The sequence below is a fragment of the Dickeya sp. ws52 genome (assembly GCF_007210685.1).
Classification (GTDB): domain Bacteria; phylum Pseudomonadota; class Gammaproteobacteria; order Enterobacterales; family Enterobacteriaceae; genus Dickeya; species Dickeya chrysanthemi.
The window spans coordinates 56,835-172,177 of record NZ_SZVX01000009.1 but is presented as its reverse complement, the minus strand read 5'-3'; the positions used below and the strand labels follow the sequence as shown (position 1 = coordinate 172,177).

Below are 115,343 nucleotides of genomic sequence, written 5' to 3'. Positions count from 1 at the left end.
AACCGTAGCCAGTTCTTTCGTGGCCAGGCGGATAAGTACACCTGGCGTGATATCGGCTCCAGCTATCTGATGGCGGATATTCAGGCGGCGTATCTGTGGGGGCAGTTGGAGGCGGCGCAGCGTATCCATGACCGGCGTCTGGCGTTATGGCGACATTATGCGCACGCCTTCGCGCCGCTGGCGGCGTCGGGTCGCGTAACATTGCCGGTGATCCCGGCGGATTGCCGTCACAACGGTCATCTGTTTTTCCTGCGTTTGGGTAATGAAGCGGAGCGCTCGGCGTTTATCAGCCATATGAAAGCCGCGGACATACTCACGGTGTTTCACTACATTCCGTTGCACGCCAGCCCGGCGGGGCGGCGGTTTGGCCGCTTTGTCGGCGAAGACCGCCATACCACGCGGGAAAGCGAACGGCTGGTGCGTTTGCCGCTGTTCTACAACTTGTCTGATGCTGATCAGCGCACCGTCATTCATGCCGCGCTGAGTTTCTTTTCCTGATGTCGCTGGCACGAGCATCGCTGTGGACGGCGGCCTCCACACTGGTCAAAATCAGCGCGGGGCTGGTGGTCATCAAACTGCTGGCGGTGGCGTTCGGTCCGGAAGGCGTGGGGCTGGCCGGTAACTATCGCCAGTTGATCACCGTGTTGGGGGTGATGGCCGGCGCGGGGATCGTCAATGGCGTGACCCGGGCGGTGGCCGCCACACCACCGGACCCAGACCGCCCCAATCCGCTGCTGGGAACGGCAGTGTCGTTGTCGATGGGTTTCTCGCTGTTGCTGACGCTGGTGTTGTGGGGGCTGTCTGCGCCGCTGTCGCGCCTGCTGTTTGGCGATGACGGTTACCAGTCAGTCATTCGAGCGCTGGCCTGGTTGCAATTGGGCATCGCACTGGCCAGCCTGTTGTTGGCAATCCTAAAGGGATATCAGGATGCGCAAGGCAATGCGCTGGCCGTGATAGCTGGCAGCCTGCTGGGTGCCGTGGCGTATGGCATGATTTTCTGGCTCGGGGCGTATACCGGTGCGCTGGTGGGCCTGGCGCTGATGCCAGCGCTGGTGTGCGTGCCTGCGTTGGTACTGTTATTACGGCGAACGCCATTAAGTTTGCGAGCACTCACACCGTCCTGGTCATGGCCGTTGGCCGGCCAGTTAACCCGGTTCAGCCTGATGACGTTAACGACTGCCGTGACGCTGCCCGTTGGTTACGTAATGATGCGAAACCTGCTGGCGGCGCATTACTCCTGGCAGGAGGTCGGGTTATGGCAGGGGATGACGACGATTTCCGATGCCTGGCTGCAATTTATTACCGCCTCGTTTACCGTTTATCTGCTGCCTGCGCTGGCGCGCCTGCAGGATAAAAACGCCGTCCGGCATGAGATTTTCAGCGCATTGCGGTGGGTGCTGCCGGTGGCGGCGCTGGTGGCCGCGGCGATTTGGCTGGCCCGCGATGTGGCGATTCATATCCTGTTTTCCGGTGCATTTTCGTCCATGCGAGGGCTATTCGCATGGCAACTGGCGGGTGATGTATTGAAAGTGGGTGCTTACGTTTTTGGTTATCTGGTGATCGCCAAAGCCTCGCTGCGGTTCTATGTGTTGGCTGAGCTCAGTCAGTTTCTGCTGTTGACCGGGTTTGCCCGCTGGCTGATTCCATTGCATGGCGCGCTGGGCGCCTCGCAGGCGTATCTGGCAACCTATGCGGTCTATTTTTTATTGTGTTGCGGCGTTTTCATGCTGTATTGCAGGCGAGCATGACTACACTTATTCATGTCCTGGGGGCGGACATACCCCACCATAATCACACGGTGTTGCGTTTCTTTAATGATACGCTGGCGCCGTCGTTGCCGTTGCATCAGACTCGGCGATTTATGGTGGTGTCGTCGGCGGCGTTCTCCGAGTCTGACCACCCCATGTTGCATGTCACTCGATTTTCCAGCCAGAAAGCATTGGCGCGTGCCGTGGTGGCGCAGGCACGGGAAGATCGGTCAGTGCGTTTCTTTTTTCACGGCCAGTTTAACCCCTGGTTGTGGCTGGCGTTGCTGTGTGGCGGTATCCGCCCGACGCAGGCCTACTGGCATATCTGGGGCGCAGACCTGTATGAAGAAGCCCGCGGCTGGCGTTACCGCTGGTTTTACCGCCTGCGGCGACTGGCGCAAGGGCGGGTCGCTCGGGTATTCGCCACGCGCGGCGATATCGATTATTTCCGGCGGCGTTATCCGGCCGCGGCGACATCGCTGCTCTATTTTCCCACCCGCATGGGCCAGCACGCGGCGAGTCCAGATGAAAAAGCGCCGGACGCGCCGCTGACTATTCTGGTCGGCAACTCCGGCGATCGCAGCAACCGTCATCTGGCGGCGCTTGACGCCATCCATCGTCAGTTTGGCAGGCAGGTGCGGGTGATCGTGCCGATGGGTTACCCGGCCGGTAATCATGCCTACGTTGAGCAAGTATCGCAGCATGGGCTGGCGTTGTTCGGCGCTGAGCGCTGCCGTGTCCTGCGTGAATCACTGGTGTTCGACGACTATCTGGCGTTGTTGCGCACTTGCGATCTGGGCTACTTCCTGTTTCACCGCCAGCAGGGGATCGGCACCCTGTGTTTGTTGATCCAACTGGGTGTGCCGTTCGTTATCAGCCGTCATAACCCGTTTCGGCAGGATTTGGCGGAACAGCGCTTGCCGGTGTTGCTGGGCGAGGAGAAGCTGAACGAAATCATGGTGCGTGACGCACGTGAACAACTGAAGCGGGTAGATACCCGGCAGATTGCGTTCTTTAGCCCCGGCTATGAATCAGGGTGGCGACAAGCATTGGCGTTAGCAGCGGGAGACGGCGATGACTGAGTGGACGTTTTTCGGGTTGTGGCTGGTCTGGCTGTGCGGCGGCGGCGTGGTGCTGTGGCTGTGCGGACGCGAGTTCCGTCGCTGGCGTTTCAACTTCAACGTGCTGTTTTCGTTGCTGTATCTGCTGACGTTCTACTTCGGGTTTCCGTTGACCGCCTTACTGACCTTTCGTTTCGGCGTGGAGACGGCCTCACCGCTGAATTTGTTATCGGCGCTGCTGTCCGCCACGGCATTTTATGTCATCTATTACGTCAGCTATCACACCCGGCTACGGCCGGTGCCGCCGGCATCGCGTCCGTTGCCGCTGACCATGACGCGGCTGGAAGCGCTTCTCACCGGTGGGTTGCTGGCGCTGGTGGCGCTAACGACCGCAGCGGTGTTTTTTGCCAACAACGGGCTGTTGCTGTTCAAGCTCAGCTCCTACAGCCAGATCTTTTCTCGCGATATCGCCGGCGTCGCCCTGAAGCGCTTCTTCTATTTCTTTATTCCCGCCATGTTGATGTGGTATTTCCTGCACCAGACTCGACGTGCCTGGCTGATTTTCCTGTTGGCGACGGTCGCGTTTGGCGGGTTGACCTACCTGCTGGTGGGGGGCACTCGCGCCAATATCATCATCGCCTTCGCTCTGTTTCTGTTTATCGGCCTGCAACGCGGCTGGATTGCGCTGTGGATGCTGGCGACGGCAGGCTGTGCCGGTATTGTGGCGATGTTCTGGCTGGCGCTCAAACGATACGGGCTGGATGTGCGCGGTGAGCAAGCGTTTTATACGTTCTTGTATTTAACGCGGGATACCTTTTCGCCGTGGGAAAATCTGGCCACGTTGTGGCAACATCTTGACCAGATCACACTACAGGGGTTGGCGCCCATCGTACGGGATTTTTATGTCTTTATTCCCACCTGGCTGTGGCCGGAGCGGCCGGCGCTGGTGCTGAATAGCGCCAACTATTTCACCTGGGAAGTGCTGAATTACCATGCCGGGCTGGCGATATCGCCGACGCTGCTCGGCTCGTTGTTGATCATGGGCGGACCGCTGCTTATCCCGCCGGGCGCCGTCGCGGTCGGGTTGCTCATCAGAGGGTTTGATAGCCTTTACCGTTATGGGCGGCAGGCGGAAAACCGTTATCTGTCCGCCGTATTGCAGGCGTTCTGCTTTGGCGCGGTGTTTAATCTGATCGTGCTGGTGCGAGAAGGCGTCGATGCGTTTGTCTCGCGGGTGGTGTTTTTCTGTCTGATCTTCGCTGCCTGCCTGCTGGCGGCCAAGTTGTTGTACTGGCTGCTGTTGCGTGCCGGTGTGGTGGTGAGTCAAGGAGAAGTGGAATGAAAGATGTGCCGCAGTACGCCATTCGCGGCATCCCGGTACAGGGGTTTCGGGACCGGGAACAGTGTGTGTCGACGTTGTTTGCGGGCGGCTCGCCGCCGGCGGGAACGCTGATTGCCATCAATGCTGAAAAGGTGTTGGCTGCCGAGCACGATGCGACATTGCGTGAACTGATGCGACAGGAAGGGCACTGTAACTATGCCGACGGTATCAGCGTCGTGTGCTCTATTCGCCGCAAATATCCGGGCGCGCAGGTGGAACGTATCGCCGGCGCTGACTTGTGGGAAGCCTTGATGCAGCGCGCCGGACAGATGGGAACGCCGGTGTTTTTGCTGGGCGGCAAACCCGCGGTGTTGGCGGAAACCGAACGCAAGTTGCGCGAGCAGTGGCAGGTCAACATTGTGGGGGTGCAAGACGGTTATTTTGCGCCGGAACAGCGTCAGTCCGTTCTGGCGCGCGTACGTGACAGCGGCGCTCAACTGGTGACGGTGGCGCTGGGTTCGCCCCGGCAGGAGTTGCTGATACGTGATTGCCGCCAGCTATACCCTGATGCGCTCTATATGGGGGTGGGCGGCACCTATGATGTGTTTACCGGCCAGGTTAAGCGCGCCCCGCTGATGTGGCAGCGTTATGGGGTGGAATGGCTGTATCGCTTGTTGACGCAACCCAGCCGTTTTCGCCGCCAACTCAAACTACTACGCTATCTGGCCTGGCATGTCGGCGGCAGACTTTAGACGCGGCTTATCACGATATCGGCCTGGTTTTTTTCATACCGCCCCACTTTTTTCCCGGCTTTATCGTTGTGATCAAGGTCTGTCCGCGCTGTTTATTTCATCATATTCAGGTACGGGAAAGGTAGGAATCCGGTTTGCATTGCGGTATCTTCTCGGCCGTTTTTCCGGTCGGAGAGCTGTCATGCCTTGCCGGGAAAGAGTCGGTATCCCCTTTAAAGCATGACGGGTATAAAACAATAACGCTTTTGATACCGGCGTAAAAAGGAACCATTGAAGACAGAGGTTATATGGCAAATACAGAAAAACAGGACAAGCTCCACCGTGGGCTGGAAGCGCGACATATCGAGCTTATCGCGCTGGGCGGCACCATTGGTGTGGGGTTGTTCATGGGAGCGGCAAGCGCCCTGAAATGGGCCGGGCCGTCCGTGCTGCTGGCCTATATCGTGGCGGGCGTTTTTGTGTTCTTTATTATGCGTTCGATGGGCGAAATGCTGTTTCTGGAGCCGGTAACCGGTTCGTTCGCGGTTTACGCCCACAATTACCTGAGCCCGTTCTTCGGCTATCTCACGGCTTGGGGGTACTGGTTCATGTGGATGGCGGTGGGGATTTCGGAAATTACCGCTATCGGCGTGTATGTACAGTACTGGTTCCCGACGCTACCGCAGTGGATACCGGCGATCGGCGCGGTGGCGCTGGTGGCTGCCGCGAATCTGGCTGCCGTTCGGTTGTACGGTGAGATTGAGTTCTGGTTCTCGATGATCAAGATAACCACTATTGTGGTGATGATCGTGGTGGGCGTGGGCATTATTTTCTTTGGCATCGGCAATCACGGCCAGGCGACCGGGTTCGCCAACCTGACCGAACATGGCGGCTTTCTGGCGGGCGGCTGGAAAGGGTTGTTGTTTGCGCTCTGTCTGGTGGTGGCGTCTTATCAGGGGGTCGAGCTGGTCGGTATTACCGCCGGTGAAGCACGCAATCCGCAGGTGACGCTGAAACGGGCGATCAACAATATCCTGTGGCGTATTCTGATTTTCTATGTCGGCGCCATTTTCGTGATTGTGACCATTTTCCCGTGGAATGAAATCGGCACGTCCGGCAGTCCGTTTGTGCTGACCTTTGCCAAAATCGGCATTACTGCCGCCGCCGGCATCATCAACTTCGTGGTGCTGACCGCAGCGCTGTCCGGTTGCAACAGCGGCATGTACAGCTGTGGGCGTATGCTCTATTCGCTGGCTAACAACCGCCAATTGCCGGCGGCGTTGGGCCGTGTAACGGCAGGCGGTGTGCCGGCCATCGGCGTAATGGTGTCGATTCTGTGTCTGGTGGCGGGTTCTGCACTGAACTACGTTATTCCTAACCCGGAAAAAGTGTTCGTGTACGTCTACAGCGCCAGTGTACTGCCGGGCATGATTCCCTGGTTTGTGGTGCTGATCAGCCAGTTGCGTTTTCGCCAGCAACACCAGTCGGCGATTGCCGGCCATCCGTTCAAGTCCATCCTGTTCCCGTGGGTGAATTACCTGACGATGGCGTTTCTCCTCTGTGTGCTGGTCGGGATGTATATCAACGAAGACACGCGCATGTCGCTGGTGGTCGGCGGTATTTTCCTGGCGGCGGTCAGCCTGATTTATGTGGCGCTGGGGTTAGGTAAGAAACAGATGCAAATGCAGGCCGAAGCGGAGTAATCGTAGCTGGCGGCGGGTGGTGACGGTGGATTGAAGCGGCTTTTGACCGTAAATGAGCAAAGCATAAGCAAACGCATCATTTCTGTGAAAAAAGCACTGGACAGGCCCCCGTTAAATCCGTACTATCCCCACCCGCAACGGCGCTACGCGCCCGTAGCTCAGCTGGATAGAGCGCTGCCCTCCGGAGGCAGAGGTCTCAGGTTCGAATCCTGTCGGGCGCGCCATTAAGTTGGGCGCGGGAGCTGCGGAGGTACTTATTACCCCGTAAATCGAGTACCGGAATACGTAGTAAAGCAGTGGTATATGGTGGCTATAGCTCAGTTGGTAGAGCCCTGGATTGTGATTCCAGTTGTCGTGGGTTCGAGTCCCATTAGCCACCCCAATTTAAAGTTTGTGACGCGCGAAGGTGGCGGAATTGGTAGACGCGCTAGCTTCAGGTGTTAGTGTCCTTCGGACGTGAGGGTTCAAGTCCCTCTCTTCGCACCACACAAACGATTAGCATTACATCATGATCGGCGAGTAGCGCAGCTTGGTAGCGCAACTGGTTTGGGACCAGTGGGTCGGAGGTTCGAATCCTCTCTCGCCGACCATCCCATTCTTAAGAAACGGCAGTCCATACGGGCTGCCGTTTTTTTTCATCTGCGTTATTTTCCTTCCTGATTGGCGGTAATGGTTGATTGTGTCGTCCACACGACTTGTTTTTCACGGCTGATTGTCGTATCTCTTTAAGTGAGTTTTTATTCACTTAAATTGCATTTAAATGGAGATTGAGATGTCGATTATCGCGCCGGTAGAAAAACAGTTTGCTGCTTATAACGCCCATGATTTGGCGGCTTTTTCCGCCTGTTTTCATGAGAACTTCCGGGCTTATCGTATGCCGTCGGAAGGCCCGTCCATAGTGGGGAAAGCCGCGTTGACGGCGTTTTATCGCGAGCACCGTTTCAATAACCCGGCACTGCGTGCCGAACTGGTGTCCCGTACGGTACTGGGCAACCAGGTTTTTGATCATGAAAAGATTTATGGCCTCAGCCCTGAGCCTGTCGAAAGTATCGCCGTGTTTGAAGTGAAAGACGGGTTGATTACGACGGCATGGTTCTACTTTGCCGCTTAGCCGCCGCTTCATCGTCATGTTCGCGGAGGCGCCATCATTGCGTAATTATGCAGATGCTGTGGCTTCCGCCATGACCCTGACCGTCGGCGTGGTTGCAAAATAAATAATTGTGAGCGAAATCATAAAACAATAAAGCATATGTTAGATCGATCGGGTATATAGGCGGGAATATCGCCAGTGATATAGTCGCAAACAAACAACAGCGTCGTCTTGACCCGCCTCTCTTTCCCCCATTATTACAATGTAAACGAGTGAGTTATGGCATCACATCTGATTGATTTTCTTCTTATTGGAAATAATTTTGGCACACCAGAAATGCGCGCCGTATGGTCAGAGCAAAATCGTCTGACCCGCCAGGTTGACGTGGAAATCGCGTTAGCGTTGGCAGAAGGCGAACTGGGTGTCATTCCGCAGGACGCGGCCAACACCATTGCTTCTCATGCCAACGCCAGTGCCCTGAATATTGAAGAGATCGCCCAGGATGCGGTGCGCATGAAGCACTCTTTGATGCCGACGATTGCCGCGATTCAGAAGCAGTGCGGCGAAGCCGGCGAGTATATCCATTATGGCGTGACCACGCAGGATGTGGTGGATACCGCCACCGTGCTGCAACTGCGTCAGGCATTCGACATTGTGGTACGTGACACCCGGCTGGTCGCTATTGAACTGAAACGGCTGGCGAAGAAACACCAGCATACGTTGATGACCGGCCGTACCCACGGGATGCAGGCGTTGCCGACCACCTTCGGTTTCAAGTTGGCGGTATGGTTGGACGAGTTCGTGCGTCACCTGCAACGCCTGAATGAAATTCGCGATCGGGTGCTGGTAGGCAATATCAACGGCGCTATCGGCACCTACGCCTCTTTTGGCGAATTAGGGCCGGAAATCGAACGCCACACCCTGACCCGTCTGGGCTTGAATACCCCGAACATTGGCTGGCAGTCTGCCCGCGACCGCTTCTCGGAGTACGCGTCGGTGGCGGTGCTGGTAAGCGGTACGCTCGGTAAAATCGGCAACGAGCTGTACAACCTGATGCGTACCGAAATCAACGAAATCGAAGAACCGTTCTCCGAAGGGAAAATTGGTTCTACGACGATGCCGCACAAACGCAATCCGGCGGCGCTGGAAGGGCTGGCCAGCCTGACGGCGCCGCTGTTCAAGAGCGCCGCCCTGATCCACGAATCGATGAAAGTCGAACACGAACGTGATGCCATGAGCTGGCGTGCGGAGTGGATCGCGCTGCCGGAAATCAACATCTATCTGTCGGCGCAATTGCAGAACGCGCTTGGCATTCTGCGTGGCATGTCGGTGAATGAAAAGCAGATGCGCGCCAATCTGGATTTGCAAAACGGCCTGCTGTTGTCGGAAAAGGTGATGTTTGAAATCGGCAAACTGCTTGGTAAGCAGACCGCCCATCATCTGGTATACGAGTGCTCCATGGCGGCATTCGAACAAAACCGCGAGTTCAAAGCGCTGCTGCTGGAGCATCCGGTGCTGTCGCAGCATCTGACGGCGGATACGCTGGATGCCTGGCTGGACCCGGCGAATTACGTTGGCAGTGCGCCGCAAAAAGTGGACGAGGTGATCCGGTACGCGGATAACACCGGCTTGCTGGCCGAGTGACGGGAGACACCATGACTACCGTATTTCGTCAGGCGACGCTTGCCGATGATGACGCGTTTCTGGCGCTGGCGCTGGCCGCCTATGCGCCGGTGCGCGAGCTCGGCATCAAGTTCGACGCCGCCTATGCGGACATCGACATGGTGCGCCGCCATCTGCGCAGCAATGGGGTGTACGTGATGGAGAAAGACGGGCGTCTGGCTGCGTCTGTCACTCTTCGTTATCCGTGGGGGCCGAATCCTGGTCCTTACGGGTTGCCACACATCGGCTGGTTCGCCACGCATCCGGATTTCAAACAGCAAGGGCTGGGCAAACAGATGCTGGACTGGCTGGAACAGGCGGTGCTGAAAGATCAGTTGAAAGCGCCGGCCGTGACGCTGGGTACCGCCAAACAGCACCCCTGGTTGTTGGAGATGTACCGGAAATATGGCTTTCAGGAAGTCGGCCAGGCGGATTTAGGGAAAGGACACCTCACGATTTATATGCGGAAAGTCCTGGATCAGGACCTGTATCACCACTGGGAAAAGAAGCACCCCTAAGAGGCGTTATTCGATGACTATGAAAAAAATTATCCTCCCTGTTTTAGCCTTGTCGGCCGCCATTCTGGTTGCTGGTTGCGATTCTCAGAACAGCAACGAAAAGGTGCTGCGTATCGGCGCCACCGGGCAGAGTTATCCGAGTTCCTTCAAACAGGACAGCAAGCTGGTCGGGTTTGACGTGGAAGTGGCGGAGACCATCGCCAAGGATCTGAACTATAAAGTCGAGTGGGTGACGGCGGATTTCAGCGGCCTGATGGGGCAACTGGAAGCGAATAAGCTGAACACTATCGCCAACGTGGTGGCGATTACCCCGGCGCGTCAGGAGAAATACGGCTTCTCCACACCGTACAGCTACTACGGCAGTCAGATTGTCACGCATAAAGACAATACCGGCATCAATACACTGGATGACCTGAAAGGCAAAACCGTAGCGGGTGTGCTGGGCTCCAACCACGTCAACAACCTGAAAAAAGCCTTTGCCGACGGCAGCGTCACTATCCGCACCTATGAAACCCGCGATGGCGCGATGAGCGATGCGCTGGCCAAGCGTGTTGAAGGTTACATCAATTCCCGCCCGATCCTGCTGGCGGAAATTAACAAACGCAACCTGCCTTTCAAGATGGTGGGTGAACCGCTGGTGGTAGAGCAGGTCGGTTTCCCATTCCATAAAGATCAGAAAGGTGACGAATTGCGCAAGAAGTTCGATGACGAACTGACCAAAATGCGCAACGACGGCCGTCTGAAAGCCTTGTCTGTCAAATACTTCGGTGAGGATATTACGGCGGGCAAATAATCCCTCCAGCTCACTCAACCCCTGCGACGCCAGCCTGACTGAGAGCTGGCGTCAGCTGTAATGGTATGGTTCATGAATATCGATCTTTCCTACCTGCTGAAGGTTTTTCCCCAGGTACTGATGTACTTACCCACCACACTGCTGCTGGCGGTGGTGTCGATGCTGGTTGCCATCGTGCTGGGACTGGTGCTGGCGCTGATTCGTGAGAGTCGGTTTGTGGTGGTGTCGAAACTGGTGGAAATCTATATTTCGCTGTTTCGTGGCATCCCGTCGTTGGTTCAGTTGTTCATTATCTATTTCGGTCTGCCGCAGCTGTTCCCGTCACTGAATGGTTTGTCTGCCATGACGGCGGCGATTATCGGGTTCAGCCTGAAGAACTCCGCTTATATGGCGGAAATTTTCCGGGCGGCACTGGCATCGGTAGATTTCGGTCAAACCGAAGCGGGCCTGTCGGTGGGAATGAACAAAGTACAGATTTACCGCCGTATTGTGCTGCCGCAGGCGATGCTCAATGCGCTGCCGGCGACCGGCAACACCTTCATTTCACTGATTAAAGATACCTCGGTGGCCTTTGCGCTTGGTGTGTCGGAGTTGTTTGCCGAAGGCAAGATGATTGCGGCCGAATCGCTGCGCTTCTTCGAAACCTTCCTGGTGGTGGGGCTGATTTACTGGCTGCTCATCGTGGTCTATTCCTGGCTGCAATCTCAGCTGGAGAAGAAACTCAGCCACTCACGGCAGCGTTAAGGAGCCGACATGATTAGTGTAAAAAACCTGACTAAACGTTTTGGCGACCAGGTCGTGCTGAACGACATCAGTCTGGATATCGCGCAGGGCGAAGTGGTGGCGATTATCGGGCCTTCCGGCTCGGGCAAATCCACCCTGTTGCGGTGCCTGAATCTGCTGGAAAAACCGGAGTCCGGCGTTATCGCCATCGGTGAGCAGTCGCTGGATACCCGCCGCTATAGCAGCAAGGAAGAGTATGCGCTTCGGCGCCAGACGGCGATGGTATTCCAGAACTACAACCTGTTCAAAAACAAGACCGCGCTGGAAAACATCACCGAAGCCCTGATTGTGGTAAAGAAGATGTCGAAAAAGCAGGCGGACGAGATAGGGTTATCATTGCTGGAACTGGTGGGGTTGTTGCCGCAGGCGCATCAATACCCGGTGACATTGTCTGGCGGTCAGCAGCAGCGTGTCAGCATTGCTCGTGCGCTGGCAGTGGATCCGAAAGCCATCCTGTTTGACGAACCGACATCGGCGCTCGATCCGGAACGTGTACATGAAGTGCTGCAGGTTATCCAAAAACTGGCGGGACAGAACACCACCATGGTGATCGTAACCCATGAAATGCAGTTCGCCAAAGAAGTGGCGGACCGGGTGATCTTCATGGCTGACGGACACATCGTGGAGCAGGGACCGGCGGAGAAAGTGATCAGTTTCTCCGATAACCCACAGACCCGTCGCTTCCTGCGGCAGCTCACCACGATTCAGGAACCGTCAGAGTTCGATATCTGATTAATAACGTATTCACCTGCAGCCCGGCTCGTCGGGCCAGCCCTATGATGACGGGGCAGAAGAAGAGGAGTGACCCTACATGAAAGAGTATGCTCAGCATGTGCCGTTGGCGCAGTTTATTCAGGCGTTCCGGCACGACTTGCATCAGCATCCGGAATTGTCCAATCAAGAGTTTGAAACCACGAAAAAAATTCGTGCCGTACTGGAAAAAGAAGGCATCCGCATTCTTGATCTACCGCTAAAAACCGGTCTGGTAGCGGAAGTCGGCGGCTTGCAGGATGGCCCGTTGGTGGTGGTACGTTCCGATATTGACGCTCTGCCGATTGAAGAAGAGTCCGGCGTCGAATTTAGTTCGAAGAATACCGGCGTGATGCACGCCTGTGGGCACGATTTTCACTCATCGGCGGCGCTGGGCGCGGCGATTTTGCTTAAACGCATCGAGCCGGAACTGAAAGGTACTGTGCGCATTCTGTTTCAGGCGGCGGAAGAAACCGGATTGGGCGCGCCGGAAGTGATTGCCGTCGGCGCACTTGACGGTGCCAGCGCCATTTTCGGCATTCATAACGACCCAACGTTACCTGTCGGTGTGATTGGCGGTAAAGACGGCGCACTGACCGCCGGGGTGGACCGTTTCGAAATCAAGATTGCCGCCAAAGGATGTCACGCTGCTAAACCGCATGAAGGCAACGATCCGATCATTATTCTGGGGCAGCTGATTTCCGCGGTGCAGACTATCATCAGCCGCACTGTGCCGTCAGACAACAACGCGGTGGTGTCGATAACTCAGGTCCACAGCGGCAGCACCTGGAATGTGATTCCGGACACCGCCTATGTGGAAGGTACTGTGCGTACGTTCAGTCAGGAGGTACGCGATCTGATCGAACAGCGTTTCCGCCAGATTGTCGACGGTATCGCCAGCACTTTCGGCGCAGAAATCGAATTTATCTGGCACGCAGGGCCGCCGTCGGTAGTGAACACGCCGCGCTGGGTGGATTTTGCGTTGCAGGTGGCGGATGCCGAAGGGTTTGAGGCGCGCCGCGTTGACGCCAGCCCGATCGGCGAAGACTTTGCGTTCTACCAGCAAAAGCTGCCGGGCACCTTTATGATGGTGGGTTCCGGCGGCCCGTACGCGCTGCATCACCCGAAATTCCGGGTGGATGACAAGGCACTGTTCCCGACCGCGCATTATCTGTATCAACTGGCGAAGCAAAGCCTGGATCAACTGTCGCAGACGGCCTGATTGCCAGCCATACCATGATTGACGACGACGGCCACGGTTATCCGTGGCCGTGTTGTCTCTGGCTCGGGTAAACATGGGTTGTAGTTTTTTGACGACAGTATAGGGGTTTGTTGTCGCTGATAAGAGACATATAACCAATTGAATTTTAAAAGATATAAATAGTATCACCAGAGATGTCTCTGATTAGCGACAGTGTAAACAAGAGGGCGTCTGGTTTTTCAGCAGATAGGATGTACCGGCAGTCAACGTCACATCATTATTAATTCTTTATTTATCAATAAATAACATTTTTTATCTTATTTTTATTTAAAGTTGGCACTATTAATGCATTGTTGCGGGGGTAGATGCTCATTCCACCTTCTATGTTTGCTTCGGCTTCATAAACCTGGGAATGACGCAGAGCCATTTACGGTGCCTGGCGTTCGGTTATTGATGAAGTGTTGTTTCATCGCGGTTGAACGCAACGTTGAGTGGGGCACCTTAAAGTTGTCTTTCAGACCTGATCTTTATTGCACGCTTGTCGCTGGTCGGCAAGCGTTTTTTTTCGCCATTATTTAGTGAAATCATGGCGTTATCTGAGGAATAAATGTGAGAACCGGCGCGATGGCGCCGGTTTGGGTCGTTCAGGCGTCTTGGGGTGCCTGTAGCGTCAACAACAAGCCGTCACGCCGCATACGGGCGGCGTCTTCGGGGCGCTTTAGCCGGTCGAAGGCATCAGCGCACCAGGCGTAATCATAGGCATCCGGCCGTAGCGCCAGCGCGGCGGAGAATGCATCGCTGGCTTGTTGCCACTCTCCATGTTTCATCAGCAATTGCCCCAGCGTGCTGTGTAACAGTGCATCGTTATGGTGCTGCTTCAGGCGTTGGCGCAACAGTTTTTCCAGCGGTTCAGGCTGGCCGGCATTCAGACGGGGAATCAACTGCACCAGCCGATGGTCAAACTGCTGCTTTAGCCCATCGACAACGATGTCTTGCGCCGTCGTGTGGTCATCACACACGATCAGCCGCTCGGCCATCGCCACCTGCATCGGTAGCGCCTGACGCGCTTTGCGCGGTTGGTTTTTCCACCATTGCTTCAGCCCTTCGCTGCCGCCTTCCGCCATCGCTTGATCCATCAGGCCGATAGTGGCTCGCTGCTGCAGTTCGTCCAGATTCGGCTCATCATGCAACCGGGTTTTGCGCATCGCCGGCAGAATATCTAGCAGCGCGCTGTAGGCGTGGGTGCGCAGAAACGCCTGTTCCGCCAGACGCAGCACCTCCGGGTGGCGCGGCGCCACTTCCAGTAAACGATCTACGCCGTGGCGGGCGGCATGATCTTCGTTACGCGCCAGTTGGATGCGTACGCGGGTGATATCCACCGGTAACTGGTTGCTGTCGGCGATTTCCGCTGCCCGTTCCAGATATTGCCGGGTACGGAATTCGTCGCCGCGTTGCTGAGCCGCTTCCGCCGCCAGCAGATAGTTCACGACCGGCTGCTCGGCATGATCGGCATTGCGGGTCAGCAATTTTTCCACCTGCAGATAGTCGCCTTCGGTCAGTTTCAACAATGCGGCTTTAGTCTGTTGACGCGCCCGGGTGCGTTTACGTCCAATGAACCAGCCGCGAGTACGTACACCGGTACGCAGTACCCGGCGCACTACCCATTCCACCGCCAGAAAAGCCAGCATGAACAGTACCAGCATGATCACTAACCCGGTGACGCTGGTTTCAATGTTGTAACTGTCGGTTTGGATCAACACGTAACCCTGATGACCGGCCAGCATGGGGCCCACGATAATACCGGCGATCAGTACCACAAATAACAGAAGTACCTTCAGCATACTCAGCCCTCCTGTGGTGTGGCGGATGCGGATGGCTGCGCCAACAGGTTGCGAACCCGGGTTTGCATCAGTTTATCCAGTAACGGCTGGCTTTGTAGTTCGCTCGGTACATCCATCGCCACCGATTGTTGGCTCAATGTATCTAATTGATCCAAAAACGCTTTGGTGGTTGGATCGCTTTCGTCAAAGTAGGCGCGTACCCAGGTTGCGGCGGTTTCCAACGACTGGCGGTAGGTCTCGTTCTGATGGCGCGGCACTGCTTGCGCCGCGACCAACAAGCGGGAGCGGATGTTTTCACGCAGATACACATCCTGATTCGGCGCCAGCAGCGGTTCAGCGCTGTCGTCACGGCGATGAATAGTAATGAAATCCGACAGGAAATTGTGCCAGCTCTTGCTCAGATTTTGCCGCCATTCACTCACCGAGGCCGACAAGGTGGAGTCGTTTTCTTCCATCGGCGCTTCATCGGTATCGGTATCCGCCAGACGCAGGCTGTCCACCTGATCGGCCAGTTGGTTCACTTTCAGGATGATGCCGTCGAAATCCACCTGGCTGACACCCGCCAACATACCGATGTCGTGGGTGATGGCTCGTCGTACGTCGAGGAGGCTCGGGTCATTCATGTCGGCCAGGCTGGCGTCGGCGCTTTTGAGCAAGGCACCGGCGGTGGTGACGTCTTTGTCACTCCATAATTTTCGACCTGCCTGTTTCACCAGAAAATCAGCTTGCGCCAGCAACCAGGTTTTTGAGTCGCTGTTGGCGAGGGTTGCCAGTTTTTCCTGCATTTCCCCAGCCTGCCGAGTCAAGGCGGCCAGACGTTGCCCGTCGGCACTCAAGGTTTTAGCCTGCTGATCCAGCGTTTGCTGCCATTGCTGTTGCGCTTGTGATTGTTGTTTTTGCAATGCCGCGAGTTGTTCCTGTAATTGGTTTAGCGCGGCATTCTGGCGGGCCATTTGCTGGTGGGCGTAATAATACACGCCGCCGCTCAGCGCCAGCGAAACCACGATAGCGATGGCGCCCACGACCAGACCGTGTCGCGGCGCTTTGGAAACAGGCGGCTGTTTTTGCGGTGAGGAGGATTCAGCTCGTTCAACCACCTCTTCGGAAGGCGTTGAGGAGGTAATGTGTTCCGTCATATGAGTACATCCTATGATCAGGGTAATGGTAAGTAATCCAGGGTCTGGTTTCGTCGCATAACGAAGCCGCGTAACCGCATGAGCAACATCACTGTAGCGCGCGCATCAGCGCATCGTTGTCCGCGTTATCGGCGATCAAAATATCGCGCCAGCCTAACTCGCGGGCCACACCGGCCAGGCGTTCGCTAACCACCACGACCCGGCAACCCGTCAGCCAGGTCGTGCGATAATAATCAGGCACCAAAGTATAGAACTGTTGCAGCATTTCTCCGCTGGTGATCACCAGCGTATCGATACCGAGGCGTTGCCAGCGCTGACATTGTTCCGCGCCGTCGTAGACCACCGGGTTACGCTGATAACATTCGCAGTAGCGCACCTGCGCGCCGCGTTGCTGCAAGGTTTCGCCGAGCAGTTCCCGCCCGCCATTACCGCGCAGCAGCAACGCCTGCTTACCCGTTACCTGTTGTAACTCCGGGGATTGCAATAATGTTTCGCTGGTTGCGCGTTCCGGCGGGTAGTGTACCGGCAAACCGCTGACGGTATGCAAAGCCAGCCCGGTAGAGCGGCCTACCGCAAAGTAGGTGAGTGACTCCGGCCAGCGCATTCCAGCGCGTGACAGCGCCGGATCGGCATATTCCACGACTTGTTGCGATAAGGCGAAGACTAAATCGCCGGGGCGTAGCGCCTGTAACATGGCAGGCAATTGCGGCAATTCGTCGCCCGGAGAAAATTCGATTAACGGACTGTGGTAGGCCGGCAGGCCTGCCATTCTGAGACGGGCTACCAGCTGCTCACCCGCAGGAGAGGGACGGGTAACCAGAATCGTCATGACGAGGCTCCTCCGTAAACCGATTGCAGAATATCACGCGCGCCGCGTTCTAGTAGTTCGTCCGCCAGGGCGATGCCAAGTGTTTCGGCATCCTGACGCGAGCCGCGGCGTTCGGCATAAATAATGCGGCTGCCGTCCGGTGCGCCCACCAGCGCCCGCAGATATAACGTCTCATCCTGCAGTTCGGCGTAACTGCCGATAGGAACCTGGCAACCGCCTTCGAGCCGGGTATTCATCGCCCGCTCGGCCAGCACCCGCGTTGCGGTATCCTCATGATTGAGCGGTGCCAGCAGTGCGCGGGTACGGGCGTCATCCAGCCGGCACTCCACGCCAACCGCGCCCTGACCGACCGCCGGCAACGATTGTTCCGGGCTGAGCGCGGTACGGATACGATGTGCCAGACCGAGGCGTTTTAGCCCCGCAACCGCCAGAATAATTGCGTCGTAGTCGCCGTTATCCAGTTTGGATAAGCGGGTGCCGACGTTACCGCGCAGATCACGCACGACCAGGTCCGGCCGGTAGGCGCGCAACTGGCATTGGCGACGCAAGCTGGAAGTCCCTACGCAAGCGCCTTCCGGCAGATCGTCAAGCGTAGCGTAGTGGTTGGAGACAAAGGCGTCGCGCGGATCGTCACGCTCACAGATGGTGACCAGCCCCAGCCCCTCAGGAAATTCGACCGGTACATCTTTCATGGAATGCACCGCGATATCGGCACGGTTTTCCAGTAGCGCCAGCTCTAACTCTTTGACGAACAATCCTTTTCCACCGACTTTGGCCAGCGGTGTATCCAGCAATACATCGCCGCGGGTGACCATTGGCACCAGTTCAACCTGTAAACCGGGGTGGCAGTCCTCCAGACGCTGCTTCACAAAGTGAGCCTGCCATAATGCCAGCGGGCTCTGTCGGGTGGCGATTCTTAGAATAGTGTCTACCATGCTCGTACCGTATTGATCCTTTTTGTCCATCGTACCATTGAAGGCGAGCCGGTGTCAGTTGCCCGGCCGTGGTGGTGATGGGCGCGTGAGACGACAAAACCTTGTTCAGGGATAGCCGGAAGTCGCAAAAGCGGCGATAATATGTTCAACGCTGAAGCATCAATAAACAAATCCGACTTTCTTTAGTTTCTTTACGCCCTTTCGGCAAGGTGTTAAATTGATCACGTTTCCAGCAATAAACTGCTCGCCATTCTTCCAATATCTATCTTGGGCAGGCTGGAAAACAACGGCTTCTTTATAGGCACTGGGATAAGCAGGCGAAACGTCTTGTACTTCTACATCGAGACACTGAAGCAAAGACTGGATGCGATCAACCAATTGCGTGTGGATCGTGCTCTGGAAGCAATGAAACCCGCTTTTCAGCAGGTTTACAGTCTTTTGCCAGTTTTATTACATCATCATCATCCGCTGATGCCTGGCTATCTTGAAGGTAAGGTTCCGCACGGCATTTGTCTTTTCTCCGCGGATGAAAAACAGCAACACTACCTCGATAGCGTGGAATTGCGCTGGGGCGAGTTGTCTGTGCCGGATCGCAAAGGCGAATTGCCGATCACCGGCGTCTATTCTATGGGCAGCACCTCGTCCATCGGTCAGAGTTGCAGTTCCGATCTCGACATTTGGGTGTGCCACCAATCCTGGCTGGATAGCGAAGAGCGCCAGCGTCTACAGCAAAAATGCTCGCTGTTGGAAAAATGGGCGGCCGGCCAGGGCGTCGACGTCAGCTTTTTCCTGATGGATGAAAACCGCTTCCGCCATAACGAGAGCGGCAGCCTCGGTGGTGAAGACTGCGGCTCCACCCAGCATATCCTGTTGCTGGACGAGTTTTACCGTACCGCGGTGCGTATGGCAGGCAAGCGCATTTTATGGAATATGGTGCCGGTGGAAGAAGAAGAGCACTATGATGAATTCGTGCTTTCTCTGTATGCCCGCGGCGCATTGGCGCCGAATGAATGGCTGGATTTGGGCGGGCTGAGCGCGCTGTCGGCGGAAGAATACTTTGGCGCCAGCTTGTGGCAGTTGTATAAGAGCATTGACTCCCCTTATAAAGCGGTGCTGAAAACCCTGCTGCTGGAAGCCTACTCCTGGGAATATCCTAATACCCGGTTGTTGTCGAGCGAGATCAAAACGCGTTTGCACAACGGCGAAATTGTCTCGTTCGGGTTGGATCCCTACTGCATGATGTTGGAGCGCGTCACCCAATATCTGAATGCGATTAATGACCCGACCCGACTGGATCTGGTGCGTCGCTGTTTCTACCTCAAAGTTTGTGAAAAGCTCTCCCGCGAGCGGGCCTGTACCGCCTGGCGCCGCCAGATCCTGACGCAGTTGGTACAGTCCTGGGGATGGAGCGACGAACGGCTGGTGATGCTGGATAACCGCGCCAACTGGAAAATCGGGCAGGTGCGCGAGGCGCACAACGAGCTGCTGGATGCGATGATGCAAAGCTATCGCAACCTGATCCGCTTTGCCCGCCGCAATAATCTGAGCGTTAGCGCCAGTCCACAGGATATCGGGGTACTGACCCGTAAACTGTATGCCGCCTTCGAGGCGTTGCCGGGCAAGGTGACGCTGGTAAACCCGCAGATTTCCCCCGACTTGTCGGAACCGAATCTGACCTTTATTTATGTGCCGGCGGGGCGTGCTAATCGTTCCGGCTGGTATCTGTACAATCAGGCGCCGTCGATGGACGCCATCGTCAGTCATCAGCCGCTGGAATATAACCGCTATCTCAACAAGCTGGTGGCTTGGGCGTATTTTAATGGCCTGCTGACCTCTGCCACCCGTTTGCATATCAAAGGCCATGAGCTGTGCGATATCACCCGGTTGCAGGAACTGGTGTCGGATGTGTCCAGCCATTTCCCGCTACGTGTCGCGGCACCTACGCCGAAAGCGTTGTACAGCCCGTGTGAGATTCGCCATCTGGCGATTATCGTTAATCTGGAGCATGACCCGACGGCGGCATTCCGCAATCAGGTGGTGCATTTTGATTTCCGCCAGTTGGATGTCTTTAGCTTCGGCCAGCAACAGCAATGTCTGGTCGGCAGTATTGATTTGCTGTACCGCAATTCGTGGAATGAGGTGCGTACTCTGCATTTCAGCGGCGAGCAGGCGATGTTGGAAGCGCTGAAAACCATTCTTGGCAAAATGCATCAGGACGCCGCCTTGCCGGAGTCGCTGGAAGTGTTCTGTTATAGCCAGCATTTGCGCGGTTTGATCCGGACCCGTGTGCAGCAATTGGTGTCTGAATGCATTGAGTTGCGTCTGTCCAGTACCCGTCATGAGCCCAGCCGCTTTAAGGCAGTGAAGGTCGCGGGTGAAACCTGGGGATTGTTCTTCGAGCGTTTGAGCGTCTCGGCGCAGAAACTGGAAAATGCGGTGGAGTTCTACGGCGCGATTTCCAATAACAAGTTGCAAGGGCTGCCGGTTCAGGTGGAAACCAACCATATTCACCTGCCGCCGGTGGTGGATGGCGTCGCGAGCGAAGGTATAATCCAGTTCTTCTTTGAAGATCAGCCGGATAATCAGGGTTTCAATATCTATATTCTGGATGAATCGAACCGGGTGGAAGTTTATCACCACTGCGAAGGCAGCAAAGAAGAGTTGGTGCGCGATGTCAGCCGTTTCTACTCCTCATCGCATGATCGCTTTACCTACGGTTCCAGCTTTATCAATTTCAACCTGCCGCAGTTCTATCAGATCGTTCAATTGGACGGCCGCACGCAGGTGATCCCGTTTCGCAGCAGCGCGCTGTCTCATCTGTGCGTCACCCCCTCGTCTGAGGACAAGCCGAATCTGGTATTGAGCCAACGTTTGCAGATGCTCTGATTCAGGGCGGGCAATCCGGGATGCATGACAGTTGGGGCGAACGCGCCCCAATCTGTTTTAGTCGAAATGAATCTCTTCGCCACTTTGTTCCGAGCAAGCCTGCGCCAGCAGGGTCATGAAATCACTGCCGCTTCGGTCGCAAATCCAGCGGTTGTTCTGATAGTCGAAGTGGTAGCCGCCGCTTTTGGCCGCCAGCCAGACCTGATGCATCGGTTCCTGCCGATTGATTACGATCTTGCTGCTGTTTTCAAAACTCAGCGTCATCACGCCGCCGTTGGTTTCGTAATCGATATCCGCATCGCCATCAAACTGATCCAGCGTTTCTTCTATCTTTAGCATCAGCGTGTCGGCTAATTGATGAAACTCGCTATCGTTCATATTCGATTCCTATTGATTTTCATGATCCACCTGCGATTATAGAGAGCATAGGTATCCGAATGACAGGTTTTAACGAAATGAAAACTCTTTTTCGTCAGGGCGCACTGGCACTACTGGTGCTGTCGCTGGCTGGTTGTGGTTTAAAAGGCCCGCTCTATTTTCCGCCAGAGCAGCCGGTTCCGGCTAAAAAAACGCAGCAGCAAAACACCCAGGCTCCGCAAGCATCATCCGCACGGCAGTAGCCGCCGTGGTACGTAGGATGATTGAGGGTAATCTCGCGGGCTGCGACAGAATCACTGGCGCGCCCGTTTAACGCAGCGGGGTCAGGAAATGCAGTTCTCTAAAATGCACGGTCTGGGCAATGATTTCATGGTTGTCGATGCCGTGACGCAGAATGTCTATTTTTCACCGGAACTGATCCGCCGCTTGTCGGATCGGCATTGTGGGGTGGGGTTTGATCAACTGTTGATCGTCGAACCGCCTTACGATCCCGAACTGGATTTTCACTACCGGATCTTCAATGCCGACGGCAGCGAAGTGGCGCAGTGTGGCAATGGTGCGCGCTGCTTTGCGCGTTTTGTCCGCCTGAAAGGGTTGACCAGCAAGCGTGAAATTAACGTCAGTACGCATAACGGCCGCATGGTGCTGTCGGTAACGGAAGATGAACTGGTGCGGGTCAATATGGGCGAGCCCAATTTTGAGCCTCAGCAGGTGCCGTTTCGCGCCGTGAAGCCGGAAAAAACCTATATTCTGCGTGCCGCTGAACGCACGGTATTGTGCGGCGTGGTGTCGATGGGTAACCCGCACTGCGTGCTTCAAGTGGAAAATGTCGATAGCGCGTCGGTGGAAGAATTAGGGCCGTTGCTGGAAAACCATGAGCGCTTCCCGGAGCGCGCCAACGTCGGCTTTATGCAGGTGGTCAATCCCCATCTTATCCGGCTGCGTGTGTTCGAACGTGGCGCGGGTGAAACGCAAGCCTGTGGCAGCGGCGCTTGCGCTGCTGTGGCGGTCGGCATCCAGCAAGGGTTGCTGGCGGCGGATGTCAAAGTGCAATTGCCGGGCGGCGAACTGGACATTCATTGGGACGGCCCCGGCCAGCCGCTGTTTATGACCGGCCCGGCAACCCATGTTTATGATGGATTTATTCATCTATGAAAAATGTGGAAGAGCAGGCTGAACGTCAGGCGCTGACTGACGAACTGGTGTTGCAGCATCTGCGCCAGCACCCTGACTTTTTCATTCGCCATGCCCGCCAGGTTGAGACTTTGCATATCCCTCATCCGGTGCGTGGCAGCGTGTCGCTGGTGGAGTGGCAGCTCGCCCGCCAGCGTAACCGCATCCAGTTTCTTGAAGAAGAAATCGCCTTGCTGATGGAACAGGCGACTCGCAACGAAGAACTGTTCAGTCAACTGCTGCAGTTGCAGATGGCGCTTTCCACCGCCGATTCGTTGCAGGACCTGCTCGACCGGCTGCACCGTTGGGCGCGTGAACTGGGATTGGCGGGGGCGGCCATCCGCCTGTTTACCGACCGCTGGCGTATCGGTGCGCCTTCCGATTTCACCCATCTGTCGCTCAACCGGACGCTGTTCGAGCCGTTGCGTATTCAGCGGCTGGGCGAACGACAGCATTATCTTGGCACGCTAAACGGCCCGGAGCTGCTGCTGCTGCTGCCTCAGGCGCGTCATGTCGGTTCGGTGGCGCTATCGCTGATGGGAAAACACGGCGATTTGGGGCTGTTGATTTTCAGCAGCCGCGATAGCCACCATTATCAGGACGGCATGGGCACCGAACTGCTGCAACATCTGGCGACGGTCGTGCCGGTATTGCTGGAGCGATGGATTGAACGCCTATGAACCCCGATTCCCCCCTGTCGGCGCCGGCCGAAGCCTTTTTGCGTTATCTGCGGGTTGAACGGCAACTGAGCCCATTGACGCAACGCAGCTACGCCCATCAGTTACAGGTTATTATCGAGATGCTGTCGTCATCCGGCATTGCTGAGTGGCAGGCGCTGGATGCGGCCGGCGTGCGGGCGGTGGTCGCGCGCAGTAAGCGTGATGGGCTGAACGCCGCCAGTCTGGCGCAGCGTCTGTCGGCGTTACGCAGTTTGCTCGACTGGTTGGTCGGCCGTGGCGAACTCAAGGCCAATCCTGCCCGCGGCGTGCCTGCACCGAAAGCGGGGCGGCATCTGCCAAAGAATATGGATGTGGATGAAATGAACCGCCTGCTGGAGATCGATCTTAACGATCCGCTGGCAGTACGCGATCGCGCCATGCTGGAGGTGATGTACGGTGCCGGGCTGCGTCTGGCGGAGCTGGTCGGGTTGGACTGCGGGCACATCAATCTGGAAAGCGGCGAAGTGTGGGTGATGGGGAAAGGCAGTAAAGAGCGCAGGCTGCCTGTCGGTGCGACGGCGGTGACCTGGCTGACGCATTGGCTGGCGATTCGCGAGATTTATGCGCCAGAGGATGATGCCGTGTTTATCTCCAGTCTTGGCAAGCGCATTTCAATGCGTAACGTGCAAAAGCGTTTTGCCGAATGGGGCGTCAAACAAGGCGTGAACAGTCACGTAAATCCGCATAAGTTGCGGCATTCGTTTGCTACGCACATGCTGGAGTCCAGCGGCGATTTGCGCGCCGTGCAGGAGTTGTTGGGCCATGCTAACCTCTCCACCACCCAGATCTATACCCATCTGGACTTTCAACATCTGGCATCGGTGTACGATGCCGCGCACCCACGCGCCAAACGAGGTAAATCCTGATGTATTTTTATCGCCCGCTTGGCCGGATTGAGGCCATCACCTTCGATTTGGACGATACCCTGTACGACAACTATGAGGTTATCCGGCGTACGGAGCAGGAGTCGTTGCGGTTCTTGCAGCACTATCATCCTGGTTTACAGGCGTTCACCAGCGAAGGCTTGCGGCAGTTACGGCAGGAACTGTTGGCGCAGGAGCCGGAGATTTATCACGATGTCACACACTGGCGCTGGCGTTCGGTACATCTGGCGATGACCCGGGTGGGTTTGTCTCCCAATGAAGCGGCGGCAGGCGCAGATGCGGTGATGGCGGAGTTTGCCCGCTGGCGCAGCGACATCATGGTGCCGCAGGAAACCCACGACACATTACGTGCTTTAGGGCAACGCTGGCCGCTGGTGGCGATCACCAACGGTAATGCCGATCCCCATGCTTGCGGTCTTGGCGATTATTTTCAGTTTATTCTGCGCGCCGGCCCGGATGGCCGCTCCAAACCGTCCCATGATATGTACCAGCTCGCCGCCGAGCGGCTGAATTTACCGTTGCATAACCTGCTGCATGTGGGGGATGATCTGACCACCGACGTGGCAGGAGCTATCCGCAGCGGCGTACAATCCTGCTGGATTAACCTGCATGACGGCAACCTGATGCAGATTCACGATTCCCGACTGCTGCCGCATGTGGAAATTTTCAGTTTGGCATCGCTAACCACGTTGCTATAATCCTGCTACTTTTACTGTATATATGATCAGTGGAATTTGTCTCCGATCCGGAGGCTGGGTTCCCTTTTGACGGATAACCGACGCCTATGGACGTTTCTGACCTGCTCGACAGTCTGAATGATAAACAGCGTGACGCCGTGGCGGCGGCGCGCAGCAATATGCTGGTACTGGCTGGCGCAGGCAGCGGCAAAACCCGCGTTCTGGTGCACCGTATCGCCTGGTTGCTGACGGTGGAAAACTGCTCGCCGTATTCGATCATGGCGGTGACTTTTACCAACAAAGCGGCGGCGGAAATGCGCCACCGTATCGATCAGCTACTCGGCACCAGTCAGGGCGGGATGTGGATCGGCACCTTCCACGGGCTGGCGCACCGTCTGCTGCGTGCGCACCATCTGGATGCCGGTTTACCGCAGGATTTCCAGATTCTGGACAGCGAAGATCAATTGCGGTTGCTCAAGCGCCTGATTAAGGCGCTGAATCTGGATGAGAAACAGTGGCCGCCCCGTCAGGCGATGTGGTACATCAACGGCAAGAAAGACGAAGGGCTACGGCCACAGCACATCGACAGCTACGGCAACCCGGTGGAACAGACCTGGCTGCGCATCTATCAGGCTTATCAGGAAGCGTGCGATCGCGCCGGGTTGGTGGATTTTGCCGAACTGCTGCTGCGCGCTCATGAGCTGTGGCTCAACAAACCGCATATTCTCCAGCATTATCGCGACCGTTTTAACAACATTCTGGTGGATGAGTTTCAGGATACCAACCGTATTCAGTATGCCTGGATTCGCTTGTTGGCCGGCGACAGCGCCAAAGTGATGATCGTCGGCGACGACGACCAGTCGATCTACGGCTGGCGTGGAGCGCAGGTGGAGAATATTCAGCACTTCCTGCGCGATTTCAATGACGTGACGACCATCCGTCTGGAGCAAAATTACCGTTCCACCGCCAATATTCTCAATGCCGCCAACGCGTTGATTGCCCACAACGGCGATCGACTGGGTAAAAACCTGTGGACCGACGGCATTGAGGGCGAGCCGATTTCGCTCTACTGCGCGTTTAACGAACTGGACGAAGCGCGGTTTGTGGTCAACCGCATCAAGGTGTGGCAGGAAGCGGGCGGAGCGCTCAGCGAATGCGCCATTCTCTATCGCAGTAACGCCCAGTCGCGCGTACTGGAAGAGGCGTTGTTGCAGCAAAGCCTGCCGTATCGGATTTATGGCGGTATGCGCTTCTTCGAACGGCAGGAAATCAAGGACGCGCTGTCTTATCTGCGTTTGCTGACCAACCGCAACGACGATGCGGCCTTTGAGCGTGTGGTGAATACCCCGACGCGCGGCATCGGCGATCGCACCCTGGACGTGGTACGCCAGACGGCCCGCGACCGCCAGTTGACGTTATGGCAGGCGACGCGCGCGTTGTTGCAGGAAAAAGTATTGGCCGGGCGCGCCGCCGCGGCATTACAGCGCTTTCTGGAACTGGTGGATGCGCTCGCCAGCGACACCGCCGATTTACCGCTGCATGTGCAAACCGACCGGGTGATTCGTGATTCCGGGTTGTGGAGCATGTACGAGCAGGAGAAAGGTGAAAAGGGCCAGACTCGGGTGGAAAACCTGGAGGAGCTGGTGACGGCGACCCGCCAGTTCAGCTATCAGGATGAAGATCAGGATTTGCTGCCGTTGCAGGCGTTTTTGTCTCACGCCGCGCTGGAAGCCGGCGAAGGGCAAGCGGACGCCTATCAGGACGCGGTGCAACTGATGACGCTGCACTCCGCCAAAGGGCTGGAGTTCCCGCAGGTGTTCGTCGTCGGTATGGAAGAGGGGATGTTCCCCAGCCAGATGTCGTTGGATGAAGGCGGCCGTCTGGAAGAGGAGCGTCGGCTGGCTTATGTCGGCGTGACGCGGGCGATGCAGAAACTGACGCTGACTTACGCCGAAAGCCGCCGGTTATACGGTAAAGAGGCTTACCACCGTCCGTCACGCTTCATCGGCGAACTGCCGGTCGAATGTGTGGAAGAGGTGAGGTTGCGCGCCAGCGTCTCGCGCCCGGTCAATCATCAGCGATTGGGAACGCCGGTCAGCCAGAGCGACACCGGGTATAAGCTGGGGCAACGGGTGCGCCACGCCAAGTTCGGCGAAGGTACTATCGTTAACGTGGAAGGCAGCGGCGAACACTGCCGTATTCAGGTGGCGTTTGCCGGTCAGGGTATCAAATGGCTGGTGGCGGCTTACGCCCGTCTGGAGGCGGTCTAGTCTGCGTTTGTCCTGCGATGTATCGCCATGATGCATCGTTCCGCCGACGCTCATCGGATGTTACGGTTGGACACAGACTAATCATCTGTTTGTCTGTTGACAGCCTTTTTCATCTCGGCGTAACATGCGCGCATCATTATTCCCGGAGGACCCACGCCTTGGACACACCCAGTCGATACTGGCTCAATAACCTACTGATTAGGTATAACTTCTAAGGCTATCTTCCCCGCGCTGATAGCCTTAGAGGTTATCAGCGATATCGTTTTGTCGCATCGAGTCAGCACCGTCTCACGGCCTGAAACCTGATGGTGACGTTTCCCCACTCTGTTTCTGTGTTTCAATCGCGTTTTGTCCCTCTTTGTTACATTTTGGGAGCATGGCCTATGCTGAGCGCATTCAAACTCGATAACTGCCGTTTAACTCGCCTGGAACTGGATGAAAGCGACGATCTGACCACTTCACTATGGGTGGATTTGGTCGAACCGGACGTCGAAGAGCGAGAATTCGTGCAGAATCAGCTGGGACAAAGCCTGGCGACCCGACCGGAACTGGAAGACATCGAGGCATCGGCCCGTTTTTTCGAAGATGAAGACGGGCTGCATATTCACTCCTTTTTCTTTTTCGAAGACGCGGACGACCATGCCGGTAACTCCACGGTGGCGTTCACCATCCGCGATGGCCGTCTGTACACGTTGCGTGAGCGCGAACTGCCGGCTTTCCGTCTCTACCGTATGCGCGCCCGCGCTCAGACGCTGGTAGACGGCAATGCCTACGAACTGTTGCTCGACCTGTTTGAAACCAAGATTGAACAGCTGGCGGACGAAATCGAAAATATCTACAGCGATCTGGAATCCCTGAGCCGGGTGATCATGGATGGCCGTCAGGGCGATGAGTATGACGATGCACTGTCGACGCTGGCGGAGCTGGAGGACGTGGGCTGGAAAGTGCGCTTGTGCCTGATGGATACCCAGCGTGCGCTCAACTTCCTGGTGCGTCGGGCCCGTTTGCCGAGCGGTCAACTGGAACAGGCGCGCGAGATCCTGCGCGATATCGAATCGCTGTTGCCGCATAACGAATCGCTGTTTCAGAAGGTTAACTTCCTGATGCAGGCGGCGATGGGGTTTATCAATATCGAGCAGAACCGCATCATCAAAATCTTCTCGGTGGTCTCGGTGGTATTCCTGCCGCCGACGCTGGTTGCGTCCAGCTATGGTATGAACTTCGAATTCATGCCGGAACTGAAGTGGGCGTATGGCTATCCCGGCGCGCTGGTGCTGATGTTGCTGGCCGGTCTGGCGCCGTATCTGTACTTCAAGCGCCGTAACTGGCTGTAATACCGACCTTTCTCTGACGGATGACTCGTTGCTCATAAGACTGACGAGTCTCTGCCCGTCCTCTTACCCCCGACGATGTTTGATAACGGACAGATTTAGCATCGATAGATGTCCGCCTGACGGGCTTCCGCGGTAGAATTGCTTCTCTGCTTTGATGTTGTAACAGGTACTGTGCATGGAGAGGTTTCCCGCGTCGACACAATGGTTCATGCTGCTGGCGGTTTCGTTGGTGTTGGGGTTTGGTCTACAGATTTACCATGTGCCGGCAGCCCTGCTGCTGGGGCCGATGTTGGTAGGGGTGACCATGGGCCTGAATGGCGCGACGATCCGCATTCCCCGCCCGTTGTTTTACGCCAGTAACGCCGTGCTGGGTTGCCTGGTGGCGCAAAGTCTCTCCCTGTCTATCCTGACGCCGTTGGTGAAAGAGTGGCCGCTGGTTTTATTTATCTTGCTATCGACGCTGGTTGCCAGCGGGTTATCCGGCTGGTTGCTGATGCGCTACAGCGAGTTGCCGGGTACTACCGGCACCTGGGGGGCTTCTCCCGGAGGGGCCTCCGCCATGGTGGCGATGGCGGGCGATTTCGGCGCCGATGTCCGGCTGGTGGCGTTCATGCAGTATTTGCGGGTGCTGATGGTGACTGCGGCGGCGGCGTTTGTCGCTCGCGCCAGTCTTGGGCAAGATGCGCAAGCCAACAACGCCTTGCTGGTCTGGTTCCCCGAGCTGGACTGGCGTTTCCCGGCCACGCTGGCCGTCGCGTTTAGCGGCGCGTGGATCGGTCGGCGGTTGCGTATTCCTTCCGGACAATTGCTGGGGCCGATGATCATCGGCGCTATGTTGCATTCAACCGGCACGCTGGCATTGCAAACGCCGGAGTGGTTGCTGGCGCTGGCCTATGCGTTGATTGGCTGGAGCGTTGGGCTGGCGTTTACCCGGCCGGTATTTTTGCTGGCGTTGCGCACCCTGCCGAAAATGATGATGTCGATCGTCACGTTGATGGTGCTGTGCGGCGGGATGGCGCTGATGCTAACGCATCTGCTCTCGGTGGATATACTGACGGCGTATCTGGCGACCAGCCCCGGCGGGCTGGACTCCATTGCGATTATCGCCGCCGGCAGCCGGGTAGATATCGCGTTCGTTATCGCCATGCAGACGATGCGCCTGTTCTCTACCCTGATTTTCAGCCCGATTTTGTCACGTTACATCTCGCGTCACGCTGTGGCCGGCACGGCGTAACCGTCGCTGCATATAGAGCGCGTCGAGCGTGAATACGCCGAGCGCCAGCCAGATGAAGGCAAAGGTGACCAGTCGGTCCGGCGTGATGGTTTCGCCGTAGACCAGCACCGCCAACAGGAAGGTGAGCGTCGGCGCCAGATACTGAAAGAAGCCCAATGTCGATAAGCGCAGGCGGACGGCCGCGGCGGTAAACAGCAGCAGCGGCACGGTGGTGACGATGCCGGCCGCTATCAGCAGCAGATTGAGCGATAACGGATTTTGGCTAAGATGACTGGTCGGCGAATCGGCCAGCCATTCCAGATACACCAGCGCCGCAGGCAGCAACCACAGGGTTTCGAACAACATGCCGGTCTGGCCGTCGATGGCGATCTTTTTACGCAGCAAACCGTAAATGCCGAAGCTGAAGGCCAACGTGAGTGCAATTACCGGCAGTGAGCCGAGCGTCCACAACTGCACCAGTACGCCGCACACCGCCAGCAACATCGCCAGCCATTGCGTCGGGCGAAAGCGTTCCCCAAGAAATATCATCCCCAGCAGCACACTGACCAGCGGGTTAATGAAATAGCCCAGACTGGCTTCCAGCATATGGTTATGGTTGACCGCCCAGATATAAACCAGCCAGTTGCAGGCCACCAGGGTGGCGGTGATCGCCAGCAGCAATAACTGGCGCGGTCGCCGACAGGCGTTGCGCACCACGCCCCATTTACGGCACAGGCTCAGCAGCAACAGCATAAAAAGAAACGACCAGATAATCCGGTGGCTGAGAATTTCATCAGCCGGCACCTGCCCAAGCTGTTTGAAATAGATTGGGGCAATCCCCCAGAGGATATAGGCACCGAGGGCGAACAAAAACCCCTGACGGTGTTGTGGCATACTCATTGATAAGGAACCAATAACCCGCAGATGAAAAATCCAGTGTACCGGACCACAACGCGGGTGTCTTGTTGCGACACGCCGATTGACGCGTCTTTCAGATACGTTCAGCCAACGATGTAAGTGGCGATGGCACTGGCGATATGTGACTGTTTCTCATTGTGTAATTCAGCGCGCGCCACGGCGATTTTATTGCCGCTGCGTAATAGCTGGCTGGTCAGAATAAAATGTTCGCCGCGGCCCGGCCGTAGATAATCCACCCGCAGATCGATGGTGCCCATGCGTGATAGCCGGTGTTGTAATTCCTGCTCGCTCAGCGTGGTGTGACGCAACAGCGCACTGCCCACACAGACCAGCCCTGCCGCCACATCCAGACCGGCGGCGATCACCCCGCCGTGCAGAATCTGCTGCAATGCGTTCCCAACCAGTTTGTGTTGGTGGCGAAAATGCAGCGTGACCGCATCCGGCGAGAATGTCTCCAGTGTGAGCCCCAGCTCCTGATTAAACGGCATCTGATAAATGAAAATATCGCTGACACGCTGACGTACCGTGTCCTGAGTGAGCGGTGTAGTAAGCATGTGTAAGTCCTTAATCACGCCGACCGGGTGAGGCGGTTAATTTATATGTTGTTTTAGGTTAACGGACTGTTATTTTTGGTTGATGAATTATTATTTTAGGCGCCGTTATGGTTTCCCGCTACTGAGGGGCGTGATAAGGACTGGAAAACTGTGAAAAATGGGCGAGCTGTGTACACTGTCCACTGTGATTTCAGTTTGTTATCCAAGCCACATTACTATCATGATCCTTTGGGAGACGACGCACATGTATAAATCAGGTGGGATGGCGCTTGCGCTGATGCTGACGGCGACAGCGCAGGCGCAGGAAGCCCGTGTTCAGGAAATTCATGATGCGCCGGCCGTACCGGGCAGTATTATCGCCGGGCTGCTGCAAAAGCATGATACGCCGTTCATGCTTTACCCTTATGAAAGTAACTACCTGCTTTACACCTACACCAGCAATATCAATAAACAGGCGATCCAGAGCTACAGTTGGGCCGATCATGCCCGCAAAGACGAAGTGAACTTTCAGATAAGCCTGGGTTTCCCGTTGTGGCGCGGTATTGCCGGAGAAAATTCGTTGTTGGGGGCGTCTTATACCCAGCGTTCCTGGTGGCAGATGTCCAACAAAAGTGAATCGACCCCGTTTCGTGAAACCAACTACGAACCGCAGTTGTTCCTTGGCTGGGCGACCGACTACCGCTTTGCCGGCTGGACGTTGCGCGACGTGGAGTTGGGGTTCAATCATCAATCTAACGGACGTGCCGACCCGACGTCGCGCAGTTGGAATCGGGTCTATGCCCGCCTGATGGCGCAGAACGGTAACTGGCAGGTGGAGGTGAAACCCTGGGTTCGCCTGAGCGACAGTGAAGATGATAACCCGGATATCATCCGGTACATGGGGCACTATCGGGTACGGGTCGGCTACCACTGGGGAGACAGCATTTTCAGTGCCGAAGGCCGTTATAACTGGAACAGCGGCTACGGCGGCGGCGAGCTGGGGTGGAGTTATCCGATCACCGATCATGTTCGTTTCTATACCAAGGTATTCAGCGGCTACGGCGAGTCGTTGATTGACTACAACCACCGCCAAACCCGCTACGGTATTGGCGTGACGCTCAATGATATGTTTTAGTCATTTCATTATGATGCCGGGGTGATTGCATGTTGCCGCAGAAAACCCGGCAACAGACGTTGCAGTTTTGACGAACGGCGCTGAAAATAGCGCCTGTTTGTGTTTTCAAAAGCAGTAACTAACTTTTTCAGGGCAGTGAATAACGGTGAAGGCGTGTCTACGGCAGACGTATTGAATGCGGACGTATTGAGTAAAGAGATGCTGGCGATGCAGGTGCTGCGCGAAACCTTCGGCTACCAGCAATTTCGACCTGGCCAGCAGGCTATTATCAATGCCGCCGTCAGCGGACGCGACTGCCTGGTAATCATGCCGACCGGCGGGGGGAAATCGCTGTGCTATCAGATCCCGGCGCTGGTGCTGGATGGGCTGACGCTGGTGGTATCGCCGCTGATTTCCCTGATGAAGGATCAGGTCGATCAGCTACAGGCTTACGGTGTGGCGGCGGCTTGTCTCAATTCCACCCAGAGCCGTGAGCAGCAACAGGCGGTGTTCAGCGCCTGCCGTCGCGGTGAGCTGAAGTTGCTGTATATCGCGCCGGAACGGCTCACCACCGATGGGTTTCTCGAGCAACTGGCGCACTGGAATACGGCGCTTATCGCCATTGATGAAGCACACTGTATTTCCCAGTGGGGACACGATTTTCGCCCGGAATACCGCGCGCTGGGGCAGATTAAGCAGCAATTTCCCGCGCTGCCGATTGTGGCGCTGACCGCCACTGCTGATGAAACTACCCGCCAGGATATCGCCCGTCTGCTGGATTTGCGCGACCCGCTTACCAATATCAGCAGTTTCGACCGCCCGAATATCCGTTACACGCTGGTGGAAAAATTCAAACCGCTCGATCAATTGTGGTTGTTTATACAAGGACAGCGCGGCAAGAGCGGCATCGTGTATTGCAACAGCCGGGCCAAGGTGGAAGACCTGTGCGCCCGGTTGCAGAATCGTGGTTTGAGCGTCGGTGCCTATCATGCCGGGCTGGAGAATGACCGCCGCGCCCAGGTGCAGGAAGCGTTTTTACGCGATGACCTACAGGTGGTGGTCGCCACCGTGGCGTTCGGCATGGGCATCAACAAGCCTAACGTGCGTTTCGTGGTGCATTTCGATATCCCGCGTAATATCGAATCCTACTATCAGGAAACCGGCCGCGCCGGGCGAGACGGCCTGCCCGCCGAGGCCGCGCTGTTCTACGACCCGGCGGATATGGCCTGGTTGCGGCGTTGTCTGGAAGAAAAGCCGGCCGGTATGCAGTTGGATATCGAACGGCACAAACTGAATGCGATGGGGGCGTTTGCCGAAGCGCAAACCTGCCGCCGTCTGGTGCTGCTCAATTATTTCGGTGAGAACCGCCAGCAAGCCTGCGGCAACTGCGATGTCTGTCTCGATCCGCCCCGGCGCTACGACGGACTGGTAGACGCGCAGAAAGCGTTGTCCTGCGTCTACCGCGTCGGGCAACGATTCGGCATCGGCTATATCGCTGAAGTACTGCGCGGCGCTAATAATCAGCGCATCCGCGAATTCGGTCACGATAAACTGCCGGTGTACGGCCTGGGTAAGGATAAAACGCAGGAACAGTGGGTCAGCATTTTGCGCCAATTGATCCACCTCGGGCTGCTGGCGCAGAACATCGCTCATCACTCCGCGCTGCAACTGACCGAGTCGGCGAGGCCGGTGCTGCGCGGCGAAGTGCCGCTGCAACTGGCGGTGCCGCGCGTCATCAGCCTGAGCAAGCCGCGCGCCAGCCAGAAAAGCTACGGCGGCAATTACGACCGCAAGCTGTTTGCCAAGCTGCGTAAACTACGTAAATCTATAGCGGATGAAGACAATATTCCGCCGTACGTGGTGTTCAGCGATGCCACGCTGTTGGAAATGGCCGAACTGTTGCCGGTCACCGCCAGTGAACTGCTGGCGGTCAATGGCGTTGGCCAGCGGAAACTGGAGCGATTTGGCGCTCCCTTTATGACGTTGATCCGTGATCATCTGGATAACGGCGACGACTGATGCGTGCTCAGTCTGCCAGCCGGGTCTTCGCCTTTGCTGGCACGTAAAAAAAGGAATAAACATGGTGATGCTGTTTCTCACGGTGGCGCTGGTGCATTTGATTGCGCTGATGAGCCCGGGTCCGGATTTCTTTTTTGTTTCCCAAACGGCGATTAGTCGTTCCCGCCGCGAAGCGCTGGCCGGAGTGCTGGGGATCACGTTGGGTGTGCTGGTATGGGCCGCCATCGCGTTGATGGGGCTGCATCTGCTGTTGGAGCGCATGGCCTGGCTGCACCGTATTGTTACCGTCGGCGGCGGCTTGTATCTGTGCTGGATGGGCTGGCAGTTGCTGCGCTCGGCGTTGCGTAAGCGTGACCATCAGGGAGAGGAAACCGTCGAGGTGGCGTTGCCGCAACGGGGTAAAACCTTTATGCGCGGTTTACTGACCAATCTGTCTAACCCTAAAGCCTTGATCTATTTCGGCAGCGTGTTCTCGCTGTTTGTCGGTGACGACGTGGGGGCCGCCGCGCGCTGGGGGCTGTTCGCCCTGATTTCTCTGGAAACCTTGCTGTGGTTCAGTCTGGTGGCGCTGGTGTTCGCCTTGCCGGTGATGCGTCGCGGTTATCAACGGCTGGCGAAATGGGTGGATGGTCTGGCGGGCGCGCTGTTTACCGGCTTTGGTATCCACCTGATTATTTCGCGTTAATTTTCTCTGGCGGGAACAGACTCGCCGCCGCTGTGCGGGCGACGAGTCTGCAAACCAATAACCTAGCTTATCTTGCCTGAAACCGTTGCTCAGGCTTTGCGTGCCGTCGCCAGCAGTGCGCCGACCAGCATGAACAGCGACCCGAAGGTCCGATTCAGTTGTTTGAGCTGACGTGGGCCTTTCAGCCACAGCGCGATGCGCCGCGCCAGCGTGGCATAACCAATCATCACGACCACATCCACGACCACGGTAGTGACGCCCAGCACCAGATACTGCATTGCCTGGGGCTGATGCGGGATAATAAACTGCGGAAACAGCGCCGCCAGAAACACGATGCTTTTCGGGTTGGTCAGGTTAACCAGAATCGCCCGTTTGAACAGCCGACGGCGCGGCATACTGTTAGCCAGCGTCTGCAAGTCCAGCGAGCCGGCGCTGCGCCATTGTTGAATACCCAACCAGATCAGGTAAGCGGCGCCGAACCATTTCAGCATGTCAAACGCCAGCACCGACTGAGATAACAACGCCCCCAGGCCGATACCTACCAGCACGATGTGGATAACCAAACCCAGTTGCAGCCCGGCGATGGAGGCTACCGCGCCGCGGTAACCGTGGCTGATGCTGGTGCTCATGGTGTTGATGGCGCCGGAGCCGGGCGACAGGCTCAAAATTAATGTGGTGACAAGGTAGGTTAACCACCAGTCCTGGGTCATGGCTGCGCTCCCTGATTGCGGTTTTTTATGCCACAATACGCCAATGCCTGTCTTTGTGCCATAGCTCACAAAAATCAATCCGATCGGCATGATTGACCTCGGGAGAGCCTGATGAATCCTTATCCGGAGTGCCTGCTGACCAGAGAATGGCAGTACGCCGCATTTGTTACCGGGCCGCTGCTGGATTTCTGGCGACAGCGTCAGGAAGGGATGTTCATCGGCGTGGATGACGTGCCTATCCGTTTCGTTCGTTTTACCTCGCCATTGCACCAGCATCTGGTGGTGGTATTGCCCGGCCGTACCGACAGCTACGTGAAATACGCCGAGGTAGCCTACGACCTGTTCCAGTGCGGTTACGATGTGTTGATGATGGACCACCGTGGTCAGGGGCGTTCCGGCCGGTTGCTGAAAGACCGTTATCGCGGGCATGTTAAGCGCTTTAGCGATTATGTGGACGATGTGGCGACGCTGTGGCAGCAACAGGTGGTGCCGGGGCGCTATGCAAAACGGTTCGCGCTGGCGCATTCAATGGGCGGTGCGATTCTGGCGCAGTTTCTGGCGCGTCAGCCCCAGGCGTTCGATGCGGTGGCGCTGTGCGCGCCGATGTGCGGCATCCTGCTGCCGATGCCGCGCTGGCTGGCCTGGCGCATTCTGGACTGGGCCGAGCGCCATCCGGCGATACGAGACTATTATGCCATCGGCACCAGCCCGTGGCGTCCGCTGCCGTTTATGGCCAATGTGCTGACCCACAGCCATGCGCGCTACCGTCGCCATGTGCGTTTTTATGCCGACGACCCGGATTTGCGTATCGGCGGCCCGACTTATCACTGGGTGCGGGAAGCATTGCTGGTGGAAACGCAACTGTTGCCACAGGCGGCGGCGATCACGACGCCGTTGCTGCTGTTGCAGGCGGAAGAAGAACGGGTGGTGGATAACCGCAGCCAGGACGCCTTCTGTCGGGCGCTGGCGGCAGCCGGTCACCCGTGTGCGGATGGCCGGCCTTACGTCGTTCGCGGTGCCCGTCACGATATTCTGTCGGAAAAGGATGCGATGCGGGCCGACGCCTTCGGGCGAATTTTGCAACATTTCAACGATTATCATTAATACGTCTGAGCGGTCATACCGCCCGGCACCAGCGGAGGTTGAATTTCAACGTATGTACCCGATTGTTGCTTCCGATCTGGACGGCACACTGTTGTCGCCTGATCACACCTTGTCACCCTATGCTAAAGAAACCCTGCGCCTGATGACGGAACAGGGCATTCATTTTGTGTTTGCCACCGGTCGCCACCATATGGATGTGGCACAGATTCGCGATAATCTGGCGATCAGCGCTTATATGATTACCTCAAACGGCGCACGGGTGCATAACACCGACGGCGAGCTGATTTTCAGCCACAATCTGGACCGCGATATCGCCCAAGAGCTGTATGGCATGGTCTATCACCATCCGGAAATCATGACTCATGTTTATCGCGACGATGAGTGGTTTCTGTGCCGCTCTCGTCCCGAGGAAGAGCGCTTTTTTACCGAGACGGTGTTCCGCTACAAACTGTTCGACCCGGAAACGCTGGGTACGGACGGCGTCGGCAAGGTGTTTTTCACCTGTGAGGATCACGACAAACTGCTGCCGCTGGAAGAGGCGCTGAACGCGCGCTGGGGTGATCGGGTGAACGTCAGTTTCTCCACCCTGAGCTGTCTGGAAGTGATGGCGGGCGGCGTATCTAAAGGCCACGCACTGGAACAGGTGGCGAAAATCCTCGGTCACACCATCAAAGATTGCATCGCCTTCGGCGACGGCATGAACGACTATGAAATGCTGTCGATGGCGGGCAAGGGCTGCATCATGAGCAATGCCCACCAGCGACTGAAAGACATGCTGCCGAACAACGAGGTGATTGGCACCCACATCGAACAAGCGGTGCCAAAATACCTGCGTCGTCTTTATTTCTGAGACGGCTGGGAGTCCTGCGTTGAATGCAGGAACGCGACGGCCTTGTCGGGGAAATCCGTGAACAGGCCGTCCACATCGGCGCGCCGGTAGAGCAAGGCATAAAGCGCGTTGACGTCGCCGACGTACTTCGGCAGCCGATCGGCGCGCACGGTGTAAGGATGCACCACCATGCCGCTGGCGTGCGCTTCTTTTACCAGCGAGCTGACGGCGACGTTGCCCGCTTCGCCGCTGAGCAGCATGTGATAATCGGGGCCGACGCCGTCGGCGTAGCGGGCGATTTTCTGCATCGCGCCCGGTTTGAGCATCCAGTCGTAGTCATAGTTGACCCAGCGTCCGTCCGGCTGTTGCTGTTGCGTTTCCTGCCAACGGGTTTCGGCGATCAGTTGCACCAGTTTCAGGCTCATCCCCAACGCGGGTTCCAGTTCGGTTTTGATGCGCTGTAGCTCGTTGGCGTCAAAGCATTGCAGATAAACCTGATCGCTTTTTTGGCGGTAGCCGTACTGTTTCAGCACCTCCAGCACCGCGCGGGAAATATCTTTGCCTTCCTGACGATGGAACCACGGCGCCTTGATTTCGGGGTAGATGCCGATGTTTTTGCCGGTTGAGTGGTTCAGCCCCTGAATGAATTCGATTTCATCCTGAAAGGTGTGAACGCGAAAGTCTGATTTGCCCATCGGGAAGCGGTTCGGGTAGCTCTGTACCGGCTTGCCGTCTTTCAGGTCAAACCCTTCGGTGAAGTTAAGCGAACGGATTTCCGCCAGCGTAAAGTCGATGGCGTAGTAACGGCCGTCGGCGCGCGCCCGGCCGGGAAAGCGGCTGGCGACGTCGGTTACACGGTCAAGGTAGTGATCGTGCAACACCACCAGCGCGTCGTCTTTGGTCATCACCAGATCTTGTTCCAGATAGTCTGCGCCTTGCGCATACGCCATCGCTTTGGCCGGCAGAGTATGCTCCGGCAGGTAGCCGCTGGCGCCCCGGTGGGCAATGACGATTTTCTCGCCGGTCTGCGCCAGCGCACAAAGGGACATCGCCAGCGCTGCACCGGCCAATAATGGTTTGAACAGAGGAGTCATGTCAGCGTCCTTTTTCAGTGGGAGAAAGAAAAGCTGTGTGAGTGGTGATGATGAAAACGAACAGAACTCCCCGCCAGTCCGGTATGGACCGGCGGGGATAATGCTCATGGTTTACGGTAAGTAAACCATGACGAGATGACAGAATCAGGCGCGCTTCGCCAGTTCTTCTTTATGTTTTTTCTCGTTGATCATAGTCAGAATCAACAGCAGCACCGCCAGTACGCTACCGCCGATCATCACCATGAAACCGCCGTTCCAGCCGAAGAAGTCTACGGTGTAGCCGACGATGGCGCTGGCTGCCACTGAGCCGCCCAGATAGCCGAACAGACCGGTGAAGCCCGCGGCGGTGCCGGCGGCTTTCTTCGGCGCCAGTTCCAGCGCGTGCAGGCCGATCAGCATTACCGGGCCGTAGATCAAGAAGCCGATGACGATCATACAGAGCATGTCTACGTTGGGGTTGCCTGCCGGGTTCAGCCAGTACACCACGGTGGCAATGGTCACCAGACTCATAAAGAACACGCCGGTCGCGCCGCGGTTGCCTTTGAACACTTTGTCGGACATCCAGCCGCACAGCAGCGTGCCCGGAATACCCGCGTATTCGTACAGGAAGTACGCTATCGACGATTTATCCAGCGCGAAGTGTTTCACTTCTTTGAGGTAAGTCGGCGACCAGTCGAGAATGCCGTAACGCAGCAGGTAGACGAACACGTTGGCAAAGGCGATGTACCACAACAGTTTGTTGGGGAACACATACTGCATGAAGATTTCTTTCGCCGTCAGTTCCTGTTCGTCTTTTTCGCTGTAATCCACCGGGTAATCGTTTTTGTATTCTTCGATCGACGGCAAACCACAGGATTGCGGCGTGTCGCGCATCATGGCGAAAGCGAACAGCGCGACCAGAATGGCGGCAAAGGCCGGCATATAGAGTGCGGCTTTCCAGTCCTGGAACCAGGCCATACCCAGCAGGAACAGCAACGGCGGGATGCCGCCGCCCACGTTATGGGCGCAGTTCCAGATAGAGACGATGCCGCCGCGCTCTTTCTGCGACCACCAGTGCACCATAGTACGACCGCACGGCGGCCAGCCCATGCCCTGGAACCAACCGCAGATGAACAGCAGCACGAACATCACCATGATGCTGGAGGTCGCCCACGGGACGAAGCCCATAAACAGCATCACCGCGGCGGCCAGAATCAGACCGGCGGGCAGAAAGACGCGCGGATTAGAGCGGTCCGACACTGAACCCATGATGAATTTGGAAAACCCGTAGGCGATGGAAATACCGGACAGTGCGAAGCCCAGGTCGCCTTTGGAGAAGCCTTGTTCGATCAGATACGGCATCGCTAACGCGAAGTTCTTTCTGACCAGATAGTAGGCGGCGTAGCCAAAAAAGATCCCCAGGAAAATCTGCCAGCGCAACCGGCGGTAGAGCGGGTCTACCTGGTGTTCCGCCACGCGCGGACGATGCGCCGCAGGCTTGAAAATACTCAACATAAATAAACAATCCCCGATAGTTATTTTCTATAACGCTCGCCAGCGTAGCGAATGCGCGTAGTCCTCGATGTGAGTAAACGCGCAATTGTTACACTTTTATGACGTAGGGCGCTATTTTGAGCTTTAGATAACACAAATGAAATAACCATTTTTCATTTTTGAGTGATTTGAATCACATATTCGGCGTCATGCCGCCATTTAATTTTCGTTTTTTGAGTGTTTTTGTTCTTTATCAATCATTGCAGCGGCGTTTTATGTCCCACTAGACGCAGACGGCTCCGGATTGAGGTAAAACGGGAATGGCGAACAACGGTTTGCGGCGAGAAACGGATGTAGTGATTATCGGCGGTGGCGCTACCGGCGCGGGGACGGCCCGCGACTGTGCGTTGCGCGGGCTGCGTTGCCTGTTGCTGGAACGGCACGACATCGCCACCGGCGCTACCGGCCGTAATCATGGACTGCTGCACAGCGGGGCGCGTTATGCGGTCACCGATGCGGAATCCGCCCGCGAATGTATAGAGGAAAACCAGATTCTGCGGCGCATCGCCCGCCACTGTATCGAGCCGACCGATGGCCTGTTCCTGACGTTGCCGCAGGATGACCTCGATTATCAAACCCGCTTTATCGCCGCCTGTCAGCGGGCGGGGATCCGGGCGCAGGCCATCGATCCACAAGAGGCGCTGCGGCTGGAGCCGGCCGCTAATCCGGCGTTGATCGGCGCCGTGCGTGTGCCGGACGGCACGGTCGATCCCTTCCGGTTGACCGCCGCCAATATGATCGATGCCTGCGAGCATGGTGCGGAAGTACTGACTTACCACGAAGTCATCGGATTGATCCGTCAGGGCGATCGTGTCGTCGGTGTGCGCGTTTTCGACCATAAACGCCAGCTAGCTAACGAAATTTATGCGCAAGTGGTGGTGAATGCGGGCGGTATCTGGGGGCAGCGCATCGCTGAGTACGCAGACCTGAATGTCCGCATGTTTCCGGCCAAAGGCGCATTGCTGATTTTGGGCCACCGCATCAATAACCGGGTGATTAACCGCTGCCGGCCACCGGCTGACGCCGACATTCTGGTGCCGGGCGATACCATTTCGCTGATCGGCACCACCTCAACCCGTATCGATTACGACCAGATAGACAACATGACGGTAACGCCGGCGGAAGTGGATACGCTGATCCGTGAAGGCAGCCTGCTGGCGCCGCAACTGGCACAGACCCGCATTCTGCGTGCTTACGCCGGGGTGCGGCCGCTGGTGGCGAACGATAACGACCCGTCCGGGCGTAGCGTCAGTCGCGGCATTGTGCTGCTGGACCATGCCAGCCGCGACGGTCTGGAAGGTTTCGTCACCATCACCGGCGGCAAGCTGATGACCTACCGGCTGATGGCGGAATGGGTGACGGATAAAGTGTGCGAAAAACTCGGCCACCAGGTTGCATGTACCACGGCATCGCGACCGTTGCCGGGGTCGGAAGTCGCGGACCCGGATACGCCGCAGGCCGCCTCGTCGCTATCGGCGCCGCTGCGTGGTTCCGCCATTTACCGCCACGGACATCGTGCCGTAGCGCTGGTCTCCGGCCAGCGGGTGGACAGCAGTCTGGTGTGTGAATGCGAAGCGGTGACGGCCGGTGAAGTGCGTTACGCAGTGGAGTCGTTGCAGGTTAATAACCTGACCGACTTGCGCCGGCGCACCCGCGTCGGCATGGGAACCTGCCAGGGGGAACTGTGTGCCTGCCGTGCGGCCGGTCTGTTGTGCCGTCTCGGGCAATCCACGCCGCAACAGGCGGTATCGCAACTGAGCCAGTTCCTTAACGAACGCTGGAAAGGTATGCGTCCCATCGCCTGGGGGAACACACTGCGGGAAAGCGAATTTACCAGTTGGATTTATCAGGGCTTGTGCGGACTGACCGAACGCCCGGAACAGGAGGGCGGCGATGCGTTATGACGTGGTGATTATTGGCGGCGGGCTGGCGGGGCTAGTCTGCGGCATTCGCCTGCAAGAACAAGGCAAACGTTGCGCCGTAGTGAGCAGTGGACAAAGCGCGTTGACTTTTGCGTCCGGCGCGCTTGATTTGCTGGCGGCACTGCCGGACGGCACCGCGGTCGAGCAGCCGTTGACCGCGCTGGACGAACTGGCCGCGCAGGCGCCGCATCACCCTTACACTCTGATCGGTAAGGCGCGAGTCAGCCAGTTGGCGGCGGACGCCGAAGCCCTGCTGGCGCGTTGCGGGCTATGGTTGCGGGGGGAAAGCAGCGGTAACCATCAACGCCTTACTCCACTGGGCAAGTGGCGTCCGTGTTGGTTGAGCCCATCGGACAGCGTGACGCGTGGTCTGGCGGGGTCGCCGGCGTGGCGGCAGCCGTTGGTCGCCGGTATTGAAGGGTTTATGGATTTTCAGTCCCGGCTGGTCGCCGGAGAATTACAAGCGCAGGGGATCGCGGCGCGCGCCGACGATCTGCGCTTACCGCTGCTGGACGCCCTGCGGCAAAACGCCAGCGAGTTTCGCTCATTGGCGATTGCCCGGCTGTTGGATACCCCGGCGGGGATCGCGGCGTTGGCGGAAGAACTGCTGACGCGGGCAAGCGGCAATGATGCCGTGATACTGCCGGCCTGCATCGGTCTGGAGGCGCAAGCGCAACTGAATACGGCGCTGGGTAAACCGGTGGGGCTGCTGGCGACGTTGCCGCCGTCGTTGCCGGGTATGCGGTTGCATCAGGCGCTGCTGGGGCGTTTTCGTCAGACCGGCGGGACACTGATGCCGGGAGACAAAGTCTTGTCGGCACAATCGCATGAAGCGGGTGTGGCGTTGTATACCCGTAGTCACGGCGAGGTGCCGTTGCGGGCCGAACATGTGGTATTGGCGAGCGGCAGCTTTTTCAGTAACGGTCTGGTGGCCGAACGCGATCGGGTGGTGGAACCGGTGTTTGGGCTGGACGTCGATTTTCTGCCGGTTCATGAGGACTGGAGTCGACCCAATCTGTTTGCGGCTCAGCCGTACCTGCAATTCGGGGTAGTGGCGGATGCGCAGTTGCACCCGGCTATCGGCGGTCATACCCAGTCCCGGTTGTATGCCATCGGTTCGGTATTGCGGGGATATGACCCGTTACGACAGGGATGCGGTGGTGGGGTTTCACTGCTGACCGCGTTATACGCCGCCGAGATGATGATAAGGGAGAACCCATGATGAGCCGGGCTGACACCAGTTTCGAGAATTGCATCAAGTGTACCGTCTGCACCACCGCTTGCCCGGTTGCGCGCGTCAACCCGCTCTATCCGGGGCCGAAACAGGCGGGGCCGGATGGCGAACGGCTGCGGCGCAAAGACCCGGCGCTGTTTGATGAAGCGCTGAAGTATTGTACTAACTGCAAACGCTGCGAGGTGGCGTGCCCATCGGATGTCAAAATCGGCGATATCATCCAACGCGCCAAAGCCAGCCATAGCCAGCACCGCCCGACGCTGCGCGATGCCATCCTCAGCCACACGGATCTGATGGGGGCCGTCGCCACGCCGTTCGCGCCGCTGGTCAACAGCCTCACCGGGCTGAAACCGATGCGTCAGTTGTTGGACAAGGCGTTGAAAATCGATCACCGCCGCCAACTGCCGCGTTATTCCCACGGCACCTTCCGCAGTTGGTATCGCCGGCAGGTGGCGCACCAGTTGCAGTTTGAAGAACAGGTGGCCTATTTTCACGGTTGTTACGTCAACTACAACCACCCACAACTGGGGCGTGACCTGATCCGCGTGTTTAACGCCATGGGGGTTGGGGTACAGTTGCTGACTAAAGAGAAGTGTTGCGGTGTGGCGTTGATCGCCAACCGGTTTCTCGATAAGGCGCGCAAACAGGCTCGTTTCAATCTGGCTTCGCTGGATGATGCCATCAACAGCCGCGGCTTGCCGGTCATCGCCACCTCGTCCAGTTGTACCTTCACGCTGCGCGATGAATATCCCCATTTGTTGGGGCTGGACAATCACCACGTGCGCGACGGCATTGAACTGGCGACTCGCCACCTTTATCGCTTGTTGGATCAAGGCCGGACACTGCCGTTACAACCTTTGCCGCTGCGGGTGGTGTATCACACCCCTTGCCATTTGGAACGTATGGGGTGGACGGCGTATACCCTGGAACTGCTGCGGCGTATTCCGGGGCTGGAATTGCAGGTATTGGATTCCCAGTGCTGTGGTATCGCCGGCACCTACGGTTTCAAGAAGGAAAACTACGATACCGCGCAAGGGATCGGCGCACCCTTGTTCCGGCAGATAGAGGCGAGCGGTGCTGATCTGGTGATTACGGATTGTGAAACCTGCAAATGGCAAATTGAAATGTCTACCAGCAAAACCTGCGAACACCCTCTCAGCTTACTGGCTAAAGCATTGCCAGCGTAACGGACTGTAGTGGATTGCCGCCCTCTCTGTTTTTTCTACGAGAGGGCGCTCTTTTTTCATTTCCCTTTCATTCTGAATGGTTAAATGTTAACCATTTGATTCTGAAAAAGTAATCTCTCACGTCTATGACGAAACGGCCTGAACGTCAGGCAGTGCGGCCTTCTCAGGTATGATTTTTCTTTGAATTGAACAAAAAAACGCTTTACAGATGCAAATGATAATGATTATTATTGCCATGCGTTCCGGGAAAGCCTAATGAATCCATTCTTGTGACTCATCGCGGTTTTGCTGTGAAGGCACGACATTGCTCACATTGCTTCCAGTATTACTTAGCCAGCTCGGGTGCTGGCTTTTTTTTGTCTCGGTTTTTTAGGAAACTGGATTCCATTTACTTCCTTATTTGCGTGCCATCCCTGGCCGCCACCCTACGGGCCGTCGCGTTGCGACATCAAAAATTTCTCCCAGAAATTTTTTGTGGCGAGCCATCCCTGGCCGCCACCCTATGGGCCGTCGCGTTGCGACGTCGAAAATTTCTCCCAGAAATTTTTTGAATAGAGCGGTGAGTTTTTTCAGCTTTTTTCTTCTCTGGTAGGGCAGCTAGACTGAAAAAAACATTCGAGGAGCGCAACATGATTTATTTACGCAAAGCACAAGACCGCGGCCATGCTAATCACGGCTGGCTGGATAGCTGGCACACATTTTCGTTTGCCGATTACTATGATCCCGATTTTATGGGCTTCTCCGCACTGCGGGTGATCAATGAAGATCGTATTGAGGGCGGGCAGGGTTTTGGCACCCATCCGCACCGGGATATGGAAATTCTCACCTATGTGTTGGAAGGTACGGTAGAACATCAGGACAGTATGGGCAACAAAGAGCAGATCCCGGCGGGTGAGTTCCAAATAATGAGCGCCGGTACGGGGATCCGCCACTCGGAGTACAACGCCAGCCAGGACAAACTGCTGCACTTATATCAGATCTGGGTGATCCCGGAAAAAACCGGTCTGACGCCGCGCTACGAGCAGCGCCGTTTCGACGCACCGCAGGGCCGCCAACTGGTGTTGTCGCCGGATGCGCGCGACGGGTCGCTGAAAGTGTTCCAGGACATGACGCTGTGGCGCTGGGCGCTGAAATCGCAGGAAGAATCGGCCTACCAGGCCGAGCAGGGCCGTCATCTGTGGATTCAGGTGGTGCGCGGCACCATTGAAGTCAACGGCCAGCAAGCGACGACCAGCGATGCGCTGGCGATTTGGGACGAGGCGTCCATCACCGTATGTGCCGGTGAAGACAGCGAAATCCTGCTGTTTGATTTACCGCCGGTCAAATGACGTACGACGCGCCCAAATCAAGTCGTTGGATAGCGTTTAGGTTCTAATGGGCAGAATAAAGGCAGGCTAATGAGCCTGCCTTACCGGTTTACATGATGTGCTTCGCTGCCTGTTAGCGACCTTGGCTTCTACCGGCCGGCAGGCGCAACATCCGTTATCAGGACTTGACGCTACGCACCAGCGTTTGCTTACAAATATGCCCGAAAGTCACGTATTGAACGTTGTTTCCTCCTACGCCAATACCTTCTTGAATCGGGACTTCAAGACGCCATGCGCCGAAATCAAAGGTTGTGCTCCATGTGTTGAGATAACCCCGATCATAATTATTGAACTCTGTAGTTGAGTCGGCGTAACAGGTATCTAATGTTATCGTCCCTGACGCGTTTCCGCTCGCATCAGTAGTTATAACGTGCGCTGTACTTGGATTAAACTTCAGAATAACTTTATCCCCTTGTCTTTCCGCTCGTTGGTCAAGATAGAGAACCGCGTCAACATTCGGAATCCCTGCTCCAGTCGAGTCGGCAAGGCGAACATTCCAGGTGACCGTACGATAGGCTTGAGTGGTCATAGAACCATAAGGCGTCGGCGCTGAATAGGGGATATTCAGAACAGAGCTCTCACCCTTCACGGAATTGGTAAATGAGGCAATCTTTGAACCGAAAGACAACTGATAATATTGCGTTGGCGTCGGTAATTTTGCTGGATTAGGCGACACTCTTACCAGAATAATTTCATTCGATTTTGAAGGGGTGATCGTATTCTGCTGACCAGTATTGCTGGTGACCCAGGTATTACCATCATCAGTCGAGTAGGCAATCAGCCAATAGTTATTGGCTGCATTGTCAGCGCCGACGAGTTGAAGCAGAACCTGTTGGCCGCTGATTGCGGTAAATGTGTAGTAATCGACATCGACATCACTGTCAGAGTTACCCTTGATTCGATACAAACCGTCAGGTACGACAGTCGCAAGCGATGGCGCATCATTGAGCTCATAACTATCGATATTCGTATTAACAATCGCGCCAAAGTTAAGTTCGGAGCCATCAGCTGTATTGGCTTCTATATACCAATAGTAGTGTCCGGGTTTGGTTAAGTTCAGTGTGGCCTCATCACTATTCTCTGGATTGTCAGAATAATAAATTGGCGTCAGATTGTTTTTGCCGTCATCGCTAAACAGCGTCAGGGACACGTTGGTTCCCGAACTCATACCGGTGACGAACGTTGTTGTTTTAGAGGGCTGGGTTATTTCAAAATGGTAGCAGGCGCTTCCTCCATTTTGCAGACCACTTAGCGTATAAATCGAATTCACTGCAAGGGTTGGACACAGAGGGGTGAATGTGCTGTCACTGGTCGCAGCCTGGCTGCTTGATAAGGACTTTAGCGATTTGTTTTTTGCCGCGGCCTTTGGCGCAGAGACATCAGGGGTAATAACAATGACCCCGTCTTTTTCGCTTTTAGTAAATTGATACTTATCCGATGCTTTCTGCTGTATTTTATCCGGGGCCTTGAATAAGGATATCACACCTTTATTGGGTAGTTTGTTTGTATCCTTTACTTCGACAGGGACGGTGGTCTCTGCCATCGCCGAGCCGAGACTGAATGTTAGTCCAGCCGTTATAAAAAATAAGCCAGTACGATAGAGTTTCATTTCTATAATTCCTTTTTCATCAATGACAGAAATATAACCAAACGAAAGATTGTGCGGTGCACATAAACTTCAATTTTTGTGAATGAGGGGCGACGCAGGCATTATCGTGGACATGATATTTTTACAAATATTATGTCACGTTAACAATGCCTGGTTTTTCACGTAATAATATTTCCCTATGCTCTTTTTAGCGCGTTGAGATAACTAAAAATTCCTGAAGACGGAACGGATTGAACATAAGTAGTATCCAGAAGAAAAACAGTGAAGCATCACAATAGCGCTTACATCATTTTGCTGAGAGATGCTTCAAGTGCATGTTTATACCCTTCATACTTCAAGTTGCAGGTGCGTTGGCTGCCCTCGCTCACCCCAGTCACTTACTTGTGTAAGCTCCTGGGGATGAAATGAGAGACATCCTGTCTCTCACCGGAGGCCAGCCGTTGGCTGGTCAAATTCGTTCCCGACGAATTTGTCGCTCGATTGCCGCCTTCCTGCAACTCGAATTATTTTGGGTATATACTGAATGCATACAGCTATGCATCGATTCCTTTCCATCTTTTTCCTTTCTCTTTTCGCTAGCGCGAGCATTCTCATTACGTTACTTTTTTTGTAAATAAAAGTAAAGCGTTAGAGATGAGTGTTTCTATAAAACTGACTTCGCGCTCTGTTTTTTATTACGAAGTTGTCCTGAAAGTGAGATTTCATTGAGTGTTTGGCTGCTAAAGTGTGTCTTTGCTCCGGAAGATTTATGCTGCGATACCCGAAATGCTGGAATAAAGTATGCTTTTGGGGGCGAGGGGGAAATAAGTTTATAGCTAAATTTTTATCCGGCTATTATTTTTCAAATCTAATTTGATAATCTCAATAAATAATATTATTTATTATTTCTATATCCATGGTATCTAATTGTTATATATATCTTGCTAACTATTTGTTTAGTACAATCTGCGCAGTGCCGTTCTGACGTCGGAAGTGATTCAGAAAAGCATACGCTGCGATGATATTGCGGGAGACGCCGCACTGACGGCGCTTCCCGCGGTGATGTCAGAGAGGGGCCGACCTGACTAGCCTGAAACCGATATCCGAGGTAGGAAAATTGGGGGTATGGACATCACATTCCGACAGGTTGCTAATGCGCATCAGGTAACTGCCGCCACAGAAGTAGTGCATGTTGTTCAGGCCTGTCATATGAAAATCATCGTCGATCCACTCCCAGACATTACCGGTCATATCGTATAAGCCAAGCGCATTGGGTTGCTGGCGCGCTACGGGTTGGGTACTAAAGGTCGTACTGTTGTCCTTGGGCATATTGGCGATGTGATCCGGGTTATCGCTGCCGGAATAAATCCGGCCATATAAGCCTTGGCGCAAAGCGGCTTCGCCACCGCGTGCAGCGACTTGCCACTCATTCAACGAAGGGAGGCGGTATCCGGTTGCTGCAGTATTCCTGATTACATTGAGAGCCTGATCTTGCGGTACTGATGTGATAGGTCGTCCATCGGCAGTCATGTAATACGGCGTTAACTGCTGTGAAGCGCTTAACGCGTTAGCGAAGACTATCGCGTCCCACCAGGAAAGGGTTGTGACGGGGTGCTTGCCGTTATCCTGCTCTGCAGGCAGGCAATCATCGAAGTGACCGCCGTTACAGCCATTTTCAAACGCGTAGCCGTGACTTTCCGCCCATTGGAGCACGTGCTGATATTGCGAATAGGTAATTTCTGTTCGCATGATATAAAAAGGTTTGAGGGTGGTATTGGTGTGGCTGGCATAGTCCTTGTTGCCAAAAATATTACCGACATAAAATGCACCGCCTTTGATGGCGATTTCATCAGGCATCACGTTGGGTTGCACCGCATGAGCGAACTGGCTGAGTAGTAATACGGCATAAAGAACAACATTGCGTTTCATATCGTTTGTCAATAATCCAGATTTAAGGGTTCGGGTGGGGACTGTATTTTAGGCGCGCTGCCAATGGCGGTGCGAATCGTGACTTGATATTGGGTGTGTTGAATACCACTTAGCCAATTATCCAGCTCGGAAAAGGCGTAGCGAACGTCCTTATTTTTCGCCCATTCAGGTAATCCTTCGATACGGTAGGTGTAATTAATCAACACCAACTCCGGCGAAATAGACTCATAGTGTGTGATCTGATGAAGCGCAATGCGGCCGTAACAGAAATCACCATAGGGCATAAAGTTACGCTGTCCTGACTGGGTTAATGACCATATGGCCTCATTACCTTGGTCGGTTTTTTTGACTAGTCCGGCTGAGACCAACGCATTGAGCCGCCCGGATAACCATGATGCCTCGTTACGGGGCGTTTTAACCGGCCACTTCTTTTCTCCCAGACAAGGTGAATACCAACCGTCGATAAATTCCTGTATCAGGCGTGCGTGAAAACGCAGCTGATCCGGTTGTTTCGCATTGGCATCAATAGGAGACAACACGTTAAAGAACAGAGCAAAGATAGCGAATATCGTCCAGTACTTCATAAGCAGAACCGTATTTCTCTGGGGTAGTTACCGTTTTTTCGATGACCCAACTGTAAGGAGGAACGCCAGGATCATCATGACTTTCAGCCAGTTTGTAGACCGTAATCTTGATCGGTTGCATGGCGGTCAAGTCATCCCCTCGCTTTTGTACGCTAATCAGCTTCTTTCCTTTAGGGTGATGGTAAAGCCGATAATCAAAGATATTAATGCGTGATGCCGACAAGCTATAGTCAAACCAGATGAACATATCACTATTAGGAACAGGAATAATGCTATAGCCATTGCTGTTTTTGATATAAAAACTCATCCCTCGATTCGGATGGGAGGTATTATTATCAAAAAAAGAAAGGATGGCTAAATCTTTCCTTTCGTGATTAATAAGCGAGAGGTAATTAACTCCCTGTTTTATTTTCTCCTCTTGCATACAGTTTGCGTAACTTTTTGTCGTAATGAAAACCGTTAAGATAATCGTGGTTACTCTAATAACATAAGAAAACATGAGCGTCCTTTTATTAATCAGCCAATAGGCTATGGTATCCGCCATATTGCAACTATCTCGCTCATAAATGAGCCTCGTTGCGTTTTGTCTGGTAACTTGAAGTCTGACGGGTATACAGTAATGATGTACAGTCTTTATCCCGCGGGATACGTCGTGTCAATATTATTCGGTTTCTATCTCAATATTGCTTAGAGGACGGGTACAGCAAGGTAGAATATAGCCGTTTTTTATATCATCCCGAGATATCCCTCCGGTGTGCTGCATATCTGCCTCTCCCTCAAGTAACCTGACTTTACACATACCACAATGCCCGGCATTACAACGATATCTAAGTGGTATTTCAGCCTGATATGAGGACGCGAGTATAGTCTCTTCCTCTGTAAGAGGAAATGTTTGCTGTGTATTTTTTATTTTACAGGTGAGTGTTTTTTTCATAAAACATGCCTCTTCATTCGGCGATGAAGCTCTTTTCTGATCAGTTTCCTTTCAGTTACGAATGTGGCGGAAGGAATGGCATTTTCTTCAATTCGTCTTAGAAGATACGGTAACGATTTTTTTAATGGTCCAAATGGGATGTACTTGCATACGGAAAAACCCTCATGCATCAATGACCACGTAATGTGATCTCCCATACCATAAAGCTGACCAAGCCAGATGTTTTTTTTCAGCGTCTGGCTCTGCCTTATCAATTCAAGGCTACGTTCATTATGTGTAGCGAAAAAAGGCGATATACGATCGGTGTGTTCAGCAATAAACGCAATAGCGTTATTGTAATTGTTATCCGTCTCTGTTTTTTCTGCGAAGCAATACCCATGATTGAAACGTTTTTCCTCTTCAAGATAGGCGCCCCGTACTAACTTTATGCCCAGGTGGAAATTATCATTACTTGCTTGAGTATAGTAATCTTTCAATTTTTTCAGTTTGTCTTTACAGTAAAATTGTAAAGTCAATGTCAATAAAGGGTAACTGCGATTATATGTTTTCATCATCTCGATGATGAAATTATCTACAGCAGGTTGTATCCATGATTGCTCGGCATCAATCATGATTTTGACGTTCTTTTCACTGGCGGCATCAAAAATATCGATGTACCGCCTCATCACAAGATTCCATTCTTGGCTTTGTTCTGGTGTGAGCGTTTTTCCGAAAGTTATCGCCTGATATAGTGCGATGCTACCCAGGGAAGATGGCTTAATCACGACGAAAGGGATATTTTTATTTTCGGCGGCAAGATCGATGAGAGAAAAAGTCTGATTCATTACATCGTTATAAACTGACTCTGTATTTTCACCCTCTATCGCGTAATCAATAATACTGTTGATGTTCTCTTCTTTTAATATTGATGTGGTGTTTTTTACCTGATGTAATGTTTCACCACCGAAATAGATTCCGTTAATGATTTTTAATGTTGTTCCTTTACTGATGTGTAATGCTTTCTTTAATGCATAAATGGCTATTTTCCTTGTTTTATTATTTCCGAGTAACGCCGATGATAATAATTTAAATGTCAGCGTACGGGTGCGATATCGTGCAAACACTGATGCGGTATTAATTTTTTCCATAATTATTTTCCATTTTTTAAATTCTGGCCATGGCATTAAATATAAAACAAATTACGCTAGCATGATAATGCCAGGCCAGTGAATTAATTGATTTTAATGAAATGCAGAGGTTAAATTTCTACAGTTTGACCGCGATATAAACGTCTGATGATATTATCATCATTAAATTCTTCACGTTCATGGATCACTCGTCTGTTATCCATAATCAAAAGGTCCGCATCTTCCCAGTAATGTTTATAGAAATAGCGAGGCTGTTTCATGAACTGCCCTAATTCGTCGAAGAATGCTTTTGTCTCATACTCGCTAAATCCGACGATACGAGGTTCCCAACTTGCCGGCTGGCCTTCATCAAATGGGAAGTACATCAACATTTTCCTTACCCATCCCAGATCTGTAAACACTGGAACTTTAAACCAACCGGCCGGAGAGACATCGACGTAATACCCGTGCTCCAACACGCGAACTTCAAATGTTTCCTCTTCCAAAACCCTACGGAGATGAGCGGGCATTTCCTGGCAGGCCAACACATGGTCACAGACTGTCGTCGCACCTCTGAATTTCATATTTTTAATTTCAGCGGCATAAAGGAATACCAGGTCGACTTGTGAAAGTAATAACCCACCATCCGCATGGAATGGTAATTGTCCACGACCTGTGACAATTTTTCCTTTTTCACCTTCCAGTTTTAAGGTGTCTTTATAGCCGAAGCCAACGCCAATTTTTTCATCGGCATACTCGACGACTTTGCCATAGGCGGAGTATGTGTCTCTGAATTGATTGGCATCCATGGCAATGTTTTTCACCAGCAGAAACCCTTGACGCATGAGAAGGTTTTTTATCTCTTCCGGTTTGGCTTCCATAAAATCGCTGCTATGCATTTGTGCGCCAAAACCCGAATCCATGAGTGCGGTATAATTTAACATGCTACTTATTTTTCCTCTTTTAGTACTTGTTTCCGAGAATGTGATGAAAATGCTTTTGTGCATCCCGTGCGCCAAAAGCGGCTTTATGAACCTCTTTAGATTCAATTCTTGTTTTCTCAAGGAGTTCGAGAAAACTCCGGTTAGTGGATTGTTTGGTTTTTGACAGAGCGGCATAAGGGTACGCCGCCAGTTCTTTCGCCAGCGTGAACGCTCGATCCAGTAGCTGATTCGGTTCTACTTTTTCGTTCACAATGTGGTGTGAAAGACAAAAGTCCTCATCTAACTCCTGACATTTGAAGATAATATCCTTCATCAGGTTATATCCATGGGTAAATGTCAGAATAGCTGCGCCGACAGAGCATCCGATACCATGTTTGAGCTCAGGCATCACAAAACGCGCGCCGTTCGCCATGATTCGGTAGTCGAACATCAAGGCAAACTGAAATCCCATGCCGATGGCATAGCCATCTACAGCGGCCACCGTTGGTTTATTAATGTGAAGTACCGCTTCGTAAAGGTCGATAACACGGTCAATCCAGCGCTCAACGTCAGCGCCGCCGGAAAGGTTTTTTACTTCATTAAAGTCACCGCCTGCGGAGAATGAACATCCTTTTCCTCCGTAAACAACAATAGCGTTAACCTCCGGGTCGTTATTGGCATCGTTTAATGCTGCCTTGACGGCGTTTTCCAGGGCTTGACTAAAAGGGTTATGTTTATTGGGGTGATTAAGCGTAATAATTCTTACGTTATCTCGCGTCTCTTCAATAATCATTTTTTAATCCATTATTAGTTTGCGTAGATGATCACTGGTGGCGTTTTCCAGTGAGAGAGTATTTTCCAGGAAAGATTTATAGACCCGATAAGTGAAGCGGGTTTTATGGCTATAGTTATCAACATGAAGGCCAAGTATATTAGCAAATGATTTGTTAACCGATGAACCTTCGTGAATGCCAATTTTTTTACGCCAGACAATTTCTTTGGGGAGCAGGTTTAATTTTTCGGTGTACTCTCTGAGTATGTTTTTTACTTCATTATCTTTGATTTTATAATCAGGGTTAAGGTTCCTGCAGAGAGAAATTAAATCATTATTCCAGAATGGATGGTTAAGCTGTAACCCGTAATGAGCGGCGCCATGAGAAACAAACTCTCCTGTCCAGCGAGTCCGGTAAACCTGTTCGCAGAGAATTTTATTCGGTGAGGCGTATTTCTCACCAGGTTTTAATATACCGCCAAATAATAAATCCGAACCATAGCCTGTCATCATAGCGCTTACATTGTTCTGCGCCATTCGGTAGACATTAAATAATCCCGACTGAATCTCGGCGGAGAGGCCATCAAAAATCTCATTATGGTAGATGGCCTCGATAACGCCATTGATGACATCGGCTTCCGTCAGTATTTTGACCTGATGCTCAGTGCCAAGTGCATCCGCGACCATTTGAGAGTATTCAAACTCGTTGCTGATCTCTGTGCCTATAGACCAGGTTTTGATGTGTTGAAAAAACTGGCTGGCCAGTGCAGTTACCAGGCTTGAATCCAGACCGCCAGACAGTGGAATGCCAACGGTCTGGTGCGTCTGTACCAGAGAACGAAAGGGGGCTTTCAGGTAGTTGTCGATAAGTTCGAACAGCACGTCTTTGGAAATATTCAGCTGCTTGTCGGTATTGGCAGGGTAAATATTATCACTACCCAGATATTCATAACCCTGCATATCTTTCTTTATCTGATTGATAGAGCCGGGTTTGAGTCTGATGGCATTTTTTATTGGCGTAAACGTATCTGAGTGTAGAACATGTTGTATAACTTTATCTTCAGGCATGAAATCAAAAATGCCTTTTTGAGCGACGTGACCAACAAATTTTAGCCGATCTGTTATCCAGAGTGCCGTATGATCACGAATAACATGTACAGGCATAAATCCATTGGGGTCGGTCAGTAAGGTTAATTCCCCTTTTTTATTTTCTTTAAAAAAGAAGAAGCTCCCTTCTGCCAGTGATAATGCATGTGTGCCAAGATATAAAAAAATCGTATGGAGTAATTCGATATCGCTAAGGCTCCATGCCGAAGCATCATAGCGGCCGACAAGTCCCTCAAGTAATTGTCTATTATTGACTTTTCCAATCAGGTAGAGCGTTTCGTTATCCGTTACCATTTTTTCAAATGGAGATTTATCTCCAATAAATAGGTATCCATTTTGCAAGTTTTCTATTTTTAAGGGTAAGCCCGTAATGCTTTTTTTAATGTTCAAACAGGCATCACCCTTGGCAATGCAAAAGCCATGTTTCATTTCATTTCCTTATTTTTTACAACTGATCGAATTCGGAAACAAAACTACAACAAATCATGTGGTTTTAAAATTGAAATTACATATAAAAAAATAATAAAAAGCTATCTCTTATCTTTTTATTTCATTAGTAAAAAAATTAAATTCATGGGTTATATATATTTAGGGTTTATTTATATTATATTTTCCATTCTATTTGTATTAATAATAAGCTAGCAATAAAATAAAAAATAATATAGCGGATGTTATATTTAATAGTGTCTGTTTTTGTAACCTGTGCTCAGGTACATATTCTGCTAACCATTTCTTTAGTACAATCGGCGTTTTAAGTCATGGGGATGTCAACGGATGATAAAGAAAAAAAGGCCGGGACTTCAGGATGTCGCCGACCGGGTTGGCGTGACCAAAATGACGGTCAGCCGCTATTTGCGCAACCCTGAGCAGGTATCCGAAGCGTTGCGGGGTAAAATAGGCGCAGTGTTGGATGAATTGGGTTACATCCCCAACCGAACGCCGCATATTCTCGCCAATGCGACCAGCCGGGCGATCGGCGTGCTGCTGCCGTCGCTCACCAACCAGGTGTTTGCCGAGGTGCTGCGCGGCATCGAAAAAGTGGCGGAATCGCAGGGATATCAAACCATGCTGGCGCACTATGGCTATCAGCCGGAAGTGGAAGAGCGGCGTTTGATGTCGCTGCTGGCTTATAACATCGACGGGTTGATTCTTGCTGAGCGCAACCATACGGCGCGTACCCGACAGATGATCGCGGTGGCCGGGATCCCGGTGGTGGAGTTGATGGACTCGGTATCGCCCTGCCTCGATATGGCGGTGGGATTCGATAACGTGGACGCGGCACGCCAGATGACGCGTTATATGATTGCGCGTGGTCGCCGCCGTGTCGTCTACCTTGGCGCACGTCAGGATGAGCGCACGCTATTAAAGCGGCAGGGCTATGAGCAGGCGATGGCGGAGGCTGGGCTTGCCAGCTACAGCGTGATGAGCGACAGCCCGTCGTCTTATACGCTGGGCGGCGAATTGTTGCGTCAGGCACAGGCGGAATACCCGCAGGTCGACAGTCTGTTTTGTACCAATGATGACCTGGCGATTGGCGCGATGTTCGAGTGCCAGCGGCAAGGGTTACGTGTTCCCGAGCACATCGCTATCGCCGGTTTTCACGGCCATGATATCGGGCAGACTACCGTGCCGCGGCTTACCAGCGTGCTGACGCCGCGTAAGCGTATTGGCGAGATCGGTGCGGCACAGTTGCTGGCGCGTCTGCATGGCGAGTCCCTGCCGACGACCAGCGTGGACGTCGGCTTTACCCTGCAAGTGGGAGAAAGCGTCTAGAACCGTGGCGTCAGCGTGACAACCGCGCACGTAACGCCGCGACGCATCGCGCCACGACCTGATCCATCGGGCCGTTGATATCCACGGTGATCACATCGGTTTCCGCTTCATCCGGTTCTTCCAGCGCATCAAACTGGCTTTGCAGCAGCTCGGTCGGCATAAAATGGCCGGCTCGCGCCTGATGGCGTTGCAGAATCGTGTCAAAACTGCCCTTAAGATAGAGGAATACCATGCCGTCGTTGCCGTCGCGCAGCCGATCACGGTAGCGCTTTTTCAGAGCAGAACAGACGATAATGCCGGCTTCATTTTTATGATGCAGGCTGTAGGCGGCATCGTTCAGGCGCTCAAGCCAGGGGGCACGGTCATCGTCGTTGAGCGGCTGGCCGCTGGCCATTTTCTGAATATTGGCTTTGGGATGCAGATCGTCGCCATCGATAAACTTGGCGTTAATGTCCCGTGCCAGCTGGGCACCCACGCTGGATTTTCCGCTGCCGGAAACCCCCATCAGAATAATACTTTGTCCTGACATAATTTGATCTCTATCCCAAACTGTAAATTAAATGCTTCTTACTGGTTTCAGACTTTAACATGTTACCGGTATCATGATACCGGTAACATCGTGCATTGTGATGTTTGTCACATCGGGTGATGTGTCCCCGGAGACATGCCCCTACTGTAGCGAAAGCGCCGATGAAACACCGGGAGCATTCGCAAAACATAAGAAAATCCCCCTGTTATTGCCCGATTCGCGCAGACAGGGGTTGCCGGAGATCGTTATGCCACTCGTGATTGTCGCTGTGGGTGTCGCACTGCTGTTGGTGCTGATGATCCGCTTTAAACTGAACGGCTTTATTGCACTGATTCTGGTTGCCCTGGCCGTGGGCATCATGCAGGGAATGCCGGTGCAGAAGGTGATGACGTCCATCAAGAACGGGGTGGGCGGCACGTTGGGCAGCCTGGCCTTGATCATGGGATTTGGCGCCATGCTGGGGAAATTGCTGGCGGATTGCGGCGGCGCGCAGCGGATCGCCACGACGCTTATTCATCGCTTCGGCCGTAAGCATATCCAGTGGGCGATAGTGCTGACGGGCTTTACCGTGGGGTTTGCGCTGTTCTATGAGGTAGGGTTCGTGCTGCTGTTGCCGCTGGTGTTCAGCATTGTGGCGTCGGCGCGCATTCCGCTGTTGTATGCCGGTGTGCCGATGGCGGCGGCGTTATCCGTCACCCACGGTTTCCTGCCGCCGCATCCAGGGCCGACGGCGATTGCCTCGCTGTTCCACGCCGACATGGGCAAAACCCTGCTGTACGGTACGCTGCTGGGGATCCCGACGGTCATTCTGGCCGGCCCGGTTTATGCCCGTTTCCTGAAGAAGATCGATAAGCCGATTCCGCAAGGGCTGTATAACCCGAAGCAGTTCACCGAGCAGGAAATGCCGAGCTTTTTGGTCAGCGTGATGACCGCGCTGGTGCCGGTTATCCTGATGGCGCTGCGCGCCGTGGCGGAGATGGTGCTGCCGAAGGAACACCCGCTGTTGCCGTACGCCGAATTCTTTGGCGACCCGGTGATGGCGACGCTGATTGCGGTGTTGATCGCCATCTTCACCTTCGGTTTGAACCGTGGGCGCAGCATGGACGAGGTGATGGGGACTATCACCGACTCGATTAAAATCATCGCCATGATGTTGTTGATCCTCGGCGGCGGCGGCGCTTTCAAGCAAGTGCTGGTGGATAGCGGCGTGGACAAGTATATCGCCGGCATGATGCACGGCAGCGGTTTCTCGCCGCTCCTGTTGGCCTGGCTGATTGCCGCCACGCTGCGTATCGCGCTGGGGTCCGCCACCGTGGCGGCGATTACCGCCGGCGGGATTGTCGCACCACTGATCGCCACTACCGGCGTCAGCCCGGAATTGATGGTAATTGCGGTCGGTTCCGGCAGCGTGATTTTCTCCCACGTCAACGACCCCGGTTTCTGGCTGTTCAAGGAGTATTTCAATCTGAGCATTCCGGAAACGCTGAAGTCGTGGTCGGCGCTGGAGACCATCATCGCGGTATGCGGTTTGGTCGGCACCCTGCTGCTGAGCTACGTGGTGTGACGGCCGTGGCGTAATAGACGAGATGTCATCGCGGCGGGCTGGATGTGACCGCCTCTCTCAGTCTCCGGGCGGAGACTGAGAGAACGGCCCACGGCTTACAGTTTCAGGTAGGCGCGAATGCCATCCAGGAACATCTGGGTGGAAAGCATGACCAGCACCAACCCCATCAACCGTTCCAGCGCGTTGACGCCCTTATCGCCCAACAATCTCAGGAACAGGTTCGACAACAGCAGCACGACCACCGTAATGCCCCAGGCAATGAACAGCGCCAGCGTCAGATGCGGCATCTGGTTCGGATATTGATGCGAGAGCAACATCAGCGCCGCCAGAATCGACGGCCCGGCCACCATCGGGATAGCCAACGGCACCAGAAACGGTTCGTCGCCGGCCGGTAGGCCGCTGGTAAAGCCTTCCTGCGTTGGGAAAATCATGCGGATGGCGATCAAAAACAGCACGATACCGCCGGAGATAGACACGGTTTCCGTGCGTAGATTCAGTATCGCCAGAATCTTCTCGCCGGCGAACAGGAATACCAGCATGACTCCCAGTGCGATGATCATTTCTCGAATCAGCACCACGCGTCGCCGTTTGGGATCCAGATGTTTCAGTACGGACATAAACACCGGCAGATTGCCGAGCGGATCCATAATTAACAGCAACAGGACGGTTGCCGAGATCATTTCAGTCATGGTGGTGGTTAGCTCCTCTCATCCCTTGTCTTCTGTTAGACACATTAGGTGTGTTGCTGAAAACGTCCGGGTCATCGAATAAATTCACTTGCGACTTCTGATACATTTTGTAAGGTTGACGGACATCACTTAAAACTATGCTCCCTGCCTGAAACGGCAGTCGGATTGCTTTTTGTCACCCCCAGGCAGGACGGTTACCATGAAAAATGTTGGTTTTATTGGCTGGCGCGGAATGGTCGGTTCGGTACTCATGCAGCGCATGGTGGAAGAACGCGATTTTGATTTAATCCGCCCGGTATTCTTTTCTACGTCGCAGCACGGCCAACCGGCGCCGGCGTTGGGCGGCCAGCAGGGCACCCTGCAGGATGCCTACAATCTGGACGCGCTGCGCGCGCTGGATATCATCATCACCTGTCAGGGCGGCGATTATACCAATGAAATTTACCCAAAGCTGCGTGAAAGTGGCTGGCAAGGGTACTGGATCGACGCAGCATCCTCTCTGCGTATGAAAGATGACGCGATTATTATTCTGGACCCGGTCAACCACGGCGTGATCCAATCCGGCCTGGACAACGGCATCAAAACCTTTGTGGGCGGCAACTGCACCGTCAGCCTGATGTTGATGTCGCTGGGCGGCCTGTTCGCCAATGATCTGGTGGAGTGGGCGTCCGTTGCGACGTATCAGGCGGCATCCGGCGCGGGTGCGCGTAATATGCGCGAGTTGCTGATCCAGATGGGCCAACTGAATGCTGAAGTCGCCAGCGAATTGAGCGACCCGGCTTCCGCCATTCTGGATATCGAACGCAAAGTGACGGCATTGTCGCGTGGCGGTCTGGACGTGGAAAACTTCGGCGTACCGCTGGCGGGCAGCCTGATTCCGTGGATCGACAAACAACTGGAAAACGGCCAGAGCCGCGAAGAATGGAAAGGCCAGGCGGAAACCAACAAGATTCTCAACACCGCCAGCACCATTCCGGTTGACGGTCTGTGCGTACGCATCGGTGCGCTGCGCTGCCACAGCCAGGCTTTCACCCTCAAGCTGAAGAAAGATGTGTCGATTCCGGACATCGAGCAGATGCTGGCGACTCACAATGACTGGGTGAAAGTGGTGCCGAACGACCGCGAAATCACCATGCGTGAACTGACTCCGGCGGCAGTCACCGGTACGTTGTCCACGCCGGTGGGGCGCCTGCGTAAACTGAACATGGGGCCGCAGTACTTGTCTGCCTTTACCGTCGGCGACCAGCTGTTGTGGGGCGCCGCCGAGCCGCTGCGTCGCATGTTGCGCATCCTGCTGTAATCTCGTTCCGCCTAAAACGCGCTCTTGCCGGGCGCGTTTTACTTTTTCCGGATATCCCCCGTTACGCGTACGCTCCTGTTTGTCCGTCAGGGATTCTGTTTGTCCGTCAGGGATTTGTTCGCCGCTTTGCGTTGCATCACGATCATCATGATGAACCCCGGCATAATGGGGCGACTTGCGCGACGCCGCGCCGGAAGACCTTTTTCGTTTTTTTGTGAGGCTGACACTGACATGCAACGACTGACGATTTCTCTGGATGACCCGCTGGCTGAGGCGCTGGATGCGCTGATGCTGCGCAAAGGCTATGCCAACCGGTCGGAAGCGTTTCGCGATATGCTGCGGCGCGAGCTGGGCGAAATGACGGTGGCGCAGGATAAAAACGCCGAGTGTGTGGCGGTGCTGAGCTATGTGTATGACCACCACGAACGCCAGTTGTCGAGCCGGCTGGCGGGGATGCAGCATGAACATCATCACCTGACCGTTTCCACCATGCACACGCACCTCAGCCATGACGAGTGTGTGGAAACCGTGATCCTGCGCGGCCCCACTGAGCGTGTAGAGCAGTTTGCCGCGTCGGTTATCGCTCAGACCGGCGTGCGCCACGGCCGGCTGAACCTGATCCCGATGGAGCAGGCCGCCGCTAAGGAATAACGAAATAAATGCAGCAACACCGGTGTTATCGTCAAGCCGGTTTGCGGGCAGGCTGGCGTCAGCGGCGGTCGGCGCGTGGCGAAAAATCGCCGGAGAGACTCATTAACTGTATGAATTATAAATAATACAAAATATTTTCCCGCCGAAATAATATATAACGCTTGCATTCATTGCGGATGAATGCGTTAATGACGCCACGGTTTGTTAGTCAGACCTATTTATGCAAAGCATTTTACTAAAGCAGTCCTCAGTCCAAGCGTTATCCCTGATATCACTTCCCCTGAATCTCTTTTTTTCTTGCTCATAAGTATTTCCTGCATTGCAGACCCATGTTGCCCTCAGAACGGGCTGGAAAAAAATTACGAGGTAGTATGATGTCTAATAAAATGACTGGTTCAGTAAAATGGTTTAACGAATCTAAAGGTTTTGGCTTTATCAGCCCGGCTGATGGCAGCAAAGACGTATTCGTGCATTTCTCTGCAATTCAGAGCGATAGCTTTAAGACCCTGTATGAAGGTCAGAAAGTAGAATTCGTTATCGGCAACGGCCCGAAAGGTCCTTCTGCTGAAAACGTAGTAGGGCTGTAATTCTTCCCGGGTAATCATCGCTTACGATCGCGAGGATGGCGTGAGCCGGAGCAGTGAAGTTGATGTGTTACCCTGGTTCGCCTGAGAGCGGCTTCCCCACAAGGGAAGCCGTTTTTTATTGTCAGGCCAAAATCACCACCCTGGGCGGGGGTGATTGTTTAGACGTTATCGCTGCTCGCTTATGCCATCCGTAGCGGTACGCGTACCTTTACGCGGGTAAAGCGATTCGGCTCGCTGGTGACGGTGATGCCGTAGTGATGGCCGTAACGTGCTTTAACGCGTCGATCCACCAGATTCATCCCCAGTCCGTCGCTGCCGTTGCGCGGGTAATAAGCGCCGGCGTTGTCCTCTATCGTGAGTTCCAGCATATTGGCGTGGGTGCGCGCGTCGATACGCAGGCGGCCGTCATCCAGCATGTGGGAAATACCGTGTTTGATGGCGTTTTCCACCAGCGGCTGTAAAGAAAAAGCCGGTAGTCTGGCGGATCGGAGCGATAAAGGAACGGCGATCTCCACCGTCAACAGGTTGGTGAACCGCGCTTTTTCAATGTCGAGGTACGCGCTGATATGCTCCAGCTCATCGCCGAGTGTGACTTCGTCGCCGCTGCGCTTGAGATTTTTGCGAAAAAACGTCGACAACGACAGCACCAACTGGCGAGCCTGGTCTGGATTGCGGCGAATAATCGCCGACAGCGTATTCAGGGTATTGAACAGGAAATGCGGGTTGACCTGCGCGTGCAGCAGCTTGATTTCGGATTGCGCCAGCAACTGCTTCTGTTGTTCGAAACGGCCGGCGAAAATTTGGGCTGACAGCAGATGGCCGATACCTTCCCCCAGCGTCCGGTTGATACTGGAAAATAACTTGTTTTTCGGCTCATACAATTTGATGGTGCCGACCACCCGCTGTTCTTCGCCACGCAGGGGGATCACCAGCGTCGAGCCGAGCTTACATTGCGGCGAAACCGAGCAGCAAAACGGTATTTCGTTGCCATCGGCGTACACCACTTCATTGTTGTCGATAGCCTGATGGGTGTGGGATGAGGTAATCAGCGTGCCGACTCTGTGGTGCTCGTCGCCGATGCCGATAAACGCCAGCAGTTTTTCCCGGTCGGTGATGGCGACGGCGCCGACGCCCAACTCTTCATACAGTATGCGGGCGACCCGCATACTGGTTCCCGGATTAAACCCCTGACGCAGTATACCTTCCGCCCGGGCGGCAATCTGCAACGCGCGGGCGGAAAATGCCGAGGTGTACTTTTCAAACATTGCCCGGCGGTCCAGCAGGATCCGCATGAACATTGCGGCTCCGATGCTGTTGGTAATCATCATCGGCAAGGCGATGCTTTTGACCAGCATCAGCGCGTCGCCAAACGGGCGCGACAGCAGCAGGATGATGCTCATCTGCACTATTTCCACCAACAGGGTGACGGCGGCGATAACCAGCGGCTGGAATAACAGGTCGATGCGGTGGTGACGAATCATATAGCGGTGCAGCAACCCGCCGACCAGCCCCTCCAACGTAGTGGACACCATGCAGGCCATCGCCGTCATGCCGCCCAGTGAATAACGGTGCAATCCGCCGGTGAACCCGACCAGCATACCGACCGAAGGGCCGCCCAGTACACCACCCAGCAGCGCGCCGATGGCGCGGGTATTGGCGATGGAGTCGTCGATATGCAGGCCGAAATAGGTGCCGAGAATGCAGAACATGGAGAACGTCAGGTAGCAGATAAGCTTGTGCGGCAGATGGAGCGTGACCTGCGTTAGCGGAGTGAACAGCGGCGTTTTACTTAACAGATAAGCGATGACCAGATAGACGCATGTCTGCTGCAGCAATGACAGAATTAACTCAACCTGACTGACCATAAACGACCTACCTCCCTGTTTGATCAAGTCATTCTACGCGTAGGATCTCAGGGTAACCCAAACGAGATCAATATTCGCTAACGCTATGATTAATTATTTTTTCTTATGGTTATCAGGCGTAAAAATTTATCCAATATCTCAAATATTTTCCCTTTTCTTGACTAAGCTGAATCTTAGGCTTACCTGAAGAATACTTCGCAGCCTAGATATTACTGTGATGTTTCATTTTTTCAGGTCGGTTTTCTTTTTTATGGGGCAGGCTGGTTCCTTTTTTGTTATTGACGCAGGGCATTCGCATACTAATAAACGTGCTGAAGAAATGACCTGTCTCTTTAACATCTTTACTTTATTTAGATGGTTAATTCAGAGGACGGATGCCATGTCAGGATTTTCCGATCGGAACATCATTAATCTCCTTTTTTCCGGCCATTACGCCGATCCTTTTGCAGTATTGGGTATGCACGTCACCTCGTCAGGCCTGGAAGTTCGTGCGCTGCTTCCGGATGCCAGCGATGTACACGTGGTAGACGCACACAGCGGACGTAAAGTCGCACACCTGCAGCGCCTGGACCCGCGCGGTTTTTTCGTTGCAGTGATCCCTCGTCGTAAAAAGCCGTTCAGCTATCGGCTGGCGGTGACCTGGCAGCAAGATACGCATGTGATTGACGACCCTTATCGTTTTGGCCCGTTGTTGCAGGAGCTGGATATCTGGCTGCTGGCGGAGGGGCGCCATTTGCGGCCGTTTGAAACATTGGGCGCGCATCCGTCCACGCTGGATGGCGTCGGCGGCACCTGCTTCGCCGTCTGGGCGCCGAATGCTCAGCGGGTGTCGGTAGTGGGTGATTTCAATTTTTGGGATGGGCGGCGCCACCCGATGCGGCTGCGGCGCGAGAACGGCGTGTGGGAGCTGTTTGTGCCGGGCGTCGGGGTCGGGCAGTTGTACAAATTCGAAATCATCGATTGCTACGGCAATGTGCTGGTGAAATCAGACCCGTATGCCTTCGCCTCTCAGATGCGGCCGGATACCGCCTCGGTGGTCAGTGCGTTACCGCCCGCGTTGCCGGTGGATGAGGCGCGGCAATCCGCCAACGATTTACAGTCGCCTATTTCCATTTACGAGGTGCATCTGGGGTCATGGCGGCGGCATGACGACAATAATTTCTGGCTCAGTTACCGCGAACTGGCGGACCAACTGGTGCCGTACGTTAAAGACATGGGGTTCACCCACGTTGAACTGATGCCGGTGCATGAACATCCGTTTGACGGCAGTTGGGGTTACCAGCCGCTGGGGCTGTATGCACCGACCCGCCGCTTCGGCTCGCCGGAGGATTTCCGTTATCTGGTCAGCGCCTTTCATGAGGCGGGCATCAATGTGTTGCTGGACTGGGTATCCGGCCATTTCCCGGCGGACAGCTACGGTCTGGCGCGGTTTGACGGTACGGCGCTGTATGAATATGCCGACCCGAAAGAGGGTTACCATCAGGACTGGAATACGCTGATTTATAACTTCGATCGCCATGAGGTGCGTAACTATCTGGCGGGTAACGCGTTGTACTGGACGGAGCGGTTTGGCGTCGACGGGTTACGGGTAGACGCGGTGGCATCAATGATTTACCGCGACTACAGCCGCCGCGACGGCGAATGGGTGCCGAACTATTACGGCGGCAAGGAGAACCTGGAGGCGATCGGCTTTTTACGTTACACCAACCAGATGCTGGGCCAGAACCGTGCCGGAGCCGTCACCATCGCCGAAGAGTCCACCGATTATGCCGGGGTGACGTTGCCGCCGGAACATAGCGGGTTGGGTTTTCACTATAAGTGGAACATGGGTTGGATGCACGACTCGCTGGCCTACATGCAACAGGATCCGGTGCATCGTAAATACCACCACGACCTGCTGACCTTCGGCATGTTGTATGCCTACAGCGAGAACTTCGTCCTGCCGCTGTCGCACGATGAAGTGGTACACGGCAAACGTTCTTTGCTGGATAGGATGCCGGGCGACGCCTGGCAGAAATTCGCCAACCTGCGTGCCTATTACGGCTTCATGTGGGCTTATCCCGGCAAGAAGCTGCTGTTTATGGGCGGCGAGTTTGCACAAGGGCGGGAATGGAACCACGACACCAGCCTGGACTGGCACCTGCTGGATGAGCCCGAAGGCTGGCATGTCGGCGTGCAGCAACTGGTGCGCGACCTCAACCATTGTTATCGCCAACACCCGCCGCTCTATCAATGCGACTACCTGCATCAGGGATTTGAATGGGTGGTGGTAGACGATCGCGAGAACTCGGTATTCGCCTTTATCCGGCGTGATGCCGAGGGCAACGAGATATTGATTATCAGCAACTTTACGCCGGTCCCCAGAGAGGGATATCGCGTCGGCATTAACCAGCCGGGACACTGGCGTGAAGTGCTGAATACCGATTCCATGCATTACCACGGTAGTAACCTTGGCAATCAGGGATTAGTGCGTAGCGAAGCGGTGGGCAGCCATTCCCGCCCACAGTCGCTGGTGTTAACGCTGCCGCCGCTCTCCACCTTGTATCTGGTGAAGGAGGCGTAATGGTTGAGCTGCTGGCGGGTCGGCCGCGACCGTTAGGTTCTCATTTCGATGGCGAAGGGGTGAACTTCGCGTTGTTCTCATCCAGGGCATCGCGGGTGGAGTTATGTATTTTTGACGGGCTGCGGGAGCAGCGTCTGCCGTTGACGGCCCGTACCGGCGATATCTGGCACGGTTATCTGCCGGATGCGCAACCGGGGTTGTGTTACGGCTACCGGGTCGACGGCGCGTTCGATCCGCAACGCGGTCTGCGCTTTAACGCCAACAAGCTGCTGCTTGACCCTTGCGCCCGGCAGATGGACGGCTGGGTAGTGGATGACGAGCGGCTGCATGGCGGCTATGACTATCCCGATGCGGTAGACAGCGCCGAGGTGATGCCGCGCAGCGTGGTGGTGGATGAGCGCTACGACTGGCAGGGCGATGCGTTTCCGCGCACGCCCTGGAGCCAAACGGTGTTATACGAAGCGCATGTGCGCGGGTTGACGCGGCGACATCCGCGTATTCCGGCGGCGATACGCGGTACTTACGCCGCGCTGGCTCACCCGGTGATGCTGGATTATCTGACGAAGCTGGGCGTGACGGCGCTGGAGTTGATGCCAGTCCAGCAACACGCCGATGAACCGCGTTTGCAGGCGATGGGGCTGCGCAATTACTGGGGTTACAACACGTTGTTGCCGTTCGCGGTGGACAGCAGTCTGGCGGCCGGCGACGAACCGCTCAACGAGTTCCGCGACATGGTGCGGGCGCTGCATAACGCCGGGATCGAGGTGATTCTGGACGTGGTGTTCAATCACAGCGCGGAGCTGGATGCCGACGGCCCGACCCTGACGTTGCGCGGTATCGACAACGCCAGCTACTACTGGCTGACGCAGGACGGCGCTTATCACAACTGGGCTGGGTGCGGCAATGTGCTGCGGCTTGAACATCCGGCCGTGTTGCAGTGGGTGATTGAGTGCCTGACGTTCTGGCATGAAACCTGCCATGTGGATGGTTTTCGTTTTGATCTGGCGACGATTTTGGGGCGTATGCCGGACTTTTCCTCTTCAGCCCCGTTCTTTACCGCCCTGCGTAATCATCGGTCGTTGCGCAACTGCAAGCTGATTGCCGAACCCTGGGACATCGGCCCCGGTGGTTACCAACTGGGCAAGTTTCCGTCGCCGTTTGTCGAGTGGAACGACCGTTTTCGTGACGATATTCGCCGTTTCTGGCTGCACGGCGATCTGCCTGTCGGGGTGTTTGCCCGCCGTTTCGCGGCTTCCAGCGAAGTGTTTGAACGCAACGGCCGCTTACCCTGGGCATCGGTCAACATGCTGACTTCCCATGACGGTTTTACCCTGCGCGATCTGGTGAGCTTCAACTACAAGCATAACCAGGCCAATGGCGAACAAAACCGGGACGGCACCAACAGCAATTTCAGCTTCAACCATGGCACCGAAGGGCTGGAGGCGGACGAGGCAACGCAGGCGCGGCGTCGCGCCAGTCAACAGGCGCTGCTGACGACGCTGTTGTTATCGCAGGGCACGCCGATGCTGCTGGCCGGCGACGAGTTCGGCAGCAGCCAGCAAGGCAACAATAACGCGTATTGCCAGGATAACGCGCTGGCCTGGTTGCACTGGGAAACGGCGGATACCGAGTTGATCGCGTTTACCGCCGGGTTGCTCCGCTTGCGTCGCGCTATCCCGGCGTTACAGAAGGCGGGCTGGTGGCGTGACGACGAAGACGACGTACGGTGGCTGAATGCACAGGGAGAGCCGCTGACGCCATACGAATGGGAACAGGGCGAACACCGGTTACAAATTCAGCTTTCTAAACACTGGCTGCTATTGATCAACGCCACGTCGCAGACGAGTGATTTTTCTCTCCCCAAAGGGGAGTGGCGGGTCGCTCCACCGTTCGATGCTGCCGACCATCCGCTCAATGAGCGGGTTTGGCGCGGGCAGGCGAATGCGGTGTGTGTACTGGTAAAAAAATAAAAAAAAGGAGTCTGACATGGTGAGTACCGAGAAACACGATCCTCTAATGCTGGCCAGACAGTTGCCCCTGAAATCCGTCGCGCTGATTTTGGCGGGAGGACGAGGGACCCGGCTGAAAGATTTGACGGCGCACCGCGCTAAACCCGCGGTACATTTCGGCGGTAAATACCGGATTATCGATTTTGCGCTCTCTAATTGCCTGAACTCCGGCATTCGCCGGATTGGCGTGATTACCCAGTATCAGTCGCACACGTTGGTGCAGCATATCCAGCGCGGCTGGTCGTTCCTGAATATCGAAATGAATGAATTTGTCGATTTGCTGCCGGCGCAGCAACGGCACGATGAAAACGATCACTGGTATCGCGGTACTGCCGACGCCGTATGCCACAACCTGGATATTATCCGGCGCTACGGGGCGGAGTACGTGGTGATTCTGGCCGGCGATCACATCTACAAGATGGATTATTCCCGCATGTTGCTTGACCACGTGGAGAACGGCGCCGAGTGTTCAGTGGCCTGTATCCCGGTGCCTATCAAGGAAGCACACGCGTTTGGCGTGATGAGCGTGGATAAAGACAATCGCATTATCAGCTTCGACGAAAAACCCGCCAACCCGGCACCGATGCCGGATGACCCCGATATGGCGCTGGCCAGTATGGGGATCTACGTATTCAACGCCAAATACCTGTACCGGATTTTGGAAGCGGATGTGTGCACCTCGGAGTCCAGCCATGACTTCGGCAAGGATCTGATCCCAAAAATCGTCGCGCAGGGACATGCCTGGGCGCACCCCTTCACGCTCTCCTGCGTCACCTCTTCGGATAACGCGCCGCCGTACTGGCGGGATGTCGGCACGCTGGAAGCTTATTGGCGCGCCAATCTTGACCTGGCGTCGGTGATGCCGGAACTGGATATGTACGACCATAACTGGCCGATTCGCTCGGCGATGGCGGCGCTGCCGCCCGCCAAATTCGTCCAGGACCGCTCCGGCAGCCACGGGCTAACCATGAACTCGCTGGTATCCGGCGGGTGCATTGTTTCCGGCTCGGTGGTTACGCACTCGGTGCTGTTCCCGCGGGTACGTATCAACTCCTTTTGCAGTATTGATTCATCGGTGCTGCTGCCGGATGTCAACGTAGGGCGTTCATGCCGTCTGCATCGCTGCATCGTCGATCGGGCCTGCGATATTCCGGAAGGGATGGTGATCGGCGAAAACGCGGAAGAAGACAGCCGTCGCTTTTATCGCTCCGAAGAGGGAATCGTGCTGGTGACGCGCGCCATGCTGGCCAGGCTCAAGCCCTGATCTGAACGTAACCGGCCGTGGTCGGCCGGAGGATTGATGCTGCCCGCGAGCTGGCGCGGGCGGCGGAATGGGAGACAAGATGCGGGTATTACACGTGTGTTCGGAGCTATTCCCCTTGCTGAAAACCGGGGGACTGGCGGATGTAGTGGGAGCATTGCCCAGCGCGCAGATCGCGGCGGGGATGGATGTACGGGTGCTGTTGCCGGCGTTTCCCGATGTGAAAAAAGGTATTCCGGATGCGCAGGTGGTGCGGGAGCTGGATACGTTTGGCGGTCATGTCACGCTGCGTTACGGTCATTACAACGGAGTAGGCATCTATCTGATAGACGTTCCTCATCTGTATGACCGGGCTGGCAGCCCGTATCACGATACCTCGTTGTTTGCTTATTCAGACAATGTCGTGCGTTTCGGTTTACTGGGTTGGATGGGCGCGGAAATGGCCAGCGGCGCGGATCCGTTCTGGCGTCCCGACATTGTTCATGCCCATGACTGGCACGCCGGGTTGGCCTGTGCCTATCTGGCGGCGAAAGGCCGACCGGCAAAATCGGTATTTACCGTCCATAATCTGGCTTATCAGGGATTATTTGATGCTCGTCACATGTCGCAACTGCGGTTGCCGCCGGAGTACTTCAGCATGTACGGGTTGGAGTTCTACGGCCAGATCTCGTACCTCAAAGCCGGGCTGTACTATGCGGATCACATCACTACCGTCAGCCCGACCTATGCGCATGAGATAACCCAGCCCGAATACGGTTACGGTCTGGAAGGGCTACTGAAGTCTCGGGAAGAAGCCGGCCGCTTGTCCGGCATCCTCAACGGGGTGGATGACGATATCTGGAATCCGGCGCACGATTCGCTGCTGACGGCGACGTATAGCCGCGATGAGCTGGCGCGCAAGGCGGAGAACAAACGGCATTTGCAGACGGCGATGGGGCTGAAGGTGGACGACCGGGTGCCGGTGTTCGCCATCGTCAGCCGCCTTACCAGCCAGAAAGGGCTGGATATCGCGTTGCAAACCGTCACGAGTTTGCTTGAACAAGGTGGGCAACTGGTGGTGCTGGGGGCGGGCGATGCCACCTTACAGGAGGGTTTTCTGGCGGCGGCGGCGGAGTATCACGGTCGCGTCGGCGTTCAGATTGGTTATCACGAAGCGTTTTCGCACCGCATTATTGGCGGTGCGGATGTGATTATGGTTCCTAGTCGGTTCGAACCTTGCGGTTTGACCCAGTTGTACGGCCTGAAATACGGCACGTTACCGCTGGTCAGACGTACTGGCGGGCTGGCGGATACCGTGGCTGACTGCTCGCTGGAAAATCTGGCCGATGGCCTGGCGAGTGGTTTTGTGTTCAGCGATTGCAACGTAGCATCGCTGTCGCGGGCGATTCGTCGGGTCTTTGTGTTGTGGTCGCGTCCTTCGCTCTGGCGTTATGTTCAGCGTCAGGCAATGGCAATGGATTTTAGTTGGCAGGTCGCAGCCCAAGCCTATCGTGCGCTTTATCAACGTCTGTGGTAGTACGCATCAGTGGGAATGACATTATGAACTCTCCATTTATCTACAACTCACCTACGCTCAGCGTAGACGCGTTGAAACACTCCATCGCTTACAAGCTGATGTTTACCATCGGCAAGGACCCCAGCATCGCCAGTAAACATGACTGGCTGAATGCGGCGGTGTTGGCGGTGCGGGACCGCATGGTCGAGCGCTGGTTACGTTCCAGTCGTGCGCAGTTATCGCAGGACGTTCGGCAGGTTTACTATTTGTCGATGGAGTTTCTGTTGGGGCGCACCTTGTCCAACGCCTTGCTGGCGATGGGCATGTTTGACGACCTGCGCGACGCGCTGGAAGCGATGGGGCTGGACCTGAACGAACTGCTGGAAGAAGAAGACGATCCGGCGTTGGGCAACGGCGGCCTTGGCCGTCTGGCCGCGTGTTTTCTCGACTCGCTCGCGACGATGGCGCTGCCGGGGCGGGGCTATGGCATCCGCTATGAATACGGTATGTTCCGGCAAAATATCGTTGACGGTAAGCAGGCGGAATCGCCGGATTACTGGCTGGAATACGGCAACCCGTGGGAATTTGTGCGTCATAGCACCCGTTACAAAGTGCGTTTTGGCGGCCGTATCCAGCAAGAGGGGAGTAAAACCCGCTGGCTGGAAACCGAGGAGATCATCGCCTGCGCCTACGATCAGATAATCCCCGGCTTTGATACCGACGCCACCAACACCTTGCGGCTGTGGGCAGCGCAGGCCAGTAACGAAATCAATCTCGGTAAGTTCAATCAGGGCGACTATTTCGCGGCGGTGGAGGACAAAAACCACTCCGAAAACGTATCGCGGGTACTCTACCCTGACGACTCCACCTATTCCGGGCGCGAGTTGCGTTTACGCCAGGAGTACTTTCTGGTATCCGCCACGGTGCAGGATATCCTCAGCCGTCACTGGACGATGCACAAAACCTACGCCAATCTGACGGAGAAATTCGCCATCCACCTCAACGATACCCACCCGGTACTGGCGATCCCCGAACTGATGCGCTTGTTGATCGACGAGCACAAGTTCAAGTGGGATGTAGCCTGGGATGTGGTCACCAAGGTGTTCTCCTATACCAACCACACCTTGATGGGCGAGGCGTTGGAAACCTGGCCGGTCGACATGATGGGCAAGATTCTGCCGCGTCATCTGCAACTGATTTTCGAAATCAACGACCGTTTTCTCGACGAAGTACAGGAACGTTTCCCCAATGAGCACGACTTGTTCAAGCGGGTATCCATCATTGATGAAGAGCATGGGCGTAAAGTCCGGATGGCATGGCTGGCGGTGATCTGTAGCCACAAAGTGAACGGGGTCTCGCAGTTGCATACCGACCTGATGGTGCAGTCGCTGTTTGCCGATTTCGCCCGCATTTACCCCGATCGGTTCTGCAACAAAACCAACGGCGTGACGCCTCGCCGCTGGCTGGCGCTGGCGAACCCGTCGCTGTCGAAAGTACTGGATGACACCATTGGCAAAACCTGGCGTACCGACCTGAGCCAACTGGCGGATCTGAAACCGCATATTGATTTTCCGGCGTTCCTGCAAAAAGTGCGCAAGGCCAAGCAGGAGAATAAAAAGCGGCTGGCTCTCTATATCGCGCAGCATCTGGATATTGTGGTCGACCCGAACGCGCTGTTTGATGTGCAAATCAAGCGGATTCACGAGTACAAACGTCAATTGCTCAACGTGTTGCACCTGATAACGCTCTATAACCGCATCAAAGACGACCCGGATCTGGATCGCGTACCGCGCGTCGCCATCTTTGCCGGTAAGGCGGCCTCCGCGTACTACATGGCCAAACACATCATTCACCTGATCAATGACGTGGCCAGCGTGGTCAACAACGATCCGGAGGTGAAAGACAAGCTGAAGATTGTCTTTATCCCTAACTATGGCGTCAGTCTGGCGCAGATCATTATTCCGGCGGCCGATCTGTCGGAACAGATCTCGCTGGCAGGCACCGAGGCGTCCGGCACCAGTAACATGAAGTTCGCCCTGAACGGTGCGCTGACTATCGGTACGCTGGATGGCGCCAACGTCGAAATGCGTGAGCGGGTGGGCGAAGACAATATCTTTATCTTCGGCAACACGGCGGAGGAGGTGGAGGCATTGCGTCGTAGCGGTTACAACCCGCGGGAGTTCTACAATCAGGACGAAGAGCTGCATCGGGTGTTGACGCAGATAGCGACCGGCGTGTTCAGCCCGGACGACCCACGTCGTTATGCCGACCTGTTTGATTCACTGGTCAATTTCGGCGATCACTATCAGTTGCTGGCGGATTATCGCAGTTATGTGGATAGCCACGACAAGGTGGACGATGTGTACCGCGACGAAGATGAATGGACGCGTCGAACGCTGCAAAACATCGCCAACATGGGCTATTTCTCTGCCGACCGCACGATTCAGGAGTATGCCGACGAGATTTGGCACATCAAACCGATACGGTTGTAGGTCGATTGGATGGTGTAACTGGATGTGCAGTTAGGCTGTAGACAAACAGCGCTGTTGTTTTGTGATTGGCGATTTATGTCGAAGTAGTGTGGGGTTTCGTGCTTGATGATATCGGTTATTCCTTTGCGACATCATCGCACGCACGACAAGGAGAGGTTCAAACGCCACCTCTCCTTGACCTCTGGCTGAGGGCTAAACTGTGCCGCTGGCGCGGTGCCTTCGGCAATCGTCTTCGCAGTTCGGGTCGCCCGTGACGCGATTACTCGCCCCATCCCTGGGGCTCGCCCTGCGGGCCAGCGTAAACGCTGTTCAAAAACGTTCCCAACGTTTTTGTCAGACGCGGCACGGGCTTTCGCCGCGTCCATGCGGCTCACCCGGCGAAGCCGCTGGCCTCATCCATGCGGCTCACCCGGCGAAGCCGCTGGCCTCAGCACAGTTTTTGACGCCGGAAAGATGCTTCATCCTGTAGTTAATGCGTTTGTCAGCAGTCTGACGGCTTCCATTAAGGAAGCCGTTTTTCTTTGGGATTAACCGGCTTTGGCTAACTGGCTGCGGTAGCTGACCAGCCAGTCGGCGACACGCTGGCGTTGCGCGTCGTCCAGCCACATGCCGAGCTTGGTGCGGCGCCAGATAGCGTCTTCCAGCGACACCACCCATTCATGCTCTACCAGATAGCGTAACTCGGCTTCGTATAAGGTATGGCCGAAGTGTTCGCCCAAATCGTTCAAGCTTTGCGCGTTGCCGAGGATTTTCTCGCTCTGGCTACCGTAGGTACGGCTGTAACGGCGTGCCAGCGCTTCCGGCAGATTGTAACGGCGGCGCAATGTGGCGGCATAATCTTCGCGGCTGCCGCTGATGTCGCCACCGGGCAGAATCGCGTTGCGGGTCCATGCTTGTCCGGCTTGCGGGTAGTATTTCACCAGCTTTTCCAGCGCGTGTTCCGCTAACTTACGGTAGGTGGTTAATTTGCCGCCGAATACCGACAGCAGCGGCGCTTTGCCGTTTTCGTCCGCAACGGACAGCGTGTAGTCACGGGTGATGGCCTGCGGTGAATCCGACTCGTCGTCGCACAGCGGGCGCACGCCGGAGTAAGTCCAGACAATGTCGTCGCGCGTCAGCTGTTTTTTGAAATGGTCGTTATACACATCCAGCAGGTAACGGATTTCGTTGTCGTCGATCTTCACCTGATGCGGATCGCCGTGGTACTCCACATCGGTGGTGCCGATGATCGAAAACTCGTCCTGCCACGGGATAACGAACACGATGCGGTGATCTTTGTTTTGCAGAATGTAGGCCTGCTCTTCCTGATGCACACGCGGAACGACGATATGGCTGCCTTTAATCAGACGGATGCCGTACGGCGATGGCAGCGCCAGACCATCGTCGAAGAATTGGCGTACCCACGGCCCGGTCGCATTGACCAGCCCTTTCGCTTGCCAGCGATGGATTTCGCCGCTCAGCGTATCCTCCGCTTCAACGATCCACAGACCGTTTTCGCGGTGAGCGCGGGTTACTTTCATGCGCGTTTTCACGTCGCCGCCGCGGCGCACCACTTCCTGCGCGTTTAGCACCACCAGACGCGCATCGTCCACCCAGCAATCGGAATATTCGAAACCGCGCGTCAGTTCCGGTTTCAACACGGATTCGCGGCCAAACCGCAGCCCGTGGCTGGACGGCAGGCTAACGCGTTTTCCCAGATGGTCGTACATGAACAGACCGGCGCGAATCATCCAGGCCGGGCGCAGATGCGGCTGATGCGGCAGACGAAAACGCATCGGGAAAATGATGTGCGGCGCCATTTTCAGCAGCACTTCGCGTTCGGATAACGCTTCGCCCACCAGGCGGAACTCATAGTGCTCCAGATAGCGCAAGCCGCCGTGAATCAGCTTTGAGCTGGCGGAAGAGGTGGCGCAGGCCAGATCCTGTGCTTCCAGCAGCAAGACGGATAACCCGCGCCCGGCGGCGTCTGCTGCGATGCCAGTACCGTTAATGCCTCCGCCGATCACGATCAGATCTTTGGTTTCCACGTTTTCTCCTCCACCACGTCAAAAGCGGTATAGCCGTTAAAGTTACAATGTTCGTTTTCGCTCATTATATTAATCGAAAACAAACATGTTAGCCAAGCGTTAACCAATTAAAAACATTTGCGCGTGATAGAGCTAACAGTTTCGCGCCTGATTTGGTTAAAAAATAGTGTTTCTGTACTGGGCTGCGCGATCGCGCTTCCTGCTGTGCCGCCCTATATCCATGCGGTTTATCCGGTCTATCCATGCAATGGGTGGGTTACAATGTTTGTAATTTCAGGCATACCTGTTAATAACAATTCGTTCACCAAGAAATATGAGGCAGGCAATGGAGCAGTTTCAGTCAATCGATATCGAGCAGGCTTATCAGCGCTGGCAGCAAGGTCATGCGTTGGTCGATATCCGCGATCCGCAGAGTTTCGGTGCTGCGCATGTCCCAGGCTCAACCCACCTGACCAACGAAACATTGTCGGATTTTGTGCGCGATGCTGATTTCGAGCAGCCGGTGATGGTGATGTGCTATCACGGCATCAGCAGTCGCAATGCGGCGAGTTACTTGATTAGTCTCGGCTTTGAAGCCGTGTATAGCGTGGATGGCGGTTTCGATGCCTGGCAAAAACGCTTTCCGCAGGATGTGGCGGCAGGGTAATCGCACATTGGTATACCCGATAAGCGCAGTGCGATGACATCGTTTGCATCCTATATGAATAAACGATGTGAAAACCGTCACACGCATACTGAAATAAGAAAGATTATGCGCGGTTATTGCGCTGCGTTCCGGGCAATAAATGTTTTAGAATCGAAGACATAAATTCATTGGCGGAATGCGTTGGGCTATTGTCATGATCCGAATTGTTGCGCTATCCAACCCGCGTCTGGCACAGGCGTTTGTCGACTATATGCACACGCACCAGGTCAGGCTGGTCGCCCGCATTAACGGAGACGACGTGGATATCTGGCTGCCGGACGAAAGCCAGCAGGAGCGGGTGAAGCAGGAACTGGCGCGTTTTCTGCAGGAGCCCTGGCATGAGCGCTATCAGGCCGCCAGTTGGCAGAGCGGGACGACCAATAGCGGGCTGCGTTACCCGTCCTTTTCTTACCTGCAAACGCTGCGCCAGCGCGCAGGACCGCTGACGCTGAGTTTGTTGGTGGTCGCGATCGCGGTATACCTGCTGATGAAGGTGTATGGCGTGGATCGCCTGATGGTGCTGCTGGCTTTTCCGGATAGCACTCAGGACCTGCAACTCTGGCGTTGGTTCAGCCATGCGCTGTTGCATTTCTCGCTGTTGCATTTGCTGTTCAACCTGATGTGGTGGTGGTATCTCGGCGGCCCGGTAGAGCGCGTATTGGGCTCCCGGCGATTGTGCGTGATTCTGCTGGCGTCGTCCGCATTCAGCGGGTGGGTGCAGTCCTGGTTCAGCGGTGTGTATTTCGGCGGCTTATCCGGTGTGGTGTACGCCCTGATGGGGTATGTCTGGCTGCGCGGCGAGCGCGAACCGGACGGACCGCTGCACTTTCAACGCAGTTTGATGGCGTTCGCGCTGATATGGTTGGTGGCCGGCTATTTCGATGTGTTGGGCATGTCTATCGCCAACGCGGCGCACGTCGCGGGATTGGTCATGGGGGTATTGATGGCGTGGTGGGATACGCGTCGTCGTTCAATGTGAGCGCGGATTTACCAGCCCTAAACGTGGCGTCAAGCCGCAGTGGCTATCGCCGTGTGCGTTTTTATCGTGGGCGCGCTTTCTTGGTTGGCCGGCATGAGGTCATGTCGGCGTTTGAGGGGAACAATGTGAAGCAAACACAGCGGCACGACGCGATTATCGATCTGGTGCGTCGGCAGGGATACGTCAGTACCGAAGAGCTGGTAGAGCATTTTGCAGTCAGCCCGCAGACTATTCGCCGTGATCTGAACGATCTGGCGGAACAAAATAAGATCCATCGTCATCATGGCGGAGCGGCATTGCCCTCCAGCTCAGTCAATACCGCCTATCATGACCGCAAGATGATGTGGTCGGATGAAAAAGCCAGGATTGCGAGACAAGTCGCCAGCCAAATCCCGGATGGTGCTACGCTTTTTATAGATATCGGTACGACGCCGGAAGCGGTGGCCCATGCGCTGATGAATCATAAGGATTTGCGGGTGGTCACCAACAACCTGAATGTGGCCACGTTACTGACCGCGAAAGAGGACTTTCGCCTGATTCTGGCCGGCGGCGAGGTGCGCAGCCGCGATGGCGGTATCATCGGCGAAGCCACGCTGGATTTCATTTCCCAGTTCAGGCTCGATTTCGGCATTTTGGGCATCAGCGGCATCGATATGGATGGTTCGTTGCTGGAGTTTGACTACCACGAGGTTCGCACCAAGCGTGCCATTATCGAAAATTCCCGTTGCGTGATGCTGGTGACGGATCATTCGAAATTCGGCCGTAACGCGATGGTCAATTTGGGCAACATGGATTTGATCGACTATCTTTTTACCGATCAGTTACCGCCACCCAGTGTGCTGAAAATCATCGAACAACATAAGGTACAGTTGGAGTTGTGCTGATCCCGACGTGCCTTTTTCCATCACCCGCAAAGGAGAGAGGCACGATGTCACCCTTATTCAATTCTTCCCAGTTTGCCGCCGCCTTGCAGCGTCAGTTGCAGGCGTGCGCTCAGCCGTCGTTACAGGCGCTGTCGTTGCGTCAGTGCTGGCAATGGGTGAGCGCCGCGCTGACGGAACAACTGGATGCGTTGACGTCTGCCGAGTCTGCCCCGCCTGATGCCGGGCCGTCTGGGGTGCGGCACGTTAATTATTTGTCGATGGAGTTCCTGCCCGGCCGCCTGACCGGGAATAACCTGCTCAACCTGGGATGGTATAACGCAGTGGCGGAGGTACTGGCCCAGCATGGGCTGGCGTTGAGCGACCTGCTGGAACAGGAAACCGACCCGGCGCTGGGTAATGGCGGGCTCGGAAGGCTGGCGTCCTGTTATCTGGACGCGATGGCGACGGTCGGCCAGCCGGCAATCGGTTACGGTCTGCATTATCAGTACGGCCTATTCCGCCAGCATTTCGACGCCGGCTTCCAACGGGAAACACCGGATGACTGGCTGCGCGACAGTTACCCGTGGGCGCGGCCCCGTCCGGAACTGGCGGTAGAGGTCGGTTTCGGCGGCGAACTGGTCGCCCAGCCGGGCGGCGGCGAGCGCTGGATACCGGAACAAGTCGTCGTCGGCGAAGCCACCGATATCCCGGTTATCGGTTATCACAATGGTCAGGTGCAACCGTTGCGGCTATGGCAGGCCACCCACAGCGAACCGTTTGACCTTGAGCAGTTTAACGCCGGCCATTACCTGAAAGCCGAGCAGCAGGGGATCGCCGCCGCCAGTCTGACCAAAGTGCTTTACCCGAACGATAATCATGCGGCAGGCAAAAAACTGCGCCTGATGCAGCAGTATTTTCAATGCGCCTGTGCGGTAGCGGATATTTTTCGGCGGCATGAGCGCGCCGGTCGGCCGCTGGCGACGTTGCCCGACTATGAAGTGGTGCAACTGAATGATACGCACCCGACGCTGGCGATCCCCGAAACCCTGCGCCTGTTGCTGGATGAATACGAATTATCGTGGGAACAGGCCTGGCAGTTGACCGGGCGGTTGTTCGCCTATACCAACCACACCCTGATGCCGGAAGCGCTGGAATGCTGGGATGAACGGTTGTTCGGCCGGCTGCTGCCGCGTCATTTGTCGATTATCAAAACCATTAATGAGCACTTGCGTCGGCAGGTGGAGGCGCGCTGGCCGGGCGATCGGCAGGTTTGGGCGCGTCTGGCGGTGGTGCACCGCCGCCAGGTGAGGATGGCGAACCTGTGTGTGGTGGCTTGCTTTGCGGTGAACGGGGTGGCGCAGATGCACTCTGAACTGGTGGTTCGCGACCTGTTCCCGGAATATTACCAATTGTGGCCGACCAAGTTTCATAATGTCACCAACGGCATCACGCCGCGTCGCTGGCTGAAACAGTGTAACCCGGCCTTGTCGGCGCTGATTGACGAGACGCTGCAGACCGAGTGGGGCAACCGGCTAACGTTGCTGGAGGGATTGGCGCCCTACGCGCAGGATAGTGCGTTCCGGGCGCGCTATCGCCAAATCAAGCAGGACAATAAAACCCAGCTGGCGCACTTTTTGCGGCGCGAATACGGCATTGTCGTCGATCCGGCCGCCGTGTTTGATGTGCAAATCAAACGGTTGCATGAGTACAAACGGCAACATCTGAATTTGCTGCATATTTTGTCGCTGTATAAGCGATTGCTTATCGACCCTGGATTGGATATCGTGCCGCGCCTTTTTTTGTTTGGCGCCAAGGCGGCGCCGGGTTACGTACTGGCGAAGAATATTATTTACGCCATCAACTGCGTGGCGGAGCACATTAATCGCGATAAACGGGTGAATGATCGCCTGAAGGTGGTTTTTTTACCGGATTACCGCGTTTCGCTGGCGGAGCGGATTATTCCGGCTGCCGACGTGTCGGAACAGATTTCTACTGCCGGTAAGGAAGCCTCGGGGACCGGCAATATGAAACTGGCATTGAACGGCGCGCTGACGATGGGCACGTTGGATGGCGCCAATGTGGAGATGGCGCAAGAAGTCGGTGCCGAGAATTTGTTCATTTTCGGGCATACCGTCGATCAGGTGAAAACGCTGATTGCCGATGGCTATAAACCCGCTCGTTATATTGCTGCGAACCCTCTATTAAAGGAAATTCTTGCCGATCTGGCGGATGGGACGTTCAGCCACGGCGATAAAACGGCGTTCGCCCCCTTGCTGGATAGCCTGCTGGAACTGGGCGATCCCTATTTGGTGCTGGCCGATTTTGCGCCTTATTGCCAGGCGCAACAGCGTGTGGATGCGCTGTATCGTGAACCTGATGAATGGACGCGTCGCTGCATCCTGAATACCGCCCGTATGGGGATGTTCAGTGCTGATCGGGCAATCCAGGATTATCAGAAACGTATCTGGACGATGCGTGATTAAGGAATCAATACCATGGCGTTGAAAGCAAAAAAATCCGTACCCCACCAGATGGGGATCGCTGATACCTATAAAGATGCTTACGGTAATGAACGGGCGATAGACAACGAAACCCGCCAGGCATTGCTGCAACTGCTTGAGGTCACTGAACCATCGACGGCACCGTTGCCGTCGGTATGTGTATTGCGCCAGGAGCAGCAAAATCGATTGCCGTTACGTCACGCAGGCGACTATGTCTGGACGCTAACCTATGAAAAAGGCGGCATTATCGAAGGGCGCGTAACTGGTCAGGCGGTGTTGGCCTTGCCGGATAACCTGCCGCTCGGTTATCACCAGTTGATGTTGATGCAGGGCGAACAGCAGTGGCCTTGCCGGGTGATTGTCGCCCCGGCGCGGTGTTATGAACCGGAACCGCTGACGCAGGGAAAACGCTGGTGGGGCGTCATGGTGCAGTTGTATACCCTGCGTTCGTCCGATAATTGGGGCATCGGCGATTTTGGCGATTTAAAAACGCTGGTAGAGCAGGTGGCGCGTCGGGGCGGTGCCTTTGTCGGTTTGAATCCGCTACATGCGCTTTACCCGGCACAGCCCGAGGCCGCCAGCCCGTATAGCCCGTCTTCGCGTAATTGGCTGAATATTGTCTATATCGATGTCAATCAGGTGGATGATTTTCATCAGAGTGATGCCGCGCGCGCATGGTGGAAACAGGACGATATCCAGCAGCAGCTGACGGCGGCGCGCGCTAACCGATGGGTCGATTATACCGCCGTTACCCGCCTGAAGCTGGCGGCGCTGCGACTGGCGTTTAGCCATTTCACCAACCGCAATGCACTGGACCCGCGTAAAACGGCGTTTCAGCAGTTTCTCAAAACCCACGACGAAAGCCTGTTGCAGCAGGCCACTTATGATGCGTTACAGGCGTGGATGCACCAGCAGGGCAAACCGACCGCCGACTGGCGGCAATGGCCGCAGGAATATCACGCTGCACGCAGCGACGCCACACTGGCATTCCGGCAGGAGCACGCCGACGATGTGCAATTCTATTGCTGGCTTCAGTGGCTGGCGCATGAACAACTGGCGGCCTGTTTTTCCCATAGTAAACAATTGGGTATGCCGATCGGCTTATATCGCGATTTAGCGGTCGGGGTGGCGCAGGGCGGCGTGGATACCTGGGGCGACCAACAGTTGTATTGTATGTCGGTGACGATCGGCGCACCGCCGGACCCGCTCGGGCCTGGTGGGCAAAACTGGAACCTGACGCCGGTGCACCCGACATTGTTGCGTCAGCGCGGTTACCAGCCATTTATCGATTTGCTGCGCAGCAATATGGCGCATAGCGGCGCGTTGCGTATCGATCATGTAATGGGGTTGCTGCGCCTGTGGTGGATTCTGAACGGCAACGACGCGACTCACGGTGCCTATGTGTTTTACCCGGTGGATGACTTGCTGGGGATCCTGGCGTTGGAGAGCCATCGCCATCGTTGTCTGGTGATCGGTGAAGATCTTGGCACGGTGCCGGAGGAGATCGTCAATAAATTGCCCGACAACAGCGTCTATTCCTACAAAGTGTTGTTTTTCGAGAAGGATCAGCAGGATCGTTTTCGTGCGCCGGATGAATATCCGCCCCGTTCGATGGCGACCATCACCACGCATGATCTGGCGACGCTACGCGGTTACTGGCAGGGGGTCGATCTGACCTTAGGCAAAGATCTTGGGTTGTATCCAGATGCCGCCGCGCTGCAGCGCCAGCATGAAGCGCGTGAGTGCGCCAAGCAGGGGCTGCTGGATGCGCTGCATGAGCAAGCGTTGCTGCCTCAACGGGTGGGCCGCAATGCATCGCTGACGACCATGAGCGCCCAGCTTAATCGCGGTGTGCAGCGTTATCTGGCGGACAGCGCCAGCGCGTTGCTGGGCTTGCAGCTTGAAGACTGGCTGGATATGTCGACGCCGGTAAATGTGCCGGGCACCGATCAGGAATACCCTAACTGGCGGCGTAAGTTGAGCCGCCCGCTGGATTCCATTTTCACCGACCGTTATCTGGAAAGGCTGATCAGGGATATCGATCTGCGCCGCGGCGGGCCGGTGCCGTCACGCAGTAAAAAGACGGTCAAACCGGCGGAGACTCCGGTGGATAATGGAAAGCAGAAAGAGACAAAAAAGCCTGAGTGACGAGAGTAGGCGTCGACGGGGTTAAACAGATAACAGAAACGATGAGCGGCCAGATGACTGACCGCTCATGACAATCAAAACCACAGTGGCTGAATAGGCACCCGGTTAATAATAGACACCCGGTTAATAATAGGAGTGCTCGCCGCGCTGGTGTTCGGTCAGGTCGCGTACCCCTTTCAGTTCCGGGAACTTCTGCAGCAATTCTTTCTCGATGCCTTCCTTCAGCGTGTAATCCACCATGGAACAACCGTTGCAGCCGCCGCCAAACTGCAAAATGGCGTAGCCTTCTTCGGTGATTTCCATCAGCGTTACACGGCCGCCATGACCAGCCAGTTGCGGGTTAATCTGCGATTGCAGCACATACTCCACACGCTCCATCAGCGGCGCATCATCGCCGACTTTACGCATCTTGGCGTTCGGTGCTTTTAAGGTCAGTTGGGAGCCCAGTTGGTCGGTCACGAAGTCGATCTCGGCCTCTTCCAGATACGGCGCACTGAGTTCATCCACATACGCGGACAGTTTTTCAAACTTCAGCTCGGTATCGTTCGGCTCGACGGCATCGGGCGGGCAGTAGGACACCCCACACTCGGCGTTCGGTGTGCCGGGATTGATGACGAAGACACGAATCTGGGTGCCTTCCTCCTGTTTTACCAGCAGTTTGGCAAAATGCTCCTGAGCAGCGTCGGTAATACGAATCATAATGTTAACTCAATAGTTGACTACGCCAGTTGGTTATAATACGCCCATCCCGGCGGTTACGACAAGGTGCGGCATACACACCATACCTGAACCTGCTGCGCACCGGCGTTGAGCAGTGTTCGGCTGATCTCCGCCGCCGTGCTGCCGGTGGTGACCACATCGTCCAGTAGTACTAACCGTTTGCCGGCAACCCATTGGTTAACGACAGTGTGCCGACACCTGAACGCCCCTCTCAGGTTGCGGCGCCGAAAGGCGGCCTTCAACGACTGTTGAGGCACGGTATAACGCACGCGGATTAACGTATCTGGCTGATAGGCGCAGCCCAGCCAGTGCGCCAGTTGGCGTGCCAGCAGAGCGGTTTGATTGAACCCCCGGCGCCAGTGACGCCGGCGGTGTAGTGGAACGGTGACGATGGCATCAGGGCGGGGATACGCCTCGGGCAGTGTTAACGCCGTCTCCCGGCGGCGCGCCAGCCATTGCAGTAAGAGCAACCGCGCCAGTGCCGGCGCCAGTTCGGTGCGCCTCTGAAATTTGATGCGCCTGACGAGCGTGTTAAGCGGCGGCTGGTAGTCGCTGACAAACAGCAACGAGTGCCACGGCGGCGGCTGTTGCAGGCAGCGCCCGCACGGCAGCACGTGAGATGCCGAAGGCAATCCACAGCGCGGACAACACACCGGTGGTTGGGGCAGATGACGGCGGCAGTGACTGCAAATTCCGTGATGACTATGATAGAGCGGCTGCTGGCAGAGCCAGCACTGTGCCATGATCGTCAACATTGTCTCGTTCCCTGAGTCATCAGGCTGCGCGGGCGGCATGGCCTGAACTATTCACATCTGACGAGGACACAATAACTGATGGAATCACTGTATTGGCACACGGAAGGAGAAGGCACATGCGAACTTGTGATGCTGCACGGTTGGGGAATGAATTCGCAGGTGTGGAACAGCATCGTTATGCGGCTGGCTCCGCATTTCCGGCTGCACCGCGTGGACCTGCCGGGTTATGGTCAGAGTCAGGGGTTTGGGGTGATGTCGCTGGCTGACATGGCGCAGCAGGTGCTGGCACAGGCACCGGCGCGGGCGGTATGGCTGGGCTGGTCGCTGGGGGGACTGGTGGCCAGTCAGGCGGCGCTGAGCGCGCCAGAGCGGGTCAGTGCGCTGATCACGCTGGCGTCGTCGCCGTGCTTTGAGGAACGCGATGGCTGGCCGGGGATTCGCCCGCAGGTGTTGTCCAGTTTTCAGCAATTGCTGAGTGACGATTTCTTCGGCACCATTGAGCGCTTTCTGGCATTGCAGACGTTAGGTACTGAAAATGCCAGAAAAGACGCCCGTTCGCTGAAAGCGGCGTTGTCCGGTCAGCCGGCACCTACCACCGAGGTACTGAACGCCGGGTTGGGGATTTTGCGCGATACCGACCTGCGCGAACCGCTGAGCACACTCACCATGCCGTTCCTGCGCCTGTACGGTGCGCTAGACGGTCTGGTGCCGCGCAAAGTCGCCGCGCTGATGGACGAACAGTACCCGCACTCCACTTCGGTCGTGATACCGAAAGCCGCCCACGCACCGTTTATCTCCCATCCAGAGGTGTTTGTGGAGCATGTGGTAGGGTTTGTGGGCGATAATCTATAAGTGCAGTAGACTAATCGGAATGGTTTACCGAAATATGAGGATTGTTATACAAAGATCTCTACGATTCGGTTGCTATACCCAAAATAATTCGAGTTGCAGGACAACACGCATTGCGTGTTGAACAACGCAACGCGTTGGCCCTTCAGGCCGCTGCTTGCAGCGGCCTGAAGGGCGAGGCTTATTGATGGGCCGAGTCTCGCAGCCGACACACCTGCAACTTGATGTATGACGGGTATATATTTAAATCAGTTCGATGTAACACCATTTTTAAAAGAAAGTATTACACGTGGATGATTGAATAAAAAAGGATGTAAAAATGTCATATCTTATTTACCTAACTTTGGAAGGCGATCAGCAGGGGTTAATTTCCTCCGGCTGTTCTACAGTGGATTCTATAGGCAACCGTTACCAATCTGGGCATGAGGATCAGATCCAAGTGTTAGGATTGAATCATACGATAACACGAGATGATAATGTGGCTCATCATCCGATACAATTAGTAAAGCCAATCGATAAATCTTCTCCGTTGTTAGGTGTTTCTATTACCTCAAATGAAAAGCTAACGGCAAAATTTTTCTTCTACAGAACGAATTCTGCTGGAAAATTGGAGGTTTTTTATGAAGTAACATTGGCTGATGCTAGAGTAGTATCTGTATCTTCATCGTATCCACACTCTATAAATAATATAGAATCAATCCCGTATGAAGAGATTATGCTTAAATATAAAAGCATATCTTGGTCGCATAAAGCTGCAGGTACTTCTGGTTATAGTATCTGGCATGATGGGATATAACGGATGAATTAATATTATTTCTAATAGCCTCCGAAGCATATACCCTAAACTGAAATTTGAAACATGGGGGGTATCGTATGCACTTCGGAGGTTAGTCGTAAAGCCAGCACCCTAATCTTGCAGATTCTATAAGCATTGCTACAGATAATATTTTTAATTCTGGTTTTTCTATCTTTTTAAAAGGGTTTAAAAGAGATAAAAAGCTATAATCTGAATAATCATAATAATAGTTTTTTACGTTGAAATTATCTGAGGTGACGTTGAATTCTTTAAAGAAATCAGACATCAATGCCTGTATCTCATCATCATCAAAATCAAAATCTGAGTTTATTATACTTTCCTCTGTTATTTCTTTTTGATATGGGGTTATTGACACTCCAACGTGTCTTTTTACCAAGTTTATTATTTCCTCATTGTTAATTTCCATATAGTTTATCCTCGCCTCTTGCTATCTGATTGTAGTGTCGTACAGTATTATAGGATATGGTGCTTACATCGCAAATTAATATTGCCCAACCTAAGACAGGTATTGTCCTGCCAACAAATGTCCCTAGGTTCCTAACAAATCTTATCTTTAATCCTTGGATTGGGCCACCAATAACCGTTGGTAATGATATTCCCAGTGGGATTTTTGTTTTTTTGAATATTCGCCTGGAGTATATGCTAGATAATGACGTTCCTTTTATTGCACCGGACGGTTTTCTTCTTGTTTCTTGATCATTTCGCCCTAAAAGAATCATGCTCATAGCGAGGGCATCATCAATGCCAAAGTGTTTCATGGTTTCATCAACCATAACCCAGAAGAATAATTCTCCTGCGCTTAAATTTATCATCCCATTATAAAAATATGTTCCACTTATTTCTTCTACTGTATCCATGTGTAATTTCCTTTTGAGCTATTTGAAATAATTTACATACAGTTAGTCTTGATAACAATTGTTGTTTTTTAGCATACGCACATCATTCGGACATGATACGCCGGTCACCGTTCCTGATACAGGGTTCAGGCCGATAGCCTGAACCCTGACAAGAGCTATCGCTTCTTAAACGCCGCCGCCAGGGCGTCGCTCATGGCGCTGTTGCCGGCCGGGGTGCTGCTGGCCTGGCGCGGGCGCGCTTTGTTGCCGGCCTGGGCCGGGCGAGATGGATTGCCATTGTCGCGTTCGCGTCCGCTGCCGCGGCGGCTGTTGCCTTCGCCGGGTTGTTCGTCCAGCCGCATGGTCAGCGCGATGCGTTTGCGTTGCAGGTCGACTTCCAGCACTTTCACCTTCACGATGTCACCGGCCTTCACCACCTGATGCGGGTCTTCCACGAAGCGGTCGGACAGCGAAGAGATGTGCACCAGCCCATCCTGATGGACGCCGATATCCACAAACGCGCCGAAGTTGGTGACGTTGGTGACGGCGCCTTCCAAAATCATGCCCGGCAGCAGGTCGTTGAGGGTTTCCACCCCGTCGGCGAAGCTGGCGGTTTTGAATTCCGGACGCGGGTCGCGACCTGGTTTTTCCAGCTCTTTGATGATGTCGGTCACCGTCGGCACCCCGAAGCGATCGTCGGTAAAGCTGGCTGGCTTCAGGCTGCGCAGCGAGCCGGCATTACCCATCAGATCCTGCAGTTTCTGCTCGGTTGCCGCCAGAATACGTTCTACCACCGGGTAGGCTTCCGGGTGAACGGTGGAGGCATCGAGCGGGTTGTCGCCGTGGTTAATACGCAGGAAGCCGGCGCATTGTTCGAAGGCTTTCGGGCCGAGACGGCTGACTTTAAGCAACTGGTCGCGGTTGTTGAAGCGGCCGTTTTCGTCACGCCAACTGACGATGTTCTGCGCCATTAATCGGGTGAGGCCCGCCACGCGGGTCAGCAGCGGCACCGACGCGGTGTTGAGATCGACGCCGACGGCGTTCACGCAGTCTTCTACCACGGCATCCAGTTTCTTCGCCAGTTGGGTCTGGCTGACGTCATGCTGATATTGGCCGACGCCGATGGATTTCGGGTCGATCTTGACCAGTTCGGACAGCGGGTCTTGCAGGCGGCGAGCGATGGAGACGGCACCACGTAGCGACACGTCCAGACTCGGGAACTCCAGCGCCGCCAGTTCCGAAGCGGAATAGACCGATGCGCCCGCTTCGCTGACGATCACCTTCTGCGCTTTTACCTCCGGGAACTGCTTCTGGGTATCGAGGAAGAAACGCTCGGTTTCACGCGACGCGGTGCCGTTGCCGATGGCGACCAGCTCCACCTGATGTTTGATGCACAATGCCGCGACAATGGCGGCGGCTTTGGCTGCCTGACCGGTGTGCGGATAGATAGTGTCGGTCGCCACCAGCTTGCCGGTCGCGTCCACCACCGCCACTTTCACGCCGGTGCGAAGACCAGGGTCCAGCCCCATAGTAGCGCGCATACCGGCGGGGGCGGCCATCAGCAGGTCGTGCAGGTTGCGGGCGAAGACGTTGATGGCTTCATCTTCGGCTTTTTCACGCACGCTGCCCATTAACTCGGTTTCCAGATGCAGCAGCACCTTGATGCGCCAGGTCCAGTTCACCACCGCGCGCCGCCAGCCGTCCGCCGGCGCGTTGCCGAGACGCAACCCCAGATGGTCGATGATGATGTGCTCGCAGTGGCTCTCTTTGGGCGGCTCGTCAAACTGCGGGTCGGCATTCAATGAGAGTTGCAACACACCTTCGTTGCGGCCGCGGAACATCGCCAACGCCCGGTGCGACGGCACCTGCGACAGCGGTTCGTGGTGGTCGAAATAGTCGCGGAATTTGGCACCGTCTTCCTCTTTGCCTTCCACCACACGAGACACCAGATGGGCGTTTTTCCACAGGTAATCACGTACCTTGCCCAGCAGCGCGGCGTCTTCGGCGAAGCGCTCCATCAGAATGTAACGTGCGCCGTCGAGCGCGGCTTTGACGTCGGCCACGCCGTTATCGGCGTTGACGTAAGTTTCGGCCGCCCGTTCCGGCGTTTGCGACGGGTCGCTCCACAGGCTGTCCGCCAGCGGCTCCAGCCCGGCTTCGATAGCGATTTGCCCGCGGGTGCGGCGTTTCGGTTTGTAGGGCAGGTAGAGGTCTTCCAGCTCGGTTTTACTCAGCGTGCCGTTGATGGAAGCCGCCAGCGCATCGGTCAGTTTGCCCTGTTCTTCAATCGACTTGAGGATGGTCTGGCGGCGTTCTTCCAGCTCGCGCAGGTAAGACAGGCGGCTTTCCAGTTGGCGCAGTTGGGTGTCATCCAGCCCGCCGGTGACTTCTTTACGGTAGCGAGCGATAAACGGGACCGTGTTGCCCTCGTCCAGCAGCTGAACGGCTGCGCTCACTTGCTCGGTGCGCGCCTGCAATTCGCTGGCAATAATCTGGCTTAATGCGTTCGTCATAGTGTTATCAACAAGATAGTGTAATTAGCGAGATAATGAATGTTGAAAGGATACCTAACTGGGGGACAGTTATACGGATTGACGGCGTAAAATGCCAGTCAGACAAACGGAGGGTTTGCAGCGGATCGGCCGGCACCGATCCGCCACGGCGTTAGGCTTTATTGCAAAACGGCTCGATATAACGCTGATAGCGCGAGGGTTTCAGCTGCTGTAAATCCACCAATACCAGCCCATCGACGCAGTTGTTGAAGTCCGGATCGACGCCGAAATCGATAAACTGCACGCCGCCCGGCTCGCACAGTTCCGAATACTGCTTGTACAAGGTGGGAATGGAGCATCCCATGTTGCTGAGAATGCTTTTGAGCCGGGTTAAATCCTGCTGGTAGTCGTCCCCTTCGAATTGCCTGAGCACGTCCGGCAGCGAGGCCGGGTAAGGGCGACGCGAGCGGGCCAGCATTTGGCTGGGGGCAAAGTGCAGCCGGTAAAAGGCAATCAGCAGGTCGCGCGCGGTAGGCGGCAATGAGCCTGACAGGGATACCGGGCCGAACAGGTAGCGATATTCCGGGTAGCGCGCCAGATACGCGCCGATCCCCAGCCACAGGTAATCCAGGCCGCGTTTTCCCCAGTATTTGGGTTGAATAAAGCTGCGACCCAGTTCAATGCCGCTGGCCAGCACCGGTGCCATCTCGTCGCCGTACTGGAACAGGCTGTGGCTGTATAAGCTATTGATGTCTTTTTCCGCCAGCAGCCGTGCCGTCGGCGCGAACCGATAGGCGCCGACGATTTCGAGTTCACGGTCGTCCCATAACACCAGATGCAGGTAATCGTCGTCGAAGCTATCGAGATCCCGGCGTTTGCCGGAGCCTTCGCCGACGGCGCGAAACGCGATTTCCCGCAGGCGCCCCAGCTCACGCAAGATCGGTACATAATCCTCGCTGCCGCGCCGATAAAGGTAGATTTTCTTGCCGTCCGGCGTGGTGCCGAGTGTTTCGCAGCTTTCCAGCGCGCGTTTAAGCAACGTCCTTTCTTCCGCTAACGCTATCGGTTTTTCGCCGGGGAAACAGCCGGGTTTGCCTTGCCCCAGGCGGTAGACATGACGGCGAAAGCGGGCCGCCAGATCGTTGGGCTGCCATTCCCCCTGGCTCCAGGTAGCGTAGGGGATCTGCGCGCCGATACGAAAACGTAGCCGGTTACCGCGCTGGCGGAACATCTCCCGCACCAGCAACAGCGTCGATAACGGTCGGTAAATTAACGAGGAGAGGTAGAACAGGTTACTGTTACGGCCGCTGATGTGAATCGGCACAATCGGCGCGCGCGCTTTGGCCGCCATGCGGATAAAGCCGCTATGCCAGTGACCGTCGCGGATACCTTTCAGGCTCATACGGGAGACTTCACCGGCGGGAAACATGATGATCGCGCCGTCGCCGGCCAAATGTTCCTGAATGGCGGCGAGCTGGTGGCGTCGGGTACGGTTGCTGAAGTTATCCACGGCGAGAAACAGGTTTTTCAGCGGCCCGATATAGGAAAGCAATTGACTGGCGACGACACGCACATCGGGGCGCACACTGGCGACGGTGCGCAGCAACGCCAGTCCATCCAGCGAACCGATCGGATGGTTGGCGACCAGGATCACCGGTCCCCGACTGGGAATATTTTCCAGATCGCCTTCTACCATTTCGCAGTTAAGGCTGAAGTGGTCGAGGATCTGTTCCACCAGATCCAACCCTTTCAGATGAGGATAGCGCTGGGCAAAATCCTGTATTTCGGTTTCGAAGAGCATCGTGCGCAGAATGGAACGCTGCCACTTCGGCGTGGGACGATGTGGTGCAATATCTTGCAGAATGGTATCCAGGCTGAACATAGATTGGCCTCCATAATCACCGTTGCCACGGTAAGGGAGGGAAATGACATCTTTATGTCAAAGCCGGAATAAATTTTTCTGAACGTAACGAATCTGGGCGCTATGGCGATGGTGTGCCGGTGCCCGGCCGATTTTGCCGGGCACGGTTGAACGATTACTTGTCGATAACGCCCTGTTCGCGGGCGTTGATCTGCCAGTGCAGCAAAGCCGGGTAGGCGGTGGTGCGTTGCTGTTGTTCTGCGCTGATGGCGGATGGCGCGCTTTGCGTCAGCATCGGATTGGCCGGGTCCCAGGGGTAGCGCCCGTTGCTGCCGATGGGGGTGACGCCCTGCTCATCGATCCACAACACCTGGTTGTAGCCAAATGCCCGCGTTGCATCATCCTGCTCCGCCAGCATATTGCGCCCGCCGAGTGCGTAATAAGGGGTATCGGAGAGGCTGTAGGCGTAGAGCGTCGGGAAAATATCCTTGTGCGAACCGGGGCGTGATGGGTCAAAACGCCAGGCGGTTTGCGCCAGAATGGTTTTTGGTACGTGCAAATAGAAAGGCACGGCGCGATCGAGGAACTGTTCGTGCGGATACTGCGCTTTTAGCCGACGCATCTGATGGTCGCCGCTGGCGGCGATCAGCGTTGATTCACCCACCGGCGAGGATTTCACCGCAGTAATAAATTCCCCCAGCGCATCGGTAGCGTACTGGTAGGTAGCGGCGATGGATTCTTGTTCCTGTTGATTGACTTCAGCGTGCGCCATCATCTCAGGCCCGGCATGTACCGGGTGCGGGTGATAGCCGGCCGGAACCTGATAGGGCGGGTGATTGGTCACGGTCAGAATACTGATGAAGAGCGGCTGGCGTGCGTCTGCCAGTAAGCTTTGCGCCAGCCGAAACGCGAATTCATCCGGTACGCCCCAGTCGGTCAACATGGTGCGTGATTCCGGGTAGCGTTCCATCAGGGAACTTTGGTCGTAAATCTCATCGACGCCAAGCCGCGGCAGATAATTGCCGAAGTTACGCCACATGCGGCTGCCGGACGTGATAAATATCACTTTGTAGCCCGCTTTTTTGTAGGTGGCGTAGGGGGTGTCGTCCAGCGATTTATACTGTGCGGATGAATGACTGAGATTCTGGATTGGGCTTTGGAAAAACATCGCGGCGAACGACGGTGCCGTGCCGTTGCCTTCCGATACAAAGCGGCGGAACACAAAATCCGTAGCGAAATGCGGCCGCAGGGCACCCAGCATGTCGTTATCCGGCAGGTGGTCATACACCAGCATATTACTGCCCATGCTTTCCATCAGCGCCATCACCACGTTGGGGCGGTGTGCCGCCAGCCAGGGGTTGACGGGCGTACGGCCTTCCAGTGTGCTCAGGCCGCTTTGGGCTCGCAACTGCTCTCCGGCTGTACGCGTAACCGGCTCGAAACGGATGTCGTCGTCCCGGTCGCCCATCGCCCAGGCGGAAGCCATCAGGCCATTGGGCGTCAGTTTATTCAATATGGTGGCGGAAGAAATCTGTGAATCGTTGCGCCGCAGCGGGAAGGTGCTAAGACTACCGCGAATCATCGCGAAGAATAACAATAGACTGATGAACAGATACACCACAAACATCGTGCGGGACAGTAACCGCGGCGAACGTGTCGACAGCAGCGTTTGTCTGCCAAGGCGCGCACTCAGCCAGGCGAACAGCAACACCAGCAGCAGCGAAATCACGATCGGATAGTCCTGCCAGATGGTGGTCAGAACGGCGCGCGGGCCATCGTCAATCAGCCCGAAAGCGAAAATATCGATGTAGGTGTGATAGGTCTGATAATAAAAGTAGTTGATGATGGCGATGGCGCTGACCAGAAAGGCGCAACCGCCTAGATACCAGGGCGCGATGCGCTGCAACCAGCGCCAGCCGATGTGATGCAGGCTTATCAGCAAACCGATGACCAGCAGCGGCGCCAGCAGGATGGACACGGCGCGTAAGTCATAACGCAGCCCGGTGAGCCACATCAGCCGGATGGCCGCCTCGTGATCGTGTAGTTGCTGTACATCGGCAAACACCCAAAACATGGTCAGACGAGCGCCGGACAACAATAAACTCAGTAGTAATACTTGCCACCAGAGGGTCTTCAGCAAAGTGCGGGCGTACTGCTGGTACTTATTCATGTGCATTCTTGGGATATTATCAGTAGCCGGAATGCTACGGATTTATTTCAAAAAAATCTCAGTGGCGTGTCAGAAAGATGAAAGAAAGTATGAACGGCAGGCGGTCGCTACCGTTCAATGTTATGGGGTGGGGCGGTCAGCCAATCGGGTTGAGATAGTCAATTTTATTGACGTACCAGACCTTGGGGCCGGCGGGTGTGCTGACTACCGCTTCTTCATCCACCGCTTTTTTCAGCAGGGCGCGCGCCATCGGGGCATCAATGGAAATGTAATCTTTGCGCCCGTAGATTTCGTCCGGCCCGACGATGCGAAAGCATTTGATATCGCCGTCTTCGTTTTCCACCTCGACCCAGGCGCCGAAAAACACTTTGCCGTCCTGCTGGGGGGAGTAATCCACCACCCGCACCACTTGCAGTCGCTTGCGCAGATAACGCACCCGACGGTCGATTTCCCGCAGCAGGCGCTTATTGTAGAGGTAATCGGCATTTTCGCTGCGATCGCCCAGACTGGCGGCCCAGGCCACCTTTTCCGTGATTTCCGGGCGACGCTCTTTCCACAGATAGTTCAATTCCTGATGCAGGGCTTCATAGCCTTCGCGGGTGATCAGATCGGTTTTCATACGCTTTTCTGAAATGTGGAGATCATAAAATCGTTATAATCGACGGCGGTGAGATAACATAGCGGATAACGCGTCATTTGTGGCGTGGTTTGCGGTGCGCTATGGCAGGAACGGTTTGATTACAACGTATTTTTATATCCTTTGTAACAATTTTGCCTAGAATATATACCAGAAACGACTGTCAGTTCGTTGCGGGTTTCTGAACAATATTAGATTGTGTTTCGTAATGAAGCCAAGCGCTGGCGGCTATCACGTCTTTGGAGAAGAGAGATGCAAGAGAATTATAAAATTCTGGTTGTGGATGACGATATGCGCCTGCGAGCGTTACTGGAACGCTATCTGACCGAACAGGGTTTTCAGGTACGCAGCGTCGCCAACGCCGAACAGATGGATCGCCTGCTGACGCGCGAATCTTTCCATCTGATGGTGTTGGATTTGATGTTGCCGGGGGAAGATGGTTTGTCTATCTGCCGTCGTCTGCGCAGCCAGAGCAACCCGATGCCGATTATCATGGTGACGGCAAAAGGCGAGGAAGTGGACAGGATTGTGGGCCTGGAAATCGGTGCGGATGATTACATTCCCAAGCCGTTTAACCCCCGCGAGCTGCTGGCCCGTATTCGCGCGGTATTGCGTCGTCAGGCCAACGAGTTGCCCGGCGCGCCGTCGCAAGAAGAGGCGGTTATCGCATTCGGCAAGTTCAAACTGAATTTGGGTACGCGCGAAATGTTCCGCGACGACGAACCGATGCCGTTGACCAGCGGCGAGTTTGCGGTGCTCAAGGCGTTGGTTAGCCATCCGCGTGAGCCGCTATCCCGCGACAAACTGATGAATCTGGCCCGTGGCCGTGAGTACAGCGCCATGGAGCGCTCCATTGATGTTCAGATTTCCCGCTTGCGCCGCATGGTAGAGGAAGACCCTGCACACCCGCGTTATATCCAGACCGTATGGGGGCTGGGTTACGTTTTTGTGCCGGACGGCAGTAAAGCATGACTCGATGGCGCTTCTCACCACGCAGCGCCTTCGCCCGCACGCTGTTGCTGATTGTTACTCTGCTGTTCGTTAGCCTTGTCACCACCTATCTGGTGGTGCTTAACTTCGCGATCCTGCCCAGTATGCAACAGTTCAACAAGGTTCTGGCCTATGAGGTCAGAATGTTGATGACGGACAAACTGCAGTTGGAAGATGGTTCCACGCTGGACGTGCCCCCCGCGTTCCGGCGTGAGATTTATCGTGAACTGGGTATTTCGCTTTATACCAATGCCGCGGCGGAAGAAAGCGGGCTGCGCTGGGCGCAGCACTACAAGTTCCTGAGTCAGCAGATGGCGCAGCAACTGGGCGGGCCGACCGAAGTGCGGGTGGAAGTCAGCAAGAATACGCCGGTGGTGTGGCTGAAAACCTGGTTGTCGCCGGATATCTGGGTGCGGGTGCCGCTGACGGAGATCCATCAGGGCGACTTCTCGCCGCTGTTTCGTTATACCCTGGCGATTATGCTGCTGGTTATCGGCGGCGCCTGGCTATTTATTCGGGTGCAGAACCGGCCGCTGGTAGAGCTGGAACATGCCGCCATTCAGGTGGGTAAAGGCATTATTCCACCGCCGCTGCGCGAATACGGCGCATCGGAAGTGCGTTCGGTGACGCGCGCGTTCAATCAGATGGCATCTGGCGTCAAGTTGTTGGCGGATGACCGAACGTTACTGATGGCCGGCGTCAGCCATGACCTGCGCACGCCGTTGACCCGCATTCGCCTGGCAACCGAGATGATGAGCCAGGAAGATGAATACCTGGCGGAGTCGATCAATAAGGATATCGAAGAGTGCAACGCCATCATTGAACAGTTCATCGACTATCTGCGCACCGGCCAGGAAATGCAGATGGAAGTGGCTGATCTGAACGCGATTCTGGGTGAAGTGGTGGCATCGGAAAGCGGTTACGAGCGCGAGATTGACAGCGAACTTGCGCGGGGCGAGCTGCTCATGAAGGTCAGTCCGTTGTCCATCAAGCGGGCGGTGGCGAATCTGGTCGTGAACGCCGCCCGTTATGGTAACGGCTGGATTCGCGTCAGCAGTGGCCGGGAATTGCAGCGAGCCTGGTTTCAGGTGGAAGACGACGGCCCCGGCATCGACCCATCGCAGCTCGCACACCTGTTCCAGCCGTTTGTGCGCGGCGATAGCGCCCGCAGTACCAGCGGGACCGGGTTAGGTCTGGCGATTGTGCAACGCATCATTGACGCGCACAACGGGTCGCTGGATGTCGGCAGCAGTGAGCGAGGCGGATTACGGGTACGGGCTTACCTGCCGCTGGCGTTCCCGAATCAAGCCGGCGCTTCCACGGTACGTACGCGTGACGGCCATCGGCGCGGAATGCCGCCGTCGGCGGGCCACGGCAGGCAAGTGAAAAAATAGCGGCGAGTCGCTGCGGAAAAAACAGCAAAAACAGTCGTTAAAGAAAAAGGCGCGTTTATCGCGCCTTTTTACTGTCGGTGATGTTACCGGATGAGCGGTAGCACCTTGGTGTCGTTACAATTTAGGACCGGCGGAAACCAGCGCCGCACCGGCAGGGGTGTCGGTGTATTTATCGAAGTTAGTGATAAAGCGCTGCGCCAGATCGTGTGCCTTCTCTTCCCATTGCGCTACAGAGGCGTAGGTGTCGCGCGGATCCAGAATCGCCGGGTCCACGCCCGGCAATGCGGTCGGGATCGACAGATCAAAGATAGGCAACGTCTGGGTTTCGGCATCGTCAATGCTGCCGTTGAGGATCGCGTCGATAATGCCGCGCGTATCCTTGATGGAGATGCGCTTGCCGGTGCCGTTCCAGCCGGTATTGACCAGATAGGCTTTGGCGCCTGCCGCTTGCATACGTTTCACCAGCACTTCGGCGTACTGCGTCGGGTGCAGCGTCAGAAACGCTGCGCCAAAGCAGGCGGAGAAGGTTGGCGTCGGCTCGGTTACGCCGCGTTCGGTTCCCGCCAGTTTGGCGGTAAAACCGGACAGGAAGTGATACTGGGTCTGGTTCGCCGTCAGGCGAGACACCGGCGGCAACACGCCGAAGGCGTCGGCGGTCAGGAAAATCACCTTGGTGGCGTGCCCGGCTTTGGAAACCGGCTTCACGATATTATCGATGTGATAAATCGGGTAGGACACGCGGGTGTTCTCGGTTTTAGAACCGTCGCTGAAATCCACGCTGCCATCGGCCAGTACGGTCACGTTTTCCAGCAGCGCGTCGCGTCGGATAGCATGATAAATATCCGGCTCGGCTTCTGCGGAGAGGTTGATGGTCTTCGCGTAGCAACCGCCTTCGAAGTTGAACACGCCGTCGTCATCCCAGCCGTGCTCGTCATCGCCGATCAACTGGCGTTTCGGATCGGTGGACAGCGTGGTCTTGCCGGTGCCGGACAGGCCGAAGAACACCGCCACGTCGCCTTTCTCGCCTACGTTGGCGGAGCAATGCATGGATGCGATGCCTTTGAGCGGCAGCAGGTAGTTCATGATGGAGAACAACCCTTTCTTCATCTCGCCGCCGTACCAGGTGCCGCCGATAAGCTGAATACGCTCCGTCAGGTTGAACGCCACGAAGTTTTCCGAGTTCAGCCCTTGCTCCTGCCACTGCGGGTTAGTGCATTTCGCACCGTTCATCACGATGAAATCCGGCTCGAAACCCGGTAATTCTTCATCGCTGGGGCGGATAAACATATTTTTCACGAAGTGAGCCTGCCAGGCGACTTCAGTGATGAAACGAACCTTCAGCCGCGTGTCGGCATTCGCGCCGCAGAAAGCATCAACGACAAACACGCGTTTACCGGATAACTGGCGGGTGACCCGTTGCTTCAGGTGTTGCCAGGTTTCCTGGCTGAGCGGATGGTTGTCGTTTTTGCCTTTGCCCTGATCGGACCACCACACGGTATCGCGGGTGACATCGTCGCGGACGATGTACTTATCCTTCGGGGAACGGCCGGTGAAAATACCGGTATCAACGGCAACTGCGCCCAATTGGGTTTCGATACCGCGTTCATAGCCTTGTAGGGTGGGGGATGTTTCTTCGGTAAAAAGTAAATCGTAGCTCGGGTTGTAGACAATTTCGCGGACATCATGGATACCATAAGCCGTCAGTGCTTCTGGCGTAATGCCTTTTATCTGCATGTTGCTACTCCTAGATCGTTATAGTCGTACTGCATAGTAAGTCTAGAAGGCGAGCTTATTTTAACCACGATGACAATCAAAAAATTAAATAAATTCATTAATAACTTTGCTTATACATGTGAACAAAAAGTAATCAAATGGTTGCAATATAACCAAAATGAACGGGTAAAGTACCGGTAGTTGATGGCGGGGCTGATTATTCTGAAAACGACGGATAACCCGTTGGCGGGTTATCCGTGGCGCAGCAAGATAGCGCAGTATGCGGACAGGATTAGTGTAACGTCGGGGTATCGCTGGATTGACGAATGTCGTTGATATCCTGTGCGTTGAACAGATAATGGCTGCCGCAATAATCGCAGTGCATATCGATCTGCCCGTCTTGCGCCAGCATATCGCTGATCTCGTCGGCCGACAGCGTCATCAGTGCATCGGCACAGCGTTCCCGCGAGCAATGACACTGGAATGTGACCGGCTGCGGTTCGTACAGGATGACGTTTTCCTGATGGTACAAACGATACAACACATCATCGGCTGGCAAACCGAACAACTCTTCGCCTTTCACTGTGGCGGTTAATTGCGTGAGATGGTCGAAATCGTCACGGTTCCCCTGCTGCGCCGGCAGCACCTGCAAGAGCATCCCGGCGGCGCATTGGCGACCGTCATGCTCGCCGGTGCGAATGAACAGACGAGTCGGTAACTGCTCGGACTGTTGGAAGTAATTCTCCAGACAAGTCGCCACGTTGTCGCCATCCAGCCCGACCACGCCCTGATAACGCTCGCCTTCAGTCGGGGTAATGGTGATGACCAGATAGCCGTTGCCGACCATGTCATGCAGCGAACTATCGGGGGCAATGTCGCCTTGCAGCCGCGCCACGCCGCGCATTTGCTGCTGCTGGTTGCCGTTGATCACCGCCAGCTTCAGCGGGCCGTCGCCCTGCAACTGCACGGTGATATCGCCGCTGAATTTCAGCGTCGCGGTCAGCAGACTGGTCGCGACCAGCATGTCGCCCAGCAGATTTTTGACCGGTGTGGGGTAGTCGTGATTAGCCAGCATCTGCTGGAAGGTATCGCTTACCGTAACCAGTTCGCCGCGAACAGCATGGTTTTCGAACAGATAACGGTGCAGTTGGTCATGATTGGCCATAATTTTCTCTCGTGGTGACGACGGCTTAGAGCCTGCCCCACCAAGGCTATTTTACTTGCCATGTTGGACCTGGGCAGTGCTCGAAATCCTCACGTACTGCGTGTACGCTCCGGGTTTTCCGCGGCTTCCCGTGTCCAAACTGGCTGCGCCAATTACGCTTGGTGGGCTAGGCTCTTATTCCGCGTCACTGTACTTGAATTTGATTAAATCCCGGCGTTCTTTTTTATCCGGTCTCCGGTCCGGATGCGGCATGGATAGCGCGTTCAGTTTTCTGGCTTGCGTCAGTTGTTCACGCTTTTCAATGCTTTGCTGCGTTTCTTCATACAGCGCCTGCGCCTGTACCGCCGGGCGACGTTGATCGCTAACGGCGCGGACAATCACCGTGCGCGCGTCGTTCCCCTGGCGCAGCGTGATTTCGGCGTCCAGTTCCACCAGTTTGCCGGGTTTACTGCGCTGGCCGTTGTAGTGCACTTTACCGCCGTCGATCATCTCGCGTGCCAGTGCGCGGGTTTTGTAAAAGCGCGCCGCCCACAGCCACTTGTCCAGTCGGACTGCATTGCCGCCGTCATGTTGACTGTCTTTGCTCATGAGCACTCCTGATTACCGACAGGAACCGACTGGTGAATGCCCGGCAGCAGCGCCAGGTAATCGTTCATCGACGGGTGTTGCCGGAAGCGGTTTTCCTGCGGGCTGGTCGAGTCAGGATTACTGACGCCCAGACAATAGCGGATGCCAAAAGCTCTGGCGGCATCCAGTATCGGCTCGCTGTCATCCACAAACAGCGTGCGTTCCGGATTAAACCCGGTTTCCGCCTGCACCGCCTGCCATAAACGCTGATCTTCTTTGGGATACCCATAAGTATGGGTGGAAAGCAATAAATCAAGGTGTCTATCCAGCCCGGTATGGGCGACTTTGACCGACAGGCCATGCGGATGAGCATTGGTCAGCAGAATAGTCCGGCGACCGCTTCTGCGCAGTGCGTGCAAAAACGGTGCGGTGTCGTCGCGCAGGCGAGCGCGGTGACCAATATCGCTGGTCATCTGGCGAATATCCAGACCCAGTCGCTCGCTCCAGTAGTCAAAGCAGTACCAGTTGAGGGTATGACGCACCGCCTGATATTCCACCGCAATCAACTGCTGCGCCTGATCCAGGCTGATATCACGCTGACGGCTGAGTGATTCCGGCACTAATTGCAGCCAGAAATAGCTGTCAAACGCGAGGTCGAGCAGCGTACCGTCCATATCCAGCAAAACGGTATCGATCTCATTCCAGTTCAGTTCGGGATTCATACATACTCCAGACACTTGCCCCGTCTCCGGTTCAACCGGAAACGGGGCAGTCGATGTTATCAGCGTAGCATAACCGTTAAACGCGGCCGATCGCACCCATCGATTGAGGGGCGCGTAAGTTAGGGGTGAACCGTACTCCCGTACAAGGGGCCGGCGGCCGGTGCTTCCGGCACCAGATGACGCGCATAGTATTGCTGGATATTGGCGATACGTTGCCGGCTACGGCGGCGTTTCACCAGCAGCAATACCAGGTTCAGGATCATAATCACGCTGAAGGCCAGCAACAGCAGACAGGCGCCCAGCGAGCGCCACATGGTGACGGCATCGGGTTCGCTATGCAGCGAAATATGGCGAGTACCGTTGGCGTCGATACTGATCTGGGTGATTACGCCGCTCGCTTCAAACGGCGTATGCAGCAACAGAGAGGAAAGGCGTTGCAGTTCCTGCCATTGTTCCTGCGGCGGCAGATCGCGCAGTGGTGCGACCGGCGCCTGATGATTGACGAATTGCCGGCCTTCGTCGCTGCGAATCAGAAAACCGCCCGGCGGCGGGCTGTTCAGTGAATTGGAGGCGGTAATGATTTCACGGTTGTAGAATTCGTCGGTTGCGTTTTTCACCAGCGCATCCAGCGATTCGGCGCTGACCGGGCGTAATACTACGCTCATGCCTTTTAATGCCCCGGAACGCGCACGCTTAACCAGCAGATCCCAGTTTTTGGCGTTACCCAGATTGATCAGTGCGTTTTTGAGGCGAGTACAATCTTCTTCTTTCTCGCATAACGCATCGGTTTTCAGCACGATATCCGAGAAGTTATTTAACAAAATCATGCCGGATTTTTGGATGGCGTCCGCCAGTTGCGAGCTGACCTGATTATCGCTGGCGGCCGGGTGTAACTGTTCGTTCACCGTCTTTTGCAAGGCCGCGGTTTTCTCAATGGTATCCGATTCCGGTAATGGCAGCGGCGCAGCCTTGTTCCAGTAAATCGCCGCGCAATCGAAAGGCGCAAATGCCGAGGCTTTAGACGCGGTTGGGTTGAGACTGATCGGCGGCACATAACACATACCGCTGCCGCGCACCTGCAACTTGTCGCCGATGTGCAGCGGCATGTGCTCCAGTTCTTCTACCTGACTGACTTTAAGGCTGCTTGCACCCTGAACCCACGCCAGGCTGAGCTTCAGCGGTAGGTCAAGCGGCACCGAGGTCAGCAGTAAGGTCAGGCTAAGCAGCGCACCGGCTGCCAATACGGCGTTTTTGCCCCACTGCTGTAGCGGAAAGAATTTGACTTCGTTGTGCAACGACAGGTAATTGCCCTGACGAACGACCTGGCGGGTCAGGTAAATATCCACATCGGTTTTTCTGCCGAGGTCATAACCGATATACGGCTGCCAGTGTGGAGGATAGATAAGATCGATATTGCCGAGCGAGACGTTGCCGATCTGGCTTTGGCTGGTGTCGCTAAACAGCCCCATACATTGCGGCGTACCGTGCAGGCAGTGCACCTCGCGGAGCTCTTTTTGCGAAGGCGGTCGAAACAGTTGCCAGCCTCCCCAGGCCATCATCAGACAGGCGGCGCCGGCCAGCCAGGGCAACATCGCCAGCGGGCTGGTCAGGCTGAAGACCAGCAGCAGAAAGGCCAGGCTCAGCACCGCACTTTCGCGCAGGCCGCGTGAACGGTGCACGGCGTGTTCTTCTTTCGTTTCCTTGCGAATCGCTACCAGTTCGGTGTGTTCATGGATTTCCGGACGAATGGAGGCCTGCTCGCCTGGGATATCTGAACCGGCGAATGAATCCATCTCGTTGACGAATTCCGTCAGCGAATGACCATTTAATGAAATAACCAGCGGGATCGAACGGGTTTTGATCAGTTCGATTTCATTGTTCTGGGTGATGTATTGCTCCCAGCGCGCCGGCAGGTGGATTTCCTGAGTATCGATGTAATAGCGCCATTTGTTGGGCGCGTCGGTGCTTAACCCGTAGCGGGTAATGCTATGAGTGATGGGATACACCCGGTTGCCCGGCAATAATCGGGGCAACGTAGCCGGGACGGACGCAGAAACCGTGCTGTCCAGATGGGCCATGGTCAGATAACGTTCGATAGCAATACGCTCCGACGCGGTCAGTTGACGATGTCCTGATGGTGTAACCGGCAAACGCCTGGCGAATAGAAGACGACGATACATGAGATAGCCAATGATCCCCCCTACGGTAATCAGACCGGCAAACAATACAGCCAATATGATGAGTATTGTGCGCATATTATCTCCAGCCAACAGCGTAGGGTTCCCTCTGTTATTTCCGGATAGTAACAAAACTACACGAACAATGTTAACCCACGTCGTACAGTTAATGACTGAATTAACCGAATATTACTTGTTTAACACTGTATGGTAGCAAGCGAAACGAGGAGCGAGAATGAGGAAAGTCTGAATTTTTTCTGATGAATCGATCGCTGATCTTCACCACGATAAGAATGTCATTTGTATAAAAAAAACTAATATGTTCGCATTGTTGCTAATTTGTAAATTCATCATGATGGAGTTGCAGCTACTGTTAATGTTAACGCACAATGTGACTCACTGAATATTCTTTAGGAAACAGCAGCCCTACCGCTTGGTGTTCCGTGTCGGTATTGACCTGAACGGGGAAAGCCTGTTGATGTTTCCTCATCGAGGCCACGATGAATAATAACCTGCAAAAACCCAAAATCCTCAAGGTTGAGACCGTAGCCCGTTCACATCTGTTCAATGTGGAATCCGTTGATCTGGAATTTAGCAACGGTGAACGCCGTATCTATGAACGTATGCGCCCATCGGGCCGCGAAGCGGTGATGATCGTACCGGTTATCGGCGATGAACTGCTGTTGATTCGCGAATATGCGGTCGGTATCGAGCAGTATGAGCTGGGGTTTCCCAAAGGCCTGATTGACCCGGGTGAAACGGTGTTTGAGGCGGCGAACCGTGAGCTGATGGAAGAGGTTGGGTTTGGCGCACAACAGTTTGAATTGTTATCTACCCTGACGATGGCACCTTCTTATTTTTCCAGTTGCATGAATATCGTGGTGGCGAACGGCCTCTACCCTCAACGCCTGCAAGGCGATGAGCCGGAACCGTTGCAACTGGTGCGCTGGCCGTTAGCGGAGATGATGGCGCTGCTGAAAGAACCGGATTTCCGCGAAGCGCGCAACGTGAGCGCACTATTTTTAGCGCAACAGTTTTTAGCGCAATCAGCTAAATAGCGGCCGACGGTTGCCGGTATTGCCGTCCGGGCGGCGGTGCAACCAGTGACGTTCGGTGTGAATCCCTAAAGAAAAAGGCGCATATCGCGCCTTTTTCTTCTGGTGATGACGGTCTTGCCGCTGTCGCTGTCGGCGGTGTACCCGCCGAGAGGATCAGAACAGTTCCTCCGCTTGACCGCTGCTGGTGTTGAACAGGGTGGTCCCTGCATCATGCACGGCCCGTTCGTTGGGCTGCGTCCCGTCGATGAAATATTCCTGACGGCTGTTTGCGCCGCCATCCGACAGTTTGCCGCTGCTGCGATCGATAGTGACCGTGACGACCCCCTGCGGCGGCGGCGTCTTCTGCTCCGGTACGCCGTTCAGCGCGACCTTCATAAAGTCGTCCCAGGCCGGCTCGGCGCTTTTCGCACCGCCTTCGTAACCGGAAATCTGGTCGCGAATCACACCGGATGCCGACGTCCGGCCAAGGTCCCGTCGATGATCGTCAAAACCAATCCATACGGAGGCGACGACATTGGGGCCGTAACCTGAGAACCAGGCGTCTTTCGAGTTATTGGTGGTGCCGGTTTTACCGCCGATGTCGTGGCGTTGCAGTACCTTACCGGCACGCCAGCCGGTTCCCATCCAACCCGGTTCACCGAATACGTTACTGTTGAGCGCGTCTTTGATCAGGAATGCCAAAGGCGTACTGATGACATGCGGCGCGTAAGGCTGCATCGCTGCTTGTCTGGCCACTTCCGACGGGGTAATCGGGTCAACCTGCGGCGCCGCCTGCACCGGATTTTCCTGCGATGTCGCGACATTTTCCATGCTGTCGTCCGACAAGACGGCGGAACGTTGCGTATCCCCGTAAATCACCGGCAGATTGCAGGTATCGCAGACGATTTTCGGCATCGCGGTGAAGAGGTTATTACCGGCGGCATTATCGATTTTGGTGATGAAGTAAGGGTCCACCAAATAGCCGCCGTTGGCCATGACCGAGTAACCGCGAACCACCTGTAACGGCGTAAAAGAGGCCGCGCCGAGCGCCAGCGATTCGGTATGTACGATATTCTGTTCCGGGAAACCGAAGCGTTCCAGATAATTGGCGGCGTAATCCACGCCCATGGCGCGCATGGCGCGCACCATCACCACGTTCTTCGACTGCCCCAGCCCCTGACGTAAACGGATTGGGCCGTCATACACCGCCGGCGAGTTTTTCGGGCTCCAGTCGGAACCGGCACCCGGATCCCAGCGCGTAATCGGCGCGTCGTTAAGGATAGTCGCCAGCGTCAGGCCTTTATCCATCGCTGCGGTGTACAGGAACGGCTTGATGTTCGACCCGACCTGCCGCAACGCCTGCGTGGCGCGGTTGAACTTGCTTTGGTTGAAATCGAAACCGCCGACCAGCGCCAGTATCGCGCCGTCTTTCGGATTGAGCGACACCAACGCCGAGTTAACGTCGGGCACCTGTGCCAGCCACCAGTCGTTATCGACTTTGCGTACCCAGATTTGCTGGCCGGCTTCCAGTACGTCGGTGACCCGTTTGGGCGTGGGGCCTTGCTGATCATCGGAACGGTAGGCGCGGGCCCAGCGTACCCCGACCATCGGCAGTTCGATTTTGTCTCCGCTCGCCAGTATGGCATGGGCTTTGTCTGCGCCGGCATCGGTCACGACCGCCGGGAAAAGCAGCCCGTAAACCGGCAGTTTTTTCAGTGCTTCGACAATCTTGTCTTGCGTCAGGGCCGGTATGCCGACTTTCCACAACACCTGGTCCGGCCCGCGATAGCCGTGGCGCATGTCATAAGCGATGACATTGTTGTGTACGGCGTCTTCCGCTGCCAGTTGCAACTTACGGGTGATGGTGGTGTAGACCTGATAACCGTCGTTATACGCATCCTCGCCGTAGCGTTTCACCATTTCCTGACGCACCATTTCAGCCAGATACGGCGCGGAGAAAGCGATTTCCGGCGCGTGATAATCCGCCACCAGTTTTTCGCTACGGGCTTGATTGTACTGCACCTGTGTAATGTAGTTTTCGTCCAGCATACGAGACAACACCACATTACGGCGAGCAACGGCGCGATCGTAGGAATAGAGCGGGTTGAAGGTAGACGGAGCCTTCGGCAGGCCGGCAATCATCGCCATCTGCGCCAACGTCAACTGGTCAACCGGGCGGCCGAAATACACTTGCGCCGCCGCACCGACGCCGTAAGCGCGGTAACCCAGATAGATCTTGTTCAGATACAGCTCAAGGATTTCTTCTTTAGTCAGCGTTTGCTCAATGCGAATCGCCAGAAACACTTCCTTGATTTTACGCAGCAGCGTGCGTTCCGGGCTCAGGAAGAAGTTTCTCGCCAACTGCTGGGTGATGGTACTGGCCCCCTGCGATGCGTGGCCGGAAGTCAGGGCGATTAACGCCGCACGGATGATCCCCTGCGGGTCAACGCCGTGATGCTCAAAAAAACGGCTGTCTTCCGTTGCGATAAACGCGTTCACCAGTGTCGGCGGGATCTGATCCAGCTTCAGCGGGATACGCCGTTTTTCACCGAACTGGGCGATCAGTTCGCCATCGGCGCTGTAAACCTGCATTGGAGTCTGCAGGCGAACATCTTTCAGCGTGGCGACATCGGGTAATTGTGGCTCGATATAGCGATAGAGGCCATAGAGCGAAGCAACTCCCAGCAGAATGCAACTCACTGCAAGGATGAATAGGTACTTTACGAACTTCACCGGAGATTTTCCATTCAGTAGCAATTGAATAGTTTATAAACAGACGGGCGCTAGTATAAAGGGAAGCCAGCAAGGTGGATATACCCGTCGTCTTTCAGGTTACAGGCGCATGGCTGCTCTCTGTTCCCGGCCCTTTCCTCTTGAGGGTAAGGCAAAATAACCGGGCATTACTCTGCTGTCGCCCTGCCTGCATCTCGACGCCCATCGGGTATCTGTTCTGTTGTGAAACGATAAGGAGATCGAACATTCATGGCTTATCCCATCTGGCAGGTTGGGCTGGACATCCAGAACGGTTTTATACGTGCTATGGCCGTACAACGCCGCCGATATGGCTGGCAATTGCGCCATTGGTGGCAGTTGCCGTTACCGGATGGCACATTACGCGGCGGTAGTCTACATCATCCTACCGAACTTTGTACGGTTCTTCGTCAATGGCGGCAGGAATTGCCACGATTTGTTTCATTGAGGTTGGGGTTTCCCGCCCCGCGAGTGTTGCAACAGCGGTTGGCGATGCCGGACCGGCGATTGCGTGAACCTCAGCGCGGCGACTATATCCGCAAAATGGCGGTCAAGGCGTTGCCGGTTAGCGGCGACGATTTGGCGCTGGATTATCGCCCCGACCCGCAAACCCCCAATATGCTGTTGGTGACGGCGGCACGCCAAACTGAGCTGGATGTCTGGCTGCATTGTTTGCGCGATGCCGGCTTGCAACCCGACGCGGTGGATATTACGCCTTGTGCGCTGCGTTGTATGGCCGCCCGTGCCGGACTGGCGGACGACCGTTTGCTGTTGCACCGTTTTGACGATCACTGGTTGTGGGTGTCGCCGCTGAAAGCGCCTTTGGCGTTTGGCACGTTTCATCCGGATGACATGGCGGATGGCGCGACAGATATTCAGGTAGAGCCTGATCTCATAAAGTATGTGAGTACCTGCTATCAAAAAGAGGTGCCGCCTGTTGCCTATCTTAGCGCCTCAACGCCGGCCGGGTTGCAACACACCTCTGCCTCTCTGGCGGCCTGGTCGCCCCTGACGGCATTTAGCCAGCAACAGCCCCCGTTACCGGCGTTTCCCGCGGCTTTTGCTATCGCCGGCGGGCTGGCTATCCGCCCGGAGGATTCACCATGCTGACCGTCAATCTCTTGGTATGGCGCCCGCGTTTGTTATATCGGCGTATGCGGCTAAGTCTGTTGCTGTCCGGCATTGTGCTGCTGGGGATCGGGGGGGCGGCGGCCATACTTCGTGGGCACTACCAGCAACAACGAATGTGGTGGACGCAACAAATAGAGTGGGTAGTGCTGCAATCACCGCGTTATGAGCAGCTTTATCTTCAGACGTTCGCCGCCTGGCAGCAGCGGGAAACCCGACTGGCGCAACAGGCGGCGCAGGAGCAGAGCCGGCGACGGAATCAGCGTTATCAGATCTTGCTTGAGCAACTGCCCATCGTACTGCCGGATTCGCTATGGCTGACGGAAATTAGCGATGACGGTTCACGAATCCATGTATCCGGAGTGAGTAATCACTATTCTGCGGTTGTCGCCTTGACGAATGCAATGGCGGTATTACCTCACATCGCGGATGCCGACGTACAACAGACGGCGCGTGATCCACAAAACCGCGCTCGGCTGAATTTTTCGCTGCGCTTTTACTGGCAGGATGTCGCCGAGTCTGGAGAAAAAGCGTGATGCGGCGGCTTTATCCTCAGCTCGCACACTGGCTGAGTGCGCCGTTGTGGCTATGGTTACTGGCACCGTCAGCGGCGATCCTGTTGGCGGCGCTTATCGGCGGTGGCGTGTGGATGTCGGCAGAGCGGCAGCACCTGCGGCAACTCAAGCAGCAGTATCGGGATGGTGAGAACGCCATTGAGCAGTGGCGGCGCAAAATTACGCCGTTACCCGATTTGCACTCGCTGCAGCGTTGGCTGGCCGGGCAGCCCTTATCCGCGCAGGACTGGCCGTTAAATCGCATCTCGTCGCTGCTGGATGCACCGCTGCATGACAGCGGCGTGCATCTGGAAGTCTGGCAGCCATTATCGGCGCAAGCGCGTCATGGCTCCTCTCCCGCTTGGCGACTGGTTTTCAATGCCGAATACGGGGAAACACTGGATTTCCTGTCTCGGTTTAGCCGGTTGCCGGTAGTGCTGCGTATCGATCGCATTTCGATCCGAAAGGTTCCCGCCGGGTTACGTACCGAACTGCAATTGTCGCTGCCACAACCGTCGGAGGCCAAACCATGAAAAGAGGGTGGATCGGGATACTGCGGGCCGGTTTGTTTCTGTGCTGCATGGGCGCCGAAGCGGTGACGCGCGACCCATTCCAGCCGTTATCAACGGCTTCATGCGATGACAACCCGGTGAAGGATAAGTGGCAATTGAAAGGGATGGTAGGGTCATCGTCGCAGTGGGTTGGATGGTTGTTCCAGCCCCAAAGCCACTGGTTGCGTGTTCGTGACGGGGACGTGCTGCCTTTGGGCGATTGGCAGGTTATGCGGCTCGACCGTAGCGGCGTCGTGTTACGCACGACCGGCGGGCAGGGGCGCTGTGGGACGGCGGAGATTCATCTTAATGCGCCTTTTCATCACAACATGGAGTGAGATATGCAAACAGGACGTTTTCCCAACGGGCGATTCCGCCGCTACGGCTGGCTGGTGATGTTATTTGGCAGCATGTTGGCCGAAGCCAGCCGCGACGAGCCGGTTTCGCTGGCATTTGATGATGTGCCGGTCCAGCGTGTATTGCAGGCGCTGGCGGACCATCAGCAGCTTAATCTGGTCGTAGCCCCAGGTGTGGCAGGCAATGTTAGCCTGAATTTGCAACAGGTTCCCTGGCAGCAGGCGCTGGATATTATTTTGCGTATGGGGCAACTGACGCTTGAACGGCAGGACAGCGTCATGATGGTTTACCCCGATACGGTGATGAAAGACCGGCAGCAGAAACAGGAAGAACTGGCGGCTAAACAACGCCAGCAACTGCCGTTGCAGAACGTGTCCGTCACTTTGCAGTACGCAGAGGCCGCCGATGTGGTGGCCAATTTGCAAAGCCAGCGCGGTACGTTGCTGACGGAACGCGGCAACGTGACCGTAGACAAACGCACCAATACCTTGTTGGTCCGGGATGTGGGTTCGGCGCTGGAGCAAATTCGTCCCTGGATTGAGGAACTGGATAAGCCGTTATCACAGGTACAACTGGCGGCGCACATCGTTACCATCAGTAGCGAGCATCTCAAGGCATTGGGCGTTAATTGGGGGCTGGGCGATGGCATGGCGACGGGGCAAGCGCTGCAAATGAATAATTTTAACGTCAGCTTGCCGATAGAATCGCCCGCCATTAACGCCGGTTTTCATCTGGCAAAGTTGAATGGACGACTGCTGGATCTGGAATTGATGGCGCTGGAACAAGAAAACGAGGTGGAGATCATTGCCAGTCCACGTTTGTTTACTGCGCATCAGCAGACGGCCAGCATCAAACAAGGTACGGAAATCCCGTATCAGGTATCCAGCGGTGCGAGCGGTTCGACATCGATAGAGTTTAAAGAAGCGGTACTGGGCATGGAGGTCACGCCGCGGATTCTGCATGGCGGGCAGATTACGCTCAATCTGCTGATTAGCCAGAATATGCCGGGGCGCGCCATTAAGCAGGGGGAAAACGGGGAGATTCTGGCGATCGACAAACAGGAGATCCAGACTCAGGTTACCGTTCAGGATGGCGAAACCATTGTGCTGGGCGGTATTTTCCAGCAACAAAAAAATCAGGCGGAACGTCAGGTGCCGGGGTTAGGGGCGTTGCCTGGCATCGGTGCGTGGTTCCGTAGCGGCAACCGGCAGCATACCCGACGCGAACTGGTGATCTTCATTACGCCGACCTTGATTCAGGCGGCTAAACGCAAGCCCGCAGCCTGATTAACGACCCCGGCGGACAACGGGGTTTAGCCGCCCGCTTTAATAAATAGTGTCCTTCATCAATAAATAGTGTCCTTCATCGTTTGACGATACCGTCGTTTTAGCATACAAGGATAGCGGCTTGAGCACGGAAGTGGTGTTACATCAGCGGTGTATACCCCAACGCACTTCAAGTTGCAGGACAAAATGCGGGCGTTTTGAGCAACGCGCCGTGTTGGCCCTTCAGGGCGAAGCCCGGTAATGGGCTGAGTAAGAAAGCCGACTTTCCTGCAACATGAAGTATGACGAGTGTAGATAAAACGTACGGTTTATCGCTGCCTGGTTCGTGTGGCATTTTATTCGGTTGCCAAACTACCCTGAGTATTGAGATAATTTTTTGTCTGATTCTCGCACTATCGCTCATGAGGTTTCAGTTTAGGTTCCGCCGCAGGTTACATGGCGGGGCGGGTTATCATTAACGAATTTCTTAGTAATACCAAAAAAATGGCAGAGAAACGCAATATCTTTCTGGTTGGGCCGATGGGTGCCGGCAAAAGCACTATTGGCCGTCAGTTAGCTCAGCAGCTCAATATGGAATTCTTCGACTCCGATCAAGAAATTGAGCGACGTACCGGGGCTGATGTGGGCTGGGTATTTGATGTGGAAGGCGAGGAAGGCTTCCGCGAGCGCGAAGAGAAAGTCATTAATGAATTGACGGAAAAGCAGGGTATCGTGCTGGCAACGGGCGGTGGTTCGGTGAAATCACGCGAAACCCGCAATCGTCTGTCTGCACGTGGCGTGGTGGTGTATCTGGAAACCACGATTGAAAAACAGTTGGCCCGTACTCAACGAGATAAAAAACGTCCGTTGCTTCAGGTTGAAACCCCACCACGCGAAGTGCTGGAGGCATTGGCGAAAGAGCGTAATCCGCTGTATGAAGAAATCGCCGATGTTACAATTCGCACCGATGAACAAAGCGCCAAAGTCGTTGCCAACCAGATCATCAGTATGCTGGAAAACAACTGATTTTGTGTAATCTCCTGTATACCGCAGGTTTCTGACAGATCAATGGAACGCGCATGGAAAGAGTCACCGTAACCCTCGGGGAACGTAGTTACCCCATTACGATAGCTGCCGGTCTTTTCAATGATGCGGCTTCTTTTATGCCGCTGAAAGCGGGCGATCAGGCCATGCTGGTGACCAATGAAACGTTGGCTCCGCTGTATCTGGATGCGGTGCGTGATCGGTTGGAGAAAAGTGGTGTGCGGGTGGATCAGGTCATTTTGCCTGATGGTGAACAGTTCAAGTCTTTGGCTGTGCTGGAGCAGGTATTTTCCGCATTACTCGCTAAACCGCATGGCCGCGATACGACGTTGGTCGCGCTGGGCGGCGGCGTCATTGGCGATCTGACCGGATTTGCCGCGGCCTGTTATCAGCGCGGCGTGCGCTTTATTCAGGTTCCCACCACGTTGTTGTCTCAGGTTGATTCCTCTGTCGGCGGCAAAACGGCCGTCAATCATCCGCTTGGTAAAAACATGATTGGCGCGTTTTACCAGCCGGCTTCAGTGGTTGTCGATCTGGATTGTCTTAAGACGTTGCCGGCACGCGAGCTCTCTTCCGGTCTGGCTGAAGTGATCAAATACGGCATTATTCTCGACGGCGCCTTTTTCGAGTGGCTTGAAACGCATATCGATGAGGTTCGTAACCTGGAAAGCGCCGCGTTGGCCTACTGCATTCGCCGTTGTTGTGAACTGAAGGCGGAAGTGGTGGCGGCGGATGAACGTGAGTCCGGACTGCGCGCCTTGCTGAATTTAGGCCACACTTATGGACATGCCATTGAAGCGGAAATGGGGTATGGCAACTGGCTGCATGGCGAAGCCGTAGCCGCGGGTATGGTGATGGCGGCGCAGGCCGCACGCCGTCTCGGCCAGTTGAATGCTGACGATGTCGAGCGTATCAAAGCCCTGTTGCTGCGTGCCGGATTGCCTGTTACCGGGCCGCGCGAAATGGTTCCGCAAGCGTATCTGCCGCACATGATGCGGGATAAGAAGGTTCTGGCAGGAGAGCTACGTCTGGTTCTGCCTACGGCGATTGGTCAATCGGAAGTTCGTTCCGGCGTATCACACGAACTGGTGTTGGCATCGATAGCCGACTGCCTTCCCTAAATCCGCCATCGGCCGGCTGAATAGCCAGCAGGTGGCGTCGCAGTAGTTTACGTTTAAAATACAATGCCTTATGATTTAGTCTTTCGCAGTGTGAGATGTGCGCGGAAGCTAGCCTTTCAGTTGGAGGGTATAAATGGATGAGTTCAATCCGGAAGAAGAGCTGAAGCCGGATACCAGCGATAGACGCCCGGTGCGTCAGCAGAGACGCAGCAAAAGCTTCTCTGCCCCCAGTGTTTCGCTATCCAGACAACACACCATGATTGGTATTGGTATCGTCGTTCTGGTGCTGTTGATCATCGGCATAGGTTCTGCTTTGCAATCTCCCAGCCAGAATTCCTCTTCCGCATCGTCGCAATCGTCAGGCTCTGGTAAGAATATCGACCTGTCATCGTCTATGTCTTCCAGTCAGGAACAGGCCGCATCACCGGCAGCGTCTCCGCCGTCTTCTCCTGCACCGACGGGCAACCAGAACACGGGGGGAACCGGAGCGCCGCAGACGTTGAGCGGCCAACCTGTTTCCGGCACGCCTACGCAGGCGCCGTTGTCTGCGCAGAGCAACGGCCAGCAGCGTATTGAATTGCCGGGTAACATCACTGATGCGCTGTCTCAGCCTCAGCAGCAGGATCGGATTAACGCGTTTTCCGCCGGGTTACCGACCGAGCCGGCAACCGTGTTCTCGCCGACGGCTAAAGGCGCACGCACGCCGTCCGTAGAGAAGTCGCCTTCCCATGTGCAGGCAGAAAAACCGTCAGCGCCGGCATCCCATAAAACCGCCGCCGAGGCCAAAGAAGCGGCTAAACCTGCAACGAATACCCATCGGGCACCGACGACGGCAGTAACGCCTGCTCCGTCCAGTAAGCCGGTGACGGCGGTTAAACCGGCGACATCGACGGGAAGTCAGGGCAATGCGGCTATTCAGAGTGCGCCTGCCAGCCACTTCACTGTGCAACTCAGCAGTGCGTCCCGCGAAGACTCCCTCAAGACGTATGCGCGGGAACAGCGGCTGACGAATTACTGGGTATATGAAACGAAACGCGACGGGCGGCCCTGGTATGTTCTGGTGAATGGTGTTTACGCCTCGCCGGAAGATGCCAAGCGTGCTATTGCGTCCCTGCCTGCTGATGTTCAGGCGAAAAAACCATGGGTCAGGCCGATCCGTCAGGTGAAGCAGGACTTGACCAAGTAACACCAATTGGCCCTGATGTGCTGTCTTAACAGAGTACAATCCGTGGCTCTGAACTGTGTGAGTAACTAACGACGGCATGAAGAAAAACCGCGCGTTCTTAAAATGGGCCGGTGGGAAATATCCGCTGGTTGAGGAGATTCGCCGATATCTGCCAGCGGGAGAGCGATTAATCGAGCCTTTCGTGGGTGCGGGTTCGGTGTTTCTCAATACCGACTACGACAGCTATATTCTGGCTGATATCAACAGCGATCTGATTAATCTCTATAAAATCGTTAAAAACGAGACCGATGCTTTTATCAGCGATGCCCGCAAGCTGTTTATCGATGAGGTCAACACCTCGGATGTATTTTATCAGCTGAGAGACGAGTTCAACCTCTGTACCAATGACTATCGTCGGGCATTGTTGTTTCTGTATCTGAACCGGCATTGTTATAACGGTCTGTGCCGCTATAACATGCGGGGTGAGTTCAATGTGCCGTTCGGGCGCTATAAAAAGCCCTATTTTCCGGAAGAAGAGCTTTATTGGTTTGCGGAAAAGGCACAGAACGCGACGTTCGTTTGCGAGCATTATCAACAGACGCTGACCAACGCGACCTCGGGTTCGGTGGTGTATTGCGATCCGCCTTATGCGCCGTTGTCGGCGACGGCCAACTTTACGGCGTACCACACTAACAACTTTAACTATCAGGACCAGCAAAACCTGGCGCAACTGGCGCAACGGTTATCGTCGCAAAACCAGATCCCGGTGCTGATTTCCAATCATGATACGGTGCTGACTCGTGAATGGTATCGTGATGCGTCATCGTTGTATGTGGTCAAAGCGCGCCGTACCATCAGCCGCAATATTTCGGGCCGCAGTAAGGTGAATGAATTGCTGGCGTTGTATTGTCAGGCGACGCCCTGAGCGTGGTAACGCGCGATGGGCGGGGGAACCAGTGAAAAGGTATCCTGTGTTCCCCCGCGAACAGTGTGGTTCATGAATACTGTTGTTCGTAAACATATTGTTCCCCAACAGAGTGGCTGTACAGGCGTGCCGTCAATGGCCGAACCCGGCAGCAGAATGCAGACTTGATGGTTTGGAGAAACGCATGAAACCGTTTTTAATCGCCCCGTCTATTTTGTCGGCTGACTTTGCCCGTCTTGGTGAGGACACCGCGCGCGTGCTGGCTGCCGGGGCGGATGTCGTTCACTTTGATGTGATGGATAACCACTACGTTCCTAATCTGACGATTGGCCCGCTGGTGCTGAAATCCTTGCGCAACTACGGCATCACCGCGCCGGTGGATGTGCATCTGATGGTCAAACCGGTGGACAGACTGATACCTGATTTTGCCGAAGCGGGAGCCAGCTTCATTACGTTTCATCCCGAAGCATCCGAGCATGTCGACCGTACGTTGCAACTGATCAAGAGTCATGGTTGTAAAGCCGGACTGGTGTTTAACCCCGCGACATCGCTGAGTTATCTTGATTATGTGATGGATAAGCTGGACATCATTCTGCTGATGTCGGTGAATCCGGGCTTTGGCGGCCAGTCGTTTATTCCATCTACGCTGGATAAGCTACGTCAGGTGCGTCGGCGAATTGATGAAAGCGGCTATGACATCCGCCTTGAGGTGGATGGCGGCGTCAAAGTGGATAACATCGCCCAGATTGCGGCTGCCGGCGCCGACATGTT

The 115,343-nt window shown here is 55.2% G+C and carries 99 protein-coding genes and 4 tRNA genes (2 of these 103 cut by a window edge); 65 read left to right on the top strand and 38 right to left on the bottom strand.

Annotation, left to right across the window (positions count from 1 at the left end; genetic code table 11):
• From rffA to FDP13_RS10845, 17 genes are all read left to right on the top strand, one after another.
• Window positions 1-498, top strand: partial view of a dTDP-4-amino-4,6-dideoxygalactose transaminase gene (rffA, locus tag FDP13_RS10925; protein ID WP_143839441.1) — the end only. 633 nt of this gene lie to the left of the window's left edge; the window shows 498 of its 1,131 coding nt (coding positions 634-1,131); its start codon lies beyond the left edge, outside the window; its stop codon occupies window positions 496-498.
• Entirely contained in the window at window positions 498-1,748 is a 1,251-nt protein-coding gene (wzxE, locus tag FDP13_RS10920) for a lipid III flippase WzxE (protein WP_143839440.1), read from the top strand. The genes rffA and wzxE overlap by 1 nt, the downstream gene beginning before the upstream one ends.
• On the top strand, window positions 1,745-2,830 hold the full coding sequence (locus FDP13_RS10915) for a TDP-N-acetylfucosamine:lipid II N-acetylfucosaminyltransferase (protein ID WP_143839439.1): 1,086 nt from the start codon (window positions 1,745-1,747) through the stop codon (window positions 2,828-2,830). The genes wzxE and FDP13_RS10915 overlap by 4 nt, the downstream gene beginning before the upstream one ends.
• Window positions 2,823-4,151: an ECA oligosaccharide polymerase gene (wzyE, locus tag FDP13_RS10910; RefSeq protein ID WP_143839438.1), complete on the top strand. Its 1,329-nt coding sequence runs from the start codon at window positions 2,823-2,825 to the stop codon at window positions 4,149-4,151. Before FDP13_RS10915 ends, wzyE begins: the two co-directional genes overlap by 8 nt.
• Window positions 4,148-4,882 (top strand): lipopolysaccharide N-acetylmannosaminouronosyltransferase, encoded by a 735-nt coding sequence (gene wecG, locus FDP13_RS10905; protein ID WP_143839437.1) that lies wholly within the window; start codon window positions 4,148-4,150, stop codon window positions 4,880-4,882. Before wzyE ends, wecG begins: the two co-directional genes overlap by 4 nt.
• A gap of 287 nt (window positions 4,883-5,169) precedes the next feature.
• Window positions 5,170-6,564, top strand: a complete 1,395-nt coding sequence (locus tag FDP13_RS10900) for an amino acid permease (RefSeq protein ID WP_033576409.1) — start codon at window positions 5,170-5,172, stop codon at window positions 6,562-6,564.
• Between the two features lie 147 nt (window positions 6,565-6,711).
• Window positions 6,712-6,788: transfer RNA gene (locus tag FDP13_RS10895), tRNA-Arg, on the top strand.
• Between the two features lie 82 nt (window positions 6,789-6,870).
• Window positions 6,871-6,946 (top strand) — tRNA-His (locus FDP13_RS10890).
• 18 nt (window positions 6,947-6,964) lie between these two features.
• Window positions 6,965-7,050: transfer RNA gene (locus FDP13_RS10885), tRNA-Leu, on the top strand.
• 27 nt (window positions 7,051-7,077) lie between these two features.
• Window positions 7,078-7,154: transfer RNA gene (locus tag FDP13_RS10880), tRNA-Pro, on the top strand.
• A gap of 182 nt (window positions 7,155-7,336) precedes the next feature.
• Window positions 7,337-7,675, top strand: coding sequence for a nuclear transport factor 2 family protein (locus FDP13_RS10875; protein ID WP_012767952.1), 339 nt, complete (start codon window positions 7,337-7,339; stop codon window positions 7,673-7,675).
• A 258-nt stretch (window positions 7,676-7,933) separates the two neighbouring features.
• Window positions 7,934-9,298, top strand: a complete 1,365-nt coding sequence (purB, locus tag FDP13_RS10870) for an adenylosuccinate lyase (RefSeq protein ID WP_027710649.1) — start codon at window positions 7,934-7,936, stop codon at window positions 9,296-9,298.
• Between the two features lie 11 nt (window positions 9,299-9,309).
• On the top strand, window positions 9,310-9,834 hold the full coding sequence (locus FDP13_RS10865) for a GNAT family N-acetyltransferase (protein WP_143839436.1): 525 nt from the start codon (window positions 9,310-9,312) through the stop codon (window positions 9,832-9,834).
• A 13-nt stretch (window positions 9,835-9,847) separates the two neighbouring features.
• Complete coding sequence (locus FDP13_RS10860) at window positions 9,848-10,627, top strand: amino acid ABC transporter substrate-binding protein (protein ID WP_012767955.1); 780 nt, start codon at window positions 9,848-9,850, stop codon at window positions 10,625-10,627.
• A 72-nt stretch (window positions 10,628-10,699) separates the two neighbouring features.
• Window positions 10,700-11,371 (top strand): amino acid ABC transporter permease, encoded by a 672-nt coding sequence (locus FDP13_RS10855; RefSeq protein ID WP_033576425.1) that lies wholly within the window; start codon window positions 10,700-10,702, stop codon window positions 11,369-11,371.
• 9 nt (window positions 11,372-11,380) lie between these two features.
• Window positions 11,381-12,142 carry an amino acid ABC transporter ATP-binding protein gene (locus FDP13_RS10850; RefSeq protein WP_012767957.1) on the top strand — a complete coding sequence of 254 codons (762 nt, stop codon included), beginning with the start codon at window positions 11,381-11,383 and terminating at the stop codon, window positions 12,140-12,142.
• A gap of 79 nt (window positions 12,143-12,221) precedes the next feature.
• Window positions 12,222-13,382 (top strand): M20 peptidase aminoacylase family protein, encoded by a 1,161-nt coding sequence (locus tag FDP13_RS10845; RefSeq protein ID WP_143839435.1) that lies wholly within the window; start codon window positions 12,222-12,224, stop codon window positions 13,380-13,382.
• A 274-nt stretch (window positions 13,383-13,656) separates the two neighbouring features.
• On the opposite strand, the gene FDP13_RS21925 is transcribed toward FDP13_RS10845, so the two are convergent.
• From FDP13_RS21925 to hemC, 5 genes are all read right to left on the bottom strand, one after another.
• Entirely contained in the window at window positions 13,657-13,788 is a 132-nt protein-coding gene (locus tag FDP13_RS21925) for a hypothetical protein (protein ID WP_255582195.1), read from the bottom strand.
• 217 nt (window positions 13,789-14,005) lie between these two features.
• The gene (gene hemY / locus FDP13_RS10840) at window positions 14,006-15,202 is read right to left on the bottom strand and encodes a protoheme IX biogenesis protein HemY (protein WP_143839434.1); all 1,197 of its coding nucleotides are present in this window, start codon (window positions 15,200-15,202) and stop codon (window positions 14,006-14,008) included.
• A 2-nt stretch (window positions 15,203-15,204) separates the two neighbouring features.
• Window positions 15,205-16,338, bottom strand: a complete 1,134-nt coding sequence (hemX, locus tag FDP13_RS10835; protein WP_143839433.1) for a uroporphyrinogen-III C-methyltransferase — start codon at window positions 16,336-16,338, stop codon at window positions 15,205-15,207.
• 88 nt (window positions 16,339-16,426) lie between these two features.
• Window positions 16,427-17,167 carry a uroporphyrinogen-III synthase gene (gene hemD / locus FDP13_RS10830; RefSeq protein ID WP_012767961.1) on the bottom strand — a complete coding sequence of 247 codons (741 nt, stop codon included), beginning with the start codon at window positions 17,165-17,167 and terminating at the stop codon, window positions 16,427-16,429.
• Entirely contained in the window at window positions 17,164-18,102 is a 939-nt protein-coding gene (gene hemC, locus FDP13_RS10825; RefSeq protein WP_027710655.1) for a hydroxymethylbilane synthase, read from the bottom strand. The genes hemD and hemC overlap by 4 nt, the downstream gene beginning before the upstream one ends.
• A 327-nt stretch (window positions 18,103-18,429) precedes the next feature.
• Between hemC and FDP13_RS10820 the strand changes: the two genes are divergently transcribed.
• Complete coding sequence (locus FDP13_RS10820) at window positions 18,430-20,988, top strand: class I adenylate cyclase (RefSeq protein WP_033576403.1); 2,559 nt, start codon at window positions 18,430-18,432, stop codon at window positions 20,986-20,988.
• 57 nt (window positions 20,989-21,045) lie between these two features.
• Here the strand turns inward: FDP13_RS10820 and cyaY are convergent, their stop codons facing one another.
• Window positions 21,046-21,366 carry an iron donor protein CyaY gene (gene cyaY / locus FDP13_RS10815; protein ID WP_143839432.1) on the bottom strand — a complete coding sequence of 107 codons (321 nt, stop codon included), beginning with the start codon at window positions 21,364-21,366 and terminating at the stop codon, window positions 21,046-21,048.
• Between the two features lie 77 nt (window positions 21,367-21,443).
• Here cyaY and FDP13_RS10810 point away from each other — a divergent pair, with 77 nt between their 5' ends.
• The 8 genes from FDP13_RS10810 (at window position 21,444) to FDP13_RS10775 (ending at window position 29,657) form a co-directional block, all read left to right on the top strand.
• Complete coding sequence (locus FDP13_RS10810; RefSeq protein ID WP_193745562.1) at window positions 21,444-21,608, top strand: lipoprotein; 165 nt, start codon at window positions 21,444-21,446, stop codon at window positions 21,606-21,608.
• Window positions 21,609-21,696: 88 nt separating this feature from the next.
• A complete protein-coding gene (gene dapF / locus FDP13_RS10805) occupies window positions 21,697-22,521 on the top strand; it encodes a diaminopimelate epimerase (protein ID WP_012767966.1) in 825 nt (274 codons plus the stop codon).
• The gene (locus FDP13_RS10800) at window positions 22,518-23,219 is read left to right on the top strand and encodes a DUF484 domain-containing protein (protein ID WP_012767967.1); all 702 of its coding nucleotides are present in this window, start codon (window positions 22,518-22,520) and stop codon (window positions 23,217-23,219) included. Before dapF ends, FDP13_RS10800 begins: the two co-directional genes overlap by 4 nt.
• Window positions 23,216-24,124, top strand: a complete 909-nt coding sequence (gene xerC, locus FDP13_RS10795; protein WP_012767968.1) for a tyrosine recombinase XerC — start codon at window positions 23,216-23,218, stop codon at window positions 24,122-24,124. The genes FDP13_RS10800 and xerC overlap by 4 nt, the downstream gene beginning before the upstream one ends.
• Entirely contained in the window at window positions 24,124-24,840 is a 717-nt protein-coding gene (gene yigB / locus FDP13_RS10790; RefSeq protein ID WP_143839431.1) for a 5-amino-6-(5-phospho-D-ribitylamino)uracil phosphatase YigB, read from the top strand. Before xerC ends, yigB begins: the two co-directional genes overlap by 1 nt.
• Window positions 24,841-24,926: 86 nt before the next feature.
• The gene (gene uvrD, locus FDP13_RS10785) at window positions 24,927-27,089 is read left to right on the top strand and encodes a DNA helicase II (RefSeq protein WP_012767970.1); all 2,163 of its coding nucleotides are present in this window, start codon (window positions 24,927-24,929) and stop codon (window positions 27,087-27,089) included.
• A gap of 383 nt (window positions 27,090-27,472) precedes the next feature.
• The gene (gene corA, locus FDP13_RS10780) at window positions 27,473-28,423 is read left to right on the top strand and encodes a magnesium/cobalt transporter CorA (protein WP_012767971.1); all 951 of its coding nucleotides are present in this window, start codon (window positions 27,473-27,475) and stop codon (window positions 28,421-28,423) included.
• A gap of 175 nt (window positions 28,424-28,598) precedes the next feature.
• Window positions 28,599-29,657, top strand: coding sequence for an AbrB family transcriptional regulator (locus FDP13_RS10775; protein WP_012767972.1), 1,059 nt, complete (start codon window positions 28,599-28,601; stop codon window positions 29,655-29,657).
• On the opposite strand, the gene rarD is transcribed toward FDP13_RS10775, so the two are convergent.
• Both rarD and FDP13_RS10765 read right to left on the bottom strand, forming a co-directional pair.
• Window positions 29,616-30,536 (bottom strand): EamA family transporter RarD, encoded by a 921-nt coding sequence (rarD, locus tag FDP13_RS10770; RefSeq protein ID WP_012767973.1) that lies wholly within the window; start codon window positions 30,534-30,536, stop codon window positions 29,616-29,618. The two genes, FDP13_RS10775 and rarD, sit on opposite strands and share 42 nt — an antisense overlap.
• A 101-nt stretch (window positions 30,537-30,637) precedes the next feature.
• The gene (locus FDP13_RS10765) at window positions 30,638-31,108 is read right to left on the bottom strand and encodes a thioesterase family protein (protein WP_012767974.1); all 471 of its coding nucleotides are present in this window, start codon (window positions 31,106-31,108) and stop codon (window positions 30,638-30,640) included.
• A 244-nt stretch (window positions 31,109-31,352) separates the two neighbouring features.
• On the opposite strand from FDP13_RS10765, the gene pldA reads away from it, so the two are divergent.
• From pldA to rhtC, 3 genes are all read left to right on the top strand, one after another.
• Window positions 31,353-32,222: a phospholipase A gene (pldA, locus tag FDP13_RS10760; RefSeq protein ID WP_029729798.1), complete on the top strand. Its 870-nt coding sequence runs from the start codon at window positions 31,353-31,355 to the stop codon at window positions 32,220-32,222.
• A gap of 153 nt (window positions 32,223-32,375) precedes the next feature.
• On the top strand, window positions 32,376-34,220 hold the full coding sequence (gene recQ / locus FDP13_RS10755; protein ID WP_033576424.1) for an ATP-dependent DNA helicase RecQ: 1,845 nt from the start codon (window positions 32,376-32,378) through the stop codon (window positions 34,218-34,220).
• Between the two features lie 61 nt (window positions 34,221-34,281).
• On the top strand, window positions 34,282-34,905 hold the full coding sequence (gene rhtC, locus FDP13_RS10750) for a threonine export protein RhtC (protein ID WP_012767977.1): 624 nt from the start codon (window positions 34,282-34,284) through the stop codon (window positions 34,903-34,905).
• An 89-nt stretch (window positions 34,906-34,994) separates the two neighbouring features.
• On the opposite strand, the gene rhtB is transcribed toward rhtC, so the two are convergent.
• Window positions 34,995-35,615, bottom strand: coding sequence for a homoserine/homoserine lactone efflux protein (gene rhtB, locus FDP13_RS10745; RefSeq protein ID WP_012767978.1), 621 nt, complete (start codon window positions 35,613-35,615; stop codon window positions 34,995-34,997).
• Window positions 35,616-35,726: 111 nt separating this feature from the next.
• Between rhtB and pldB the strand changes: the two genes are divergently transcribed.
• Both pldB and yigL read left to right on the top strand, forming a co-directional pair.
• On the top strand, window positions 35,727-36,719 hold the full coding sequence (pldB, locus tag FDP13_RS10740) for a lysophospholipase L2 (protein ID WP_143839430.1): 993 nt from the start codon (window positions 35,727-35,729) through the stop codon (window positions 36,717-36,719).
• A 52-nt stretch (window positions 36,720-36,771) separates the two neighbouring features.
• Entirely contained in the window at window positions 36,772-37,569 is a 798-nt protein-coding gene (gene yigL, locus FDP13_RS10735) for a sugar/pyridoxal phosphate phosphatase YigL (RefSeq protein ID WP_033576400.1), read from the top strand.
• On the opposite strand, the gene glpQ is transcribed toward yigL, so the two are convergent.
• Both glpQ and glpT read right to left on the bottom strand, forming a co-directional pair.
• The gene (glpQ, locus tag FDP13_RS10730; protein ID WP_143839429.1) at window positions 37,560-38,642 is read right to left on the bottom strand and encodes a glycerophosphodiester phosphodiesterase; all 1,083 of its coding nucleotides are present in this window, start codon (window positions 38,640-38,642) and stop codon (window positions 37,560-37,562) included. The two genes, yigL and glpQ, sit on opposite strands and share 10 nt — an antisense overlap.
• Window positions 38,643-38,786: 144 nt before the next feature.
• The gene (gene glpT, locus FDP13_RS10725; RefSeq protein ID WP_033576398.1) at window positions 38,787-40,136 is read right to left on the bottom strand and encodes a glycerol-3-phosphate transporter; all 1,350 of its coding nucleotides are present in this window, start codon (window positions 40,134-40,136) and stop codon (window positions 38,787-38,789) included.
• A 299-nt stretch (window positions 40,137-40,435) separates the two neighbouring features.
• On the opposite strand from glpT, the gene glpA reads away from it, so the two are divergent.
• The 4 genes from glpA (at window position 40,436) to FDP13_RS10705 (ending at window position 45,846) form a co-directional block, all read left to right on the top strand.
• A complete protein-coding gene (glpA, locus tag FDP13_RS10720) occupies window positions 40,436-42,079 on the top strand; it encodes an anaerobic glycerol-3-phosphate dehydrogenase subunit A (RefSeq protein ID WP_143839428.1) in 1,644 nt (547 codons plus the stop codon).
• The gene (glpB, locus tag FDP13_RS10715; RefSeq protein ID WP_143839427.1) at window positions 42,069-43,319 is read left to right on the top strand and encodes a glycerol-3-phosphate dehydrogenase subunit GlpB; all 1,251 of its coding nucleotides are present in this window, start codon (window positions 42,069-42,071) and stop codon (window positions 43,317-43,319) included. Before glpA ends, glpB begins: the two co-directional genes overlap by 11 nt.
• Window positions 43,316-44,518 carry an anaerobic glycerol-3-phosphate dehydrogenase subunit GlpC gene (glpC, locus tag FDP13_RS10710; protein WP_143839426.1) on the top strand — a complete coding sequence of 401 codons (1,203 nt, stop codon included), beginning with the start codon at window positions 43,316-43,318 and terminating at the stop codon, window positions 44,516-44,518. The genes glpB and glpC overlap by 4 nt, the downstream gene beginning before the upstream one ends.
• A 629-nt stretch (window positions 44,519-45,147) precedes the next feature.
• A complete protein-coding gene (locus FDP13_RS10705; RefSeq protein WP_143839425.1) occupies window positions 45,148-45,846 on the top strand; it encodes a pirin family protein in 699 nt (232 codons plus the stop codon).
• Window positions 45,847-46,003: 157 nt separating this feature from the next.
• Here the strand turns inward: FDP13_RS10705 and FDP13_RS10700 are convergent, their stop codons facing one another.
• The 9 genes from FDP13_RS10700 to FDP13_RS10660 form a co-directional block, all read right to left on the bottom strand.
• Window positions 46,004-47,494 (bottom strand): emp24/gp25L/p24 family protein, encoded by a 1,491-nt coding sequence (locus FDP13_RS10700; protein WP_143839423.1) that lies wholly within the window; start codon window positions 47,492-47,494, stop codon window positions 46,004-46,006.
• A gap of 1,044 nt (window positions 47,495-48,538) precedes the next feature.
• On the bottom strand, window positions 48,539-49,330 hold the full coding sequence (locus FDP13_RS10695) for an SUMF1/EgtB/PvdO family nonheme iron enzyme (protein WP_234424401.1): 792 nt from the start codon (window positions 49,328-49,330) through the stop codon (window positions 48,539-48,541).
• An 80-nt stretch (window positions 49,331-49,410) separates the two neighbouring features.
• Entirely contained in the window at window positions 49,411-49,986 is a 576-nt protein-coding gene (locus FDP13_RS10690) for a hypothetical protein (protein WP_027710678.1), read from the bottom strand.
• A complete protein-coding gene (locus FDP13_RS10685) occupies window positions 49,943-50,485 on the bottom strand; it encodes a CpmJ protein (protein ID WP_231389519.1) in 543 nt (180 codons plus the stop codon). The genes FDP13_RS10690 and FDP13_RS10685 overlap by 44 nt, the downstream gene beginning before the upstream one ends.
• A 162-nt stretch (window positions 50,486-50,647) precedes the next feature.
• Window positions 50,648-50,920, bottom strand: a complete 273-nt coding sequence (locus FDP13_RS10680; RefSeq protein ID WP_012767992.1) for a 2Fe-2S iron-sulfur cluster binding domain-containing protein — start codon at window positions 50,918-50,920, stop codon at window positions 50,648-50,650.
• Entirely contained in the window at window positions 50,917-52,047 is a 1,131-nt protein-coding gene (locus tag FDP13_RS10675; protein WP_033575472.1) for a proline dehydrogenase family protein, read from the bottom strand. Before FDP13_RS10675 ends, FDP13_RS10680 begins: the two co-directional genes overlap by 4 nt.
• A gap of 110 nt (window positions 52,048-52,157) precedes the next feature.
• Window positions 52,158-52,970 carry a TauD/TfdA family dioxygenase gene (locus FDP13_RS10670; protein WP_012767994.1) on the bottom strand — a complete coding sequence of 271 codons (813 nt, stop codon included), beginning with the start codon at window positions 52,968-52,970 and terminating at the stop codon, window positions 52,158-52,160.
• A gap of 19 nt (window positions 52,971-52,989) precedes the next feature.
• Window positions 52,990-53,742 carry an enoyl-CoA hydratase/isomerase family protein gene (locus FDP13_RS10665; protein WP_012767995.1) on the bottom strand — a complete coding sequence of 251 codons (753 nt, stop codon included), beginning with the start codon at window positions 53,740-53,742 and terminating at the stop codon, window positions 52,990-52,992.
• 3 nt (window positions 53,743-53,745) lie between these two features.
• Window positions 53,746-55,257: an asparagine synthetase B family protein gene (locus tag FDP13_RS10660; RefSeq protein ID WP_033575473.1), complete on the bottom strand. Its 1,512-nt coding sequence runs from the start codon at window positions 55,255-55,257 to the stop codon at window positions 53,746-53,748.
• Between the two features lie 348 nt (window positions 55,258-55,605).
• On the opposite strand from FDP13_RS10660, the gene gntR reads away from it, so the two are divergent.
• A complete protein-coding gene (gene gntR, locus FDP13_RS10655; protein WP_027710684.1) occupies window positions 55,606-56,601 on the top strand; it encodes a gluconate operon transcriptional repressor GntR in 996 nt (331 codons plus the stop codon).
• A 10-nt stretch (window positions 56,602-56,611) separates the two neighbouring features.
• Here gntR and FDP13_RS10650 read toward each other — a convergent pair whose 3' ends face one another.
• Window positions 56,612-57,130, bottom strand: a complete 519-nt coding sequence (locus FDP13_RS10650) for a gluconokinase (protein WP_027710685.1) — start codon at window positions 57,128-57,130, stop codon at window positions 56,612-56,614.
• A 247-nt stretch (window positions 57,131-57,377) separates the two neighbouring features.
• Between FDP13_RS10650 and gntT the strand changes: the two genes are divergently transcribed.
• Complete coding sequence (gntT, locus tag FDP13_RS10645; protein WP_012768000.1) at window positions 57,378-58,694, top strand: gluconate transporter; 1,317 nt, start codon at window positions 57,378-57,380, stop codon at window positions 58,692-58,694.
• 95 nt (window positions 58,695-58,789) lie between these two features.
• Here the strand turns inward: gntT and FDP13_RS10640 are convergent, their stop codons facing one another.
• Window positions 58,790-59,383 carry a YhgN family NAAT transporter gene (locus FDP13_RS10640; RefSeq protein ID WP_012768001.1) on the bottom strand — a complete coding sequence of 198 codons (594 nt, stop codon included), beginning with the start codon at window positions 59,381-59,383 and terminating at the stop codon, window positions 58,790-58,792.
• A gap of 199 nt (window positions 59,384-59,582) precedes the next feature.
• On the opposite strand from FDP13_RS10640, the gene asd reads away from it, so the two are divergent.
• The 3 genes from asd (at window position 59,583) to FDP13_RS10625 (ending at window position 61,921) form a co-directional block, all read left to right on the top strand.
• Window positions 59,583-60,683 carry an aspartate-semialdehyde dehydrogenase gene (gene asd / locus FDP13_RS10635; RefSeq protein WP_143839420.1) on the top strand — a complete coding sequence of 367 codons (1,101 nt, stop codon included), beginning with the start codon at window positions 59,583-59,585 and terminating at the stop codon, window positions 60,681-60,683.
• A 231-nt stretch (window positions 60,684-60,914) separates the two neighbouring features.
• The gene (gene nikR, locus FDP13_RS10630; RefSeq protein ID WP_012768003.1) at window positions 60,915-61,334 is read left to right on the top strand and encodes a nickel-responsive transcriptional regulator NikR; all 420 of its coding nucleotides are present in this window, start codon (window positions 60,915-60,917) and stop codon (window positions 61,332-61,334) included.
• A gap of 374 nt (window positions 61,335-61,708) precedes the next feature.
• On the top strand, window positions 61,709-61,921 hold the full coding sequence (locus tag FDP13_RS10625; RefSeq protein WP_012768004.1) for a cold shock domain-containing protein: 213 nt from the start codon (window positions 61,709-61,711) through the stop codon (window positions 61,919-61,921).
• Between the two features lie 179 nt (window positions 61,922-62,100).
• Here the strand turns inward: FDP13_RS10625 and FDP13_RS10620 are convergent, their stop codons facing one another.
• On the bottom strand, window positions 62,101-63,786 hold the full coding sequence (locus FDP13_RS10620) for a sensor histidine kinase (RefSeq protein ID WP_033575475.1): 1,686 nt from the start codon (window positions 63,784-63,786) through the stop codon (window positions 62,101-62,103).
• Window positions 63,787-64,165: 379 nt separating this feature from the next.
• On the opposite strand from FDP13_RS10620, the gene glgB reads away from it, so the two are divergent.
• The 5 genes from glgB (at window position 64,166) to glgP (ending at window position 73,606) form a co-directional block, all read left to right on the top strand.
• Window positions 64,166-66,349: a 1,4-alpha-glucan branching protein GlgB gene (glgB, locus tag FDP13_RS10615; protein ID WP_143839419.1), complete on the top strand. Its 2,184-nt coding sequence runs from the start codon at window positions 64,166-64,168 to the stop codon at window positions 66,347-66,349.
• Window positions 66,349-68,319, top strand: a complete 1,971-nt coding sequence (gene glgX / locus FDP13_RS10610; RefSeq protein ID WP_143839418.1) for a glycogen debranching protein GlgX — start codon at window positions 66,349-66,351, stop codon at window positions 68,317-68,319. Before glgB ends, glgX begins: the two co-directional genes overlap by 1 nt.
• A gap of 16 nt (window positions 68,320-68,335) precedes the next feature.
• Window positions 68,336-69,622 carry a glucose-1-phosphate adenylyltransferase gene (gene glgC, locus FDP13_RS10605; RefSeq protein WP_012768008.1) on the top strand — a complete coding sequence of 429 codons (1,287 nt, stop codon included), beginning with the start codon at window positions 68,336-68,338 and terminating at the stop codon, window positions 69,620-69,622.
• Between the two features lie 79 nt (window positions 69,623-69,701).
• A complete protein-coding gene (glgA, locus tag FDP13_RS10600) occupies window positions 69,702-71,135 on the top strand; it encodes a glycogen synthase GlgA (protein WP_012768009.1) in 1,434 nt (477 codons plus the stop codon).
• Between the two features lie 23 nt (window positions 71,136-71,158).
• The gene (gene glgP / locus FDP13_RS10595; protein ID WP_143839417.1) at window positions 71,159-73,606 is read left to right on the top strand and encodes a glycogen phosphorylase; all 2,448 of its coding nucleotides are present in this window, start codon (window positions 71,159-71,161) and stop codon (window positions 73,604-73,606) included.
• A gap of 527 nt (window positions 73,607-74,133) precedes the next feature.
• On the opposite strand, the gene glpD is transcribed toward glgP, so the two are convergent.
• A complete protein-coding gene (glpD, locus tag FDP13_RS10585) occupies window positions 74,134-75,633 on the bottom strand; it encodes a glycerol-3-phosphate dehydrogenase (RefSeq protein ID WP_027710694.1) in 1,500 nt (499 codons plus the stop codon).
• 325 nt (window positions 75,634-75,958) lie between these two features.
• Here glpD and glpE point away from each other — a divergent pair, with 325 nt between their 5' ends.
• The 5 genes from glpE to malQ all read left to right on the top strand — a co-directional run bounded on the left by glpE (window position 75,959) and on the right by malQ (window position 82,809).
• A complete protein-coding gene (gene glpE, locus FDP13_RS10580; protein ID WP_027710695.1) occupies window positions 75,959-76,279 on the top strand; it encodes a thiosulfate sulfurtransferase GlpE in 321 nt (106 codons plus the stop codon).
• A gap of 193 nt (window positions 76,280-76,472) precedes the next feature.
• On the top strand, window positions 76,473-77,297 hold the full coding sequence (gene glpG / locus FDP13_RS10575) for a rhomboid family intramembrane serine protease GlpG (protein ID WP_033575480.1): 825 nt from the start codon (window positions 76,473-76,475) through the stop codon (window positions 77,295-77,297).
• Between the two features lie 125 nt (window positions 77,298-77,422).
• Window positions 77,423-78,181, top strand: coding sequence for a DeoR/GlpR family transcriptional regulator (locus FDP13_RS10570; RefSeq protein WP_012768014.1), 759 nt, complete (start codon window positions 77,423-77,425; stop codon window positions 78,179-78,181).
• 44 nt (window positions 78,182-78,225) lie between these two features.
• On the top strand, window positions 78,226-80,643 hold the full coding sequence (malP, locus tag FDP13_RS10565; RefSeq protein WP_033575481.1) for a maltodextrin phosphorylase: 2,418 nt from the start codon (window positions 78,226-78,228) through the stop codon (window positions 80,641-80,643).
• A 12-nt stretch (window positions 80,644-80,655) separates the two neighbouring features.
• Complete coding sequence (gene malQ, locus FDP13_RS10560; protein WP_143839416.1) at window positions 80,656-82,809, top strand: 4-alpha-glucanotransferase; 2,154 nt, start codon at window positions 80,656-80,658, stop codon at window positions 82,807-82,809.
• A 123-nt stretch (window positions 82,810-82,932) separates the two neighbouring features.
• Here malQ and nfuA read toward each other — a convergent pair whose 3' ends face one another.
• Together nfuA and gntX are read right to left on the bottom strand one after the other, a co-directional pair.
• Window positions 82,933-83,508: a Fe-S biogenesis protein NfuA gene (nfuA, locus tag FDP13_RS10555; protein ID WP_012768017.1), complete on the bottom strand. Its 576-nt coding sequence runs from the start codon at window positions 83,506-83,508 to the stop codon at window positions 82,933-82,935.
• Between the two features lie 56 nt (window positions 83,509-83,564).
• Window positions 83,565-84,284 carry a DNA utilization protein GntX gene (gene gntX, locus FDP13_RS10550; RefSeq protein ID WP_143839415.1) on the bottom strand — a complete coding sequence of 240 codons (720 nt, stop codon included), beginning with the start codon at window positions 84,282-84,284 and terminating at the stop codon, window positions 83,565-83,567.
• Window positions 84,285-84,362: 78 nt separating this feature from the next.
• Here gntX and bioH point away from each other — a divergent pair, with 78 nt between their 5' ends.
• Together bioH and FDP13_RS10540 are read left to right on the top strand one after the other, a co-directional pair.
• Entirely contained in the window at window positions 84,363-85,136 is a 774-nt protein-coding gene (bioH, locus tag FDP13_RS10545; protein WP_143839414.1) for a pimeloyl-ACP methyl ester esterase BioH, read from the top strand.
• A gap of 316 nt (window positions 85,137-85,452) precedes the next feature.
• Entirely contained in the window at window positions 85,453-85,929 is a 477-nt protein-coding gene (locus FDP13_RS10540) for an Hcp family type VI secretion system effector (RefSeq protein WP_143839413.1), read from the top strand.
• A gap of 91 nt (window positions 85,930-86,020) precedes the next feature.
• On the opposite strand, the gene FDP13_RS10535 is transcribed toward FDP13_RS10540, so the two are convergent.
• The 6 genes from FDP13_RS10535 to greB form a co-directional block, all read right to left on the bottom strand.
• Window positions 86,021-86,356 (bottom strand): DUF1493 family protein, encoded by a 336-nt coding sequence (locus FDP13_RS10535; protein ID WP_143839412.1) that lies wholly within the window; start codon window positions 86,354-86,356, stop codon window positions 86,021-86,023.
• Window positions 86,346-86,807 carry an STM2901 family protein gene (locus FDP13_RS10530; RefSeq protein ID WP_143839411.1) on the bottom strand — a complete coding sequence of 154 codons (462 nt, stop codon included), beginning with the start codon at window positions 86,805-86,807 and terminating at the stop codon, window positions 86,346-86,348. The genes FDP13_RS10535 and FDP13_RS10530 overlap by 11 nt, the downstream gene beginning before the upstream one ends.
• A 155-nt stretch (window positions 86,808-86,962) precedes the next feature.
• A complete protein-coding gene (locus FDP13_RS10525) occupies window positions 86,963-89,299 on the bottom strand; it encodes a Tex family protein (protein WP_143839410.1) in 2,337 nt (778 codons plus the stop codon).
• Between the two features lie 151 nt (window positions 89,300-89,450).
• Window positions 89,451-91,160, bottom strand: coding sequence for a lysophospholipid acyltransferase family protein (locus FDP13_RS10520; protein ID WP_033575486.1), 1,710 nt, complete (start codon window positions 91,158-91,160; stop codon window positions 89,451-89,453).
• Between the two features lie 154 nt (window positions 91,161-91,314).
• Window positions 91,315-93,309, bottom strand: coding sequence for an LTA synthase family protein (locus FDP13_RS10515; RefSeq protein WP_143839409.1), 1,995 nt, complete (start codon window positions 93,307-93,309; stop codon window positions 91,315-91,317).
• Between the two features lie 136 nt (window positions 93,310-93,445).
• Window positions 93,446-93,928 (bottom strand): transcription elongation factor GreB, encoded by a 483-nt coding sequence (gene greB, locus FDP13_RS10510; RefSeq protein WP_033575488.1) that lies wholly within the window; start codon window positions 93,926-93,928, stop codon window positions 93,446-93,448.
• A gap of 270 nt (window positions 93,929-94,198) precedes the next feature.
• On the opposite strand from greB, the gene ompR reads away from it, so the two are divergent.
• Together ompR and envZ are read left to right on the top strand one after the other, a co-directional pair.
• The gene (ompR, locus tag FDP13_RS10505) at window positions 94,199-94,918 is read left to right on the top strand and encodes a two-component system response regulator OmpR (RefSeq protein WP_001157747.1); all 720 of its coding nucleotides are present in this window, start codon (window positions 94,199-94,201) and stop codon (window positions 94,916-94,918) included.
• Window positions 94,915-96,330: a two-component system sensor histidine kinase EnvZ gene (envZ, locus tag FDP13_RS10500; RefSeq protein WP_033575489.1), complete on the top strand. Its 1,416-nt coding sequence runs from the start codon at window positions 94,915-94,917 to the stop codon at window positions 96,328-96,330. Before ompR ends, envZ begins: the two co-directional genes overlap by 4 nt.
• 114 nt (window positions 96,331-96,444) lie before the next feature.
• Here the strand turns inward: envZ and pckA are convergent, their stop codons facing one another.
• The 5 genes from pckA to FDP13_RS10475 all read right to left on the bottom strand — a co-directional run bounded on the left by pckA (window position 96,445) and on the right by FDP13_RS10475 (window position 102,752).
• Window positions 96,445-98,064: a phosphoenolpyruvate carboxykinase (ATP) gene (gene pckA / locus FDP13_RS10495; RefSeq protein ID WP_033575490.1), complete on the bottom strand. Its 1,620-nt coding sequence runs from the start codon at window positions 98,062-98,064 to the stop codon at window positions 96,445-96,447.
• A 271-nt stretch (window positions 98,065-98,335) separates the two neighbouring features.
• The gene (hslO, locus tag FDP13_RS10490) at window positions 98,336-99,208 is read right to left on the bottom strand and encodes an Hsp33 family molecular chaperone HslO (protein WP_143839408.1); all 873 of its coding nucleotides are present in this window, start codon (window positions 99,206-99,208) and stop codon (window positions 98,336-98,338) included.
• A 174-nt stretch (window positions 99,209-99,382) separates the two neighbouring features.
• Window positions 99,383-99,796 (bottom strand): ribosome-associated heat shock protein Hsp15, encoded by a 414-nt coding sequence (gene hslR / locus FDP13_RS10485; protein ID WP_143839407.1) that lies wholly within the window; start codon window positions 99,794-99,796, stop codon window positions 99,383-99,385.
• Entirely contained in the window at window positions 99,793-100,497 is a 705-nt protein-coding gene (gene yrfG, locus FDP13_RS10480; protein WP_033575492.1) for a GMP/IMP nucleotidase, read from the bottom strand. The genes hslR and yrfG overlap by 4 nt, the downstream gene beginning before the upstream one ends.
• Before the next feature lie 119 nt (window positions 100,498-100,616).
• Entirely contained in the window at window positions 100,617-102,752 is a 2,136-nt protein-coding gene (locus FDP13_RS10475; protein WP_143839405.1) for an intracellular growth attenuator family protein, read from the bottom strand.
• A 422-nt stretch (window positions 102,753-103,174) separates the two neighbouring features.
• On the opposite strand from FDP13_RS10475, the gene nudE reads away from it, so the two are divergent.
• Entirely contained in the window at window positions 103,175-103,732 is a 558-nt protein-coding gene (gene nudE / locus FDP13_RS10470; RefSeq protein ID WP_143839404.1) for an ADP compounds hydrolase NudE, read from the top strand.
• 153 nt (window positions 103,733-103,885) lie between these two features.
• Here the strand turns inward: nudE and mrcA are convergent, their stop codons facing one another.
• Entirely contained in the window at window positions 103,886-106,444 is a 2,559-nt protein-coding gene (gene mrcA, locus FDP13_RS10465; protein WP_143839403.1) for a peptidoglycan glycosyltransferase/peptidoglycan DD-transpeptidase MrcA, read from the bottom strand.
• A gap of 249 nt (window positions 106,445-106,693) precedes the next feature.
• Here mrcA and pilM point away from each other — a divergent pair, with 249 nt between their 5' ends.
• From pilM to rpe, 10 genes are all read left to right on the top strand, one after another.
• Complete coding sequence (gene pilM / locus FDP13_RS10460) at window positions 106,694-107,572, top strand: type IV pilus biogenesis protein PilM (protein ID WP_012768036.1); 879 nt, start codon at window positions 106,694-106,696, stop codon at window positions 107,570-107,572.
• Window positions 107,566-108,126, top strand: coding sequence for a PilN domain-containing protein (locus FDP13_RS10455; protein ID WP_143839401.1), 561 nt, complete (start codon window positions 107,566-107,568; stop codon window positions 108,124-108,126). The genes pilM and FDP13_RS10455 overlap by 7 nt, the downstream gene beginning before the upstream one ends.
• Complete coding sequence (locus FDP13_RS10450; RefSeq protein WP_012768038.1) at window positions 108,126-108,677, top strand: hypothetical protein; 552 nt, start codon at window positions 108,126-108,128, stop codon at window positions 108,675-108,677. The genes FDP13_RS10455 and FDP13_RS10450 overlap by 1 nt, the downstream gene beginning before the upstream one ends.
• Window positions 108,674-109,033, top strand: a complete 360-nt coding sequence (locus FDP13_RS10445; RefSeq protein WP_012768039.1) for a HofP DNA utilization family protein — start codon at window positions 108,674-108,676, stop codon at window positions 109,031-109,033. Before FDP13_RS10450 ends, FDP13_RS10445 begins: the two co-directional genes overlap by 4 nt.
• A gap of 3 nt (window positions 109,034-109,036) precedes the next feature.
• Window positions 109,037-110,338: a DNA uptake porin HofQ gene (hofQ, locus tag FDP13_RS10440; protein ID WP_143839400.1), complete on the top strand. Its 1,302-nt coding sequence runs from the start codon at window positions 109,037-109,039 to the stop codon at window positions 110,336-110,338.
• Window positions 110,339-110,821: 483 nt separating this feature from the next.
• A complete protein-coding gene (aroK, locus tag FDP13_RS10435) occupies window positions 110,822-111,343 on the top strand; it encodes a shikimate kinase AroK (RefSeq protein WP_027710718.1) in 522 nt (173 codons plus the stop codon).
• A 53-nt stretch (window positions 111,344-111,396) separates the two neighbouring features.
• Window positions 111,397-112,482, top strand: a complete 1,086-nt coding sequence (aroB, locus tag FDP13_RS10430) for a 3-dehydroquinate synthase (protein WP_033575497.1) — start codon at window positions 111,397-111,399, stop codon at window positions 112,480-112,482.
• Window positions 112,483-112,615: 133 nt separating this feature from the next.
• Complete coding sequence (locus tag FDP13_RS10425; protein WP_143839399.1) at window positions 112,616-113,668, top strand: SPOR domain-containing protein; 1,053 nt, start codon at window positions 112,616-112,618, stop codon at window positions 113,666-113,668.
• A gap of 76 nt (window positions 113,669-113,744) precedes the next feature.
• Window positions 113,745-114,572, top strand: coding sequence for an adenine-specific DNA-methyltransferase (dam, locus tag FDP13_RS10420; protein WP_012768044.1), 828 nt, complete (start codon window positions 113,745-113,747; stop codon window positions 114,570-114,572).
• Window positions 114,573-114,756: 184 nt separating this feature from the next.
• Window positions 114,757-115,343 carry the 5' portion of a ribulose-phosphate 3-epimerase gene (gene rpe, locus FDP13_RS10415; protein WP_012768045.1) on the top strand. The gene runs 91 nt beyond the window's last position, so only the first 587 of its 678 coding nucleotides appear in the window; the start codon lies at window positions 114,757-114,759; its stop codon lies off the right edge, out of view.

Coding starts and splice junctions, on each gene's coding strand:
- wzxE (WP_143839440.1), top strand. CDS start 498: ATGTCGCTGGCACGAGCATCGCTGTGGACGGCGGCCTCCACACTGGTC.
- FDP13_RS10915 (WP_143839439.1), top strand. CDS start 1,745: ATGACTACACTTATTCATGTCCTGGGGGCGGACATACCCCACCATAAT.
- wzyE (WP_143839438.1), top strand. CDS start 2,823: ATGACTGAGTGGACGTTTTTCGGGTTGTGGCTGGTCTGGCTGTGCGGC.
- wecG (WP_143839437.1), top strand. CDS start 4,148: ATGAAAGATGTGCCGCAGTACGCCATTCGCGGCATCCCGGTACAGGGG.
- FDP13_RS10900 (WP_033576409.1), top strand. CDS start 5,170: ATGGCAAATACAGAAAAACAGGACAAGCTCCACCGTGGGCTGGAAGCG.
- FDP13_RS10875 (WP_012767952.1), top strand. CDS start 7,337: ATGTCGATTATCGCGCCGGTAGAAAAACAGTTTGCTGCTTATAACGCC.
- purB (WP_027710649.1), top strand. CDS start 7,934: ATGGCATCACATCTGATTGATTTTCTTCTTATTGGAAATAATTTTGGC.
- FDP13_RS10865 (WP_143839436.1), top strand. CDS start 9,310: ATGACTACCGTATTTCGTCAGGCGACGCTTGCCGATGATGACGCGTTT.
- FDP13_RS10860 (WP_012767955.1), top strand. CDS start 9,848: ATGACTATGAAAAAAATTATCCTCCCTGTTTTAGCCTTGTCGGCCGCC.
- FDP13_RS10855 (WP_033576425.1), top strand. CDS start 10,700: ATGAATATCGATCTTTCCTACCTGCTGAAGGTTTTTCCCCAGGTACTG.
- FDP13_RS10850 (WP_012767957.1), top strand. CDS start 11,381: ATGATTAGTGTAAAAAACCTGACTAAACGTTTTGGCGACCAGGTCGTG.
- FDP13_RS10845 (WP_143839435.1), top strand. CDS start 12,222: ATGAAAGAGTATGCTCAGCATGTGCCGTTGGCGCAGTTTATTCAGGCG.
- FDP13_RS21925 (WP_255582195.1), bottom strand. CDS start 13,788: ATGGCTCTGCGTCATTCCCAGGTTTATGAAGCCGAAGCAAACATAGAA.
- hemY (WP_143839434.1), bottom strand. CDS start 15,202: ATGCTGAAGGTACTTCTGTTATTTGTGGTACTGATCGCCGGTATTATC.
- hemX (WP_143839433.1), bottom strand. CDS start 16,338: ATGACGGAACACATTACCTCCTCAACGCCTTCCGAAGAGGTGGTTGAA.
- hemD (WP_012767961.1), bottom strand. CDS start 17,167: ATGACGATTCTGGTTACCCGTCCCTCTCCTGCGGGTGAGCAGCTGGTA.
- hemC (WP_027710655.1), bottom strand. CDS start 18,102: ATGGTAGACACTATTCTAAGAATCGCCACCCGACAGAGCCCGCTGGCA.
- cyaY (WP_143839432.1), bottom strand. CDS start 21,366: ATGAACGATAGCGAGTTTCATCAATTAGCCGACACGCTGATGCTAAAG.
- FDP13_RS10810 (WP_193745562.1), top strand. CDS start 21,444: ATGAAAACTCTTTTTCGTCAGGGCGCACTGGCACTACTGGTGCTGTCG.
- dapF (WP_012767966.1), top strand. CDS start 21,697: ATGCAGTTCTCTAAAATGCACGGTCTGGGCAATGATTTCATGGTTGTC.
- FDP13_RS10800 (WP_012767967.1), top strand. CDS start 22,518: ATGAAAAATGTGGAAGAGCAGGCTGAACGTCAGGCGCTGACTGACGAA.
- xerC (WP_012767968.1), top strand. CDS start 23,216: ATGAACCCCGATTCCCCCCTGTCGGCGCCGGCCGAAGCCTTTTTGCGT.
- yigB (WP_143839431.1), top strand. CDS start 24,124: ATGTATTTTTATCGCCCGCTTGGCCGGATTGAGGCCATCACCTTCGAT.
- uvrD (WP_012767970.1), top strand. CDS start 24,927: ATGGACGTTTCTGACCTGCTCGACAGTCTGAATGATAAACAGCGTGAC.
- corA (WP_012767971.1), top strand. CDS start 27,473: ATGCTGAGCGCATTCAAACTCGATAACTGCCGTTTAACTCGCCTGGAA.
- FDP13_RS10775 (WP_012767972.1), top strand. CDS start 28,599: ATGGAGAGGTTTCCCGCGTCGACACAATGGTTCATGCTGCTGGCGGTT.
- rarD (WP_012767973.1), bottom strand. CDS start 30,536: ATGAGTATGCCACAACACCGTCAGGGGTTTTTGTTCGCCCTCGGTGCC.
- FDP13_RS10765 (WP_012767974.1), bottom strand. CDS start 31,108: ATGCTTACTACACCGCTCACTCAGGACACGGTACGTCAGCGTGTCAGC.
- pldA (WP_029729798.1), top strand. CDS start 31,353: ATGTATAAATCAGGTGGGATGGCGCTTGCGCTGATGCTGACGGCGACA.
- rhtC (WP_012767977.1), top strand. CDS start 34,282: ATGGTGATGCTGTTTCTCACGGTGGCGCTGGTGCATTTGATTGCGCTG.
- rhtB (WP_012767978.1), bottom strand. CDS start 35,615: ATGACCCAGGACTGGTGGTTAACCTACCTTGTCACCACATTAATTTTG.
- pldB (WP_143839430.1), top strand. CDS start 35,727: ATGAATCCTTATCCGGAGTGCCTGCTGACCAGAGAATGGCAGTACGCC.
- yigL (WP_033576400.1), top strand. CDS start 36,772: ATGTACCCGATTGTTGCTTCCGATCTGGACGGCACACTGTTGTCGCCT.
- glpQ (WP_143839429.1), bottom strand. CDS start 38,642: ATGACTCCTCTGTTCAAACCATTATTGGCCGGTGCAGCGCTGGCGATG.
- glpT (WP_033576398.1), bottom strand. CDS start 40,136: ATGTTGAGTATTTTCAAGCCTGCGGCGCATCGTCCGCGCGTGGCGGAA.
- glpA (WP_143839428.1), top strand. CDS start 40,436: ATGGCGAACAACGGTTTGCGGCGAGAAACGGATGTAGTGATTATCGGC.
- glpB (WP_143839427.1), top strand. CDS start 42,069: ATGCGTTATGACGTGGTGATTATTGGCGGCGGGCTGGCGGGGCTAGTC.
- glpC (WP_143839426.1), top strand. CDS start 43,316: ATGATGAGCCGGGCTGACACCAGTTTCGAGAATTGCATCAAGTGTACC.
- FDP13_RS10705 (WP_143839425.1), top strand. CDS start 45,148: ATGATTTATTTACGCAAAGCACAAGACCGCGGCCATGCTAATCACGGC.
- FDP13_RS10700 (WP_143839423.1), bottom strand. CDS start 47,494: ATGAAACTCTATCGTACTGGCTTATTTTTTATAACGGCTGGACTAACA.
- FDP13_RS10695 (WP_234424401.1), bottom strand. CDS start 49,330: ATGCCTGATGAAATCGCCATCAAAGGCGGTGCATTTTATGTCGGTAAT.
- FDP13_RS10690 (WP_027710678.1), bottom strand. CDS start 49,986: ATGAAGTACTGGACGATATTCGCTATCTTTGCTCTGTTCTTTAACGTG.
- FDP13_RS10685 (WP_231389519.1), bottom strand. CDS start 50,485: ATGTTTTCTTATGTTATTAGAGTAACCACGATTATCTTAACGGTTTTC.
- FDP13_RS10680 (WP_012767992.1), bottom strand. CDS start 50,920: ATGAAAAAAACACTCACCTGTAAAATAAAAAATACACAGCAAACATTT.
- FDP13_RS10675 (WP_033575472.1), bottom strand. CDS start 52,047: ATGGAAAAAATTAATACCGCATCAGTGTTTGCACGATATCGCACCCGT.
- FDP13_RS10670 (WP_012767994.1), bottom strand. CDS start 52,970: ATGTTAAATTATACCGCACTCATGGATTCGGGTTTTGGCGCACAAATG.
- FDP13_RS10665 (WP_012767995.1), bottom strand. CDS start 53,742: ATGATTATTGAAGAGACGCGAGATAACGTAAGAATTATTACGCTTAAT.
- FDP13_RS10660 (WP_033575473.1), bottom strand. CDS start 55,257: ATGAAACATGGCTTTTGCATTGCCAAGGGTGATGCCTGTTTGAACATT.
- FDP13_RS10650 (WP_027710685.1), bottom strand. CDS start 57,130: ATGTCAGGACAAAGTATTATTCTGATGGGGGTTTCCGGCAGCGGAAAA.
- gntT (WP_012768000.1), top strand. CDS start 57,378: ATGCCACTCGTGATTGTCGCTGTGGGTGTCGCACTGCTGTTGGTGCTG.
- FDP13_RS10640 (WP_012768001.1), bottom strand. CDS start 59,383: ATGACTGAAATGATCTCGGCAACCGTCCTGTTGCTGTTAATTATGGAT.
- asd (WP_143839420.1), top strand. CDS start 59,583: ATGAAAAATGTTGGTTTTATTGGCTGGCGCGGAATGGTCGGTTCGGTA.
- nikR (WP_012768003.1), top strand. CDS start 60,915: ATGCAACGACTGACGATTTCTCTGGATGACCCGCTGGCTGAGGCGCTG.
- FDP13_RS10625 (WP_012768004.1), top strand. CDS start 61,709: ATGTCTAATAAAATGACTGGTTCAGTAAAATGGTTTAACGAATCTAAA.
- FDP13_RS10620 (WP_033575475.1), bottom strand. CDS start 63,786: ATGGTCAGTCAGGTTGAGTTAATTCTGTCATTGCTGCAGCAGACATGC.
- glgB (WP_143839419.1), top strand. CDS start 64,166: ATGTCAGGATTTTCCGATCGGAACATCATTAATCTCCTTTTTTCCGGC.
- glgX (WP_143839418.1), top strand. CDS start 66,349: ATGGTTGAGCTGCTGGCGGGTCGGCCGCGACCGTTAGGTTCTCATTTC.
- glgC (WP_012768008.1), top strand. CDS start 68,336: ATGGTGAGTACCGAGAAACACGATCCTCTAATGCTGGCCAGACAGTTG.
- glgA (WP_012768009.1), top strand. CDS start 69,702: ATGCGGGTATTACACGTGTGTTCGGAGCTATTCCCCTTGCTGAAAACC.
- glgP (WP_143839417.1), top strand. CDS start 71,159: ATGAACTCTCCATTTATCTACAACTCACCTACGCTCAGCGTAGACGCG.
- glpE (WP_027710695.1), top strand. CDS start 75,959: ATGGAGCAGTTTCAGTCAATCGATATCGAGCAGGCTTATCAGCGCTGG.
- glpG (WP_033575480.1), top strand. CDS start 76,473: ATGATCCGAATTGTTGCGCTATCCAACCCGCGTCTGGCACAGGCGTTT.
- malP (WP_033575481.1), top strand. CDS start 78,226: ATGTCACCCTTATTCAATTCTTCCCAGTTTGCCGCCGCCTTGCAGCGT.
- malQ (WP_143839416.1), top strand. CDS start 80,656: ATGGCGTTGAAAGCAAAAAAATCCGTACCCCACCAGATGGGGATCGCT.
- nfuA (WP_012768017.1), bottom strand. CDS start 83,508: ATGATTCGTATTACCGACGCTGCTCAGGAGCATTTTGCCAAACTGCTG.
- gntX (WP_143839415.1), bottom strand. CDS start 84,284: ATGTTGACGATCATGGCACAGTGCTGGCTCTGCCAGCAGCCGCTCTAT.
- bioH (WP_143839414.1), top strand. CDS start 84,363: ATGGAATCACTGTATTGGCACACGGAAGGAGAAGGCACATGCGAACTT.
- FDP13_RS10540 (WP_143839413.1), top strand. CDS start 85,453: ATGTCATATCTTATTTACCTAACTTTGGAAGGCGATCAGCAGGGGTTA.
- FDP13_RS10535 (WP_143839412.1), bottom strand. CDS start 86,356: ATGGAAATTAACAATGAGGAAATAATAAACTTGGTAAAAAGACACGTT.
- FDP13_RS10530 (WP_143839411.1), bottom strand. CDS start 86,807: ATGGATACAGTAGAAGAAATAAGTGGAACATATTTTTATAATGGGATG.
- FDP13_RS10525 (WP_143839410.1), bottom strand. CDS start 89,299: ATGACGAACGCATTAAGCCAGATTATTGCCAGCGAATTGCAGGCGCGC.
- FDP13_RS10520 (WP_033575486.1), bottom strand. CDS start 91,160: ATGTTCAGCCTGGATACCATTCTGCAAGATATTGCACCACATCGTCCC.
- FDP13_RS10515 (WP_143839409.1), bottom strand. CDS start 93,309: ATGAATAAGTACCAGCAGTACGCCCGCACTTTGCTGAAGACCCTCTGG.
- greB (WP_033575488.1), bottom strand. CDS start 93,928: ATGAAAACCGATCTGATCACCCGCGAAGGCTATGAAGCCCTGCATCAG.
- ompR (WP_001157747.1), top strand. CDS start 94,199: ATGCAAGAGAATTATAAAATTCTGGTTGTGGATGACGATATGCGCCTG.
- envZ (WP_033575489.1), top strand. CDS start 94,915: ATGACTCGATGGCGCTTCTCACCACGCAGCGCCTTCGCCCGCACGCTG.
- pckA (WP_033575490.1), bottom strand. CDS start 98,064: ATGCAGATAAAAGGCATTACGCCAGAAGCACTGACGGCTTATGGTATC.
- hslO (WP_143839408.1), bottom strand. CDS start 99,208: ATGGCCAATCATGACCAACTGCACCGTTATCTGTTCGAAAACCATGCT.
- hslR (WP_143839407.1), bottom strand. CDS start 99,796: ATGAGCAAAGACAGTCAACATGACGGCGGCAATGCAGTCCGACTGGAC.
- yrfG (WP_033575492.1), bottom strand. CDS start 100,497: ATGAATCCCGAACTGAACTGGAATGAGATCGATACCGTTTTGCTGGAT.
- FDP13_RS10475 (WP_143839405.1), bottom strand. CDS start 102,752: ATGCGCACAATACTCATCATATTGGCTGTATTGTTTGCCGGTCTGATT.
- nudE (WP_143839404.1), top strand. CDS start 103,175: ATGAATAATAACCTGCAAAAACCCAAAATCCTCAAGGTTGAGACCGTA.
- pilM (WP_012768036.1), top strand. CDS start 106,694: ATGGCTTATCCCATCTGGCAGGTTGGGCTGGACATCCAGAACGGTTTT.
- FDP13_RS10455 (WP_143839401.1), top strand. CDS start 107,566: ATGCTGACCGTCAATCTCTTGGTATGGCGCCCGCGTTTGTTATATCGG.
- FDP13_RS10450 (WP_012768038.1), top strand. CDS start 108,126: ATGCGGCGGCTTTATCCTCAGCTCGCACACTGGCTGAGTGCGCCGTTG.
- FDP13_RS10445 (WP_012768039.1), top strand. CDS start 108,674: ATGAAAAGAGGGTGGATCGGGATACTGCGGGCCGGTTTGTTTCTGTGC.
- hofQ (WP_143839400.1), top strand. CDS start 109,037: ATGCAAACAGGACGTTTTCCCAACGGGCGATTCCGCCGCTACGGCTGG.
- aroK (WP_027710718.1), top strand. CDS start 110,822: ATGGCAGAGAAACGCAATATCTTTCTGGTTGGGCCGATGGGTGCCGGC.
- aroB (WP_033575497.1), top strand. CDS start 111,397: ATGGAAAGAGTCACCGTAACCCTCGGGGAACGTAGTTACCCCATTACG.
- FDP13_RS10425 (WP_143839399.1), top strand. CDS start 112,616: ATGGATGAGTTCAATCCGGAAGAAGAGCTGAAGCCGGATACCAGCGAT.
- dam (WP_012768044.1), top strand. CDS start 113,745: ATGAAGAAAAACCGCGCGTTCTTAAAATGGGCCGGTGGGAAATATCCG.